The 95166-nt window shown below is 44.4% G+C and carries 81 protein-coding genes, 3 tRNA genes, 1 other RNA gene, 3 pseudogenes and 1 riboswitch; of the genes and pseudogenes, 53 read left to right on the top strand and 35 right to left on the bottom strand.

Features of this window, described 5'->3' with window-relative positions:
- Window positions 1-84 precede the first annotated feature (84 nt).
- The 3 genes from ABWP14_RS08810 to tsaE form a co-directional block, all read right to left on the bottom strand.
- Window positions 85-160: transfer RNA gene (locus ABWP14_RS08810), tRNA-Lys, on the bottom strand.
- A gap of 82 nt (window positions 161-242) precedes the next feature.
- Window positions 243-1574, bottom strand: a complete 1332-nt coding sequence (locus ABWP14_RS08805) for an N-acetylmuramoyl-L-alanine amidase (RefSeq protein ID WP_353202593.1) — start codon at window positions 1572-1574, stop codon at window positions 243-245.
- Window positions 1575-2102: a tRNA (adenosine(37)-N6)-threonylcarbamoyltransferase complex ATPase subunit type 1 TsaE gene (tsaE, locus tag ABWP14_RS08800; protein WP_353202592.1), complete on the bottom strand. Its 528-nt coding sequence runs from the start codon at window positions 2100-2102 to the stop codon at window positions 1575-1577.
- A gap of 43 nt (window positions 2103-2145) precedes the next feature.
- On the opposite strand from tsaE, the gene queG reads away from it, so the two are divergent.
- The 3 genes from queG to ABWP14_RS08785 are packed head-to-tail and all read left to right on the top strand — an operon-like array spanning window position 2146 to window position 4408.
- On the top strand, window positions 2146-3246 hold the full coding sequence (queG, locus tag ABWP14_RS08795; RefSeq protein ID WP_353202591.1) for a tRNA epoxyqueuosine(34) reductase QueG: 1101 nt from the start codon (window positions 2146-2148) through the stop codon (window positions 3244-3246).
- A 35-nt stretch (window positions 3247-3281) separates the two neighbouring features.
- Window positions 3282-4067 carry an AzlC family ABC transporter permease gene (locus ABWP14_RS08790; RefSeq protein WP_353202590.1) on the top strand — a complete coding sequence of 262 codons (786 nt, stop codon included), beginning with the start codon at window positions 3282-3284 and terminating at the stop codon, window positions 4065-4067.
- Window positions 4064-4408: an AzlD domain-containing protein gene (locus tag ABWP14_RS08785; protein ID WP_353202589.1), complete on the top strand. Its 345-nt coding sequence runs from the start codon at window positions 4064-4066 to the stop codon at window positions 4406-4408. The genes ABWP14_RS08790 and ABWP14_RS08785 overlap by 4 nt, the downstream gene beginning before the upstream one ends.
- On the opposite strand, the gene ABWP14_RS08780 is transcribed toward ABWP14_RS08785, so the two are convergent.
- The gene (locus ABWP14_RS08780; RefSeq protein ID WP_353202588.1) at window positions 4405-7482 is read right to left on the bottom strand and encodes an FAD-binding and (Fe-S)-binding domain-containing protein; all 3078 of its coding nucleotides are present in this window, start codon (window positions 7480-7482) and stop codon (window positions 4405-4407) included. The genes ABWP14_RS08785 and ABWP14_RS08780 overlap by 4 nt on opposite strands.
- Window positions 7479-8165, bottom strand: a complete 687-nt coding sequence (locus tag ABWP14_RS08775; protein WP_353202587.1) for a GntR family transcriptional regulator — start codon at window positions 8163-8165, stop codon at window positions 7479-7481. The genes ABWP14_RS08780 and ABWP14_RS08775 overlap by 4 nt, the downstream gene beginning before the upstream one ends.
- 177 nt (window positions 8166-8342) lie before the next feature.
- Here ABWP14_RS08775 and ABWP14_RS08770 point away from each other — a divergent pair, with 177 nt between their 5' ends.
- The 3 genes from ABWP14_RS08770 (at window position 8343) to ABWP14_RS08760 (ending at window position 11489) form a co-directional block, all read left to right on the top strand.
- A complete protein-coding gene (locus ABWP14_RS08770) occupies window positions 8343-9527 on the top strand; it encodes a pyridoxal-phosphate-dependent aminotransferase family protein (RefSeq protein WP_353202586.1) in 1185 nt (394 codons plus the stop codon).
- Window positions 9528-9617: 90 nt separating this feature from the next.
- A complete protein-coding gene (locus ABWP14_RS08765; protein ID WP_353202585.1) occupies window positions 9618-10025 on the top strand; it encodes a GlcG/HbpS family heme-binding protein in 408 nt (135 codons plus the stop codon).
- A gap of 6 nt (window positions 10026-10031) precedes the next feature.
- A complete protein-coding gene (locus ABWP14_RS08760; protein WP_353202584.1) occupies window positions 10032-11489 on the top strand; it encodes a DEAD/DEAH box helicase in 1458 nt (485 codons plus the stop codon).
- A 29-nt stretch (window positions 11490-11518) separates the two neighbouring features.
- On the opposite strand, the gene gluQRS is transcribed toward ABWP14_RS08760, so the two are convergent.
- On the bottom strand, window positions 11519-12304 hold the full coding sequence (gluQRS, locus tag ABWP14_RS08755) for a tRNA glutamyl-Q(34) synthetase GluQRS (protein WP_353202599.1): 786 nt from the start codon (window positions 12302-12304) through the stop codon (window positions 11519-11521).
- A gap of 167 nt (window positions 12305-12471) precedes the next feature.
- Here gluQRS and dnaE point away from each other — a divergent pair, with 167 nt between their 5' ends.
- The gene (gene dnaE / locus ABWP14_RS08750; RefSeq protein WP_353202583.1) at window positions 12472-16089 is read left to right on the top strand and encodes a DNA polymerase III subunit alpha; all 3618 of its coding nucleotides are present in this window, start codon (window positions 12472-12474) and stop codon (window positions 16087-16089) included.
- A gap of 10 nt (window positions 16090-16099) precedes the next feature.
- Here the strand turns inward: dnaE and ABWP14_RS08745 are convergent, their stop codons facing one another.
- Genes ABWP14_RS08745 through ABWP14_RS08735 form a run of 3 tightly spaced genes read right to left on the bottom strand, consistent with a single transcriptional unit; the run spans window position 16100 to window position 18781 of the window.
- Window positions 16100-17233: a glycosyltransferase family 9 protein gene (locus tag ABWP14_RS08745; protein ID WP_353202582.1), complete on the bottom strand. Its 1134-nt coding sequence runs from the start codon at window positions 17231-17233 to the stop codon at window positions 16100-16102.
- 10 nt (window positions 17234-17243) lie between these two features.
- The gene (locus tag ABWP14_RS08740; RefSeq protein ID WP_353202581.1) at window positions 17244-18023 is read right to left on the bottom strand and encodes a glycosyltransferase family 2 protein; all 780 of its coding nucleotides are present in this window, start codon (window positions 18021-18023) and stop codon (window positions 17244-17246) included.
- Window positions 18020-18781, bottom strand: a complete 762-nt coding sequence (locus tag ABWP14_RS08735; RefSeq protein ID WP_353202580.1) for a glycosyltransferase family 2 protein — start codon at window positions 18779-18781, stop codon at window positions 18020-18022. The genes ABWP14_RS08740 and ABWP14_RS08735 overlap by 4 nt, the downstream gene beginning before the upstream one ends.
- A 10-nt stretch (window positions 18782-18791) precedes the next feature.
- On the opposite strand from ABWP14_RS08735, the gene msbA reads away from it, so the two are divergent.
- Window positions 18792-20555: a lipid A export permease/ATP-binding protein MsbA gene (gene msbA / locus ABWP14_RS08730; protein ID WP_353202579.1), complete on the top strand. Its 1764-nt coding sequence runs from the start codon at window positions 18792-18794 to the stop codon at window positions 20553-20555.
- On the opposite strand, the gene rng is transcribed toward msbA, so the two are convergent.
- From rng to ABWP14_RS08690, 8 genes and pseudogenes are all read right to left on the bottom strand, one after another.
- On the bottom strand, window positions 20552-22015 hold the full coding sequence (gene rng, locus ABWP14_RS08725; RefSeq protein WP_353202578.1) for a ribonuclease G: 1464 nt from the start codon (window positions 22013-22015) through the stop codon (window positions 20552-20554). The genes msbA and rng overlap by 4 nt on opposite strands.
- Window positions 22012-22638, bottom strand: a complete 627-nt coding sequence (locus tag ABWP14_RS08720) for a Maf family protein (protein ID WP_353202577.1) — start codon at window positions 22636-22638, stop codon at window positions 22012-22014. The genes rng and ABWP14_RS08720 overlap by 4 nt, the downstream gene beginning before the upstream one ends.
- The gene (gene rlmH, locus ABWP14_RS08715; protein WP_353202576.1) at window positions 22631-23074 is read right to left on the bottom strand and encodes a 23S rRNA (pseudouridine(1915)-N(3))-methyltransferase RlmH; all 444 of its coding nucleotides are present in this window, start codon (window positions 23072-23074) and stop codon (window positions 22631-22633) included. Before rlmH ends, ABWP14_RS08720 begins: the two co-directional genes overlap by 8 nt.
- 33 nt (window positions 23075-23107) lie before the next feature.
- Window positions 23108-23494 (bottom strand): annotated as a pseudogene (gene rsfS / locus ABWP14_RS08710) (ribosome silencing factor); the annotation flags it as partial.
- 45 nt (window positions 23495-23539) lie between these two features.
- Window positions 23540-24229: a nicotinate-nucleotide adenylyltransferase gene (locus ABWP14_RS08705; protein WP_353202575.1), complete on the bottom strand. Its 690-nt coding sequence runs from the start codon at window positions 24227-24229 to the stop codon at window positions 23540-23542.
- Entirely contained in the window at window positions 24226-25137 is a 912-nt protein-coding gene (gene hemF / locus ABWP14_RS08700; protein ID WP_502930166.1) for an oxygen-dependent coproporphyrinogen oxidase, read from the bottom strand. The genes ABWP14_RS08705 and hemF overlap by 4 nt, the downstream gene beginning before the upstream one ends.
- Window positions 25138-25188: 51 nt before the next feature.
- Window positions 25189-26466, bottom strand: coding sequence for a phosphoribosylamine--glycine ligase (gene purD, locus ABWP14_RS08695; RefSeq protein ID WP_353202574.1), 1278 nt, complete (start codon window positions 26464-26466; stop codon window positions 25189-25191).
- Window positions 26467-26487: 21 nt separating this feature from the next.
- Complete coding sequence (locus tag ABWP14_RS08690; RefSeq protein WP_353202573.1) at window positions 26488-27207, bottom strand: YebC/PmpR family DNA-binding transcriptional regulator; 720 nt, start codon at window positions 27205-27207, stop codon at window positions 26488-26490.
- Between the two features lie 151 nt (window positions 27208-27358).
- Here ABWP14_RS08690 and ABWP14_RS08685 point away from each other — a divergent pair.
- Window positions 27359-27443 (top strand) — tRNA-Leu (locus tag ABWP14_RS08685).
- Between the two features lie 28 nt (window positions 27444-27471).
- On the opposite strand, the gene ABWP14_RS08680 is transcribed toward ABWP14_RS08685, so the two are convergent.
- The 3 genes from ABWP14_RS08680 to lptF all read right to left on the bottom strand — a co-directional run bounded on the left by ABWP14_RS08680 (window position 27472) and on the right by lptF (window position 30754).
- Window positions 27472-28413, bottom strand: a complete 942-nt coding sequence (locus ABWP14_RS08680; RefSeq protein WP_353202572.1) for a CysB family HTH-type transcriptional regulator — start codon at window positions 28411-28413, stop codon at window positions 27472-27474.
- 62 nt (window positions 28414-28475) lie between these two features.
- Complete coding sequence (gene lptG, locus ABWP14_RS08675; RefSeq protein WP_353202571.1) at window positions 28476-29630, bottom strand: LPS export ABC transporter permease LptG; 1155 nt, start codon at window positions 29628-29630, stop codon at window positions 28476-28478.
- Between the two features lie 8 nt (window positions 29631-29638).
- Entirely contained in the window at window positions 29639-30754 is a 1116-nt protein-coding gene (lptF, locus tag ABWP14_RS08670; RefSeq protein WP_353202570.1) for an LPS export ABC transporter permease LptF, read from the bottom strand.
- Between the two features lie 154 nt (window positions 30755-30908).
- On the opposite strand from lptF, the gene ABWP14_RS08665 reads away from it, so the two are divergent.
- The 6 genes from ABWP14_RS08665 to ABWP14_RS08640 all read left to right on the top strand — a co-directional run bounded on the left by ABWP14_RS08665 (window position 30909) and on the right by ABWP14_RS08640 (window position 38014).
- Window positions 30909-32513: a leucyl aminopeptidase gene (locus tag ABWP14_RS08665; RefSeq protein ID WP_502930165.1), complete on the top strand. Its 1605-nt coding sequence runs from the start codon at window positions 30909-30911 to the stop codon at window positions 32511-32513.
- A 30-nt stretch (window positions 32514-32543) separates the two neighbouring features.
- Entirely contained in the window at window positions 32544-33011 is a 468-nt protein-coding gene (locus ABWP14_RS08660) for a DNA polymerase III subunit chi (protein ID WP_353202568.1), read from the top strand.
- Window positions 33011-33814 (top strand): prolipoprotein diacylglyceryl transferase, encoded by an 804-nt coding sequence (gene lgt / locus ABWP14_RS08655; RefSeq protein WP_353202567.1) that lies wholly within the window; start codon window positions 33011-33013, stop codon window positions 33812-33814. The genes ABWP14_RS08660 and lgt overlap by 1 nt, the downstream gene beginning before the upstream one ends.
- Window positions 33815-34044: 230 nt before the next feature.
- Complete coding sequence (locus ABWP14_RS08650; RefSeq protein WP_353202566.1) at window positions 34045-35349, top strand: malonyl-CoA decarboxylase domain-containing protein; 1305 nt, start codon at window positions 34045-34047, stop codon at window positions 35347-35349.
- A 127-nt stretch (window positions 35350-35476) separates the two neighbouring features.
- Window positions 35477-36460 (top strand): Bug family tripartite tricarboxylate transporter substrate binding protein, encoded by a 984-nt coding sequence (locus tag ABWP14_RS08645; RefSeq protein WP_353202565.1) that lies wholly within the window; start codon window positions 35477-35479, stop codon window positions 36458-36460.
- Window positions 36461-36490: 30 nt separating this feature from the next.
- Window positions 36491-38014, top strand: a complete 1524-nt coding sequence (locus ABWP14_RS08640; RefSeq protein WP_353202564.1) for a malonate--CoA ligase — start codon at window positions 36491-36493, stop codon at window positions 38012-38014.
- A gap of 6 nt (window positions 38015-38020) precedes the next feature.
- Here the strand turns inward: ABWP14_RS08640 and ABWP14_RS08635 are convergent, their stop codons facing one another.
- The 4 genes and pseudogenes from ABWP14_RS08635 to ABWP14_RS08620 all read right to left on the bottom strand — a co-directional run bounded on the left by ABWP14_RS08635 (window position 38021) and on the right by ABWP14_RS08620 (window position 39641).
- The gene (locus ABWP14_RS08635) at window positions 38021-38839 is read right to left on the bottom strand and encodes a sulfite exporter TauE/SafE family protein (RefSeq protein WP_353202563.1); all 819 of its coding nucleotides are present in this window, start codon (window positions 38837-38839) and stop codon (window positions 38021-38023) included.
- Window positions 38840-39058, bottom strand: a non-coding RNA gene (ssrS, locus tag ABWP14_RS08630) — 6S RNA.
- A 99-nt stretch (window positions 39059-39157) separates the two neighbouring features.
- Window positions 39158-39379 (bottom strand): annotated as a pseudogene (locus tag ABWP14_RS08625) (cell division protein ZapA); the annotation flags it as partial.
- The gene (locus ABWP14_RS08620) at window positions 39354-39641 is read right to left on the bottom strand and encodes a hypothetical protein (RefSeq protein ID WP_353202562.1); all 288 of its coding nucleotides are present in this window, start codon (window positions 39639-39641) and stop codon (window positions 39354-39356) included. The pseudogene ABWP14_RS08625 and the gene ABWP14_RS08620, both read right to left, overlap by 26 nt.
- Window positions 39642-39750: 109 nt before the next feature.
- Between ABWP14_RS08620 and ABWP14_RS08615 the strand changes: the two genes are divergently transcribed.
- The 20 genes from ABWP14_RS08615 (at window position 39751) to ABWP14_RS08520 (ending at window position 60140) form a co-directional block, all read left to right on the top strand.
- Window positions 39751-40011: a CDGSH iron-sulfur domain-containing protein gene (locus tag ABWP14_RS08615; RefSeq protein ID WP_353202561.1), complete on the top strand. Its 261-nt coding sequence runs from the start codon at window positions 39751-39753 to the stop codon at window positions 40009-40011.
- 28 nt (window positions 40012-40039) lie between these two features.
- Window positions 40040-40255: riboswitch (cobalamin riboswitch) on the top strand.
- A 137-nt stretch (window positions 40256-40392) separates the two neighbouring features.
- The gene (locus ABWP14_RS08610) at window positions 40393-42300 is read left to right on the top strand and encodes a TonB-dependent receptor domain-containing protein (protein ID WP_353202560.1); all 1908 of its coding nucleotides are present in this window, start codon (window positions 40393-40395) and stop codon (window positions 42298-42300) included.
- 6 nt (window positions 42301-42306) lie between these two features.
- A complete protein-coding gene (locus tag ABWP14_RS08605; RefSeq protein WP_353202559.1) occupies window positions 42307-43638 on the top strand; it encodes a cobyrinic acid a,c-diamide synthase CobB in 1332 nt (443 codons plus the stop codon).
- Window positions 43635-44213 (top strand): bifunctional adenosylcobinamide kinase/adenosylcobinamide-phosphate guanylyltransferase, encoded by a 579-nt coding sequence (gene cobU / locus ABWP14_RS08600; protein WP_353202558.1) that lies wholly within the window; start codon window positions 43635-43637, stop codon window positions 44211-44213. The genes ABWP14_RS08605 and cobU overlap by 4 nt, the downstream gene beginning before the upstream one ends.
- Window positions 44213-45100 carry an ABC transporter substrate-binding protein gene (locus ABWP14_RS08595; protein ID WP_353202557.1) on the top strand — a complete coding sequence of 296 codons (888 nt, stop codon included), beginning with the start codon at window positions 44213-44215 and terminating at the stop codon, window positions 45098-45100. The genes cobU and ABWP14_RS08595 overlap by 1 nt, the downstream gene beginning before the upstream one ends.
- Window positions 45097-46116, top strand: coding sequence for a FecCD family ABC transporter permease (locus ABWP14_RS08590; protein WP_353202556.1), 1020 nt, complete (start codon window positions 45097-45099; stop codon window positions 46114-46116). The genes ABWP14_RS08595 and ABWP14_RS08590 overlap by 4 nt, the downstream gene beginning before the upstream one ends.
- Window positions 46113-46892 carry an ABC transporter ATP-binding protein gene (locus tag ABWP14_RS08585; protein ID WP_353202555.1) on the top strand — a complete coding sequence of 260 codons (780 nt, stop codon included), beginning with the start codon at window positions 46113-46115 and terminating at the stop codon, window positions 46890-46892. Before ABWP14_RS08590 ends, ABWP14_RS08585 begins: the two co-directional genes overlap by 4 nt.
- Window positions 46893-46925: 33 nt before the next feature.
- Window positions 46926-47495 (top strand): cob(I)yrinic acid a,c-diamide adenosyltransferase, encoded by a 570-nt coding sequence (gene cobO, locus ABWP14_RS08580; protein ID WP_353202554.1) that lies wholly within the window; start codon window positions 46926-46928, stop codon window positions 47493-47495.
- 32 nt (window positions 47496-47527) lie between these two features.
- Window positions 47528-48487 (top strand): adenosylcobinamide-phosphate synthase CbiB, encoded by a 960-nt coding sequence (gene cbiB, locus ABWP14_RS08575; protein WP_353202553.1) that lies wholly within the window; start codon window positions 47528-47530, stop codon window positions 48485-48487.
- Window positions 48480-49517 (top strand): aminotransferase class I/II-fold pyridoxal phosphate-dependent enzyme, encoded by a 1038-nt coding sequence (locus tag ABWP14_RS08570; protein WP_353202552.1) that lies wholly within the window; start codon window positions 48480-48482, stop codon window positions 49515-49517. The genes cbiB and ABWP14_RS08570 overlap by 8 nt, the downstream gene beginning before the upstream one ends.
- Window positions 49514-50974, top strand: a complete 1461-nt coding sequence (locus ABWP14_RS08565; protein ID WP_353202551.1) for a cobyric acid synthase — start codon at window positions 49514-49516, stop codon at window positions 50972-50974. The genes ABWP14_RS08570 and ABWP14_RS08565 overlap by 4 nt, the downstream gene beginning before the upstream one ends.
- 6 nt (window positions 50975-50980) lie before the next feature.
- A complete protein-coding gene (gene cobT / locus ABWP14_RS08560) occupies window positions 50981-52018 on the top strand; it encodes a nicotinate-nucleotide--dimethylbenzimidazole phosphoribosyltransferase (RefSeq protein ID WP_353202550.1) in 1038 nt (345 codons plus the stop codon).
- Window positions 52015-52827, top strand: a complete 813-nt coding sequence (cobS, locus tag ABWP14_RS08555; protein WP_353202549.1) for an adenosylcobinamide-GDP ribazoletransferase — start codon at window positions 52015-52017, stop codon at window positions 52825-52827. The genes cobT and cobS overlap by 4 nt, the downstream gene beginning before the upstream one ends.
- Window positions 52824-53390 (top strand): histidine phosphatase family protein, encoded by a 567-nt coding sequence (locus ABWP14_RS08550; protein ID WP_353202548.1) that lies wholly within the window; start codon window positions 52824-52826, stop codon window positions 53388-53390. Before cobS ends, ABWP14_RS08550 begins: the two co-directional genes overlap by 4 nt.
- A gap of 95 nt (window positions 53391-53485) precedes the next feature.
- Window positions 53486-54103, top strand: a complete 618-nt coding sequence (locus tag ABWP14_RS08545; protein ID WP_353202547.1) for a Crp/Fnr family transcriptional regulator — start codon at window positions 53486-53488, stop codon at window positions 54101-54103.
- Window positions 54104-54305: 202 nt separating this feature from the next.
- Complete coding sequence (gene oxc, locus ABWP14_RS08540) at window positions 54306-56015, top strand: oxalyl-CoA decarboxylase (protein WP_353202546.1); 1710 nt, start codon at window positions 54306-54308, stop codon at window positions 56013-56015.
- Window positions 56016-56057: 42 nt separating this feature from the next.
- Window positions 56058-57308, top strand: a complete 1251-nt coding sequence (frc, locus tag ABWP14_RS08535; protein WP_353202545.1) for a formyl-CoA transferase — start codon at window positions 56058-56060, stop codon at window positions 57306-57308.
- 95 nt (window positions 57309-57403) lie between these two features.
- Entirely contained in the window at window positions 57404-57847 is a 444-nt protein-coding gene (locus ABWP14_RS08530; RefSeq protein ID WP_353202544.1) for a PAS domain-containing protein, read from the top strand.
- A gap of 111 nt (window positions 57848-57958) precedes the next feature.
- On the top strand, window positions 57959-59206 hold the full coding sequence (gene frc / locus ABWP14_RS08525; RefSeq protein WP_353202543.1) for a formyl-CoA transferase: 1248 nt from the start codon (window positions 57959-57961) through the stop codon (window positions 59204-59206).
- Window position 59207: 1 nt separating this feature from the next.
- Window positions 59208-60140, top strand: coding sequence for a methionyl-tRNA formyltransferase (locus ABWP14_RS08520; protein ID WP_353202542.1), 933 nt, complete (start codon window positions 59208-59210; stop codon window positions 60138-60140).
- Between the two features lie 7 nt (window positions 60141-60147).
- Here ABWP14_RS08520 and panC read toward each other — a convergent pair whose 3' ends face one another.
- The 4 genes and pseudogenes from panC to metG all read right to left on the bottom strand — a co-directional run.
- Window positions 60148-60999, bottom strand: coding sequence for a pantoate--beta-alanine ligase (panC, locus tag ABWP14_RS08515; RefSeq protein ID WP_353202541.1), 852 nt, complete (start codon window positions 60997-60999; stop codon window positions 60148-60150).
- A complete protein-coding gene (locus ABWP14_RS08510) occupies window positions 60996-61859 on the bottom strand; it encodes a segregation and condensation protein A (protein ID WP_353202540.1) in 864 nt (287 codons plus the stop codon). Before ABWP14_RS08510 ends, panC begins: the two co-directional genes overlap by 4 nt.
- Window positions 61852-62040: a DUF3460 family protein gene (locus tag ABWP14_RS08505; RefSeq protein ID WP_353202539.1), complete on the bottom strand. Its 189-nt coding sequence runs from the start codon at window positions 62038-62040 to the stop codon at window positions 61852-61854. The genes ABWP14_RS08510 and ABWP14_RS08505 overlap by 8 nt, the downstream gene beginning before the upstream one ends.
- Window positions 62041-62151: 111 nt before the next feature.
- Window positions 62152-63816: pseudogene (metG, locus tag ABWP14_RS08500) on the bottom strand (methionine--tRNA ligase); the annotation flags it as partial.
- 165 nt (window positions 63817-63981) lie between these two features.
- On the opposite strand from metG, the gene ABWP14_RS08495 reads away from it, so the two are divergent.
- The 3 genes from ABWP14_RS08495 to ABWP14_RS08485 all read left to right on the top strand — a co-directional run bounded on the left by ABWP14_RS08495 (window position 63982) and on the right by ABWP14_RS08485 (window position 67836).
- Complete coding sequence (locus tag ABWP14_RS08495; protein ID WP_353202538.1) at window positions 63982-64821, top strand: formate dehydrogenase accessory sulfurtransferase FdhD; 840 nt, start codon at window positions 63982-63984, stop codon at window positions 64819-64821.
- 63 nt (window positions 64822-64884) lie between these two features.
- Complete coding sequence (gene dcd, locus ABWP14_RS08490) at window positions 64885-65451, top strand: dCTP deaminase (protein WP_353202537.1); 567 nt, start codon at window positions 64885-64887, stop codon at window positions 65449-65451.
- A 117-nt stretch (window positions 65452-65568) separates the two neighbouring features.
- Window positions 65569-67836, top strand: coding sequence for an Orn/Lys/Arg family decarboxylase (locus ABWP14_RS08485; protein WP_353202536.1), 2268 nt, complete (start codon window positions 65569-65571; stop codon window positions 67834-67836).
- Window positions 67837-67918: 82 nt separating this feature from the next.
- Here the strand turns inward: ABWP14_RS08485 and argH are convergent, their stop codons facing one another.
- Entirely contained in the window at window positions 67919-69337 is a 1419-nt protein-coding gene (argH, locus tag ABWP14_RS08480; RefSeq protein ID WP_353202535.1) for an argininosuccinate lyase, read from the bottom strand.
- A gap of 43 nt (window positions 69338-69380) precedes the next feature.
- On the opposite strand from argH, the gene hemC reads away from it, so the two are divergent.
- Both hemC and ABWP14_RS08470 read left to right on the top strand, forming a co-directional pair.
- On the top strand, window positions 69381-70349 hold the full coding sequence (hemC, locus tag ABWP14_RS08475) for a hydroxymethylbilane synthase (RefSeq protein ID WP_353202534.1): 969 nt from the start codon (window positions 69381-69383) through the stop codon (window positions 70347-70349).
- Between the two features lie 16 nt (window positions 70350-70365).
- The gene (locus tag ABWP14_RS08470) at window positions 70366-71190 is read left to right on the top strand and encodes a uroporphyrinogen-III synthase (protein ID WP_353202533.1); all 825 of its coding nucleotides are present in this window, start codon (window positions 70366-70368) and stop codon (window positions 71188-71190) included.
- On the opposite strand, the gene ABWP14_RS08465 is transcribed toward ABWP14_RS08470, so the two are convergent.
- From ABWP14_RS08465 to ABWP14_RS08455, 3 genes are all read right to left on the bottom strand, one after another.
- The gene (locus ABWP14_RS08465) at window positions 71187-71759 is read right to left on the bottom strand and encodes a chorismate--pyruvate lyase family protein (RefSeq protein WP_353202532.1); all 573 of its coding nucleotides are present in this window, start codon (window positions 71757-71759) and stop codon (window positions 71187-71189) included. The two genes, ABWP14_RS08470 and ABWP14_RS08465, sit on opposite strands and share 4 nt — an antisense overlap.
- A 2-nt stretch (window positions 71760-71761) precedes the next feature.
- The gene (locus tag ABWP14_RS08460; protein WP_353202531.1) at window positions 71762-73297 is read right to left on the bottom strand and encodes a DEAD/DEAH box helicase; all 1536 of its coding nucleotides are present in this window, start codon (window positions 73295-73297) and stop codon (window positions 71762-71764) included.
- A gap of 243 nt (window positions 73298-73540) precedes the next feature.
- Window positions 73541-74938, bottom strand: coding sequence for a coniferyl aldehyde dehydrogenase (locus ABWP14_RS08455; protein ID WP_353202530.1), 1398 nt, complete (start codon window positions 74936-74938; stop codon window positions 73541-73543).
- A 50-nt stretch (window positions 74939-74988) separates the two neighbouring features.
- Here ABWP14_RS08455 and msrA point away from each other — a divergent pair, with 50 nt between their 5' ends.
- Window positions 74989-75561, top strand: coding sequence for a peptide-methionine (S)-S-oxide reductase MsrA (gene msrA, locus ABWP14_RS08450; RefSeq protein WP_353202529.1), 573 nt, complete (start codon window positions 74989-74991; stop codon window positions 75559-75561).
- On the opposite strand, the gene pdxH is transcribed toward msrA, so the two are convergent.
- A complete protein-coding gene (gene pdxH, locus ABWP14_RS08445) occupies window positions 75558-76193 on the bottom strand; it encodes a pyridoxamine 5'-phosphate oxidase (protein WP_353202528.1) in 636 nt (211 codons plus the stop codon). The genes msrA and pdxH overlap by 4 nt on opposite strands.
- 22 nt (window positions 76194-76215) lie before the next feature.
- Between pdxH and ABWP14_RS08440 the strand changes: the two genes are divergently transcribed.
- The 6 genes from ABWP14_RS08440 (at window position 76216) to ABWP14_RS08415 (ending at window position 84109) form a co-directional block, all read left to right on the top strand.
- Window positions 76216-76968, top strand: coding sequence for a tRNA threonylcarbamoyladenosine dehydratase (locus tag ABWP14_RS08440; RefSeq protein WP_353202527.1), 753 nt, complete (start codon window positions 76216-76218; stop codon window positions 76966-76968).
- A 223-nt stretch (window positions 76969-77191) separates the two neighbouring features.
- Window positions 77192-78574, top strand: a complete 1383-nt coding sequence (locus ABWP14_RS08435; protein WP_502930164.1) for an amino acid permease — start codon at window positions 77192-77194, stop codon at window positions 78572-78574.
- A gap of 12 nt (window positions 78575-78586) precedes the next feature.
- Entirely contained in the window at window positions 78587-79705 is a 1119-nt protein-coding gene (gene ald, locus ABWP14_RS08430; protein ID WP_353202526.1) for an alanine dehydrogenase, read from the top strand.
- A gap of 112 nt (window positions 79706-79817) precedes the next feature.
- On the top strand, window positions 79818-80393 hold the full coding sequence (locus ABWP14_RS08425) for a TMEM165/GDT1 family protein (RefSeq protein WP_353202596.1): 576 nt from the start codon (window positions 79818-79820) through the stop codon (window positions 80391-80393).
- Window positions 80394-80433: 40 nt separating this feature from the next.
- Window positions 80434-83043: an aminopeptidase N gene (gene pepN / locus ABWP14_RS08420; protein ID WP_353202525.1), complete on the top strand. Its 2610-nt coding sequence runs from the start codon at window positions 80434-80436 to the stop codon at window positions 83041-83043.
- Between the two features lie 67 nt (window positions 83044-83110).
- Complete coding sequence (locus ABWP14_RS08415) at window positions 83111-84109, top strand: class 1 fructose-bisphosphatase (RefSeq protein ID WP_502930163.1); 999 nt, start codon at window positions 83111-83113, stop codon at window positions 84107-84109.
- A 29-nt stretch (window positions 84110-84138) separates the two neighbouring features.
- Here the strand turns inward: ABWP14_RS08415 and cphA are convergent, their stop codons facing one another.
- Both cphA and ABWP14_RS08405 read right to left on the bottom strand, forming a co-directional pair.
- The gene (cphA, locus tag ABWP14_RS08410; protein WP_353202524.1) at window positions 84139-86709 is read right to left on the bottom strand and encodes a cyanophycin synthetase; all 2571 of its coding nucleotides are present in this window, start codon (window positions 86707-86709) and stop codon (window positions 84139-84141) included.
- Window positions 86710-88902, bottom strand: coding sequence for a cyanophycin synthetase (locus tag ABWP14_RS08405; protein WP_353202523.1), 2193 nt, complete (start codon window positions 88900-88902; stop codon window positions 86710-86712).
- A gap of 201 nt (window positions 88903-89103) precedes the next feature.
- Here ABWP14_RS08405 and ABWP14_RS08400 point away from each other — a divergent pair, with 201 nt between their 5' ends.
- The 6 genes from ABWP14_RS08400 to ABWP14_RS08375 form a co-directional block, all read left to right on the top strand.
- Complete coding sequence (locus ABWP14_RS08400) at window positions 89104-91437, top strand: cyanophycin metabolism-associated ABC transporter (protein ID WP_502930162.1); 2334 nt, start codon at window positions 89104-89106, stop codon at window positions 91435-91437.
- A 2-nt stretch (window positions 91438-91439) separates the two neighbouring features.
- Window positions 91440-91901: a cyanophycin metabolism-associated DUF1854 family protein gene (locus tag ABWP14_RS08395; protein WP_353202522.1), complete on the top strand. Its 462-nt coding sequence runs from the start codon at window positions 91440-91442 to the stop codon at window positions 91899-91901.
- A 14-nt stretch (window positions 91902-91915) separates the two neighbouring features.
- Window positions 91916-91991 (top strand) — tRNA-Thr (locus ABWP14_RS08390).
- A 313-nt stretch (window positions 91992-92304) separates the two neighbouring features.
- A complete protein-coding gene (locus ABWP14_RS08385; RefSeq protein WP_353202521.1) occupies window positions 92305-93303 on the top strand; it encodes a Bug family tripartite tricarboxylate transporter substrate binding protein in 999 nt (332 codons plus the stop codon).
- A gap of 87 nt (window positions 93304-93390) precedes the next feature.
- Window positions 93391-93918 (top strand): tripartite tricarboxylate transporter TctB family protein, encoded by a 528-nt coding sequence (locus ABWP14_RS08380; protein ID WP_353202520.1) that lies wholly within the window; start codon window positions 93391-93393, stop codon window positions 93916-93918.
- Between the two features lie 40 nt (window positions 93919-93958).
- On the top strand, window positions 93959-95166 hold a 1208-nt coding region (locus ABWP14_RS08375), incomplete at its 3' end, for a tripartite tricarboxylate transporter permease (RefSeq protein ID WP_353202519.1).

The raw sequence follows: 95166 nt of genomic DNA, 5'->3' as shown, positions 1-95166 counted from the left end.
GTATTGGGGATGTGAAAGTAAAGGTGTAAACCATGTGGTCGGTACCGGACGTAAAGCATGTGTCCGGTACGGCCCCTTTATTTTTGGTGGGTCGGGCGAGATTCGAACTCGCGACCAACGGATTAAAAGTCCGCTGCTCTACCGACTGAGCTACCGACCCAAAAGGAAATTATAGCAAGAAGTTTGAGTGCGTTCCGTGGGTCTTGGAGCTCTACCCCACAAGCCCTATAGATATAAGTTCGTTATGAATTGCTTCTTCTAGCAACTGGTGGATTTTTGGAAAAATACTCCTTAATTCCCTTCAAAATCGCCTCTGCAATCCGATCTTGATAGCTTTCATCATTTAATCTTGCTTCTTCTTGGGGATTGCTGATAAACGCAGTTTCAACAAGGATGGAAGGTATATCAGGAGCCTTTAAAACAGCAAAACTGGCTTGTTCTACTTTTGCTTTATGCAGAGGGGCAAAGCCACCAATTTGCTTCAGAATAGAATTTCCCACCTGCAATGAATCCTTGATTTGCGCAGTGGTCGACATATCTAGCAATAAGTTTGCAACTTGCTGATCTTTGGTCTTGATATTGATGCCGCCGATCAGATCGGATGCATTTTCTTTATTTGCCATCCAACGTGCCATAGAGCTACTCGCACCGAGTTGCGATAGTGCAAATACTGATGCTCCTTTTGCATTAGGCTGAATAAAAGCATCTGCATGGATCGACACAAATAAATCTGCTTCAACCCGCCTAGCTTTTTGAACGCGGACATTGAGCGGTACAAAGTAATCACCATCACGTGTTAAGAATGGACGCATATACGCCTCACCCTCAATCTTGTCACGCAGTCGCTTGGCAATCGAGAGCACTACATTCTTTTCTTTAGAGCCCATTGAGCCAATAGCTCCCGGATCTTCGCCACCATGTCCTGGATCAATTGCAATCGTAATGAGGCGTTTATATTTTGCTGGAGCGGGGATATCTTTTGTTTCTGGTATGGCTTGGGCCACTGGCGCCTTTGGAATATCCTTCTTGGCTGCAAACTGTGCAATCAGATCGACCTCTTCATTTGATTTTGCTAAAGCAGATTCTTTGCGTGCGCTACTTTTAACCAATTCCATTAAGGGATCTGGTGGAGTGGTGGGGTACAAATCAAACACCATGCGGTAGTTGTATTCAGCAACAGGGTCTAAAGTAAAGAGTTGCGGTTTAATAGGTTCTTTTAAATCAAAGACCAGGCGCACAATTCCTGCTTGAAATTGACCCACCCGAATCTGAGAAACATAAGGATCGTTTGGCTTTACCTTAGCAACTAAATCTTTTAGAGTGGGATTGAGCTCTAAGCCTTGCACATCAACTACTAAACGATCAGGATTGGTCAGAATCTGATGAGTAATAGGCAGAGCTTTATCAGACTCTAAAGTGATACGGGTGTAATCTTCGGATGGCCAAACACGTACTCCCAAAATCTTAGCACCCCAAGCGATTTCAATCTCACCTAAGAGTAAAACAAATCCTAAAAACTTCGCTGAAGTCTGAAGATGCTTTCTTTTCGAGAGATTGATTTTTGGACGACGCATTTATGGTGTTGTATAGCCAGACATTGTTTTTAAAACGCTTATACCAAGAGCAGTTTTTGCTGCCATCAGAATTTGGCGCTCATTCTCTTCTATGCCGGCGTTCAGATAGATCGCAATATCAAACAAGGGTAGAGTGCCCCCTGCTTTTTCTGGCCACTCAATTAAGCAAAATCCAGGTACATCAAAATACTCACCAAATCCTGCTTCTTGCCACTCCAAGGGATCTTTCATGCGATAAAGATCAAAGTGATGCGCAATAAATGAGTATTTTTCTATATTCAGTGAGTAGGGTTCGCAAAGCGTGTAGGTCGGACTCTTCACCTTGCCCTCATGCCCCATGCCTTGAATCAAGTATCTGGCAAAAGTAGTCTTGCCTGCGCCCAGGTCACCCTCGAGGGCAATATTGAGGTGCGCGCTTGGATTTTGAGTGAGGAACCGGCTTACGCTGGCAGCACAATCCTTTGCAAGGGCGGCAGTATCCGCTTCTTGCCTACAATGTTGTTCAATAGATGCCTGTGTTTTACCCATTACGCTAGTTTATTCAATTATTGAGCTACATTCTGTATTGATCATGACTTTAAATGCTTCCACTACTTCCTCAGAAGAGTCCAATTTGCGAAATTGGCTTGGGGAAGAGGCTGCAAAATTGGGTTTTGATCAATTACGAATTACCGATACTGACTTGGGTTCAGCAAATGAGCGCCTGCAACAGTGGCTAGCAGAAGGGCGCCATGGGTCAATGGAATATATGGAGCGGCATGCCGAGCTTCGTTCAGATCCTCAGTTATTGGTGCCTGGTACCGTCAGGGTTATTTGCGTATCGATGAGTTACTTGCTTCAAGAGGGTGACTTTGATCAAGAGTGGCAGCGCTTAAATGAGCCGACTCAAGCTGTAGTTTCTTTATATGCTCGTGGGCGCGACTATCACAAAGTATTACGTCAGCGTTTACAGGAATTTGCTAAAACTATAGAGACAAAAATTGGTAAATTTGGTTACCGCGTCTTTACAGATTCAGCACCACTAATGGAAGTGGAGTTAGCACGCAAGGCTGGTCTAGGATGGCGTGGTAAACATACGCTCTTATTAAATCGCCAATATGGCTCGATGTTTTTCTTGGGCGAGATCTTGGTCGATATGCCATTGCCTCTAGATGAAGAGCAAGAAGAGCGTTGCGGAACTTGTCAGGCCTGTATAGAGGTATGCCCTACCCAGGCCATCACAGCCCCCTATCAATTAGATGCGCGTCGTTGCATTTCGTATTTGACGATTGAAAATCCTGGAGAAATTCCCATAGAGTTTAGGCGAGCAATGGGTAATCGAATTTACGGTTGTGATGATTGCCAATTAATTTGCCCATGGAATAAGTTTGCTAAGCGTACCCAGCTATCAGATTTTGCAGAACGTCATGGTCTGGGTCATGCTAGTCTGTTGCAATTATGGACCTGGACAAAAGCAGAGTTTGATCAGCGTCACGAGGGAAGTGCGATTCGCCGAATTGGCTACGTACGTTGGCGCCGTAACTTAGCCGTTGCGATGGGTAATGCGCTGGTTAGCCCTGATCTTGATGACTCTGAAAAAGAACTACTTCGTAAAGCATTACATGATGCTTTGTCTGGGGCTGAGCCGTTGGTGGCTGAACATATTCAATGGGCGCTATCAGACTCAGTCTAATCAGCAGACTTTTCATCCAGCTTTACAATGAGCCCATGTCATCTGCTAAGCAACCTCATATCGACCCTAAAGAAATCAATTTAGAAGGATCGACAGTCGATCGTTTCAAAAGCCGTAGCGATGCCTTTTGGTCTGGCATGCGCGATGCCGCAGGTGCTCCAGCGATGGTGCTGTTTGCAGGTATGGTGGGTTTTGGGGCAATGGGCCGCACCAATGGTGTAGATGGGTGGTTTACGGTCCTCAGTAGCTTTTTGATGTTTGCTTTGCCTGGGCAGGTGGTATTAATGGAGATGGTCATTACAGGTTCATCAGTCATTGCCATTGCATTAGCAGTCACATTGACATCCACTCGCTTTGTCACCATGACAGTGACACTCTTTCCGCAGTTACACGAAAAAGATCGTAACCGCCATCTTTATGCCACGGTTCATTTGCTGGCCATGACAGCATGGGCTGTTTCTATGAAAGAATTTTCTTCCATAGAAGTAAAGCATCGTTTAAGTTACTTTGTGGGTCTTGGCTTATTGTGTTGGTTGATCTCAGTGCCTGGAACTATCTTAGGCTATATTTTGGCGGGTTTTGTGCCAGCGGCCGTAACACTAGGTCTGGTTTTTATTAATCCTTTATTTTTCTTATTGACCTTTACTGAAGTAAAGCCCTGGATTAATCGCATCGCTATTTGTTTGGGATGCCTCTTAGGCCCTTTCTTCACCATGTTAGATCGAGACTCTAGTTTATTGACTACTGGAGTAATAGCTGGTGTGATCGCTTATTTCATTGACCGTAAATGGATTCGCAAGAAAGCGGGGATTATCGGATGATAAATGCATCTCTTGAGGGGTGGGGATTATGGTTGGCACTTGCAGGTGCCTGTCTAGGTACTTATGTCTGTCGTGCGATGGGGGTCATGCTCTCAGATCGCATTAATCAAGACAGTGAAATCTTTCGTTTGCTGTCAGCCATCACATACGCCATGGTTGCAACACTGACAGTTCGTTTGATTTTGTTTCCTGTGGGCCTGATGGCAACAGTTCCTGCCTGGATGCGGATTCTGATTTGTGTGCTCAGTATTGGGGTAATGGTTTCTAAACCCTCAAAACGTTTAGTGCCAGCCTTATTGACGGGTACCTTACTCATGGTTGGTTACGGCATCATTCGCTAAAGATGAGCCGCCAATATTCTGGCGATATGTACCGCTTCTCTTTGTGTTCCATCCGTAATTTGATGGCGACAACTAGTGCCATCAGCAACAACCCAACTATCGGGCGATTTGCGTATAGCAGGCAACAAGCTAGCTTCTGCCATTTGTTTTGATACTTCAATATGCTCGACTTCATAGCCAAAGCTGCCTGCCATGCCGCAGCATGATGACTCAATCAGCTTGGGGTCAGCATTAGGGATTAGTTTGAGTAATTCCATGGCTGGTGTGACAGCAGCAAATGCTTTTTGGTGACAATGTCCATGAAATAACACGGGTTTGCTTGCTGCTTTGAGAGCAAGCTTAAGCTTTCCAGCTTTCACTTCTTTTGCCAAGAACTCTTCTAAGAGTTGAGCTTGTTGGCTCACAGCGATTGCGCCCTCACCAAACCCCATGACCAGCGCTTCATCTTTGAGTGTAAAGAGGCATGAGGGTTCTAAACCAATGATGGGGATATTTTTATGTGCATAGGGCGCGAGATGACCGACTAATTCACCAAGGGTTTCTTTAGCTTTATCTACCATACCAGCTGCCAAATAAGTTCTGCCGCAACAAAATTCTTTTGAGCAAATATTATTGGCTGGTTTTTGATTGACGCTTTTATTCTTTTGAGGAATATGAACTCGATACCCAGCAGCTTTCAAGACTTGCAATGCCGCTGTAAGATTTTCATTTTCAAAGTAGGCGTTAAACGTATCTGCAATCAGGACGACACCTTTATCTGATCCGCTACTCAGTTGCTCGGGAGTAAATTGATAAGATGTAATAGTCTTTGAGTCATTCCAAAAAGTATTCCCTTTCCAAATGGGTAAACTTCTTTGCGCAGAGATGCCCATTAGCCACTCTTGTACCTTGGCAATCGGTTTGATGTGGTTACGCAGATTCAGTATTGCTGGTAGAAAGGGAATGCTGCTAATTAGAGGAGCATATTTTGGAAGATAGGCTACCGCTAAATCTCTGAATGAGTGCCCCGTTCGTTTTTTATATGCAGATAAAAATTCAATCTTCATCTTGGCCATATCAACGCCAGTAGGGCATTCACGACGACAGGCTTTACAGCTAACACACAGATCCATCACCTCTTTAATAGCATCACTCGCTAGGGGTGATATACCATCTTGAATCTCCAGTTGATTAGAGAGTGCCAAACGTAAAGTATTAGCTCTTCCGCGGGTCAAATGTTTTTCATCTCTTGTGACGCGATAGCTTGGGCACATCACTTCAGCATCGAATTTACGACAGTGACCATTGTTGTTGCACATTTCTACTGCTTTGGCTAAACCCATTGAAGGATCGCCACCAGTTCCAGGCGCAGTCGTTTCTTCAGTGATGGGATTATTCTGCACATTCCAGGCCGACCAATCTAATGCAGGCTGGAGCGGAATCACTTTATAGCTTGGTGGAAATCTAAAGTGGCTAATGTCATCCATCTTGGGTGGATTGATAATCTTACCGGGATTCAATAATCCGTTTGGATCAAAGGTGTGTTTGATTTGCGCAAGGGCTTCAGTAATTTTGGGGCCAAATTGCCAGGAGATCCATTCACCACGGCATAGTCCATCGCCATGTTCGCCACTATAGGCACCCTTATATTTGCGAACTAATTCTGAGGCTTCCTCTGCAACCGCGCGCATCTTTTGAGCACCATCTCTACGCATATCCAAAATAGGACGGACATGCAATGTACCTACTGATGCGTGTGCATACCAAGTACCACGTGACCCATGTTTAGAAAAAACTTCTGTCAGGGCTTGGGTGTAATCAGCCAAACTTTCTAGAGGGACGGCGCAGTCTTCAATAAAACTGATTGGCTTGCCATCACCTTTCAGGCTCATCATGATGTTCAGTCCTGCTTTGCGTACTTCCCATAAATTCTTTTGCAGACTGGCCTCTGCCATTGAAACAACCTTACCTGGCAAACCTAAATCTCCCATAAGCTCTTCAAGTACTTTGAGCTTTTCTAATAGAGCTGCTTGAGTTTCACCAGAAAACTCCACCAATAGAATGGCTTCAGGAGTTTGTTCGCTGGGATCAATTAAGGCAGTTTCAATCGTCTTCTTAAAGCTAGGATTGCTACGAGCTAAATCAATCATGGTGCGATCAACCAACTCCACTGCAGTAGGGCCGAGTTTGACAATGTGCTGCGCACTATCCATTGCCTTATAAAAGCTGGCAAAGTTTATGACACCTAATACCTTATGCCCGGCGAGAGGGGATAGTTTGAGTTTGAGTGATTTAAAATAGGCTAACGTACCTTCACTACCAACTAAGAGGTGCGATAGATTGACGCTGCCGTCTTGGGTATAAGGTAATTCGCTTTGAGGATGAAAGATATCCAGGTTATACCCAGCTACACGTCTGAGAACTTTCGGAAAACGAGCTTCGATTTCAGGTTGAAGATGATTGGCTAGGTTTTTTACAAAATCACCTAATTGTTTAGCAACACCAGAGCTATTGGCATAGTTAGCAAATTGTCCAATTTGCCCATTGGCGAGCCAGGCATCAATTCCTAAAACGTTATGTACCATGTTGCCGTAAGCAATAGAGCGACTGCCGCAAGAATTATTACCAGCCATTCCACCAATCGTAGCTTGCCCTCCAGTAGAGACATCTACTGGAAACCAAATACCATGTTGCTTCAGTTGGGCATTTAAATGATCCAGCACCATGCCAGGCTCTACTTCAATATAGCTTTGATCAAGATTGAGATCTAGAACATTTCTAAAGTACTTACTATTATCAATAACCAGCGCAGTTCCAGTGGTTTGGCCACATTGGCTAGTGCCACCACCTCTGGGCAGGACTGGAACCTGAAGGTCGGCTGCAATCTGAATCGCAATCGCAATATCTTGCGCTGTCTTAGGGACTAACACAGCAACGGGCATTGCTTGATAAATAGAGGCATCGGTTGCATAGCGGCCACGACTCGCAATATCGGTCATCACTTCGCCAGAGGTTTCCTGACGAAGGCTCTTTCCTAATAGAGCTTGATCAACCATGAGCTCTTTGAATGCATTGATTTCTATAGGCTTATTCATACTTGACTAACCTGTATACCTGATTCAGATTTTAGTAGATGAACAACGACATCTCGCTTGTTGGCGACATGAGTAATCATGACTTTGCGCACCCGAGCACTATCACGCGCCTTCAATGCATCGAGCATCTCTTGATGTTCTTCAACCGCTTTTTCCCATTTCATGCCATCTCGATTGGAGCGAAAGCGCAAGGCTTCAATGCGGGAGTTCACTTGAGAGAAGAGTGTTGCTAATACAGGGTTATTCGCTGCTTGATTAATCAGGCGATGTATTCGTAGGTTTAATTTGAAATAGCTAGACAAATCACGTCTCGCATAAGAAGCCATCATTTCATATTGAAGGGCCTCTAATTCTGAGAGGGTGCTTTCACTAATATTTTTAGCAGCCAACTCACCAGAGTAGCCCTCTAATTCTGCAATCACATCAAAGGTATGAATCACATCTTCAATGCTTAGTTGTACGGCAATCGCACCACGATTAGCGATTAATTCGACTAAGCCATCTGCGGCAAGCCGGCGAATAGCCTCCCGAATAGGGGTGCGTGACACATTCAAACTCTCTGCAAGTTCCCGCTCATTGAGTTTGCTGCCAGGGGCAATCTTTCCTTCAACTAATAATGACTTTAGGGTTTGAAAGGTTGCTTCATGCAAATTTTGAGAGCTAGGTTGTTCTATCGCTGCCATTGCTTATGCCTTAATTTGTATACAAAATAATAATAATCCAAGGTAAATGATAAATAAACCCTTATTTTGGCTTTTTTTTGATGTTCAGATTATATATTTTGCATACAAAATAGAAAAATAGGAAAATTTCCCGTACACTATTGCCACTATTAACCCAAAAACCCAGTGAGACAAAGCATGCTGAAACTCGACAACCATCCTTCTGGACGCCACTTTTTACATATTCCTGGTCCTAGTCCAGTGCCATCCCGTGTTCTGCGTTCTATTAGCTATCAAACTATTGATCATCGTGGACCTGAGTTTGGTCAGTTCGGTCTAAAAGTTTTAGAGGGTATTCAGAAAATCTTCAAAACCAAGCAGCCCGTCATGATTTATTCCGCATCCGGAACTGGTGCATGGGAAGCTGCGTTAGTGAATGTTTTGAATCCTAATGACAAAGTACTGTTTTATGAGACTGGACAGTTTGCTAACTTATGGCATGCACTCGCTAAACGACTTGGCATAGATGTTGAGGTGATTGGTAAAGTGGGTCACGATACATGGCGTTGGGGTGTTGATGCTTCTGTAATTGAAGAGCGTTTGCGCAAAGATACGCAACACGAGATCAAAGCGGTATGTGTTGTGCATAACGAAACATCTACCGGCATGACTTCAAATATCTTGGCTGTTCGCAAAGCAATCGATGCAGCAAAACATCCCGCCTTACTACTCGTTGATAGCGTCTCTGGCATAGGTTCTGCGGACTTTGAACATGATGCTTGGGGTGCTGATGTCACGATTAGTGGCTCACAAAAAGGCTTGATGTTGCCACCAGGCATTGGATTTAATGCTCTATCACCCAAGGCAATTGAAGTCAGTAAACATAACAAGATTCCGAAGTCTTATTGGGCTTGGGATGAGATTTTGGAGATGAACAAAACAGGTTATTGGCCAACAACTCCAAGTACTAATCTGATGTATGGCTTACATGAATCCATGGATATGATGATGAATGAGGGCCTGAATAATATTTTTGCCCGCCATCAACGTTTGGCACAAGCATGCCGTCATGCGGTAGCAGCTTGGGGTCTAGAAAATCAGTGTCAAGATCCTAATGCATATTCTCCAGTACTTACTGGTGTTGTTGTGCCCGATGGTATGGATGCTGATAAATTGCGTAAACATGCCTTAGAGAAATTTAATCTCTCATTAGGCACTGGCCTTGGCAAGCTCAAAGGAAAAATGTTCCGCATTGGACATTTGGGCGACTGTAATGAGCTTAGCTTGATGGCTGCCCTAAGTGGGGTAGAGATGAGTTTGGGATCTATGGGCTATAAACCCAAGGAAAGTGGCGTTGTAGCTGCCCAGGAGTTCTTAAAGTAAGTACTAGCAAGGCTCGCACCCCTATACCCCTTATAATTCATGCACTTATATTGCAATCATTGAACCGCATTCGAGATAGAAAGATTAAACATGTTAGCTAATAAACATTATTTAACACAAGCGGCTGTCCAAAAGATTTTGGAGGCCGCAGATCAATATGCTGCCAAACATAAATTGGCAGTCACGATTGCTGTTTGTGATGAAGGCGGTCATATGTTAGGTTTAATTCGTCGTGATGGTTGCGCACCCTTGTCTGCTTATATTGCTCAAGAAAAAGCGCGCACTGCTGCGATGGGTAAACGCGAAACTCTTGTTTATGAAGAAATTATTAACAACGGTCGCCATGCATTTTTATCTGCCCCGCACGTCTCAGGCATGCTAGAGGGCGGCGTCAATATCGAGGTAGATGGTCATACCATCGGCGCAGTCGGCGTTTCCGGCGTTAAATCGGCTGAGGATGCTGCTACTGCTAAGGCCGGCATCGCTGCCATTCTGTAAGTTACCTTGATAAATACTGATTCTGAAATAACTTCTTCTACAGGGCTTGGTGAAGTCACCACCCCTAGCGACATTCCTGCGGCAACGATCACTTTTGCTGACTTTGGTTTAGATCCACTGATTCAAAAAGCGGTCTCTGAACAGGGATACACTATTCCGACACCGATTCAAGCGCAATCTATTCCACACGTATTAGCGGGTAGTGACCTAATGGGTGCAGCCCAAACTGGCACAGGTAAAACTGCCGCTTTTGTATTGCCTATTATTCAAAAGATTTTGCGTCACGCTAGTAATAGCGCTTCTCCTGCGCGTCATCCAATTCGTGCCTTGGTCTTAACGCCTACCAGAGAGTTGGCAGTCCAAGTGGCTGAGAATGCTGCTAGCTACTCTAAACATACAGATCTGCGGACTGCTGTTGTTTATGGCGGCGTTGATATGAAGGAGCAGGTTGCTTTGCTGCGGAATGGCGTCGAGATTTTGATCGCTACGCCTGGTCGCTTGTTAGACCATATTGGTTCTAAGGTGGCAAACCTATCTCAAGTGGAGTTGTTGGTGCTTGATGAAGCTGATCGTATGTTGGATATGGGCTTCTTGCCAGATCTTCAATGTATTATTAATTTAATTCCGGTGCAAAGACAAACACTTTTGTTTTCTGCAACCTTTTCTCAAGAGATTAAAAAGCTAGCCCAAAGCTATTTGCGTACTCCAGTAACAGTGGAAGTCGCGCGACAAAATGCGGCGGCTGACACCGTAAAACAAGTAGTGCATATGGTGTCATCTAGCGATAAACAAAGTGCCATTGTCAAAGTACTAGAGTCCCGCTCTCGCCAAGGCTTATCTCGCCAATGCATCATCTTTACCAATAGCCGCTTAGGCTGTGCTAGGTTAGCGCGTGCCTTAGAGCGCGATGGAATTAAGGCAGGCGCAATTCATGGGGATAAGAGTCAGGGTGAACGTACCCTTACTCTGGATGCCTTTAAGTCAGGCGTTATTGAAGTATTAGTAGCAACCGATGTAGCGGCACGTGGTTTAGATATCCCCGATATGCCTTGTGTCATTAATCATGAATTACCTTATAGCGCAGAAGACTTTATTCACCGCATTGGTAGAACAGGGCGTGCGGGTAGTACAGGCGATGCGATTGCTTTAGTCGATGCTAGTGAAAAGCGTCTTTTAGACGATATTGAAAGATTGATGAAACGCAAGTTAGAAATCAAGCCTTTACCAGAGGGTGTACCCTCAAATAGGTCTGCATCAAGCAGGGCAAGCAGCTCTTCTTCTAGCAGCACATCGTCAAATAGTGCAGTACCAGCAAAAATGTCAGACCCATTTTTCTACAAACCGTATGAACCCTCTGCTGCACCACAATCAGCAGAAGGTGCCAAGCCAGAACAGAAAAAAGTGGGTATCGTGCCTGCTAAGCCTACCGTTGGTGCCTTACTTGGTGGCTTTAAGAAAAAATAAATGAGGTGTTGAAAAAGTATGGAAAGTCCTTAAGCTTTCCATGCATGAGTAGCCGCTAGCAGCCACTCGGCAATCGTGATGTTTTCACCATCTGGCAATTGCCCTAACCCTAAATGTTTTGCTGCTTTACGCAATTCGGCAAGTGCTGCTTTCGCATTTTGCGTCTGAATGGGTGTGGCTAAAGTTTGTTTACTCAGTTTTTCACCATGCTCCTCGAGTACTAAAGGTAGATGCAAATACTGGGGAGTGGGCAATCCCAAAACATATTGCAAATAGATTTGTCTTCCAGTATTACTTAGTAAGTCTTCGCCTCGCACAATATGGGTAATACTTTGTTGCGCATCATCAACTACCACAGCCAGTTGATAGGTAAATAAACCATCATTACGACGAATCACAAAATCTCCTACTTGAGTATTGAGCTGCTGACTTTGTTTTCCTAAGGCCTCATCTACGAATGTCATGTTGCAGTCAGGTGGGAGAGCAAGTCTCCAAGTAAGCTTGGTATTTTTGAGATCTTCTGCGGAATATGTGATGAATTGTTCTGGCCGACAGCTTGCTGGATAAACCATTTCTTGATTACGCGGTGTTTGTATTCCCATTTGGCTTAGGGTGCTTGCAATGGTTTGTCTTGAGCAAGTGCAGGGGTACATCAATTGGATTGAATTGAGCTTTTCGAAGGCTTTTTGATAACCAGCTTGACGTTCTGATTGCCAGGTGACTTCCTCGTCCCAGGATAGGCCACAAGCCAAGAGCTGAGCTTGTATTTGCTGGTCAGCCCCTGTGACGCAGCGGGGAGTATCTAGATCTTCGATTCTGAGTAGCCATTGACCGCCATTTTTTTGGGCATCTAGCCAACTACCAAGGGCTGCACCAGCGATCCTGTATGGAGTGGACCGGTCGGCGAGGGGGCAAATCGCCCGCGGTAGCCTACTGGTTGGGGAGGAGGGTTTTTGATCTTAGACACAGCTAAAATCATCTCATGGCTTTACCCCGTTTTGTTCATCTTCGCCTTCATTCCGAGTTTTCAATTACGGATGGGGTCGTTCGCATAGATGATGCAGTAGCTGCCGCCGCTAAAGACGAAATGGGCGCGCTAGCCCTGACTGATTTAAGTAATTTATTTGGCTTGGTACGTTTTTATACTGCCGCCCGCTCTGGTGGTGTGAAACCCATTGCCGGCGCAGATGTTTGGATTAGTAATCCTCTGGAGCCAGATCAACCCCATCGTTTATTACTGTTAGTACAAAACCATTCTGGCTACTTAAACCTCTGTCAGTTGCTTAGTAGAGCGTCTTTAGATAACCAAACTCGAGGCCGAGCTGAAGTAGATATGACTTGGTTTAGTGAGCCTGCGGCCAAGGAAGAGGATAGGGCAGCCAAGCGTACTTTATCGTTTGGATTAATTGCATTATCTGGTGGTCGAGGTGGAGAAGTGGGTACAGCATTATTGGCTGGTCAAGCTGAACAGGCTAAGCAAGCTGCGCTGCGTCTAAATACACTCTTTCCCAAATCTTTTTACCTTGAAGTGCAGCGTGGCGGTCATCCTCAGGATGAAAAGCAAGTCCAACTAGCTTGTCATTTAGCTAGCGAGCTAGATCTACCAGTCCTTGCTACGCACCCAGTTCAGTTCATGAAAAAGACGGATTTTACGGCCCATGAGGCACGCGTATGCATTGCTGAAGGTGAGTTATTGGGTAACCCACGTCGCCAAAAGAAATTTAATGAAGAGCAATATTTCCTCACTCAAGCAGAGATGGAAAAACGGTTTGCAGATATACCTGTTGCCCTAGCCAACTCGGTCGAGATAGCAAAACGTTGTAATTTATCTTTAGTTCTCGGTCAGCCGCGCTTGCCTGATTTTCCGACACCGCAAGGTGTGACTTTGGATGAATATTTATTAGCGCAATCAGAGGTTGGTTTGAAACGCCATATGGAGCGTAATTTTCCTGATCCAGAGAAGCGCGCCAATGAGCAAAAACGCTATCACGATCGTCTCGTGTTTGAGGTAAAGACGATTGCTCAGATGGGTTTTCCTGGTTACTTCCTGATCGTGGCAGATTTTATTAACTGGGCTAAAAATAATGGTGTACCAGTTGGCCCGGGAAGAGGATCAGGTGCTGGATCTTTAGTGGCTTATTCATTGGGCATTACCGATCTGGATCCTTTGCGATACAACTTACTGTTTGAGCGCTTCTTAAATCCTGAGCGGGTATCGATGCCCGACTTTGATATCGATTTTTGTCAACATGGGCGTGATCGCGTCATTCAATACGTTAAAGATAAATACGGTAAAGATGCAGTTAGCCAAATTGCTACCTTTGGAACAATGGCAGCTAGAGCAGCCATTCGGGACGTTGGGCGTGTACTAGAGCAGGGTTATAACTTTGTCGATGGAATTGCCAAGCTTGTGCCCAATAAGCCAGGTCAATATATGACGATTGATATGGCGAAGAAGGAAGAAAAGCAGTTAGCCGAACGTGAGAAGAATGAAGATGAGGTGCGTCAACTTCTTTCTTTAGCTGAACAGCTAGAGGGGATGACGCGTAACGTGGGTATGCATGCTGGTGGCGTATTGATTGCCCCAGGTCGCCTCACTGATTTTTGCCCTCTATATACACAAGAAACTAAAGATCAGGACAGTAGCTCTGTCATTAGTCAGTTTGATAAAGACGATGTTGAAGCGATTGGCCTGGTGAAGTTTGACTTTTTAGGCCTCACAACACTCACGATCTTGGCTGCTGCAGAGCGAAGCATCAAGGCTTTGCATACTGATCGTCAAGATTGGAGTATGAGTGAAATCCTGCTTGATGATGAAAAGGCATTTGAACTTCTAAAGAAAGCAAATACCGTTGCAGTATTTCAGCTTGAAAGTCGTGGGATGCAAAGCATGCTGCGTGAGGCTAAGCCTGACCGATTCGAAGACATTATTGCTCTAGTCGCTTTGTACCGTCCTGGCCCAATGGATCTAATACCCGATTTTATTGAGCGTAAGCATGGGCGTCAAAAAGTAGAGTACCCAGACCCGCGTATCGAGTCCGTTTTACGTGAAACCTACGGCATCATGGTGTATCAAGAACAGGTAATGCAGATGGCGCAGATGATCGGCGGCTACTCATTAGGTGGTGCTGATATGTTGCGCCGTGCAATGGGCAAGAAAAAGCCAGAAGAAATGGCTCAGCATCGCAAGATCTTTAGTGATGGCGCCAAAGCAGGCGGTATTAGTGAAGCCAAAGCCAATGAGATTTATGACTTGATGGAGCGCTTTGCGGGTTATGGATTTAATAAATCTCACGCTGCTGCTTATGCGCTTTTAGCCTATCAGACTGCTTGGCTAAAAGCGTATCACCCAGCTGAATTTATGGCAGCCAACTTATCGCTTGCCATGGATGACACCGATAAAGTGAAGATTCTGTATGACGATTGCTTAGCAAATCAGATTCGAGTTTTCTCACCGGATATTAATACAGGCGTTTATGAGTTCACTCCTTTACGCGCTCCAGATGCGGCACCAGATTCACCAATAAGCCATATTCGTTATGGTCTTGGTGCAGTGCGTGGTACCGGTGAGGCAGCGATTGAAGCGATTGTCAAAGCCCGTGAGAAGGACGGTCCTTTCAAAGACTTGTTTGATTTCTGTGCAAGAGTTGATCGTCGACAAGTGAACCGTAGGGCGATTGAAGCATTGATGCGGGCTGGCGCATTCGATAGTCTGTATCGAGATAGTCTGGTTGCTGGCGGCAACTTATACGATATTCGTTCCACATTATTATCTTCTCTTGCTAGAGCAATTGAAGCTGCAGAGCAAGCAGAGGCCTCAATTCATCAAGTGAGTTTATTTGATGTGGTTGGTGAAGAAAATCGGCACCTCCCAGAATTAGTTCGTGAGCCCATCTGGTCTGAAAAAAAACGTCTTCAAGAAGAAAAGACTGCACTTGGGCTTTGCTTAACAGGACATATGTTTGATGCCTATCGAGAAGAGACATCACACTTTATTCGCCAATCTTTAGCAAAGATCAGCGAAGGTAAAGACCAATTAGTTGCTGGCATTATCACTTCTGCCCGAATGTTGACAGGCCAGCGTGGCCGCATGATGATTGCTACGATTGACGATGGTACTGCAGCCTTGGAGGTGACCCTCTATAGCGAAGTATATGAACCGAATCGTTCTTGGTTAAAAGAGGATGAGCTATTGGTCGCAAAAGTGAATGTCACGCCAGACAAATTTTCAGGTGGCATGCGCATTGTTTCTGAGGCAGTGATGGATATTACGGGAGCACGGATGCGGTTTGCACGTAATGTGCATGTCTTTATTGATACAGCCATCGATATAAAGATGTTGCGTTCTCAAATTAGTCCATATCTCATGTCAAATCGCGTACATGATCCCAAGTTTGGTTCTGTTAAATCCCCAGCTCTTGGTTCTAATGATGCAGTCAAGGGTTTGATGTTGACGGCTGCTGTCACCACTAGTGGGGGTGCATGCTTAATGCAGTTCCCGGAGGACTTACGGATCTATCCTGATGATGCCTGTCTGCATGGTTTGAGCCAGATTCTGGCCTCTAAGCAAAATAACCCTGTACAAGTTCAGTACCATTAATCTTTGGTATTTATTGGTTTAGGATTTGTTTAGCAGCAGTGATCACTTGACTAGGCTCAAGTAGATCTAAGCACTCACTATGACTATCAGCACGATCCTCACAGCCTGCTTTACGACACGGAACACACTCGCCTGGACCTTGCAGGATAGTGACATTTTCGATAGTTTGAGTTCGGGCGCGTAATTGATAGGGTTGATCGCCAACAAAGCCATTTGGCCAGGGGCCAAAATTTGTTGGTGGAGTTGCTCCAAATAATGCAATCGTCGGGGTATTGCAAGCTGCGGCTAAGTGAGTGATAGAGGTATCAACACCAATATATAAAGCTGCACCACGCAGTAAAGTACCTGCCTGTGGAATAGAGAGCTTCCCAGCAGTATCAATGACTTGCTTACGAGTGGCCTCGTCTAGTAAAGACAGAATATCGTGATTGAGTTGTAAGTCTTGTTTTGCAGAGGAGGAACTCAAGACTACTTGTAAACCTTGTTGAGTCAACCAGGTAATGAGTTGCTGCCAGTATGCAAGTGGCCAGCGTTTATAAGCAGTTAAAGGCCCTGGATGAAGTACTACATAAGCTTGGTTTAACTGGCCTGCAATGACGGGTGTTAACACTTCGTCTTCAGGGGGTGTTACTGAAATCGGCTCTTTAAATATATCATTCGGATTTCTGAAGAACACTTCCAATAGCCGTAGTTTTTCCGCAATTACATGCTGTGCAAAATAATCTACCGTGACGTTATGCATGGAAACAAATTTCTTCCAAGCATTTTGCTTGCCACCACCACCCTTACCTTGTGGATGACCGCCTAAGATACCCACTCGTCTGAATGCTGAGACTAAGCCATATAAGTAGGCACGATCACTAGGTTGGGTAACGATGGCTAAGTCATAGCGCTGAAACAAGCGATTAAAAAGAGTGAGATATTCCGCGAAGCCAGGTCGATCAGAGGTTTCAATGTACTCGCTAATGTCAGGGTTGCCTTTGAGCATATCCAACTTACCTCGATAACCTAGAAAATGAAATTCGGCCTCAGGCCAAAGTTCACGAGCCTTGCTAATGAGTGGGGTTGTTACTAGTACGTCCCCAATTTGCCGAGTAGCAATAAACAATACTTTTTTGGGTTGAATGGAGGAAAAATTCGACATAGCTAATAATTTACATTGCCTTAGCTTGAATCGTGGCGTGCACTTTTCGGGCATTTTCTGCAGCATGACTTTGATCATGAATTTTATGAAACAGATGTAAGACTTCGGTAGACCATGAGCCTGATTTACGCTTTATATGATGACGCTGTAGACGAAAGACAAAGTCAGCATCCTCATGACCCCAACCAGTCATGCCTTCATCAAAGCCATTAATAGCTTCTGCATCCTCTTTCCAGCAGGCCATATTGCAGCCCTTAATGCGACGCCATACAAATTTTCGATAATCGCGCCAGGATCCATTTCCAAGCTTGATTTGTAAGGGCCAATATTTATTAATGCAGCCGCTGAGTCTATAACTTAGCAACTTACTAGCAAACCGTTTGTAATCCCAATTTGGCCAGTTGAGTAATCGCTTCGTGAGACTCTGATCTAAGAGTACGCGACTACCCGTAACGAGGTAGCCCTTTTGAGCTAAGGCACGATGGCGTGCTACATAGTCTGGTTGAACAATGCAGTCGCTATCTAAGAAAATTAAATAGTTTCCATGCGCAACTGCAATAGCTTGGTTCAGGATTTTTGTTTTCCGAAAACCTTGGTCTTCTTGCCAGAGATGGGTCATAGGAATGGGATGGTTAAGCTTGATCTTCTCAATCAGTTGTTTAGTCTCGTCGCTAGAACCATCATCTGCAATGATGATTTCAAAATCCTGATCGGTTTGAGTGGCAAGTGATTCTAGGCAGAGCTTGAGTGCTTGTGGCCAATTGTAGGTAGCCAGTAGAATCGAAATCATTTACCAGCATCCTGATTTAGTTGCCATAACTTCATATAGCGATAGTAGGTACCATGAGCATTAGAAATTGCCAAGGCAAAACCTTGAGGACCATCTAAAAAACCGGCTCGTAGGATATAGGTCCGGATAAAAGCCCACATACCGTGGAGCACTGCTTTGGCTGGGTTACTTTTTTTGCCTTGAGCAAAAGCTTGCTCTGCTGATGCAGTAGAGTAGCGATTAAGCTTGTCTAGTACTTGTGTGTAATTCATAAAGCTATAGTGCAACATAGGGTTCTCTAGCTTGGCTACAGTTCCATTTGGAATGAGGCGCTCATGAACTAGGTCATCCGAAAAGCGGGCAGTACCTCGTTTAAAAAGACGCTCTACATAATCGGGACTCCAGCCTGAATGTCGAATGAAGCGGCCACAGTACCAAGATAAGCGGGGAATGGCGAAGCAGTTCACATGGGCAGAATGGTTGATAGCCGTCAAAATTTCGGATTTGAGGGCTGGGGTGAGTCTTTCGTCCGCATCCAGTGAAAGGACCCAGTCCCCGGTTGCCAAATCCAAGGCGCGGTTCTTTTGGGGGCCAAAACCAGGCCAATCCTTGGGGTAAGCCATCAAGGCACCATAGTTATGGGCGATTTCCAGGGTCCGATCCGTGCTATTCGAATCGACCACTACGATTTGCTGGGCAATCCCCTCCAGGGAGGCCAGACAATCGTCCAAACTTGACTCTTCATTGCGAGTGATGAGTATGACTGATAAGGTGGGCATAATTCATTATATGAATGCTCAAGACCGGACTACCCTAAATCGCTTAATTCAGTATCTCAAACCCCATATTAAGCTCATTATTGGCTCTTTATTGGCTATGGTTGTTGTGGCAGCATCTGAAACATCCATCCCTGCCTTAATGAAGCCATTGCTCGATAGGGGCTTTACTGGCGAGCTGAATAACAAGCTGTGGCAGGTTCCCGTTTTCTTAGTGGGCTTGGCTGTTATCCGTAGTTTGGCGCAGTTTTTCTCGAATTATTTGCTCACCCGGGTCATTAACTCAGTACTCCTTAAATTGCGCGAGCGAATGTTTCATACTCTATTGCGCGCTCGCACTGTTTTCTTTCAACAGAACTCTGCTTCACATTTAATTAATGCTGTCGTATTTGAGGTGAATAATATTCTCACCATTATGGGTGGAATGTTAATTAGTCTGGTGCGCGACTCTTTAACTGTGATTGGTTTGATTGGTTACCTGATCTACTTGAACTGGCAGCTCACGCTCGTGGTGTTAGTGATTTTCCCAATCATTGCTTTCATCATGAGCAAAATTAATCGCCGCTTACGGTCCCTGAATCGCGAACAACAAACACTGACAAGTGAATTAGCCTATATCGTTGAAGAATCTGTTGCAGGGCATAAGATAGTTAAAGTACATGGTGCTGAGTCTTATGAGATGCAGCGCTTTATGGAAAAGGCCCAACGTCTACGCCAATTTGCACTAAAGTCAGCAGTTGTCGGCGGTCTTAATCAGCCTATTACCCAACTCATTGCCTCGATGGCTTTATCAGTTGTTTTGGTGATTGCTTTGATGCAATCAGTCACCCAAGGAACAACGGTTGGAGGTTTTGCTGCCTTTGTTACAGCCATGATGTTAGTGATTTCACCTCTAAAACATTTAGCGGATATTAACCAGCCCTTGCAGCGTGGTCTCACTGCTGCAGAGATGATTTTTGCGTTAATGGACCAACCTTTCGAAGAAGAAGAAGATCGCAAGCTGAATATGAAGCCCCTCAATAAGACTGAGGGCGGTATTCGTTTTGAAGATGTTGGATTTTCCTATCAGCAAGAAGAGGGGCGTCAAGATGCTCTGCGTGGCATTAACCTCAATATTGCGCCAGGAGAGGTGGTTGCATTTGTAGGACCTTCAGGTGGAGGAAAGTCTACTTTAGTCAATTTATTGCCACGCTTCTTTAAACCCACTACAGGACATATCTACTTGGATGACATTCCTCTAGAAGATATTATCTTGGCAGATGTGCGCAAGCAAATCGCCTTTGTTAGTCAAGACGTTGTTTTATTTAATGACACGATAGCTGCTAACGTAGCCTACGGTGCATTTGATGAAAAAGGTATTGATCGTGCGCGAGTTACACAGGCTTTAGGAGCTGCAAATCTGACGGCTCTTATCCAGGAGTTACCGGAAGGAATTGATTCTTTAGTCGGCGATAATGGCAATCGTTTATCAGGCGGTCAGCGTCAGCGTTTGGCGATTGCTAGAGCGATTTATAAGAATGCCCCGATTTTGATCTTAGATGAGGCTACTTCAGCACTCGATTCTGAGTCCGAACGTCAGGTCCAGGATGCTTTAGAGCGTTTGATGGCTGGTAGAACTACCTTAGTCATCGCGCATCGTTTATCAACGATTGAGCATGCTAGTCGGATTGTGGTCTTGGAGCACGGTCAAATTATTGAAAATGGCTCTCATGAAGATTTGATTCAACGCAACGGCCTCTATGCCAGTTTGCACCGTATCCAATTTTCAAATAGTTAACTGAGTACGATATCGTATTGCTCTTGGCGGAAGCTACCTTCTGCCTGAAGTGTTATCGGCTTGCCAATAAAATCACCTAATTGGGCTAAGAATTGATTTTCCTCTTCTAAAAAGAGGTCAATCACATCTGGAGCTGCAACAATCCTAAATTCTCGCGGATTAAATTGGCGATGTTCACGAACAATTTCACGCAAAATTTCATAGCAGATGGTTTGAGGCGTCTTCACCTCTCCCTTACCCATGCAAGTAGCGCAGGGCTCGCAGGTAATATGAGCCAAGGATTCACGGGTACGTTTACGAGTCATCTCCACCAAGCCTAATGCGGAAAAATCACTGATTGATGTCCGTGAATGATCGCGCTCTAGGTTGCGCTTGAGTTCATGCAATACAGATTCTTGGTGATCCTTGCTCACCATATCAATAAAGTCGATGATGATAATGCCACCCAGATTACGTAATCGTAATTGACGAGCAATTGCTTGGGCTGCCTCAAGATTGGTTTTAAAGACAGTGTCGTCTAAATTTCGCGCACCTACATAGCTTCCGGTATTGACATCAATGGTCGTCATTGATTCAGTTTGGTCAATCATGAGATAGCCACCAGACTTGAGATCTACCCTTCGACCCAAGGCTTTATTAATTTCAGAATCAACGTCGAATAAATCAAAAAGGGCGCGTTCGCCTCGGTGCAGCGTCAACTTCCCTAATAAATTAGGCATATATAAACTAGCAAAACCCTTCAGTTTCTCAAAGTTCTCCGCTGAATCAACTCGAATTTGTGTAGTTTCATCGCCAGCAACATCGCGTAGCACTCGTTCTGCCAAACTCAGATCTTGATAGAGTAGGCTTGGTGCAGCATGGTGATTCATCGATTCACGAATGTTTTCCCAGGTAGTGCGTAAGTAAAGCATGTCATGTTGTAACTCGGTATCAGTCGCATCTTGAGCACTCGTGCGCACGATAATGCCGCCCTTTTCATCAGCAGACATCAAGCCAGCTAGACGGACTTTGATTGCCTCACGTTCTTCGGGTTGATCGATCCGCTGTGATACGCCAATATATTTCTCCGTGGCGGTATCACTACCAGATGGTGGTAGATACACCAAATTGCGACCAGCAATACTGAGCTGTGTTGTTAAACGAGCGCCTTTGGTGCCCAAAGGATCTTTTAAAACTTGCACTAGAACTGTTTGCCCTCCAAATAAGAGCTTTTCGATTTGAGCCGTCGGATTGTTTTGAGTAATGTCAGCGACGTGCATAAAGGCTGTACGCTCAAGACCAACTTCAATAAAGGCTGATTGCATTCCTGGTAAGACACGTACTACTTTTGCTAAATAGATATTGCCAACAATGCCACGTTGACGAGTACGTTCAATTTGAAGCTCTTGGACGGCACCTTGCTGAATGAGGGCAACGCGTGTCTCTTGCGGCGTGATATTGATGAGGATTTCTTCATTCATATGCGGGTAACTTGAGCGCGGTCGAGTAGTTGGGTAGTTTCAAATAAAGGTAATCCCATGATACCGCTATAACTCCCTTGAATTGAAGGGATCAATATTGCGCCTAAACCTTGAATGCCGTAAGCGCCTGCTTTACCAAAGGTCTCCCCACTAGCAATGTAGGTATTGATTTGATCGGTACTTAAATTGGAAAATTGGACTTTTGAGACTTGTACTAGAGATATAGGTTGATCGCTCGGGTTCATTGTAAGAGCTACCGCAGTTAATACTTCATGAGTCTTACCGCTGAGCATTGTCAAAATACGGGCAGCATCCGCAGCATCCGTTGGCTTACCCAAAATTTCTCCAGCAGCGCTATTGGGAAGACTGACAGTGGTATCGGCACACAGGATCGGAGCCCATGGTAATTGTTGTTTTTTCCAACGCGCCAGAGCAGCAACACTTTTGGCAATAGTGACACGCTCTACATAGGCCCTTGCTTTTTCATCGGGCAGAGGGATCTCAATGCTCTCGCTATCTTCGCTAGGATCTGGAGCTAGCATTTCAAAGCGCACACCAATCTGTTTTAACAATTCCTGTCGACGGGGGCTCTGGGAGGCTAAATAGATAAATGAATTACTCACGGTGGTAAGGGTGACCTTGCAAAATAGTCCAAGCACGATACAGTTGCTCCACAAGTAAGACTCTGGCCATGGCATGGGGCAGTGTTAGGCTAGAGAGTCGCCATATAGCTTGCGCACCATCTTTCAAGCTAGAATCCAATCCATCAGCACCCCCAATTAAAAAGGTGATATCGAAACCTTCTTGACGCCAGCTGGCTAGTTGAGTCGCTAGATTTTGGGTAGTCTGATCTTTGCCGCGTTCATCTAAGGCAATCACTCTCGAGCCTTTTGGAATGGCAGCGGTAATTTTGAGAGCCTCTTTGGCTGGTGTGAGATCAGGTTTGATCTCTTTGATATCAATACTGCAATCTGCAGGCAAACGCTTGATGTAATCTTGGGTTGCAGTAGTCACCCAGTCTGGCATCTTGTGACCAACCGAAACAATGGTTAAGCGCATAGATCCATCTTGCAATAGAGAGAGGACGGCTTATTCGTCGTCGTCAGATTCACTAGCTTTGACTAGACCTTTTGCACCGGCCAACTTGACGCGTACAGGTTTAGCTCCCCACATGCCTTCAAGCTGATAGTAGGAGCGGAGCATCGGTTGCAAAATGTGGACAACGATGTCGCCGCAATCTACTAATACCCACTCTCCGGTTTCTAAACCCTCAATCGATATCACTTCGCCACCTTTGGCATTGACATCTTCCTTGACTGACATTGCTAATGAGCGAGTTTGACGATTACTAGAGCCAGTTGCAATAATCACGCGATCAAATAATTCGCTTAATTTGGTAGTGTCGTAAACGCGAATATCTTGCGCCTTCACATCTTCTAGTGCATCAATAATGACACGTTGCAGTTTTCGTAAGTCCATAGTTTCTGAGTAATTTATTTTGTATTTAGGATGATCTTAGCCTGATTATTGGTACAGGCCTAGATTTGTAATGATTTGTAGGGTGTGTGATGGAATTTGATCTGCTTCAATCAAATTCCGGTCAGATGTTTTTAGCCGATTTCTAAGGTCCGTTGAGGAAAGGTCAACAGATAAGCTCTCATCAATATAGATGAGGCCATAAGTTGTGGTTTCAAGGGCAATGAGATCTTGGGTTTGATATTCTTGTAAAGCCTGCCTGATTTCAGGGCTCATCTCAGCTGCAAGGTCATAATTTGGTCTACTAGCTACCGCAAAGTTCATGTATTTGAATAAATCTTGCCAAGAATTCCATGTGGGTAGATTAATTAGGGAATCAACCCCAGTTAACCAAATTAAATTGGCTTCAGACCCATAGCATTCTCGTAGGGATTTAGCTGTATTGATGCTGTAACTAGGTCCGGTACGTTCAATCTCGAGACGATCAATACTGATCTTCGTTGAAATCTTGAGTTGTAAGAGCGCTCTTGCTAAATCGATACCAGCTGCTTCAGTTAATTGGAATCGAATTTCTGCAGAGGTGATATCAGAACCTTTTTGCCATGGCTCACCGCTGGGAATCAGTAGAAGTTCATCTAAATGTAATATTGTTGCAAAATGAATCGCTAGCTTGAGATGGCCAATATGCGGCGGATCAAAAGTTCCCCCTAGGATGCCGATTTTCTTCAGAGTGCTCAAGCTAACCAATCTCGTGGCTTGAGGTAATAATCATAGAGCTTGGCCTCAGGCGTTCCAGGTTCAGGCACATAGTTGTACCACCATTGCACCACTGGAGGCATCGACATCAAAATGGACTCTGTACGACCACCAGAGTGCAGGCCAAAGATAGTTCCTCTATCGAAGATGAGGTTGTATTCCACATATCGACCACGACGATATTCTTGGAAAGATTTTTCTGCAGGGGTAAAGGAATCTTGATAGCGGCGCTGCACAATGGGTAAATAGGCATTGATAAACGAGTCCCCAAGCGCGCGTGTCATCGCAAAACTTTTTTCAAAGCCAAGTTCGTTAAAGTCATCAAAGAAAACCCCGCCAATGCCCCGCGGCTCATCACGATGTTTTAAGTAAAAATATTCATCACACCATTTTTTAAAACGCGGGTACAACTCCTTTCCAAAGGGATCGAGCGCATCCTTAGCAGTTTGATGAAAGTGCTTACAGTCTTCATCTACGCCATAGTAGGGGGTAAGATCAAAGCCACCCCCAAACCACCAAATTGGCTCTTTATCTTTTACTTGCGCAATGAAGCAGCGCACATTCATATGGGTAGTGGGTACTTTAGGGTTGTGTGGATGAAAGACTAGTGATACTCCTAGGGCCTCAAAGCTGCGACCAGCCAGTTCTGGTCGGTGGTGAGAAGCAGAAGGCGGCATTTGATCGCCGCGTACATGGGAGAAGCCCACCCCGCCTTTTTCTAAAATATTGCCAGCAGTCAATATGCACGTGCGACCATATCCTTTGAGTTTGCTGTCCTCGGGTTTATGCCATTCATCAGGGATAAAGGCGGCACCATCAAGCCCACTCATGTCATTAGTGATGCGATCTTGTAACCCTAAAAAATAGTCCTTCAGGGTTGTGATATCAATTTGAGTCTGTTGATCTGTCAAGTTCATTTAACCTTTGAGTGAGAGCTTTGATTATTTAATCGCGCGATAGCCAATATCTTTACGATATTGCATGCCGTCAAACTTTATTTGCTCGATAGCTTCATAAGCCTTTTGCTGTGCACCCCTGACTGTATCGGCAAGACCAACCACACACATCACACGACCGCCAGAAGTCACTAATTTTCCATCTAGTAATTTAGTACCCGCATGAAAGGTGATCTGATCTTCAGTGTCTATCGGAACCCCACTAATGACATCACCATTGTGTGGCGTATCTGGATAGTGATGTGCTGCGAGTACAACGCCTAAGGCAGTACGACGATCCCATTCCAAATCTATCTCATTGAGCTTACCATCTACTGCATGATCTAAAGCACTGACCAAGTCACTACGTAGACGTGCCATGATGGGTTGAGTTTCTGGATCACCCATCCTGCAGTTAAATTCGAGGGTCTTAATTTTGCCATCAGGGCCAATCATGAGGCCTGCGTATAAAAATCCAGTGTAGGGAATGCCATCAGACTCCATGCCCTTAACAGTAGGCATGATCACTTCACGTAAAGCACGCGCATGAATTTCTGGAGTGACGACAGGGGCGGGGGAGTAGGCACCCATACCACCTGTATTCGGTCCTTGATCGGCATCTAATAAACGTTTGTGATCTTGACTGGTAGCTAAAGCAAGAACATTTTTACCATCGACAAGCACGATAAAGCTAGCTTCTTCACCGGTTAAGAATTCTTCGATGACGACTCGCGCACCAGCATTACCCAATTTATTATCGGCCAGCATCATATCAACAGCGGCATGAGCTTCTTCTAGACTCATCGCCACTACAACACCTTTGCCAGCAGCTAAGCCATCTGCCTTAACCACAATGGGTGCACCATGAGTCTCAATATAGGTATGTGCCTCAAGTGCACTAGAAAAGGTTTGATAGTTGGCAGTTGGAATGCCATGACGTTTCATAAAGGCTTTAGAAAAATCTTTGGAGGATTCTAGCTGTGCCGCCAATTGTGTTGGCCCAAAGATGCGCAGGCCATTATTTCGAAAGATATCCACGATGCCTGCAGCTAATGGGGCTTCAGGCCCTACAACAGTCAAGTGAATTTTTTCACGTTTAGCAAAATCAACTAGCTCTTGTAAGTCGGTGATAGGAAGGTTTTCAATGCCCGCTGTAGATTGTTTAGCTGTAGCAGTGCCACCATTGCCTGGGGCCACAAATACAGTTTGTACTTGGGGAGATTGGGCAAGCTTCCAAGCAAGAGCGTGTTCTCGTCCGCCAGATCCAATTAGTAGAATTTTCATAATAGAGAGGTTGATGGAGGATTAAAGGGTGGCATTCGTAAAGACTTCTTGAACGTCATCTAAGTTTTCTAGGGCGTCTAATAATTTTTGCATACTCTCTGCTTGATCGCCTTCTAGAGTAATCTCAGTTTCAGGACGCATCGCTACTGTAGCAAGTTCAGCCTTCAACCCGGATTGAGCAATCGCATCTTGTACTTTACTGAAATCAGGAACGGGGGTTAATACTTCTAATGAGCCGTCATCATGGGTAATCACATCATCAGCGCCCGCATTCAAAGCGACTTCCATTAGTTGGTTTTCATTTGCACCGGGAGCAAATAGCATTTGCCCGCAGTGCTTGAATAAGAAAGCAACTGAACCCTCAGTACCCATGTTGCCACCATTTTTATTAAAAGCATGGCGCACTTCAGCGACAGTACGAGTTCGGTTATCAGTTAAACAATCCACAATGACTGCTGCACCATTAATACCATAACCCTCGTAACGAATTTCTTCGTAGTTAACACCTTCAAGTGATCCTGTGCCACGCTGAATTGCTCTTTGTATATTATCGTTAGGCATGTTGGAATCTTTGGCTTTATCAACCGCTAAACGTAAATGTGGGTTGGTAGCGAGATCACCACCACCCAATTTGGCAGCAACAGTAATTTCTTTAATGAGTTTGGTCCAAATCTTGCCGCGTTTTTCGTCTTGACGACCTTTGCGGTGCTGAATATTGGCCCATTTTGAGTGGCCGGCCATGCGGGTAAGTCCTTTTAATAATTTGGCTAGAAGACCTCATTTTAAGGGGTTCTAGGGCAAAGGTAGCAGATTACTACCCAATTTTTGTTACACTCTCATGTCTTAGCAGTACAAAGTAAGAAAGTTAGCAGAATTTCCACTGCAAACACCTGCCTCGGTGATGGAATTGGTAGACGTGCCGGACTCAAAATCCGGTGCCGCAAGGCGTGGCGGTTCGAGTCCGCCCCGAGGCACCACTTAAAATAGCTGAACTGCTCTTGAGTCCTAAATTTCATAGGTCTCTGATTCATTATTCATCGCCTGCTCAACAATTTTCTTGGTGAGCGTTGGGGAGAATAGCTCAATGAAGGTGTAAACAAAGGAGCGAAGATAAGCGCCTTGCTTTACTCCAAGATGGGTAACGTTATTGCCAAATAAGTGTCCGACAGGAATTACCTTAAGATTACGATCTTTATCAGCGTCGTATGCAAGTCCAGCAACAATGCCTACACCAATGCCGACTTCTACATAGGTTTTAATAACATCGGCATCGATCGCTTCAAGAATAATGTCTGGACTTAAACTGCGTTGCGCAAAGGCTGCATCAATTTTACTTCGACCAGCAAATGCTTTGTCGTATGTGATGATTGGATACTTAGCAATCTCTTCTAAGTTGATAGTGGCTTGATTGAGTAGGGGGTGACTTAAGGGCACCATTAGGACGTGCTGCCATTGATATCCTGGCAAAGCGAGTACACCCGGAGTATTAGCAATACCTTCAGTGGCAATCGCAATGTCAGCGTGATCATGCATGAGAAGCTCAGCAATTTGGCCTGGGCTACCTTGCTGAATACTCACACGTACTTTTGGAAAGCGCTTGGTAAATTCTGTGAGGACTTTAGGCAGCGCGTAGCGCGCCTGGGTATGAGTTGTTGCGATGACAAAATTGCCTTGATCTTGACTAGCAAAGTCTTTACCTACTCGCTTGAGAGTTTCTACTTCATCCAGAATTCGTTCAATTGAAATTAAAATACGTTTACCTGGTTCTGTGAGGGAGCGAATGCGCTTACCGTGACGACGGAATATTTCAACGCCTAACTCGTCCTCTAGTTCAATAATGGCTTTAGAGACTCCTGGTTGGGACGTAAAAAGTGCTTTTGCAGCCGAGGTGAGGTTGAAGTTTTGTCGAACCGCTTCTCTCACAAAGCGGAATTGGTGGAGATTCATCTTGATTCCTGTCTATATATCTACAAAGATATAGGAATTAAATTCTAAATGAATTTTAGGTATTAAGCCTTGGAAACCCTTCGAAGTCCTACCAGGGCCAAGAATAAAAACAATAATGGCGGCATCAGGGCTGTAATGAGTGCGGGCCATGAACCTAAGAGTCCAACATTGGAGAAGAGTGAGTTGAAGAGTTGAAAACCCATCCCGAGCATGATGCCGCCAAACACTTTAATACCAATACTGCCAGCACGCACCTTAAGATAAGCAAACGGCAATGCCAAAGCGAGCATCACATAAATAATGAACGGGTAAATCACTTTTTTCCAAAAAGCGATCGAGTGACGTTGAATATCTTGTTTATTGTCTTGTAAGTGGGTAATGAAGCGACCTAAACTGAGAATCGACATTTTTTCTGGGGTGACAAGTAACACATTGAGAATCTGAGGGGTTATATCAGATTCCAAGGTGACTTTAGTGTGCTTTTGCGTTTGAGCTGTGAAAGCAGGATCTAATGGATCAGAGTACTTAGTTTCTTTAAAGTGAGTCTCAGTAACGTCGTTCAGAACCCAAGTGCCTGATTCATCAAAGTGCCCCGAAGCGGCGTTCCTAATGGAGAGTAGATGAAAGACATCATCAAACTCATACATTCGGATATTACGAATTTCATTATCTTTATCAATTTTCCCAACGTTCACATAACGCACACCAGGTCGAATAGGGCCATTGCCATTTTGATCACGCAGTCGATCTTTTACCCAGACACCAGTTTTAAATTGTGATGAGAAAGAAGAGCCTAAAGCCTTCATGCGAATTTGATCAGATTTTGCTTCAGAGTAAGGGCCTACATATTCGCTCATGACCAAAGTAAGCAAAATGAGTGGTACAGATATTTTCGCAAGGGTGATCAATCCCCGTTTCACATCTAATCCGGCGATCCTTAAAATCGTAAATTCGGATTGACTTGCTAGCATTGAAAATACATAAATACTGCCGATTAAGGTAGCAATGGGAATAATTTCTGAGATGCGACTGGGTGCCTTCAGAAGGACATGAAGTAACACTAAAGGAAGGGTATATTGCCCCTGGACTGAGCCAAGCTCACTTAAGATGTCAAAGAATAAAAATAATGCTACTAAAGCAAACAAAATAAAGCCAAAAGTTGCGTAAATTTGCTTGGCTAAATACCGTTCGAAGATATAAGGAAAAAAAAGTTTCATGTTGAGGCTTAATTTTTCCCAAGCGCAGCAGGTAACTGTCGACGCCACCATTTAATAGAGGGATTGATACGATTACGAATCAATATAGTTGCAATAATGAGCGCTAGTAAGTGGATTGGCCAAATACCCACGAATACATTCACCTTACCTTGTGCAACAAAGTTCTGAGTTAAGTTCAGCAGGTTGCTATAGATCAGGTAAACCAATACCGCATAGAACATGGCTGTATAGCTACCTAATCTTGGGTTGACATAGGCTAGTGGAATAGCAATTAAAACTAAACCTAAAGCCATCAAAGGTAGGCCAATACGCCACAAAAGCTCCGCACGATTTGGGTTTTCAGCTTTGGGGTTTGGGTCATTCAATAGCTCGGTGATCGTCTTTTCTCGATCTCGCGGTGCAGGCGCCAGAGCATTCTTACTACGGATTTTGGTAGTGTATTCGTTAAATTCTAGAATCCTAAAGTTAGGCTCGCTAGGATTGCCTTCATAGCGGCGACCATCATTTAGAACGATTGATTTCTCACCATCTTCACCATTTTGAATATAGCCTGAAGAAGCTACAGCAATGCTCAGACGCCCATTTTTGGTATCTGCCACAAATATATTTTTTACTGCACTTTTATCGATATCCAGCTCTTCAATAAAAAAGACCCGTTCAGCTTTAGCCGATTCTTTAAATTGACCGGCAGTTACCATGGAGATATCGTCACGCTGCTGAAAGCGCTGACTAATGAGCGTAGATTCTCGATTAGCCCAAGGCCAAACAAAGAGCGCCAATAAAGCAATGATGATGATGATGGGAATAGCAAACTGTAGAATCGGACGCATTAGGTTGGTGACACTCAGACCGCTGGCAAACCATACAATCATTTCTGAATCTTTGTACCACCGCACCAAAACAATTAAAGTGGCTACAAATAGTGAGACGGTTAATATGACGGCCAAATACCCTAAAGTCGCAAGGGCGATTAAAACCAGCGCATCTTCTGGGTTGACTGCGCCATTGGCCGCATAACCCAAGATACGAATCACTAGGGAGGTAATCATGATTGTGACCAGCACCAAGAAGACTCCACCAGTGGTGAAGCTGAGTTCGCGGCGAAGGGCTTTTTTAAAAATCATGAGGTGCGATGAGCTTGGTCTTTAGTAGGTTTCGGTGCTGGTAAATGGCTTATATTAGTGCTGATACGGAGGTTCCCCTCATGTCGGAGGATAATGGATAAACATCTCTTTATCCCCTTGAATTTACTTATAAATAACGCAATAAATTATGACCATTCAATTTAGTACCAAGATTTTCCCTCAAGCTGACCTGGGGAGCCAAAAATCTCTTAAATCTAGCCTGAAAAGCCTATTGGCTCAAAGCACCGATTGTCTGATCTTAGCTTATTCAAAGGTAGATCTAGATAGTTTTGGGGGAAGTAAGGCCGCCAAAACCAAGTCTGGTTTTTTGGCAGAGCTTGATCAATTATTAGGTGGTTCAGTGAACCATGCCAATGTGGTGGGCGATCTAGATTCCAAGCAAGCCTCTATATGTGTTTTCAGGTCTGAAAAAAGATGGGTTACGAATGAGGTTAAAGCGAAACGCGTTTTGTTAGTGGGTTTAGGAGATTTACAGCTTACTAGCGAGCGTACCTTGATCTCATATTCCAAGATTGCCCGTGCCGCATTAAAGGTGCTTAGTGGCAATGCTATTAAGGATGCTATTTGGTTTGTCCCTAGCTTTTCACTAACGCATCAGGGCAGTTTCATTACTGATGAAGTGCGTTTGACGATTCAGTATGCGGGTGATCAAGCCTATCGATTTGGTGTTCGTCAGCCCGCTATGAAATTTAAAGCGAAAGATCACCCAGACACATTTAAGCATTTAGTGTTTGCTGGTAACGATGCTTGTAGTAAAGAATTAAAAGAAGCTGTTGCTCAAGGTGTTGCCATGGTTGAAGGTATGAATTTGGCAAAAGACTTAGGAAATCTGCCGCCCAATATTTGTACGCCAAGCTATTTAGGAAAGGCTGCGCAAGGACTCACCAAGAAGGTGGGCCTTAAGGTTGAGGTATTAGGTCTTAAGCAAATTGAAGCATTGGGTATGGGTTCTTTTTTATCTGTTGCTAAAGGCTCTGATACTCCGCCGCAATTTATTGTGATGCGCCATCAAGGCGGTAAAGCTGGTGAAGCCCCAATCGTATTGGTTGGTAAAGGCATCACATTTGATACCGGTGGAATTTCTCTCAAGCCTGGTGAGGCTATGGATGAGATGAAATACGACATGTGTGGCGCCGCTTCAGTCATTGGCACGATGTATGCCGCCGCCCTAATGAAGTTAAAGAAGAATGTGATTGGCGTGGTCCCAACTTGCGAGAACATGCCTTCAGGTAGCGCAACCCGCCCTGGCGATATTGTGAAAAGCATGTCTGGTCAGACCATAGAGATTCTTAATACTGATGCTGAAGGTCGCTTGATTTTGTGTGATGCCTTAACTTATGTGGAGCGCTTTAAACCAAAGGTAGTGATTGATGTTGCTACCTTGACTGGCGCTTGCATTATTGCTTTAGGTCATGTACACAGCGGATTATTTTCTGACGATGAGGCTCTTGTAAATGCTTTAACCAAAGCAGGTAAAGCGTCTTTAGATACCGTATGGCGTTTACCTTTAGATGCTGCTTACCACGAGCAACTCAAGTCTAATTTTGCGGATGTCGCTAACATTGGTGGACGTCCTGCTGGAAGTGTGACTGCTGCTTGTTTTTTATCTCGCTTTACAGAGAAATATCATTGGGCACATTTGGATATTGCCGGCACAGCTTGGAAAAGTGGCGCAGCAAAAGGATCTACTGGGCGTCCAGTTCCCTTACTCCTCAATTACCTGATTGAACAAAGCTAAGTCTGGGATAAGGTGCTTAGTTAAATCATCATGGCGCGTATCGATTTTCACAGCAACGTTGCTGACAAACTCCAATATGCATGTCGTCTTACTCGGCGTATTTGGAGTGATACGCCCAGCGGTCAGCCAGTTCGGCAAATTGTGATGGTGGGAGAAAAGGCAGATCTTAAAAAATTGGATGAGTTGCTGTGGACCTTTAGTACTACAGATTTTTTACCCCATTGCTTTATTGATGATGAAGCCGCTACTGAAACGCCTATTGTGCTGACTGATGATTTTGCTTCTCCAGCCTTAAATCACATTTCGCATGCAGACATCATGATTCATTTAGGTATGCGAATGCCCCAAGATGTACCTACCTTAGTGGCGCGTTTTCCTAGAATTATTGAACTTGTTACAGTCAATGAAGCAGAGCGACTGGCTGGGCGCGAGCGTTATAAAGCATATCGAGAATTAGGACACGAATTACATAACTTTGATCAATCTAAGAGCGCTTAATGTTGATTCATCCTGAGATTGATCCAGCAGCAATCCGAATCGGATCTTTTGCCATTCATTGGTATGGGGTGATGTATCTCTTAGCCTTTGCACAATTTTTATTGTTAGGCAGATTGCGCATTCGGGCGCCGCGCTATCAAGCATTAGCTTGGACTTATAAAGATCTAGAAGATCTTCTATTTGCTGGAGTATTGGGGGTAGTCTTAGGTGGCCGAATCGGCTATAGCCTCTTTTATATGCCAGGGTATTATCTGGCGCATCCTTTAGATATTCTCAAAATTTGGGAAGGTGGCATGTCTTTCCATGGCGGACTATTAGGCGTGCTACTAGCGTTGTATTGGTTTGCACGTAAACGTAAAACTTCTTTCTTTGTGGTGAGTGATTTAGTAGCCCCTTTAGTGCCATTTGGTTTGGCTTTCGGGCGTCTTGGAAACTTCATTAATGGCGAGCTTTGGGGTAGACCAACAGATCTGCCCTGGGCAATGGTGTTCCCTATGGTTGATTCCATACCAAGGCACCCTTCGCAGGTTTACCAGTTCTTCGGTGAAGGTGTTCTGCTAGGCATCGCATTGTGGATCTATTCTGGCAAACCTCGCCGTGTTGGACAAGTTTCTGGTTTCTTCTTGCTAGGCTATGGAATTTTTCGCTTTATGGCTGAATATGCCCGCGAGCCTGATACTTTTCTGGGGCTCCTGGGACTTGGGCTCTCAATGGGTCAATGGCTGTGTATTCCCATGATTATTTTTGGCATTTATCTTCTGACTATTTTTAAATCTAAGACAGCATCAGTATTTAGGGGATAAAGCTTCCTTTCTATGTTGAATGAAGAAGTCACACTCCGTAAACTAGAAATACTCTGCTCATTTGTAAAGACTGGAAGTCTTTCAAAAGCTGCAGATGAAGCCCACATGTTGCATCGCAATAATCAATGAACTATCCTCTTTTTGTAGTCTAATGATTAGCATAAAGTTGATAGATATACATTCGTTTTGCTAAGCGATTAATCGCTAACCCCTTTCTTTGAAAGAGTTTCATGCTTGAAAAGCTTGCAAAAGCCCGCTATTTTTCACGCCTCACTGGGGCTGTAAATCGTCTCACATCTGAGCGAGGAGAATCAAATGCTGTCAGCATGGCAAATGAGGTGATTCATAACTATCGTAAGCTATCTAAAGATCAGCATGTCAAATTTTTTACGTTCTTATTTGAAAAGCTCAACCCTGATCCAACAGCAGTGATGACTGCCGCACAACATTTTGCAGTAGAAGCAAATGCACGAAATTACATTAACTTACAGCGCGTTGCTGAACCCCCAAGACAGGAATTATTTCGTCGTCTGAATCGTGCAAGTGATGGCACAGGAGCTTTAGTAGAAATGCGCCGAGACTTATTGCAATTATTAGATAAGCAGCCTGAGTTAACTGCGGTTGATTTTGATTTACGCCACTTACTATCTTCTTGGTTTAATCCCGGCTTTCTAAAAATGCACCGGGTGGATTGGAAGTCACCAGCAGAGGTCTTGGAAAAGCTAATTCAACATGAGGCGGTGCATGCTATTGATGGTTGGGATGACTTGCGCAGGAGGCTGCAGCCGGATCGCAGATGTTTCGCATTTTTTCATCCGCAATTGCCCCATGAACCCCTGATATTCGTTGAGGTTGCGCTGTTACCTGAAATTCCAGCGATCGTCATGCCTTTGGTTGATAAAAAGGCAGAGACCATGCATCAAGCATCTCAATATAAAGTTGCAGCTTTTTACTCGATTAGTAACTGCGAGCCTGGTTTACGTGGTGTATCGATGGGCAATTTTTTAATCAAGCGGGTTGCAGAGCAATTGCATGCGGAGTTCCCCAGTTTAAAAACCTTTGTCACACTTTCTCCTATTCCTGGATTCATAGATTGGATCGCTGCTGGCGCTGATATTAGCGATCAAAAATCAGGTACACAACTTAAGCCTGCGATTCGAACTGCGCGAGATCAGGCATTAGAAGCGATGGGCCTGAACCATCACTCTTGGCCTGAGCGTTTAAATGCTGGTTGGCATCCTGATAATGCAACTCAAAAAGAAAAATCAGCCTTGTTATGCTTAGCCAGTCTTTATTTGGGCCTGGGTTCAGCCGGAAGAAATGGTAACCCTGTGGCTAAGTTTCACTTGAGTAACGGCGCCAGATTACATCAAATCAATTGGGCTGGCGACCTATCCCGTAAGGGTTTGCGCCAATCTGCTTCGCTAATGGTGAATTATTTATATGATCTTTCTTCAGTGGAGGAGAACCATGAGCGTTTTACCCAGGGAGAAATTGATTATTCTCGCGCAGTAGGGCGTTTAATGACGCCATAAATGCTGTGCGGATAAGTTTGGATGATGAGGTGCCGTTAAGACGTAAAATGAACGAAATCTGAATTAGCTTTATAAAACCCGCAGTAAATAAACAAGCCAATAAAAATGGCAAACGAAGGAGACAGATATGACTAAGCAAGTAAATCTAAATGGATTGCTCAAGAAAGTACTGGTAATACTATGCGCAAGCCCATTGATTGCACTGGCCCAAGAGTGGCCCAACAAACCAATCACCTTTATAAATCCGTTTCCGGCTGGTGGTGGAACAGATGCCTTTGCAAGACCTTTAGCGGCTCAATTGACAGAGCAACTCGGAAAGCAGATTCTCATCGATAACCGAGGTGGTGCTGGCGGTACAGTAGGTGCATCTGTTGCCGCAAAAGCTGCCCCTGATGGCTATACCTGGTTTGTTGGGGCGTCACATCACACGATTGCGCCATCCATGTATAAAAATTTGGACTACGATATAGAGAAGAATTTCATCCCAGTTGCGATGATAGCGAACGTGCCGCAAGTATTGGTAGTGAATCCTAGCCGTGTCAGTGCTCGTAATGCAAAAGAATTCGAGCAATTAATGAAAAAAAATCCAGGCAAATATAATTATGCAAGCGCTGGTAGTGGTACTGTGCATCACCTTGCTGGCGAGTTATATAAAATTCAGACAGGCACCTTTATTACTCATATTCCATATCGGGGTGCTGGCCCAGCAATGAATGATTTACTGGCAGGGCAAATTGATCTTGAATTTGATGGTCTAGCAACTTCTGCTCCTCAAATTAATGCGGGTAAATTGGTGGCAATCGCTGTAGCCTCAAACAAACGTAGTTCTGCTATCCCAAATGTCCCGACATTCCAAGAGGCTGGATTACCTGACTATCTCGTTTCAACTTGGTACTCTCTTTTTGCGCCTGCTGGCACTCCAAAACCGATCGTCGATAAGATGATTGTAGAAGTCCAAAAGGCACTAAATACTCCAAAAATGAAATCAATTTGGGAAAAGAACGGTTCAGATACACCTAACTTGACCGGTGATGCTTTTGGTAAGCTAGTGAGTGCAGATATTGCTCGCTGGAGCGCTGTGGTGAAAAAGTCGGGCGCAACGCTTGACTAATCAATAGTATTTTTTGATTTTGAGGCTCTAATGAATTTGTATTCGCTATTGGAAAAAGGTTTTCCAAGAGATAAGAAAGCATGTGCTCTAGAAACACACGATGGTTTGTACTACTCATGGAGTGATCTAGAGCGGGCCACTGCAAAGATGGCTAACCTGCTGAAGAGCCTTAAACTTCCTGCTGGTTCAAGGATTGCGGTTCAGGTGGAAAAATCACCTGAAGCGCTTTTCTTGTATCTGGCAACCATTCGCGCAGGATATGTTTATCTCCCCTTAAATACCGCTTATCAAGCAGCTGAGATCCAATACTTTATTGAGAATGCAGAACCCGCAGTGCTTGTTTGCAGTAGTAAGCATTTTTCATGGGTCTCAAAAGTCGCGTTTAAAGCAGGCACTAAACATGTGTTTACCTTAGATGAGGATCGCAAAGGTACCCTACTAGACCGTGCTGCACATCTGAGCGATCAATTTAAAACAGTTCCCGCAAAAGATGATGACCTAGCTGCAATTTTGTATACGTCTGGCACAACAGGGCGCAGCAAGGGTGCCATGCTGACTCATCAAAATCTGGGAAGCAATGCTCAGGTATTGCAAAAGTTTTGGGCTTGGAAAAAAGGGGATGTACTCCTGCATGCTCTTCCTATCTTTCATGTCCATGGTTTATTTGTCGCAGCCCATGGTGCATTGATTAATGGCAGCAAAATGATTTGGTTACCACGCCTAGATACTGCTCAGCTGATTAAACATATGCCAGCCTCAACGGTGATGATGGGCGTGCCCACTTTCTATGTACGCCTGTTGGCTGATAAAGGCTTTAATAAGCAGGTAGCACGCAATATGCGTTTATTTATTTCTGGTTCTGCGCCACTGTTAACTGAAACATTTAATACGTTTAAGCAAGTGATTGGCGAGCCGATTCTAGAGCGTTATGGCATGAGTGAAACCGTCATGTTGGTCTCTAATCCCTACAAAGGTAATCGAATAGGTGGCTCAGTTGGCTTGCCGCTACCTGGTGTTAAGGTGCGCGTTGTCAATGACAATATCAAACCCTGTGGCGTTGATGAAATCGGCAATATTGAAGTCAAGGGTCCGAACGTCTTTAAGGGTTACTGGCGGATGCCGGAGAAAACTGCAGAAGAATTTACTAAAGATGGTTGGTTCAAAACTGGTGACGTTGGTCGCTGGGGTGGCGATGCAAATGGTGGTAAAGCACCAAAAGATTATCTTTGTATTGTGGGGCGCAGTAAGGACCTGATTATTTCTGGTGGATATAACGTGTATCCAAAAGAAATCGAAAGTTTCATCGATGATATGGATGGCGTTGATGAGAGTGCGGTAATTGGTATTCCACATCCGGACTTTGGTGAAGCGGTGATGGCGGTAGTTGTACCAAAAGCAGGTGCAAAGCTCAATGCTGAGGTGATGATTGCGACCTTGAAATCTCAGATCGCCAACTTCAAGATCCCGAAGCGTTTAGAAATCGTTGCAGACTTACCTCGAAATGCGATGGGAAAAGTACAAAAGAATATCCTGCGTCAGCAATATACGACGTAATCGTATTTAGAAACCAAATGCCTTGCGGCTCTCATTAAACATGAAGACTGCAAGGAAAATGAGCATAACACCAAAGATGCGCTTTAACTGAGCAACATTCAGTTTGCGTGCCATCTTGGCGCCTAAGGGAGCCGTAAAGATGCTGACGGCGACAATGCAAGCTACTGCAGGCAGGTAAATGAATCCTAAGGAACCGGGTGGCAGATTGGGATTACCCCAGCTGCCATACATATAACCAATCGTGGCCGCTACTGCAATTGGAAAACCAAGCCCAGATGAGCTGGCCATGGCGATATGGGGTTTGACATTGCACCAGAGCATGAAGGGTACTGTAATGAATGCGCCACCTGCTCCAACTAGGCTTGATAAAGTGCCTGCAAATGCACCAAAGGAAACTAAACCCAATGAACCCGGCAATTCTCTTCCAGGCTTAGGTTTTTTATTGATAATCATTTGAGCTGATGAATAGACGAGAAATGTTGCAAAAAAGAGCGAGAGCCATGAGGTATTCAGAGCTTCAAAGATTTCACTACCGCCAACTAGGCCGCCAATTACCAAGCCTGGACTAAATGATTTCACTAAAGACCAGTCGATCGAGCCATGCTTGTGATGTGCCGAAATGGCAGAGGTAGTTGTAAAAAGAATGGTAGCCATGCCTGAAGCAATAGCCATATGAACAATGATGCTTTGATCAAAGTGCAGGTGGTTGAAAACCAAAATCATGAAGGGCACCAAAATCATGCCACCACCAATACCGAGTAGGCCGGCTAAAAATCCGGTGATGCCGCCGCACAATAGCAGCATCGCAATATCACTTAGTAACATGAATTCCCCGCCTTAGCCGCTAGGCCGTCATCCTGAACCCTAAGGTTCATGGTGGAACGGCTACTCTGCTTTGGGTGCATTAAGAGACTCAGGGAGTGACCAGCTCGAGGCTGACACTGTGAATCTTCGAAACGCTCACGCCCGCAAGGTAAAGATCGTTCCGGATGCTTGCGCATCGGTTCAAGGAACTATTGGCCTTGGCGAACCAGGCAGGGAAAGGGATTGCATCAAGCCATCTACTTGATCTTCTAATGCATGAATTTCTGCTTGAAGGCGAGCAACTTCGTTGCTATTAGCGTTAGAGGACGCACTGGATGGCGATGGTGTGCTTTGGAGTTTAATCAGATCCCCTGCAATTTTTAGTGCTGCCATCATACTGGCGCGCTCTATACTCCGATTGCCACCATTAATCGCCAATTTAATTTGTTCATCAACTAAAACGCAAGCTGCACGCAATAGTGGCTCATGTTCTGTACTAGTAGACAGGGTAATCTTTTGGCCGGCGAGAGTTACTTCAATGCGTTGTTGGCTCACTATCATCCTCTGGCGTATTAGGTGGAGTTACTTCATTCAGTAAATTCAGCTGGCGTCCATCACCCTGATCGGGCAGACGACTCAAAATATGTTGAATGCGTTTTTGCGCATCTTCAATTTTACCTTGCAGTTGGGTGCGGTTTTGATGAAGTTCCTTAACTGCTTCAGTAATGAGCTGAACTTTTTCGGATAAGCGTTTGACAGATGCATTGACTGCATCTAGGTCAGCTCTGTTATCACCTAGGGAAAATTGGTTTTGCTCGCTCATCTTGGTATTGTAGCCCTGTAAAACATAGGAGTGGAACCCCGCGCTTGAGTTATACAGTTCATTAAAATAGCTGGATAATGTGCCAGTCAAATAGAATACAAGGGGCATAGTGAAGGCAAAAATTGCTCAATTGGGCCCATTTCTGACTGAAATTGATGCTCATAATGTTTACAAATGGTGCGCTTGCGGTAATAGTCAGACTCAACCATTTTGCGATAACTCCCATATTGATATGGGCTTCCAGCCAGTCAAATTCTCTGCTTTAGAGAGCAAAAAGGTATATTTTTGCGGCTGTAAACAAACGTCTAAGCAGCCATTTTGCGATGCCACGTGTGTGCGTCTGCAAAAGAGTCTAGAGGCTCCCGCATAATTTTAAGGCGCATTTATTAGCGTTTAAGTTACACTAACAGAGTTGATAGTGCTCATCTTTCCATTTTTGAAAGATAGTTAAACGGGAAATTGGAGCTCCAAAAAGTAGTCACCATGCTGTCCCCGCAACGGTAAGTGAGTGCACTTTTAGTGCAGGAATTTCAGTACCACTGAACAGTCATGTTTGGGAAGGTTAAATTCTGATACTCATTAGCCCGGATACCGGCTTCAACAGGTTGGAAATACGAACGAGGATTTTCGTGTGCCAGTGAGATGCCTGAGGCTGTATTGCAGGCACGAATTGACACATCTAGGCTCAATTCTGTTTTCTTTTAAGCGATCCAACGGGGAGAGTTGGGTGGCGGCCTTACCTGGATTTATCATGAAAACTTACATAAGAGTACTTGCCCTTTTATCCTGCCTTGGGCTAACCATTTCTGAGGTAGTAATTGCACAATCAGTGTCAGTTGATAATATTGCTGATGCTGTTAAGCCAATTATCGTGACTGCTACACGGTATGGGGTATCTTCAAATGATGTACTTGCTGACTATGGCTATATAGGTCCTGAGGAGATAGCACGTGCTGTGCAATCAAGCTTGCCAGAGTTACTTCAGCAACAAAGAGGTGTACAAATTCAAACCTATGGAGGAAGCGGTGGATTGGCTAGCGTCTACTTAAGAGGCTCAGCCAATAACCAGGCGCTTGTGCTGATTGACGGAGTGCGCACTGAATCCTCAACTTTGGGTGGTGCAGTTTGGAGCACTATCCCAGTAGCGCTCATTGATCATATTGAAATCATTTTTGGCCCACAAAGCACTTTCTATGGTGCCGATGCACTGGGTGGCGTTATCCAAATTTTTACTAAAAAAGGTGAGGGCCCAACCCAATTCTCAGCATCATCAGGATACGGTAGTTATGGAACCACCATTAACAATGCGAGTATTTCAGGCTCGACTGATGATGCCAACAAAATAAGATATTCATTAGGAGTGAGCCAGGAGAATTCAGCTGGATTTAATACTGTTGCAAGTAATAATCCATCATATAAGCGTTATCCTAATAGCTCATCTGCTTATACGCGTGAAGGATTTATGAGTCAGCTCTCTCAGGATTGGGGAGTTGGTCAGGAGTTCGGGCTCAAAGTTTTAGCAACACGTGATTCCTATCAATACCCAGGTTACAGCGGAGTTTATAGAGTTCCCGAAATGAATCAGCAAGTAGGAAACTTGTTTGTTGGATCTATTTACTCCAAAAATCAGATTACGAAAAATTGGCAAAGTCTGTTGCAGATTTCAAACTCAACAAATAATGCACAAAGCATTACAAGCGCTGCCAATGACCCAATTAATACCCCGCAAAATGACTTTTTATGGCAAAACGATATTCGATTAGGGGATGACATTCTTCAAGTCTTGGGAGAGCGTCGAATACAGTATGTCAACGCAAATTACTCAAAGAGCGTAACTGGTTTATCAAATAACACGAGCTTATATACTAGTAGAACCACTGATTCCGTGGCGGCCTCATATCAGCTCAAACGCGGCGTTAATTTACTGACAGCTGCACTAAGAAACGATGTTATTTCAAATTATGGTTCACAAACTACTGGTAGTGTTGCTTATGGTTATTTTTTCACTAAGGAACTAAGAGCAAATATCAATTACGGGACGGGATTCCGCGCCCCAACTTTTAATGATTTGTACTACCCTGGATATGGAAATCCAAACGTTCAGCCTGAAACCAATAAAAACGTTGAGGGAGGGCTTCATTACGAAGGAAAGATCTACGATCTTCATGCAGTTGTTTATCAAAATCAAATACAAAATTTAATTATTGCATTGCCATGTAATTATCAATCAAGCGGATATTGCCCAACTAATTTTGCAAAAACTCGTATTACTGGCGGTTCTTTTGGCGCAAATGCCCGCCTTGAGGCGCTTACTCTCCGAACCTCCTATGATTTAATGAACGCAATTAATGCGGGGACAGGGTTACAGTTGCCATATAGGGCAAAAAATACTGCAAATATCGGAGCAGACTATCGTTTTGTTAAATCTGATTTAGGTGTAAATCTAACGCTTGCAGGAGTCCGTTATGCAAATGCATCTAATACTCAGGCAATGGGCGGATATGCGTTGATGAACTTATATGCCAGTCATGAGCTCACGCCTGAATGGTCGGTATTTGCAAAATGGAACAATGTATTTAATGCCCAATATCAATTGTCTTATGGATACTTAACTCCGGGCTCAAATGTATTTGTTGGGCTAAGATACTCAGGAAAATAAATTCATATGTCCGCTACTCAGGCATGTCCAGCAATTTTTATTTCTGCACCTGCTTCTGGTCAGGGGAAAACGACTATTACTTGTGGAATTGCGCGGATGCTTGCGCGTAAGGGGATGAAAATTCGGGTCTTTAAATATGGGCCTGATTTCATTGATCCTTATTGGCTGCAGATGGCTAGTAACCATCCAGTCTATCAGTTAGATATGTGGATGACAGGATCTGAATATTGCAAAAGTCGACTATATAAAGCGGCTCAAGATGCTGATCTAATTTTGATTGAAGGTGCAATGGGTTTGTATGATGGTGAACCAAGTGCTGCAGAACTTGCCCTTCATTTTAAAATCTCTATTCTTGCAGTAATCGATGCAAGCTCTATGGCAGGCACATTTGGTGCCCTAGCTCACGGTCTTAAGACTTATGTTGAAGGATTACCTTGGGCGGGGGTATTAGCAAATCGTGTTGCGACTGAGGGTCACGCCCTAATGCTAAGGTCTGCAATTCGTGATGAAGACGATTGGAATGGCGCCGTGTTTCGTAATGCTGATCTAGAAATGCCTGAGCGGCACCTTGGTTTAGTTATAGCCGATGAGTTGGAGGATGGTTTGCAGAGGATTGAAGCTTTTGCTGATGCGCTAGAAAACACTGAGCTAGCAAAAATGAATATCTCTGCATTTAGTAAGTGGAATGTAGAATTTGAACTACCAAATGAACTTATTTCTATTAAGCCGCTGTTGCTAGGAAAAACAATTGCTATTGCAAGAGATAAAGCATTTTGCTTTATTTATGAGGCCAATTTAGAGGCTTTGAGATTATTAGGTGCTGAGATCGTATTTTTTTCTCCTATGGAAGATGCCCAAGTCCCTAAGTGCGATGCTTTATGGCTTCCCGGAGGATATCCAGAGCTTTACACGGATGCTCTTTATGGCAATGTTGCCATGCGAAAAAGCATTGAAAATCTACTCAATCAAGATATTCCAATATGGGCCGAATGTGGAGGAATGATGTGTTTATTTCAGGAGATTGTTTCGGCTGACGGCATTAGTCATCCCATGTGGGGATTTTTGGGTGGGTCGGTTTTAATGCAACAAAAATTAGGTGGTTTAGGGGCTCAATTTTTTGAGTTCGATGAAGGGATATTGCGTGGCCATACTTTTCATTACTCTATATGTAAAACAGACTTGCCCGTCAAAATCTGTGCCTCTAAAAAAATAAGTAGCGCTTCGTCAGGGGAGGCTTTGTATCAGCTCGGCCCGATTAAGGCGAGCTATTTCCATGCCTGGTTTTCATCAAATTATGAAGCTACAGCATCTCTTTTTCTTGCGAAGAATAGTCTATGAGTTCCAGCGAAATAAGCAGAGCCCATCTTATTCTGGGTGGTCAGAAAAGTGGAAAGTCAGCACACGCTGAATTACTAACGAAAGAATGGCTGTCGCAATCAAATAAAAGGACTGCTGTTCTTGTTGCTACTGCCCAAGCACTAGATGAAGAAATGCATTTAAAAATTAAAAGACATCAAAATGATCGCGCTCAAAAAATTCCGACTATGCTATTGATAGAGGAGCCGACTGATCTAGGTAGAGTTATTAGGGAACAATCATCAGTTAATCATTTGATTGTGATTGACTGCTTAACTATATGGCTGACAAATTTGCTGATGCCACATTCAGAATTAGTTGCTGCAGAGTTTGAGAGTACTTCAGCAGCAATTGATGATCTCCTTAGCGCAGTAAAAAGCGCTCGAGGTCCTATCATATTCGTTAGCAATGAGATTGGTATGGGGGTCATCCCAATGGGTCGTGAAATTCGACAATTTGTAGATGAGCTCGGGATATTGAATCAAAAAATTGCTCGTATTTGTGATGAAGTTACTCTCATGATTGCGGGAGTGCCTTTAGTGATTAAGGGCGTATGATGAAATTTATCTACTTCTGCCTCGCACTGCTTTTTACTAACCCATCTTTTGCGTATGAGGTGGTTGATGATCATGGCATTGTGGTGCAATTTAAAGAGCCACCAAAAAGAATTGTGAGTATGCTTCCATCAATTACAGAGACAGTGTGTATCTTAGGGAAGTGTTCTCAGTTGATTGGGGTGGATCGCTATTCTAATTGGCCTAAAAGTATTTTAAGTCTGCCAAAATTAGGTGGTGGTTTGGATCCAAATGTTGAGGCAATTATTTCCCTCAATCCAGACTTGGTTTTAGTAGGATCGTCTCCTAGGGCAAGTGAGCGACTTAAAAGCCTGGGTGTCCCAGTTTTCTCTATAGATTCAAAAAGCTATTCAGATGTAAAAAGAACAATTGAAAAGTTAGCTCTTATTTTAGGAGTTCCGAAAAGAGAGGCACAAAAAATTTGGGATGATATTGATTTTGGCCTTGAGAAAGCGGCTAAATTATTACCGCCTGACGCTGTGAAAGCAAAGGTTTACTTCGAAGTAAATAGTGCACCTTATGCAGCAGGGCCTACTTCATTTATTGGCGAGACTTTGGGGCGTTTAGGGTTGTCGAATGTTATTCCAGCCTCCTTAGGGCCATTCCCAAAAATTAGCCCTGAATTTGTAGTGAGTTTAAATCCCGATGTGATTATGGTGGGCGATCGAAACTATATAGGTATGAATGATCGCCCTGGATGGTCTCAACTGGATGCACTAAAGAAAGGGAATACTTGCATTTTTAAGGAGAGTGATGCAGACGTCATCATTCGTCCTGGCCCAAGAATGGCTGAAGGTGCAATGGTAATAGTGGATTGCTTGTCCAGTAAAAAAATTTCTACGAAAAATTCTCTTAAATTCATACGATGATTAGTGATGGAAAGTCAGCCTCCAGAGCATTTTTTCTTTGTTTATTACTATTATTTAGTCTAGGCTTAGTGTTGATTCTGTGTGGTATTGCAGTAGGAAGCACGGGGCTGAAAACAGTATTTAACTCACTTTCTGATCCAGTAGCGGCCAAAATAATTTGGCAAATTCGGCTACCGAGGTCCATAGGCGCTTTTTTAGCAGGCGCACTACTTGGCTTGACAGGCGCGATAGCGCAGGGATTGTTTAGAAATCCTTTAGCTGATCCTTATTTGTTGGGTAGCGCTTCTGGAGCTTCTTTTGCAGTTGCTATCAGTCTGATGCTTTTTGGCGGCAGTCCTTTTGCTACTTATTGGTTGGTGCGTCTTGGTTTAACAGGTGCCGCCTTTATTGGCGCTGTACTTGCTGTACTTTTAACTTTAATACTAGCAAGAGGCGCACAAAATTCCTTGCGCTTACTCCTATCAGGAGTCATTGTAGGTGTCATATTTGGTGCAATGAGTTCAATTGTGACGTTGATGTCGCCGGAAATTTTGCAGGCAATGCAGGCGTTTCTTTTGGGCTCTACAGGATTTGTGGGCTGGAATGCTTGTATTGTGATGTTTGGTGCTCTGCTTATATCCTTGATTACCGGAATTCTGTTGAGTAGAGTGTTGGACGGCCTTATTTTAGGAGAAATCACGGCAGTCAGTTTGGGATTGAAATTAGACCTTACTCGAATCGCATTAATTGGAGTAATTTCTTTAGCTACGGGAGCTGCAGTTGCGCAGGTTGGCCTAGTAGCATTTGTGGGATTGGTTTCACCTCATCTCGTACGTTCTCTGATTCGTGTTAATCATTCAAGATTACTATTGCTTTCTGCGATGATGGGTGGTTTAGTGCTGCTTGCAGCAGATGTATTGTCCCGATATCTGATTGCCCCTCAAGAATTACCTGTGGGCGTTTTGACTGCCTTATTGGGCGGAGGATATTTGCTCTGGTTAATGTATGGTGCAAAGGGTAGAAGGGGATTTCAATGAGTCTTGCGTCAAATCAAAGTACCGCTATTCAAGTCTCAGAAGTCTCTGTACTTTTAGGCGCAATTACTGCAGTCGATCAAGTGAGCTTAAAGATCTCTAGTGGCAAGTGGACATCGATTATTGGGCCTAATGGCGCAGGCAAATCAACTTTATTGCGTGTCTTTGCAGGCCTCATTCAGGGATCCTTTCAGACAAGCATATTTGAACAGGACATGCGTCAGTTATCAGCAAAATCGAGGGCAAAACTGATCTCATGGTTAGGTCAGAGTGAAGCCATCAATGGAGATATGTCTGTATATGATTTAGTGATGCTTGGTAGGCTTCCTCATCAGTCATGGATCGGCAGCCCCTCTCAACAGGATCATTTAGCTGTATTGGATGCCCTAAGGCAGGTACAAGCAGATGGTTGGATTAATAGATCGGTAGATGAGCTCTCCGGGGGAGAGCGTCAGAGAGTTTTGATAGCACGGGCCTTGGCTGTTGATGCCCAGATTTTAATGATGGATGAGCCCTTGAATAATCTTGATCCACCTCATCAAGCAGATTGTCTTAATTTAATCAAAGGACTAGTAAATAGCAATAAAACAATAATTACTGTCCTGCATGAAATTTCTTTTGCACTTCATTCAGATGAGATTGTCATTATGGATCAAGGGAGGGTAATTAATCAGAATTCAAGTCAAGATTTGGGCTTGCATCGCGATATTGAAAAGGTATTCGATCAAAGGATAAAGATTTATCCACTCATGGATGATTTCGTCGTTTTATTTAATTAATGCTAGCTACATAGCCAAGGAAAAGAGCAATCTATGGAAATTGAAATTCCACCTACTGAGAAGCCATATGACAAGGCTGAGGGAGAGCGACGGGGGCTAATCATTGTTAATACTGGTGATGGAAAAGGTAAAAGTACTGCAGCTTTAGGTTTGTCTATTCGTGCTCATGGCCGTGGGAAGAAAGTAAAGGTTTATCAGTTTATGAAAGTTCCTACTGCAAGATTTGGGGAGCATCGAGCCTTCGAGGCTATTGGGATTCCCATCGAAGGACTAGGAGATGGTTTTAGTTGGAAGAGTAAGGACCTAGATAATTCAGGCCAATTAGCCAGGGATGGGTGGGAGAAGGCCAAACTAGCGATCCTTTCAGGGGATTATTTTTTGGTTGTGCTCGATGAGATTACCTACCCACTCATTTATGGGTGGCTAGACTTGAATGAGGTGTTAAAAACTTTAAAAGATCGCCCAAAAGAGGTTCATGTCTGCCTTACTGGAAGAAGGTGCCCTCAAGAAATTATTGATATCGCAGATACGGTGACTGAAATGGCAAAAATTAAGCATGCATTTAATGCAGGTATACCCGCACAACGAGGAATCGAAGATTAAGAATAATAAAAAATTATTTGTTGATTAATCATATGGATCAATCTTTCATCCAATTTATTGCACTATCAATGTTGATTGCATTGGCAGTAGATTGGTTTTTCGGCGAGCCTCCAAATTATCTTCATCCAGTAATTGGCATGGGAATTTTTTTAAATTGGGCCGCATCACATTACGCACCTATTTATGCTGAAAAATTTGCCAGAGGATCATATTGGCAGTTACTTAAGGGCACATTACTATGGATACTAGGCGTAACAATTACCATCTCTATTGCAGTCTTCTTTGAATCGATATTCGAGTCTTTTAATCTCTATCTACATAGCTTTTTAACGGGCGTCCTTTTGAGTACTCTGCTTTCCTGGCGCATGTTAAGGAATGAAGTGTTAGCTGTTTCTTTTGCCTTGGATCAATCCTTGGATCAAGGTAGGGAGCGGATTAGTCGGTTGGTGAGTCGTAATGTTAAATCCTTAACGGATACTCAGGTTCGAGAGAGTGCCATTGAAACTCTTTCCGAGAACTTAAATGACTCTGTTATTGCGCCATTATTTTGGTTTGCTATTGGCGGCTTGCCAGCAGCCGCGCTCTATCGCTTCGCAAATACTGCTGATGCTATGTGGGGATACAGAACATCAAAAAACGGTTTTTATTGGGAGTGGTTTGGAAAATTTGCTGCAAAAGTCGATGATATTTTGTCGTGGATTCCTGCAATTTTGACGGCCTTATTGATTTTTTTAATCGGCAGAGTATCTTTTTTTCGGGCATTGCTGTCTGAATCAAGAAAGACTCCATCACCAAATGGTGGATGGCCTATGGGCGCTATGGCATTGGTTTTAGGTCTCAAGTTAAGTAAGCCTGGGATTTATGAATTAAATCCTCAAGGTAGGGTGCCCAATGCTGATGATATTCAAGGGGCCTGTCGCATTGGTGACAAAATTATCATATTTCTTTCTTTACTTTGCGGCCTATTATTAATTGGGATTCTTTTTGAATAATCTTGATCACATGGTGCCCTCTAAGCGCATTCACGGAGGGCCCGATCGTGCAGGGGTACCCGCCCATGATTTTTCTAGTAATGCAAATATTGTGGGTGCCCCGCATTTCGTATTGAACGCAATCCAGCAAACAAGCTTTCGATATTATCCTGATCCTGAATACGTCAAACTACGACAATGTTTAGCAACTAAGCACCAAGTTGATTCAGAGCGAATATTGATTGCGGGAAGTGCAAGTGAGTTCATTTATCGAGTGACTGCTTATGTTGCAAGAAAATCTTTACAGGATGAATCGAATTTGCCCCCAATAGTTTGGTTTCCAGAATATTGCTATGGGGATTACCAGAATGCAGCAGACACATGGCAGTTTGTCAGTACCAAAAATATTATGGAAGCAGATTTAGTTTGGCTTTGTGATCCATCAAGTCCACTTGGGCGATCCATAGAGGGAATTAACAATCTTGTCGCCTCCTTGAGGTCCGAGCAAATTGCAGTTTTAGATCTTGCGTATGAGCCATTGAGACTGGAGGGGCATTTAGCTTTAAATCAGTCCGAATTAGATTTGGTATGGCAGATGTGGTCACCTAATAAGGCGCTAGGTATAACGGGAATTAGGGGTGCATATATTATCGGCCCCACTAATTCACAGAAATTAATTCAAGAGCTAAATTCTATGGCTAGCTCATGGGTCTTAGGTGCTCATGGAGTTGGAATGTTATCTATATGGGCGGATAGTCGATCTCAAGACTGGCTAAATCAATCTCTGGATATTTTGCGTGACTGGAAGGTCAGGCAGATTGAGGTATGCAAGCAGATTGGCTGGTTACCATTGCATAGTGTTAGCAATTTCTTTTGCGTCAATCCACAGAGGACAAATTTATTTGAATTTCAGTCGCACTTAAGACGTCACGCTATTAAGTTACGAGATACTAGCTCTTTTGGCTTGGCTGATCATTTCCGCATGGCTGTTATGTCACCTGCAACGCAGTCAAAATTTTTAGATGCAGTCATATCGATTGGAAAAGAATGACAGCCAAGTGCATTATGGTCTTAGGCACCTCAAGCGGAGCTGGAAAAAGCTGGATTGCCACAGCATTGTGTCGGATATATGTGCAGCTTGGGTATAAAGTTGCGCCTTTTAAAGCGCAGAATATGAGTAACAATGCTCGTGTAGTTGGCATCGGAATTCATCAGGGAGAGATTGGATCTGCTCAATATTTCCAGGCATTGGCTGCAAATGTAGAGCCCATTGTGCAAATGAATCCTGTTCTTCTTAAGCCTGAGGCTGACAATAAAAGTCAGGTCATTTTATTAGGTAAGGTAAACCAAGAACTCTCAAAAGTTCCATGGCGGGAGAGATCAGAAAAAGTCTGGCCTGAGATTCAGGCCTCATTAGACTGGTTAGTTGAAAGAAACGATATTGTCGTTATTGAGGGAGCCGGATCACCCGCTGAAATTAATTTGATGTCTAGCGATATTGTGAATATGAGAGTTGCGCGCCATGTAGGTGCACGCTGCTTGATAGTCACAGATATAGATCGCGGCGGAGCATTTGCCCATCTTTATGGAACCTGGATGTTACTTGGAGAAGAGAATCAATCCCTTATTTCAGGTTTTCTGTTAAATAAATTTAGGGGTGACGCTAAGTTACTATCGCCAGGACCTGAGAAATTAAGCGAATTATGTGGGGTTCCGGTTATAGCGGTTGTACCTATGTTGCCTGATCACGGATTACCTGAGGAGGATGGTGTGTTCGATGCAAATTTAATTGCTAGGAACAACGCAACCTTTAGTATTGCTATTGTTGTTTATCCCCATATAAGTAATCTAGATGAATTTCAGGCATTGAAAAATATGTCAAATATAAATTTATCTTGGGTCAAGAGTCCATCCGATATACAGGATGTTGATTTGATTATCCTGCCAGGCTCAAAGCATACGAGCTCAGATTTAAGTTGGTTAAAAAATCAACAGATTGATAAGCGTATTCTTGCTCATGCTAGTGCAGGAAAATCTATTTTAGGAATCTGCGGCGGCCTACAGATGTTGGGCTACTTATTGGAGGATCCCTACTGTATAGATGGCACGGGGGAGGGAGTTCAATTACTCCCAATAAAAACTCGCTTCGAACAGGATAAGCTCGTAAAAAAATCTGAAATAAGGTTTGGTTCTGTACCTGGACTTTGGATGGCCTTATCTTTTCTTGATATTTCTGGCTATGAAATTCATCATGGCAAAACGGAAATAATAGAGATTAATGGCGTGTCCAATACTGCAATTGAGTTATTACCTGATTGTGCTTGGATCAACTCTCAGGGAAATATTTTAGGGATTTATTTACATGGCTTATTTGAAAATGAAAATGTCATTCAAGCTTTATTTAGTAGTGAATCCACCCCCTTAGAAGCAGTCTTTAATAACCTGGCATTGCATCTGCAGCAAAGTATTACGGTTGACCCCGGTTATTTCCAAACCCTTGTCCAGTAGGATCTGATGAACATTACATTACCAAAAATTACACCTTGTAAAGATGCTGAATTATTAATTACACTGCAGGCAAAGATAGACAATAAAACGAAGCCTGTTGGATCTTTAGGGCGTCTTGAGGAATTAGCTATTAGGATTGGGCAAATTCAACATACATTAGAGCCAAAATTAATTGACCCTCAGCTGGTTGTCTATGCGGGTGATCATGGAATTGTTGCTCGTGGAGTATCTGCATTTCCAAGTGATGTGACATGGCAGATGGTTGAGAATTTTTTGGCTGATGGAGCGGCTGTAAGTGTTTTGGCACGTCAGCATCAAATTCATATGACAGTGGTTGATTGCGGGGTGAATCACGACTTTGAGCCTAGAGAGAAACTTTTGATTCGAAAAGTGGGCAAAGGCACCGCAGATTCATCTAAGCATTCTGCGATGTCATATGTTCAGGCAATTCAATGTATTGAAAGTGGTATGCAAGTAGTTGCGGAGTTACCTGGTAATGTGCTGATACTTGGAGAAATGGGGATTGGCAATACCTCCGCGGCTTCCCTGCTATTTTCAAAACTTGAAAATATAGATGTTGCTTTGTGTACTGGTGCTGGGACAGGGTTGAATGCGGAGGCTATAAAGCGAAAAACGCAGGTACTCTGTGAAGCTCTTGAACATCATTGTCAGTTAAAAGATCCAATTGAGGTCTTGGCGGCATTAGGTGGTTTTGAGATAGCTACTATGGTCGGCTCAATTCTCAAAGCAGCTGCTGAGAAAAGGGTAGTACTAGTGGATGGATTTATCGTAAGCTCTGCCGTGTTGGTGGCCTCTAAGATTGACCATGCTGTATTGGACTATTGCATTTTTACCCATCAATCAGGTGAGAAGGGTCATGCCTTGATGCTTGACATTCTGAAAGCTAAGCCGTTAATTGATTTAGAGCTTAGGCTGGGAGAGGGGTCTGGCGCAATGATTGCTTGGCCGCTGATCCAGTCTGCTAGTTTAATCCTTAATGAGATGGCTAGTTTTGAGTCCGCCGGTGTTTCTCGCGAATCATGAACCCACTTCGTCACTTTTTATTAGCCATACAGTTCTTTACTCGAATTCCGGTTACCGGGACATTGGCTCTTTGGGCAGGATTTAGTGAGGAGCGTTTGGCTCGATCTTCTGCTTACTTACCCTTAATCGGATCTCTGGTAGGTTTATTGACAGCAATAGTATTCATCACTTTCATGATACTTTTACCAAATCAAGTTGCTAATTATTGGGTTTCTGTCTTCATGGCAATTGTTGCTTCAATATTAATTACCGGGGCTTTGCACGAGGATGGGCTAGCAGATTTAGTTGATGGACTGGGCGGCGCTACAACACGAGAAAAAGCGCTTGAGATTATGAAGGACTCTAGGGTTGGCACCTATGGAGCGGTTGCGCTGATTTGCACTATTTTGGGCAAAATTATCTTCTTGTCAGCCCTTGCACAGATCAGCTTATCACTGACATTTGTTGCTATTGTTGCAGCAAGTATCTTCTCCAGATTTTTAGTATTAGTTGCCATGACATATCTTCCTTACTCTGGGGATATATCTTCTTCTAAATCAAAAGCAATGTTTGCCGGTCCGCGTCTCACTATTTTTACAGTTGGTGCTCTATGGACCGCGACTTTATTTTTAATTATTTATCTTTGTTACCCTAGCTGGGTGTGGGCAGGTGGTATTTTTGCAAGCATAGTTGTTTTATTGTTGTTACTTAGAATTTTTTATAGCAGGCTTGGTGGGATCAATGGAGATGCTTTAGGTGCTATTCAACAAATTACAGAAGTCGGTTTTTATTTGGGTCTACTTCTTATAGCCTCATTCATTGCCTTATGAAGATTTGGGTAGTCCGTCATCCAAAACCTTTAGTGGCTAGTGGTGTCTGCTATGGGCAACTTGATCTAGAGATCGACAGATCTCAATTGGATTCCTTGGCTCAATCTCTATCGGGTCAGTTGCCTGAGAATTTGCCAATTTATTCTTCAGGCCTGATTCGATCTCTATCCCTAGCGAAGGCGATTCAGATACTCAGACCTAACGCAATTGTTCAAAGTGACTGCAGATTAAACGAGTTTAATTTCGGCGTTTGGGAAGGGGTACTTTGGAGCGATATTCCAAAGGCTGAAATTGATGCATGGGTTCAATCGTTCCCGAGCCATTTTTTTGGTGGCGAGGAGTGTGTTCAGGGGTTTATTCATAGAATTAAATCAATGCTGTTAGAGCTTGAGGGTATTGATGAGATTATTTTGATTACTCATGCAGGAGTCATACGAGCACTTCATTTTTTAATGAAAAGTGGTCAGAAGGTCTTAAAAGATGCAAATGACTGGCCTGAGTACGTTATTGGCTTTGGCGAGTTTGAGCTCATTAACTGCCCCAACATGAATCGCAATATTTGAGAATCTAAGGAGAATTAGGTATCTTTTGTTGCGATGCAATATTTTAATTAGGATTCTTAAAAAGACTACAATGCTGGGTCTAGGATTAAGGATTCATGACCGCATTAGATAGGCACCCAGAAAAAAACCTGATTCGCTTGCAGTTGAGCCAAAATTCGGTGCTTAAAAGCTTGGATCAGGCTGTTATGGCTGATTTAGAGCGCCTTTTAGAGATATCAGATCTCAAAAAATCCGAAATATTGCTCCATCAAGGGGATCATCAGATGGAGCAATACTTTGTTCTAGACGGTATTCTCAAGCGCATTGTCTCTAGTCCTGACGCTAAAGAGATGATCTTGCGTTTTGCTATCGAAAAAGATATCGAAACTAGCTATGCTGCTTGGCGCCTTAAAACGGCTGCCCCCTACAGTATTGCATGCGTTAACAAAACCCGTGTGGCTCGCATGCCTATGAAAAAATGGGCTGAATTTCTGGAAGAGCATAAGCTTCTGAAGGAGACTTTTGAGCTTGAGGTAATGCGCCTGATGAGTGAAATTATGGCTCACACCATTACCTTGCATATGCTAGATGCTCCAGGTCGGGTAGAGCGTTTCTTACGAAAATATGAGAACTTGTTTGAGCTCCTCCCTAAAAAGGAGCTGGCAGCCTACCTCAACCTCTCACCAGAGACTTTGAGCCGCCTTAAAACGAAGCATAAAGAGCTTTTTATCTAAACAATTTCCCTTTGGGGCGCTGGATTTGGGGGAAATTGACCGAAGTCAATGATCATCCTCTTCCTCAAGCCTAATATTCATCTCTGCCTAAGCTGGGTTGAACTCAGCATGCAATAAATAACTTAATGGAAGACCAATAGCGAAAGCGACACTACAGGGATTTAGTCCCTGCATAAGCCTTTGTAATGTATAAAAAATTTCTATGACAACAGATACTCAAAACACACAATTAACTGATGGCTTTCATCTGGTCATCGATGCTTTGAAAGCGAATGATCTCAACACTATTTTTGGTCTGGTTGGCATTCCAATAACTGACTTGTGTCGTTTGGCTCAAGCTGAAGGAATACGCTTTATTGGTTTCCGTCATGAGCAACACGCAGGTAATGCCGCAGCAATTGCAGGCTTCATGACTCAAAAGCCTGGTATTTGTATGACGGTTTCTGCACCAGGATTCTTAAATGGTTTAACAGCACTTGCCAATGCAACTGTGAATTGTTTCCCGATGATTTTGATTAGTGGCTCAAGTGAGCGTGAAATTGTTGACTTACAACAGGGCGACTATGAAGAGATGGATCAGCTCAATGCTGCTAAGCCATATTGTAAAGCAGCTTATCGTATTAATCACATTGAAGATATCGGTATTGGTTTTGCACGTGCCATTCGCGCTGCGGTTTCAGGTCGTCCAGGCGGAGTGTATTTAGACCTGCCTGCACAGTTATTAGCCCAAACTATGCCAGCCGAAGAGGCAAAGAAGTCTATTTTCAAAGTAATCGATCCCGTGCCGCGCCAGATTCCAGCAGCTGATGCTGTAGCGCGTGCATTAGATGTACTCAAAGGCGCTAAACGTCCATTGATTCTCTTGGGCAAAGGCGCCGCTTATGCGCAGGCTGATAAAGAGATCCGTGACTTGATCGAGAAGTCTGGTATTCCTTACTTGCCAATGTCGATGGCAAAAGGTTTATTGCCAGATGATCATCCTCAAACTGCATCCCCAGCCCGCTCGTTTGTTTTAGCAGAGGCTGACACAGTCTTATTAATTGGTGCGCGCTTGAACTGGTTATTGGCTCATGGAAAGGGCAAGACCTGGGGCAAGGAGCCTAAGAAATTTATTCAGATCGATATTCAGGCCAATGAAGTTGATAGCAACGTACAAATTTCCGCACCATTGATTGGTGACATTGGTTCATGCGTTGGTGAATTGTTAAAAGGCATTGCTTCTGTTCCCAAGCCAAGCGTTGAATGGATTTCAGCAATCAATGAGAAAAAAGACAAGAACATGGCGAAGATGGCAGAGACACTTGCCAAAGACGTAAGTCCAATGAACTTCCATGGGGCATTACGTGCGATTCGTGATGTGATTAAGAAGAACCCTGATGTGAACTTAGTAAACGAGGGCGCAAACACGCTGGACTTCTGCCGTGCGATTGTGAATATGTATAAGCCGCGTAAGCGTTTTGACTCCGGTACCTGGGGCATTATGGGTATTGGTATGGGCTATGCGATTGGCGCTTCAGTGATCAGTAACTTGCCAACCGTTGCAGTCGAGGGCGATAGCGCATTTGGCTTTAGCGGCATGGAATTAGAAACTATTTGCCGTTACAACTTGCCAATCACTACAGTTGTTTTCAATAATAACGGCGTATACCGTGGCACCGACGTGAACCCAACCGGCGGCGCTGATGTTGCTCCGACCGTATTCGTAAAAAATGCTCGTTACGACAAGATGATCGAAGCATTTGGTGGAGTGGGTTACTACGTAACTACTCCAGCAGAATTAGAAGTAGCGTTAACAGAAGCAATCGCTGCTGGTAAACCTGCCCTCATCAATGCTGTTATTGATGAAACTGCGGGTACTGAAAGTGGGCGTTTAACAAACTTAAACCCATCTTCTGCAGCTGCTAAGAAATAATTTTACTAAAGCTAAATACGTAATACTTAAGGAGAAATAAACATGACTAAACCATTAGACGGTATTCGCATCATTGACTTCACCCACGTTCAAGCGGGTCCTGCATGCACTCAATTATTGGGCTTTTATGGGGCTGACGTGATTAAGGTTGAGCGTCCAGGTTCTGGCGACGTTACTCGTAGTCAATTACGTGACATCCCAGGCGTAGATGCTTTGTACTTCACTATGCTAAACGGTAATAAGCGTTCTTTGACTTTGGATACCAAAACTCCAGAGGGTAAGGAAGTATTAGAAAAGATGATCAAAGTTTCTGATGTCATGGTTGAGAACTTTGGTCCTGGCGCTTTAGATCGTATGGGTTTCTCTTGGAAGCGTATTCAAGAACTCAATCCAAAAATGATTTTGGCATCAGTAAAAGGTTTTAGCGATGGCCACTCATATGAAGACTTAAAAGTGTATGAGAACGTTGCTCAGTGTGCCGGTGGTGCTGCTTCAACAACCGGTTTCTGGGATGGTCCTCCGACTGTTTCTGCTGCAGCTTTGGGCGATTCTAATACTGGTATGCATTTAGCAATCGGTATTTTGACTGCGTTGATGCAACGTCAAAAAACAGGCAAAGGTCAAAAGGTTTCTTGCTCAATGCAAGATGCAGTATTGAACTTATGCCGCGTGAAATTGCGTGATCAGCAGCGTTTAGATAAGATTGGCTATTTAGAAGAGTATCCACAGTACCCGCATGGCACATTCTCTGATGTAGTACCACGCGGTGGTAATGCTGGTGGCGGCGGTCAGCCAGGTTGGGTATTGAAGTGTAAGGGATGGGAAACTGATCCAAACGCATATATCTATTTCACCATTCAAGGCCATGCTTGGGAGCCAATTACTACAGCTTTAGGTAAGCCAGAATGGGCAACTGATCCTGCGTACATGACTGCTGAAGCTCGACAAGATAAAATTTTTGATATCTTCGCAACGATTGAAGATTGGCTTAAAGACAAGACTAAGTATGAGGCTGTAGATATCCTGCGTAAGTTTGATATCCCATGCGCTCCAGTGTTATCTATGAAGGAATTAGCTGCATCTCCAGACTTGCGTAAGAGCGGTTCAATTGTTGAAGTTGACCACAAAGTGCGTGGTAAGTATTTAACTATTGGTAGCCCAATCAAGTTCTCTGATTTAGAGGTTGAGGTGAAGCCTTCACCAGTGTTGGGTGAGCACACTGATGAAGTGTTGACTGATCTTGGTTATGGCAAAGATGAAATTGCTAAGCTGCATGAAGCTAAAGCAGTTTAGTAATAATAGGCATTCATTTCAAGGCGCTCCTAGTGGGCGCCTTTTTTCTCACCTCAAAATACTAGATGCAATCTAAATATTGATAGACTGGCTATATGAATACGAATATCGATTTGAGTCACCTAGCTCAATCTATAGGAGACGCCATTATTGTTTCCGATGCTAATGAAAAGATTGTGCTGTGGAATGCTGCGGCTACCCGCATTTTTGGATATTCCGAAGCAGAGGCCCTTGGTAATACCGTCGATTTAATCGTGCCAGAGCGTCAGCGTCACAGACATAATGAGGGCTACAGTAAATCGATGTTGACTGGAACCACGCGCTATGGAGCTTCTGTATTGAAAGTTCCGGCCAGGCACAAGGATGGCAGTACTCTATCCATTGCATTTACGGTCGGCATGCTATTCGATGAAAACCATCATGCCAATGGAGTGGTGGCAGTCATTCGCGATGAAACTGAGCGTTTTGCCGAGGAACGGACCTTGAAAAAGCGCCTTGCTGATCTTGAAAATCCTCAGTCCAGCAAAATAGAGCCCTAAATAGGTTTTACATCGGTCTTTGCCCAAAATTTTGGCATGCTCTCACTGGCCTGATTCCTCGCTGGTAAAATTGTCACAATTCAAAATTTTATTCTTATTAGGACGCAAATCATGGCAAAAGCCCTAGAAGGGGTCAAAATCCTCGACTTTACTCATGTTCAGTCAGGACCAACTTGTACGCAGCTACTAGCTTGGTTCGGAGCTGACGTCATTAAAGTAGAAAAATCAGGCGAAGGAGATGCAACCCGCGGCCAATTGCGTGACATCCCTGATGCAGATAGTTTGTATTTCACGATGCTCAATCACAACAAGCGTTCGATTACTGTAAATACCAAAACTCAAAAAGGTAAAGAAATTCTTGAGCGCTTAATTAAAGAGTGTGATGTGCTGGTTGAGAATTTTGCACCGGGTGCTTTAGATCGTATGGGATTTTCTTGGGAACGGATTCAAGAGCTCAACCCTATGATGATTATGGCTTCTGTAAAAGGTTTTGGTCCTGGCCCATACGAAGATTGCAAGGTGTACGAGAACGTAGCGCAATGCGCGGGCGGCTCTGCTTCGACAACCGGGTTTGATGATGGCCCTCCGATGGTCACTGGTGCGCAAATTGGCGATAGTGGTACTGGCTTGCATTTAGCTTTAGGGATTGTGACTGCCTTATATCAGCGTACCCATTCTGGTCGTGGTCAAAAAGTATTAGCAGCAATGCAAGATGCTGTATTGAACTTATGCCGCGTCAAATTGCGTGATCAACAGCGTTTAGAGCGTGTTGGTGTGATGCAAGAGTACCCACAGTATCCAAATGGTGAGTTTGGTGATGCGGTACCCCGTGCTGGTAATGCCTCTAGCGGCGGTCAGCCTGGTTGGATTGTGAAATGTAAGGGATGGGAAACTGATCCAAATGCCTATATGTATGTGATTATTCAAGCGCCAGTATGGGAAGCTGTTTGTAAGGTAATCGGTCGGGAAGATTGGATTGCTGATTTGCGTTTTGCCTCACCCATGGCACGCTTACCCCACTTGATGGAAATCTTTGGCGAGATTGAAAAATGGACCATGACAAAAAATAAATTCGAAGTCATGGATATCTTGAATCAATACGACATACCTTGTGGCCCTATTTTGTCGATGAAAGAAATTGCTGAAGAGCCAGCGCTGCGTGCTACTGGCACAGTGGTAGAAGTGGACCACCCAATTCGTGGCAAGTATCTCACCGTAGGTAATCCTATCAAGATGTCTGATAGTCCAACCGAGGTTACTCGTTCGCCCTTACTAGGTGAGCATACCGATGAAATTCTCAGTGAATTAGGTTATTCCACTGATGAGTTGATTTCACTACGTCATGATAAGGTGATCTAACATGCGGGTTGCATTGATAGGGAGTGCAGATTTTGGTAAGGCAGCATTAGAGGCCTTTTTGGATCGTGGGAATGAGCTCGTTGCTGTTTTTTGTCCGCCTGATAATCCTAATTCCACTAAGCCCGAAGTCCTCAAAGAGGCAGCACTAGCAAAGGGCTTAACCCCTTTGCAGTTTTCCTCTCTCAAAGGTCCTGATGCTGCTCAGGCCATGATAGATAGCAATGCCGATATCTGCGTGATGGCTTATGTCTTGCAATTTGTGCCTCAAGAACTCGTCAAGATTCCTAAACACGGCACGATTCAATATCACCCATCTTTATTGCCAAAATATCGCGGTCCGAGCGCGATTAACTGGGCAATTGCTTTAGGTGAAGAAAAAACAGGTTTAACTATTTTCCGACCTTCTGACGGCCTGGATGAAGGTCCAGTGATTTTGCAAAAAGAAGTGGCTATTGGGCCTGATGACACTCTAGGCAAAATTTACTTTGATCATCTTTTCCCTGTTGGTGTGAAAGCGCTACTAGAAGCAGCCGATCTAGTGGTAGCAGGCAAGCATCAAGAGATCACTCAAGATGAATCACAAGCCAATTACGAAGGTTGGTTTGATGTCAATGCTGCACAGATTCATTGGGCAATACATATTAGCCAAATCTATAACCTGATACGCGCTTGTAATCCTGCGCCTGGTGCATGGACTACGCTGGGTGAGCAAAAAGTGCAAATCTATGATTGCCACAAGCATGTGGTCGCAACGTTTGGGGCGGTCAAAGGAAAGCCTGGAGAGATAACTGCCATTACCCTAGATTCTTTCTTTGTTGCCTGTCATGGAGGTCAAATTGAAGTCCTCAAAGCAAAAGGGGCCTCAGGTAAAGTCAGTGGCGCTGAATTAGCCAAAGAACTCAATTTACAAGTTGGGCAATTCTTTGTCTTGTAATCTTAGATTAAACCTCTAAGTTATCAATTAAACGTGTTTTACCTAACTTAGCTGCTGTCAGAATGACTAGCGGCTCACCAGCCTGTAGGCTTTCATTAGAGGGTGGCGCTAAATCACTTTGCTGACGAATTGCGATGTAGTCAGGCTGCCATCCACGCCCAGTTAATTGAGCGACAGCTATTTTTTCAATCTCCGACAGAGTATTCGTACTGCATACATTCAGTTGGAGAATTTTCTCGCGAACTTCTTTGAGTGCTTTTTGTAGTTCTGGCGCTTCATTACGCTCCTGAACAGATAGGAAACTATTACGAGAAGAGAGTGCTAAGCCATCTTCTGCACGAATAGTCTCTCCAGGAATAATATCAACCGGTAATGCAAATTGCTTGGCCATTTGACGAATAATCATCAGTTGTTGGTAATCTTTTTTTCCAAAAATAGCGACCTTAGGCTGCACACAAGAAAAGAGCTTTAGAACAACTGTGCATACCCCTTTAAAAAATCCAGGACGAAACTCACCTTCTAGGATGTCGCCTAATTGATGTGGTGGATCAACCCGATACTCCTGTGGCTGAGGGTAGAGTTCGCGCTCAGTAGGGGCAAACAAAATATAGACGCCCTCTCTCTCGAGCTTTTCAATGTCATCCTGCATGGTACGTGGATAGCTTTCAAAATCCTCGTTAGGTCCAAATTGGAGTCGATTGACAAAGATACTAGCAACTACTGGGTCACCATGCTGTCTTGCGAGCCGCATAAGAGAAAGATGACCTTCATGCAAATTACCCATAGTTGGTACAAACGAGGCACGGTTTTGGCCACGTAAATGATCGCGTAATTCTTGTATATTGCTAATGATTTTCATGCAACTGGCGTATATGCAAGCCGAACATAGATGGGGGCATATGGCTCAGCCTGAGTAATCTCAACTAAGGCTTCACGCGAAAGCTCTAGCACCGCAATGAAGTTGACGATCACCACAGAGATGCCTTTACCAGATTTGATAGCGTCCTCAAACAATTCACCGAACTCAATGAATCGTGTGTTTTGTAAACGACGCAAAATGCGTGTCATAAAATCGCGCACAGACAATTCTTCACGAGTGATAGTATGGTGTTCACTTAGTTTAGCGCGATGTAATACATCTCGCCAAGCCATTTGTAAGTCATCTAAATTTACTTCTGGCCAAGTAATGGCAACAGTTGTATCAATATGACCATGGGCTATCTGAAAATCGCGACCATGCTGGGGAATTTGATCTAACTCTTGCGCCGCCAGTTTCATGCGTTCGTATTCAAGCAAACGACGAACCAACTCTGCACGAGGATCTTCAACCTCTTCTTCGCTGTCAGCCTTCTTCATTGGAAGCAGCATGCGAGATTTGATTTCAATCAACATCGCTGCCATTAAAAGATATTCAGCCGCAAGCTCTAAATTATGATGGCGGATTTGGTCGATATAGCTCAGGTACTGTAGGGTTACCTGCGCCATAGGAATATCCAGCACATTGAAATTTTGCTTCCGAATCAGATATAGCAAAAGATCGAGCGGCCCCTCAAATGCCTCTAGAAAGACCTCTAGCGCATCAGGTGGAATATACAGATCAGTGGGCAGCTTAAAAAGTGGCTCGCCATACAGCTTGGCAAATGCCAATGACATCCCATCAGTAACTTCTGGGGTGCTTTTCAGTAAATCAGGTAAGGGCTGAGGATTAGGGTCAGTCATTCGAATAGACGTAAGCGCGTTGTTTTAATTTAGCGGCTTTTGCACGACGCTGATCTTCAATGCTTAATGGATCTTGATCCCATAACAGAGCACGACCAGCTTGCTGGTCTGCTTCGAGCTGAGGTTTCTCAGTTTTCAGTTCATTTAAGAACTGGGTGAATTCAGATTGATATCTTGCCATGGCATTTCCTAAAATACTCAATAAATTCAATGGCTTATGATATAAATACCAAAAGCCATTTAGGGACTACAGGCACCATTATATAGGTGGTTTTTCAGGGACTTTTTATAAGTTTGCAGCCAGCAAAGCCTCAATTTGTGGGGCTTCTACTCGCGTCATGAGATGCTGATAGGCCTTAATAGGGTTCTTGCTAGACAGTGGTTGATCAATATCAGACCAGCTTAAGGGGGGTATAGATAAAAATGCCTCTACACCCGCAGCGACTTGAGGGATCACCGGCTTGAGATACAGGCTGAGCATACGAAAGGCTTCCAAAGTCACACTACAGACTCGTTGAAGGTCGATATCGCGTGTTGGATCTTTGGCAATTTCCCAAGGCTTATTTTCATCGACAAAACTATTTACCTTATCCGCCAAATCCATGATGGTACGTAACGCTTTCGCGTATTCACGACCTTCATAGAGCGCTGCAATTTTTTCGCTTGCAGCAGTAATTTCTTGTAGTAGCGGATTGCTCATCGCTTCATCTGAGATAACGCCATCAAAGCGCTTGACCAAGAAGCCTGCGCTGCGACTGGCAATGTTAATGTATTTACCTAATAGATCGCTATTGACTCTGGCAACAAAATCTTGCAGATTAAGATCTAAGTCTTCCATGCTGTCATTGAGCTTGGTAGCGAAGTAATAACGGAACCACTCGGGATTAAAGCCGCACTCAATCACGCTCTTGGCAGAGATGAGGGTTCCGCGTGATTTGCTCATCTTTTCACCATCGACAGTTAAGAAGCCATGTGCAAAAACATTAGTCGGAGTCCTGTAGCCCGCGAATTGCAAGGTAGCAGGCCAAAAGAGAGTGTGGAAATATAAAATATCTTTACCGATGAAATGGTACTGCTCAGTAGTGGTATCGGGCTTAACCCACTCATCAAAATCGAGACCCTGTTTTTGGCAGTAGTTCAGGAAGCTAGCGTAGTAACCAATCGGAGCATCAAGCCAGACATAGAAATATTTGCCTGGTGCATCAGGAATTTCAAAGCCAAAGTAGGGCGCATCTCGAGAGATATCCCAATCACCAAGCTTGCTTTCGCCAGGTTCCCCAACCCATTCCTTCATCTTATTTCGGGCTTCAGGCTGCAATGGCGTTTTCACTTGAGTCCAGTCACGCAAGAAAGTTTCGCAACGGGGATCAGATAATTTAAAGAAATAATGGTCAGAAACTTTTTTAATCGGTGTGGCACCACTCACAACTGAGAAGGGGTTTTTTAGATCGGTAGGTGAGTACGTAGCTCCGCACTTTTCGCAGGAATCACCGTATTGATCTTTTGCGCCACATTTCGGGCATTCACCTTTGATAAAGCGATCAGGTAGAAACATTTCTTTAACGGGATCATAAGCTTGTTCAATTGCCCGTTTTTCAATGAAGCCAGCATCACGTAATTTCAGATAAATACTTTGCGCAAGTTTTTTATTCTCAGGACTATCAGTTGTGTAGTAGTTGTCAAATGAAATCAAGAAGTTATCAAAGTCGCGCTTATGTTCTTTCCAAACATTAGCGATCAGTTCCTTAGGAGTGATACCTTCTTTTTCTGCCCGCAACATGATGGGGGTGCCGTGGGTATCGTCAGCGCCGACATAGTGAACCTCATGGCCGCGCATGCGCTGAAATCGTACCCAAATATCGGTTTGCACATACTCCACTAAATGGCCGATATGAATCTGACCATTGGCATATGGCAAAGCGGAGGTAACAAGGAGGCGACGCGCTGAGCTACTCATGTGAAGCGGACTTTAATAAGAGAGTTAAATAGGGTTAATCTAGGATTATGCTGGGTCTAATGCATTGATTGAGCACTAATTTTAGTCTGCAGTTAAAGTAATACCCCATTGGTGATCAATAATGAGCAATCAACTTCGGTTTACACCTCCATAGGAAAGCGTTTTATGGCAGTAAAGCCCAATATTCAGATGTCAAATGCCTCCGTGCCCTTGGTGCATGAGGTTGAAATATTGGATGAAATGGGGCGTCTTAAGCTCACCCATATACCCGGAGAGCGCCCCCTGACGATCTATTTGGATAAGCGTGAAATCGTGACTTTGATGACTTTGGGAAGTGCCCCAGAGGCCTTAGTTCTCGGATACCTGCGTAATCAGCGGATGGTTGAGTCCCCAGGTGATATTGAAAGCATCCAGGTGGATTGGGATACAGATTCAGCGGCAGTGAAAACAAGACGCAGTACAGTCGATATTGATGCTCTCACTAGTAAGAGGGTCGTCACTACTGGTTGTGGGCAAGGCACAATGTTTGGTGGTCTCATGGAGGAGATGTCACAGACTCGGCTACCAGAGGGTCCAACATTATCTCAAGAGGCAATTGTTGGCCTAATTGAATCGATCCGTTCTCATGACACGATTTATAAAAAGTCTGGCTCTGTCCATGCTTGCGCGGTTTTTGAAAGGCAAGGCGACGCAGAGGTAAGGCTTTTATATTTTATTGAGGATGTCGGTCGCCACAATGCGGTAGATTCCATTTCTGGTTTGATGTGGCTAGTGAATAAGCCTGGGAAGGATTTGATTTTCTTTACCACTGGGCGCTTGACTTCCGAGATGGTCATCAAGGGAGCTCAAATGGGGATCCCCTTTCTTCTGACACGCTCCGGCGTGACCTTGATGGGTCTTGAACTAGCCCGTAAAACCAATCTCACCATCATGTCCCGCTGCTCAGGCAAACACTTCGAGATCTACAACGCCCCTGAGCGAGTCCTTTTTAGTCAAATTAGCTGATTTTTACTTGCCCACCCACCATAAAAAGTGGGAAGTTCCCTACGAAGGTTTTACAATTCCGCCATGACTATTAAATCAGACCACTGGATCCGCCGTATGGGCGAGCAAGGCATGATCAGCCCATTTGAGCCTGGGCAAATTCGCCAAGACGCTGCTGGTAACAAAATCGTGAGTTATGGCACATCAAGTTATGGCTATGACATTCGTTGTGCAGACGAATTCAAGATTTTTACTAATATCAATAGCACTATCGTCGATCCAAAAAATTTCGATGAACAATCCTTTGTTGATTTCAGGGGCGATGTTTGTATTATCCCCCCAAACTCATTTGCCTTAGCGAGAACGGTGGAGTACTTCAAGATTCCACGCAGTGTATTGACGATCTGCGTTGGCAAAAGTACTTATGCTCGTTGCGGAATTATTGTGAACGTCACTCCATTCGAACCTGAATGGGAGGGTTACGTCACCTTAGAATTTTCGAACACTACACCATTGCCTGCAAAGATTTATGCAGGTGAGGGATGCGCCCAAGTACTTTTCTTTGAGAGCGATGAAGTATGTGGTACATCGTACAAAGATCGTGGTGGCAAGTATCAAGGTCAGCAGGGCGTAACCCTGCCTAAGACCTGAGCCATTTGCGGCAGTGTGTACATATCCTTTCAGCCATCATTTTGGTCGGTTAATGATGCTTTCCAATTTTAAGAAATCGGCTCCAAATCCATTGGGCCATACAGCAGGGGAGTATTTATGAAATTTCGTTTCCCAATCATCATTATTGATGAGGACTTTCGTTCGGAAAATATTTCGGGCTCTGGTATTCGCGATTTAGCAGAGGCTATTGAAACCGAAGGAATGGAAGTTATTGGTTTGACCAGTTACGGCGACCTTACTTCATTTGCTCAGCAAGCATCTCGTGCCTCTAGCTTTATCGTATCGATTGATGATGAAGAATTTGATTCTGATTCGGAAGACCACGATCTCCCAGCTTTAAATAACCTGCGTGCTTTCATTACCGAAGTTCGTAAGCGCAATGAAGATATTCCAATCTTCCTATATGGTGAGACTCGCACATCGCGCCATATGCCAAACGATATTTTGCGTGAGCTGCATGGCTTTATTCATATGAATGAAGACACCCCAGAATTTGTAGCGCGTCACATCATTCGTGAGGCTAAGGTTTATTTAGATTCATTAGCTCCGCCATTCTTCCGCGCCTTAACAAATTACGCTTCAGAGGGTTCGTATTCATGGCATTGTCCTGGACACTCAGGCGGTGTAGCTTTCCTAAAAAGCCCAGTAGGCCGAATGTTTCATCAGTTCTTTGGTGAAAATATGTTGCGTGCAGACGTGTGTAATGCGGTCGAGGAATTAGGGCAGCTTTTAGATCACACGGGACCAGTGTTGCAAAGCGAACGTAATGCCGCCCGCATCTTTAGTGCCGACCATTTATTCTTTGTAACAAATGGAACTTCAACTTCCAACAAAATAGTTTGGCACTCTACGGTAGCGCCAGGCGATGTCGTAATAGTAGATCGAAACTGTCATAAGTCAGTTATTCATTCGATCACCATGATGGGGGCCATTCCGATTTTCTTAATGCCTACGCGTAATCACTTGGGCATTATTGGGCCAATTCCTAAAGAAGAGTTTGAGTGGGCCAATATCAAAAAGAAAATTGATGCTAATCCATTTATTAAGAATAAAAACGTTGTTCCGCGAGTGATGACACTCACGCAAAGCACTTATGATGGCATTATTTACAACGTCGAGATGATTAAAGAGATGCTCGACGGTAAAGTGGATTCTTTGCATTTTGATGAAGCTTGGTTGCCCCATGCTACCTTCCATCCTTTTTACAAAGATATGCACGCCATTGGTGCTGATCGCAAGCGCACTAAAAAGAGTCTGACGTTTGCTACTCAGTCTACTCATAAATTACTGGCTGGCTTATCCCAGGCATCGCAAGTATTAGTTCAGGATGCTGATGAGCACAAGCTTGATCGTGATTGCTTTAATGAGGCCTACTTGATGCATACCTCGACTAGTCCGCAGTACGCCATTATTGCTTCTTGCGATGTCTCTGCGGCCATGATGGAGGCCCCCGGTGGCACTACGCTTGTAGAAGAGTCTATCGCTGAAGCAATGGATTTCCGGCGTGCCATGCGTGAAGTAGATGAAAAGTTTGGTGCAGACTGGTGGTTTAAGGTTTGGGGTCCAGATCATTTAACTGAAGAAGGTATTGGCGAGCGTTCAGATTGGATCTTGGAACCCTCCGCCGCTTGGCATGACTTCGGTAAGTTGGCCAAAGATTTCAACATGCTTGATCCTATTAAAGCCACAGTGGTTACTCCAGGCCTAGATATTGAAGGTAACTTTGGTTCAATGGGTATACCGGCGAGCATTGTTACCAAGTACTTGGCTGAACATGGTGTGATTGTTGAGAAGTGCGGCTTGTATTCTTTCTTCATCATGTTCACGATTGGTATTACCAAAGGCCGCTGGAATACTCTTGTTACTGAATTGCAGCAATTTAAGGACCACTTTGATAAAAATGCACCTTTGTGGAAAGTATTGCCAGAGTTTGTGGCGAAGCATCCACGCTACGAGCGCGTTGGTCTGAAGGATATTTGCCAACAGATTCATGAGTTCTATAAGGGTCGTAATGTTGCTCGCATGACAACAGAAATGTATACCTCTGATATGGTGCCTGCAATGATGCCTTCCGAAGCTTGGGCCAAGATGGCACATAAAGAGGTCGATCGCGTGCCATTAGATCAGTTAGAGGGTCGCGTAACCGCAATGTTAGTTACTCCGTACCCCCCAGGCATTCCATTGCTGATTCCAGGGGAGCGCTTTAATAAGCGGATTGTGGATTATCTATATTTTGCTCGAGACTTTAATGAGAAGTTTCCTGGCTTTGAAACCGATATTCACGGTCTTGTTAAAGCGGGGATTGATGGACGTAGTGAGTATTACGTTGACTGTGTCAGGCAGGAGCCAGACATAACGCTATAGCTGGGCAGTCCGACGCTAAATCCTTCTTAATGGCGATGGGTTTGAATCTAATTAACCGGCTTAGACCAGAACCCCTTGCCCTTTACAGACCTGCACGGCCTCTTTTGATGGCTGCCAGTACTTGTGCTGGTGCAGTACCACCAGCGTGTTGGCGAGATTGCACTGACCCATCTACCGTCAGCAGGGAGAAGACATCATCACTCATGAGTTCAGGGCGGTTATCTAATCCACAGGCAAAACGCAATTCAGAAAGACTCAGATCGGTGAGCATGCAATTTCTACCTACACAGGCTTTGACAGCATGGGCTACAGCTTCATGAGCATCACGAAATGCCAGACCTTTTTTCACTAAATAGTCAGCTAAGTCTGTAGCTGTCGCAAAACCCTCTTGTGCAGCAGCTTTCATCACATCGACCTTAACTTCAATGTGAGGAACCATATCAGCAAAGATTCGTAAGGTATCTTGTACGGTATCCACTGCATCAAATAAAGGCTCTTTATCTTCTTGGTTATCTTTGTTGTACGCGAGGGGTTGCCCCTTCATGAGCGTCAATAAAGCAATCAAGTCGCCATACACACGCCCAGTCTTGCCTCTTGCCAACTCAGGAACATCTGGGTTTTTCTTTTGCGGCATGATGGAGCTGCCAGTGCAAAAGCGATCAGGTAAATCAATAAAGCCAAAGCGTGGACTGAGCCAAAGAATCAGTTCTTCAGATAAGCGAGATACATGCATCATCAGGATAGATGCAAAAGCGCAGAACTCAATTGCAAAGTCGCGATCCGATACTGCATCTAGGGAGTTATTGCAGATACCATCAAAGCCTAAGGTGCGCGCAACCTGTTCACGATCAATTGGGTAAGAAGTACCTGCCAATGCTGCAGCACCTAAAGGTAAGCGATTAAAGCGAGCCCGTAAGTCGACTAAACGGCTGGAATCACGACTAAACATTTCGTAATAAGCCATCAGGTGGTGACCAAACGTAATGGGTTGTGCCACCTGTAAATGAGTGTGGCCGGGCATGATAGTAGCGGCATGCTTTTCTGCTAAATCCAAAAGAGCAGTGCGTAATAATTTAAGAGTAATAGCAATATCATCAACACTGCCGCGCATCCATAGACGCAAATCCGTTGCTACTTGATCATTACGTGAACGACCGGTATGTAGCCGTTTACCAGCATCGCCCACTAATTCGGTGAGGCGAGCTTCAATATTAAGGTGAACATCTTCCAGCGCCAATTGCCAATTAAATTGACCAGACTCAATTTCACTCTTAATTTGAGCCATACCCTTCTGGATATCAGCCAAATCTTGAGCGCTGATGATTTTTTGCTTGGCCAGCATTTCTGCATGAGCTAGAGATCCGGCAATATCAACCATCGCAAAGCGTTGATCAAAGCCAATAGAGGCGGTATAGCGCTGAACAAGTTCGTCTACGGGTTCGTCAAAACGGGCTGACCATGCTTGGGCTTTGTTGGCTAAGGAATTTTTGGATGAGCTCATAAACACAGTATATTGGTGGAGGTCTTTTATTATTTTAAATGTCATGTCCCAAACCCTAAATTCTCCTTGCTTATCCTCCCCTGCACGCCTAGTCATTGCCTCCCGTGAAAGCCGTTTGGCCATGTGGCAGGCTCAATTTGTCCGCGATTGCCTTAAAAAGCTCTATCCCCAGTGTGATGTCCAGATTTTGGGCATGACTACTCGCGGGGACCAGATCTTGGATAAAGCCCTCTCTAAAGTGGGGGGCAAAGGCCTTTTCGTCAAAGAGCTCGAAACCGCACTAGAGGATGGTTGTGCCGATTTAGCGGTTCATTCCTTAAAAGATGTGCCGATGGTGATGCCTGATGGGTTTGATCTATCGTGTGTCATGGCTCGGGAAGATGCCCGTGACGCCTTTGTTTCTAATGACTACGCTAGCCTAGCAGACCTTCCCCAGGGGGCCATTGTCGGTACTTCGAGCTTGCGTCGTGAGTCAGTCATCCGCGCCAAGTTCCCTCATCTTGTGATTGAACCCTTGAGGGGTAATTTAGATACCCGCATGGGTAAGCTTGATCGTGGCGAGTATCAAGCCATTATTTTGGCTGCAGCAGGTTTAAAGCGCTTAGGACTAGAAAGTCGTATTCGAGCCTTTTTACCTTATGACCCTTACACTCCAGCGGCCGGCCAAGGAGCGCTTGGCATTGAGACCCTAAGTGCACATCCTAATATCAAACAATGGCTAGCGCCCTTAAATGACCTACCCACCTTATATGCCGTTAGTGCCGAGCGGATGGTCTCTCGCCAGTTAGGTGGTTCCTGTGAAGTGCCCTTGGCAGCGCATGCCGTCTGGGATAAAGACCACATGCACATCCGATCCTTTGTGGCTAGTATCGATGGCAAAGCGATTTGCCAAGCCAGTGGTAGTGCCCCAGTGCAGTCAATCGCACAAGCTGAAGCTTTAGGATTATTAGTTGCTCAAGATTTACTTGATCAAGGTGCGGCAGAGTTGATACCAAAGATTACAAAACAATAACTCATCAGGCAACAGCATGAGTGCTAAAACTATCGTTGTCACTAGACCTAGTGGGCAAGCTCGTCAACTGATTGAAGTACTCATGCAGGCGATTGAGAAAAGTGGCGTTGCGAAGCGCGGTCTTCCAGAAATCATTTCTTTACCTTTGTTGACCATAGTGCCTAAGACGGACGCTGCTTTGGCTGATCACATTTCATCTGCTTTACATGACACTGATCTCGCGATCTTTGTTAGCCCCAATGCAATTGAGAGTGTGATGCGCTTATTGGAGCGAGATTGGCAAGACTTTTCAAAAAAGATTATTCCTATTGGGGTAATGGGCGGCAGCAGTAAGCATGCCTTACAAAATCATGGTGTTGGTACAGAAATCAAACCAACACCCATCATCATTCCAGAAAATAATGCGCAGTCGGATTCAGAAGGTTTATGGCTAGAATTGCAAAAGCTCGGATGGGATTGGCAAGGTAAGAAGGTCCTTATTTTTAAGGGTGAGGGCGGGCGTGATTGGCTTGCCAATACCCTGAAAAAGGCAGGCGCTACAGTTGAAGGGATTTCAACCTATACCCGCATTCCTTTGGATATTGATAATCCTGTATGGCAAGCGATTCACGATATGGATTTTTCTAAATCCCTGTGGCTTCTGACTTCCTCTGAAGCGGTCCGCTACTTAGGTAAGGTGATTGAAGATCAATTCACTTATGGTTTGAGCAGTGCAAGCGCCATTTGTCCGCATCACAATATCGCAGATGCTGCAGAGCTGATTGGCTTTGGTGAGGTGTTTACTACAGACTCTGGTGATGAAGCTTTAATCAAAACTACTTTGGCTTGGTTATCGCTCTAAGTCATTGAATACTGAAGTAACTCAGGCAGGAAAATTTCATTAACGAGGATGGGATGACCCTTCAGTCGATAGAGTGTGCGTCGCGCCCATAAGGGTGAACTCAGCCCAGGTAGATATTGGGAGCATTTTTTCCATAAGGCACTACTCTTATCTAAGCGTGCAATATCACGTGGACACTTTGGCTTTGAATGCTGACGGCTTTTAGCAAAGAGTACGGCGCCTAGGGGCTTTTTACCTAATCGCAAAATGGCATGATTGCTACCACTCGAGCTAAAGGTAGGTATAACGCTATGCGCAATGACTAAGGGAACATTGTTTACACACAGCAAGACCTCCCGTACACGACAACGTCTAATGCGGAAATGAAAATAACGACTTTCGTCCTTATTTAAGGATTGAGGATAATCGCGCAAAACTTGTACTTCGAGTTTTTGACCAATTGCCTTCTCAATTTTTTGAGTGAGTGATCCAGTATCACTAAGCCAACGCTGCCACTTGCGTGGCGCCCGATGAATCTTCCCGGAACCGACTCGATTCCATGAAGAACGGAGGCGATTGCGGGGATTCATATTTAGCTACCGCTAAAGTTTCTGCGTTGACCGCCAGATTTTGGCTTAGCGAAACGTGGTCCTGCTGGACGCGCGTCGGCAGAGCGGGCAGGACGGGAGTCAGCAGAACGCGCTGGACGTGAGTCAGGAGAGCGTGCTGGACGTGAATCATCTGAGCGTGCAGGACGTGAATCAGATGAACGGCCACTACTGCTACCGCCACCACCACCAAAGCGTGACTCAGAACGAGCGCCAGAACCATAACGACCGCCACCACCGCCGGAGCGATTACCACCGCCACTACCGCCAGAGCGACCACCAGGACGACCGCCACCACCACCAAAGCTCGGTTTAGCTTGTGGCTCAAGACCAGCAATCACTGATGCAACGATATCTTGCTGCGTAAAGCGCTCGATATTGCGGATCTTGGCGCGGTCACGATGTTCAACCAAAGTGATAGCAACACCATTGCGACCAGCACGACCGGTACGTCCGATGCGATGGGTATAGTCTTCGGGTTTCATTGGTAGGCCAAAGTTAATCACATGACTAATCCGTGGTACATCGATGCCACGAGCTGCTACATCAGTCGCCACCAAAATCTTGGTGTGACCTTTACGCAAGGATTCAAGGCGACGCATACGGACAGCTTGAGGCATAGCACCATGAAGGGCAGTTGCTTCGTAGCCATTCGCGCGCAAGGTGTCAGCAATCTTTTCGCTTTCAACTTGGGTGCTCGCAAACACTACTGCTTGATCCAAAGTGGCGTCTGCCAAGATGTGCTCAAGCAACTTATGTTTGTGTGACATGCTATCTGCCCAATGTAACTTCTGTTCGATGTTAGCGTGTTTTTCACCTGCGTGAGCAAGTTCAATACGCTTGGCATCTGTAGTTAAGGCATTGGCCAAAGACATAATCTTTGGTGCAAAAGTTGCAGAGAACATTAAAGTTTGCTTACGTCCTGCACAGCGTTTGTCAATAGCCTCGAGATCATCCGCAAATCCCATGTCGAGCATGCGATCGGCTTCGTCAATAACGAGTTGTTTGACATCATCTAGACGAATTGCTTTGCTGTCACACAGATCGAGTAAACGACCTGGAGTGGCAACAACTAACAAAGCACCTTTCAGAGCCTGGATTTGCTTGCCATAAGGCATGCCACCTATGACAGTTGCAATGCGGATACCTTTCATGCCACGAACTAAGTTCACTGCATCAGCGGTAACCTGTTGAGCCAATTCACGAGTAGGGCAGAGCACTAACACTTTAGGTTGTGCGCGACCTGGTACAGGTGAGTTGTTTGGGTTGTCTTCAATGAGTTGATTAATTAAAGGTAATAAAAAGGCTGCGGTTTTACCGCTACCGGTTTGGCTGCTGACCAATAAGTCACCACCCGCTAAAGCAGCAGGAATAACCTGTGATTGAACAGGTGTGGCTTGGGTAAAACCCAGTTCAGCAACGTTTTTAAGAAGTGGCGCCGCTAGGGCGAAAGACTGGAAGGTACTTCCAGCGTGCTTTGAGTCTTGTGACTCGTTTTTAGTTTCTTTAGAAAAAGTCATGCTATTAAACATCCCCTTAAAGGGATGTCTCCGTATGTTGCACCCATGGTTTTTAAAGGGTGCGATGGTCAAAGGCATCGACCATCAGACAGGCGGCAGCGCGTTTTTTTAATTCTGTGTTTATGACTTCTAAACGTTACGCTGAAATATAGCTGGGGGGCGATGAAACAAATTGCTTAAAAAAGCCTCCTATTATGACAGTTTGGGGATGTGATTACAAGGGTTTTCCCCAGTTAATTGCAATTACTTCAGAAAGCGCAATAAACGTTCAACTGTTTTTCCATATGGTGGACGAGCTAGCTTGCTACCTTTCCATAGGTTTAAACCTAAAAAGCCTCTTACTTGCAAAACCGATTTGCGATGACTAAAGAGATCAAATCCTACTTTGCCATGATAAGCACCCATGCCACTTGCACCAGTGCCGCCAAAAGGTAATGACTCTACTGTGATGTGTAATAAAGTTTCATTAATCGTGACTCCGCCGGATCTTGTTTCGCTTAAGACCTTTTGCATATTCTTTTGGTCTTTACCAAACCAATAGAGCGCTAAAGGATGAGGTTTCTTGTTGATCAAGTCAATTGCAGCTTGAGTGTTAGCGATCGTCACAATCGGCAAAATAGGCCCAAAAATTTCTTCATGCAGGACGCGGGCCTCTGCTGGGATGTCAATCAGTGCTACTGGCTCAAACTTTCTGGCGCCAGTAGCAGGAGTCCTCAGTAAAGAAATTGCTTTTGCACCGCGATCGAGGGCATCAGCTACCAAGTGCTGCCAATGTTGTAGTTGTACGTCATCAATCGGTCCTGTCAATTCATCAGGGTTGGAAAATTGCTCTTGTGCTGCAGCTTTCAGTTCTTGGATAAACACATCTTGCTTGGATGGTTCAATGAGAAGGTAATCTGGGGCTATGCAGGTTTGTCCGCTATTAAGTAATTTGCCATAAACGATGCTTGCAGCTGCATCCTTAAGATTGGCTGTGGAGTCTATTATTGCAGGGGATTTGCCTCCAAGCTCAAGTGTGATGGGCGTAAGATGTTCAGCGGCTGATCGCATCACCTTTTTACCAATACTTTCATTGCCAGTAAAAAAGAGGTGATCAAAAGGCAGCGCTGCAAATTGTTCTGCTACTTCTGCGCCCCCAGTGGTAACGCAAAATTCTGTTGGGTGAAAATATTCCTGAATCAGATTGGACAAAAATCCCGAAGTGCGTAAACAACGTTCTGAGGGTTTAAGCCAGACGCGATTGCCGGCAGCAAAGGCGGCAATCGCTGGAACGAGTGCTAACTGCACTGGATAATTCCAAGGACTCATTATTCCGACTACGCCAAGTGCTTGGTTTTGAATCCATGCTTCTGAGGATCCAAGAGTGATAGGCGTATCCACTTGCTCGGGGCGCATCCATTCTTTAAGATGCTGACGAGTAAATTGACAGGCTTGGTAAATCATCTGAAATTCAGCTAGGCGGGTTTCAATCGGATGACGCACGCCAAAATCAGCAGAAACTGCCCTACAAATTTTATCTTCATTGGCCTGAATCATTTTTTCAATTCGGGCAATCCGTTCAAGCCGAATATCTAGAGATGGATTAGGTTCTGCGGCGAAGGCAGCTTTGATTTCGTCTAGTTGGAGAGAGAAGCGATTCATAAGGGGATTAAGAGTTGGCAGAATTTGGAATAAGGCATTAGGATAAAGCCATGAATGAAAACTTAAATAAAACCCCAGAGAATTTAGAGCGTGCCACCCTGGGTGGCGGGTGCTTTTGGTGTCTTGAAGCTGTTTACCAGCAAATTCAGGGTGTTCACTCAGTTGTCTCTGGCTATGCCGGGGGCGCTCGTCCTAACCCTAGTTATGAAGAGATTTGTACTGGAGCAACTGGCCATGCTGAAAGTGTGGATATCTTATTTGATCCCAAGATCGTTTCTTTTCGGGATTTGCTAGAGATTTTCTTTGTGATTCATGATCCTACGACCTTGAACTATCAGGGCAATGATCATGGCACTCAATATCGTTCGGTCATCTTTTCTCATAGTGATACGCAAATCCAGATAGCTCATGAGGTGGTAAAGGAACTTCAGGATTCAAAAATTTATTCTGCGCCAGTGGTAACGCAGATTGATGCGGCCCCTATTATTTATCCAGCAGAAGAGTATCACCAGAATTATTTCCAGCAGCATCCAAATCAAGGTTACTGCATGGCAGTCGTAGCACCTAAACTCGCAAAATTTAGAGCCAAATTTAAAGCGCTCATTGCTGCTCGTTATGCTTAGGGTGCTAAGCGCTCAATCTTCCAGTTTGCCCCATCAAGCTTGTAATGAATGCGGTCATGAAGTCTGGATGGTCGACCCTGCCAGAACTCAATTTCCGTAGGTTGCAGGCGATATCCACCCCAATATTCAGGGCGCGGTGGTGCGTCACCAAATTCTGCTTGGTAACGTTTTTCAGCCTGCTCTAAAAACTCGCGGCTAGGAATAGCAGAGCTTTGAGGGGAGGCCCAGGCACCTATTCTGGAGGCGGCTGGACGGGAATGAAAATATTCATCGCTTTCAGCCGCGCTAACCCGCTCCACGAGACCTTTAATGCGCACTTGACGCTCTAGCTCATGCCAATGAAATAGGAGGGCAGCTTGGGGGCGAATTGCTAAATCACGCCCTTTTTGACTCTCGTAATTGGTAAAGAAGGTAAAGCCGCTCTGATCAGCTCCTTTTAGTAAGACAATACGTGCTGATGGATTGCCTACTTGGTCCGCAGTAGCTAAGGTCATGGAGTTAGGTTCAGGACACTGTGCTTTCACAGCTTGGTCAAACCAAAGCTGAAAGAGCAGCAATGGATTGTGCGGAACCTCAGTTTCAGAAAGCTGACCAAAGGTATAGTTTTTGCGAAGTTGAGCAATGGAGTCCATTTGTTCAGTATAAAGAGAAGCTATGGCAGAAGACAAGGTTGAAGACAGTTTAGAAAGTCGGCGTTTTGGAGGGGTTTCCAGACTCTATGGTTCAGAGCTACGTGCGCGCTTTCAGCAAGCTACTGTAGTAGTTGCTGGCTTAGGTGGAGTTGGTTCCTGGGCAGCGGAAGCTTTAGCTCGGACAGGTATTGGGCATTTGGTTTTGGTTGATTTTGATCATATTGCTGAGAGCAATACCAATCGCCAATTGCATGCCTTAGAGGGTCAGTATGGCAAAGCCAAGGTTCAGGCTATGGGCGAACGCATGATGCAAATTAATCCAGAAATTCAATTAACGATCTGTGATGAATTTTTAGAGCCAGGTAAGCTTGATGCAGTAGTTCCTGAAAATGCATTGGTTTTAGACGCCACCGATTCAGTGCAGACAAAAATTGCATTAGTGATTTGGGCTACTCAACATAATCGTTCTTTAGTGATGTGCGGTGCCGCTGGGGGTAAGACTGATCCCACCTCAGTACGTTGCGATGATCTTTCGCGAACTGAGCAAGACGCTTTGTTGGCAAAAGTTCGCCAAGGTTTGAGACAAGATCATGGTTTCTCTAGAAATCTGAAAAAGAAGATAGGAGTGCGTGCGATTTACTCGCATGAACCAAGAGCTGGCGCTTCTAGCGGAGGATTGGCTTGTTCTGGCTATGGCTCTACTGTGATGGTTACTGCAGCGTGTGGCTTTGCAGCTGCGGCAGAGATTTTAAATCTGATCGCTATTCAGCCTTAAATCCTTAAGGGGAATCCCTGTAGGAAGTTACGTATTCTTTTGCAGTCTATTACAAAATATTTCACAACTGGGCCTTTGTGAATAAGGAAAATCCTTTTTTTAGTGTTTACTTTTATTTAATTAGTCACTTTAGTTATTTTTAAGCTCTAGTACTTACGCAAACTCCTCCCTAGACTTTGCTTCGTTGGTAAATCGCCAATGACAAATCGAAAGGAGGTCTCTTTTGCAGACTCAACATACCGGCTTAAAACGCCATCTGAAAGTAAGACACATTCGTTTGATGGCTTTAGGCTCAACGATTGGTGTCGGCTTGTTTTTAGGATCAGCAAGTGCGATCAAAATTGCAGGACCCTCGATTCTTTTGGGCTACTTATTAGCAGGAATGGTTGCCTTCATTGTGCTTCGCAGCTTAGGTGAAATGGCGGTGCATGAGCCTGTAGCCGGTTCATTTGCAGCGTATGCCAATAATTATGTAGGACCACTGGCTGGTTATATGGTCGGATGGGGTTATTGGACCTACTGGATTGTGGTGGGTATCGCAGAGGTGACTGCTGTGGGAATCTATATGGGCATTTGGTTCCCAGAAACTCCGCAATGGATTTGGGCACTCTCATCCATTGTTCTGATGGGCTTGATTAATCTCATAGCGGTCAAAGTTTTTGGCGAATTTGAGTTTTGGTTTGCCTTAATCAAGGTAGTGGCCATTGTTGCCATGATTGCTTTGGGCGGTTCTGTCATCCTCTTTGGCTTTACCAATGATTGGCAACCAATTGGTTTAAGTAATCTTTGGCAGCACGGAGGGTTTTTTCCAAATGGCATCAGTGGCATGTTGCTTTCATTACAAATGGTCTTATTTGCTTATGTTGGTATTGAGATGATTGGTTTGTCAGCTGGTGAAGCGGAAAACCCACGTAAAACTATTCCAATGGCTATCGATTCTTTGGCTTGGCGTATTTTGATTTTTTACATGGGCGCCATTCTAGTCATTCTTGCGATCTTTCCATGGAATGAAGTGGGACAGCAGGGCAGTCCTTTTGTAGTGATGTTTGAGCGCATTGGCTTGCGAGAAGCTGCAGGACTCATCAATTTTGTCGTCATTACAGCGGCACTTTCATCTTGTAATGCTGGAATCTTTAGTGGTGGTAGGTTGCTTTATGCACTTTCGGTCAATGGTTATGCCCCCGCACCCTTTGCAAAGCTATCCAAGTATGCTGTCCCCCACCGCGCGGTAATAGGGACAGTCGCAGTCTCTATGACCGGTGTTGTGCTTAATTACTTTGTGCCCGATAAAGCCTTTCAATACATCATGGCCGCGGTGACTTTTGTTGGATTGATGGTTTGGATCGCAATCCTATACACACAAATGAAATTTCGCTGCTCATTAACTAAGGCTCAAGTAGCAGAGCTCAGCTATCGGACGCCTTGGTGGCCCTATTCTTCGTGGTTTGCTCTGGCATTTATTGTTTTAGTAATCGTATTAATGGGCTTTCATGAGGATGCACGGATCGCTTTGGTATTAGGTCCGTGTTTATTGGGTATTTATCTAGCGATGTTTTACATCGTGGGACTACACCGGAAAACAAAAAACAACCATGAATTTAAATAATAGGAAATTAACATGATTATTGGCGTACCTCAAGAAGTAAAAAATAATGAGTTTCGAGTGGGCTTAACCCCAGGAAATGTCAGTGGGCTGTGTAAACAAGGACACTCTGTATTGCTACAGCGTGGTGCAGGTGAGCAAATTGGACTGAGCGATGAGTCTTATCGAATTGCCGGAGCCACCTTAGTCAATAGTGCTGCTGAGGTATTTCACAAAGCTGAAATGATTGTGAAAGTCAAAGAGCCTCAGTCGCAGGAATGCGCGATGCTTAGGGAGGACCAAATCCTATTTACTTACCTGCATTTGGCTCCAGATCCAAAGCAAACAAAAGCCTTACTAGATTCGGGGGCGACTTGTATTGCATATGAAACAGTCACCTCTATTCATGGTGCCTTACCTTTACTTGCTCCGATGAGCGAAGTTGCAGGACGCATGTCGATACAGGCAGCTGCCACTCATCTAGAAAAGACTAATGGTGGTCTTGGTGTACTTATGGCTGGTGTGCCAGGGGTATCAGCCGCGAAGATTGTGATTCTAGGTGGCGGTGTAGTAGGCCGAAATGCTTTACAAATGGCAGTGGGCATGGGGGCTGATGTATGTATCTTTGATCGAGATATTGAACGTCTGCGACAAATTGACTTGCTCTATGGAAATCGGGTACGAACTTTTTACTCCGATCATTTGTTAATTGAGCAAGAGGTATCTGAGGCAGATGTGGTGATTGGCGCAGTACTATTGCCCGGCGCTGCAGCCCCTCAATTAGTAAAGCGAGAAACAGTAAAGAAAATGAAAGCAGGCGCTGTTGTAGTCGATGTGGCAATCGATCAAGGTGGCTGCTTTGAAACCTCTAAGCCAACCACTCATGCTGATCCCACCTTTGTGTTAGATGGGGTAGTTCATTACTGTGTAGCAAATATGCCTGGTGCTGTAGCAAGGACTTCTACATTTGCCTTAACGAATGCAACCTATCCATTTGTAGAGGCTTTGGCGAACCGAGGTGTCATGAAGGCCTTATCGATCGACCTGCATTTGCGCAACGGTCTTAATGTGCACAAAGGGTTTTTAACTTCTCAGCCAGTAGCACAGGCACAAAAATTAGACTTTGTGTTGGCTGAGGAGTTTTTTGCCGCTTAGAGAGCGATTTGCTGTAATAGTAAAAAAGGCGGACTTTTTAGGAGATCCGCCTTTTTATTTTGGCGGGGGAAATTGTGGCCTAATAGATCCGATATATGAAGAAACTCAATTGATGGATTATTCGGCTTTATTTCTCTCTACTGGTGTGGTTGCTTTAGCTGAAATGGGGGATAAGACACAACTCTTATCCTTAATGTTGGCAGCACGATATCCCAAGCAGGCCTTGGCAATTATTGTCGGCATCTTTATTGCAACCCTTGCAAACCATGCTTGCGCTGCCTTACTGGGCCATTGGTTAACAACCATCTTATCTCCTGATGTCATGCGTTGGATATTAGGGCTGAGTTTCTTGGGAATTGGCTTGTGGCTATTAGTGCCTGATCATATCGACGATGCTGCTGGTACAAAGGTGGCTGATAGAGCCTTACAAGTTTTTCTTCTGACTACCGGACTATTTTTTTTGGCGGAGATGGGGGATAAGACCCAAATTGCAACGATTGCATTGGGCGCCCGTTATGCAGATGCTTTTTCTGTGACTTTAGGCACTACATTGGGGATGATGCTAGCCAATGCCCCAGCAGTCTGGATTGGTCAAAAATTCACTACACGTATGCCGATTAAATGGGTGCATGCGGTTGCAGCAGCCACCTTCATTGCTATTGGTATAGCCACTCTGGTTTGGTTTTAGGAAATCTACCAGATTTCAGGACAAGACTTAAAATGAATTCATGAAAACTGATTTAGCGCAGAGCTTTCAAAGACTCGAATATCATCCCCCCGTTTACACCTTTGATCGGGTAGAACTCGACATTGCCCTAGATCCTGCTCGTACGATTATAAAAAGTCGTATCGAGGTCTTGCCAGGAAAAAGCTTTAAGCCTGGAGCACCTTTGGTCTTGGTTGGCCATGAGCTTGAGTTCGTTAGTCTGCGAATTAATGGAGTACCGCACCGTCAATTTGAGCTAACACCAGAAACTCTTACCATTCAAGCCTTACCAAATGAAGGTAAAGAGAAATTCATAGTCGAAATTATCTGTGTGTGCGTTCCTGAGAAAAATACAAGCTTAATGGGCTTATATGTTTCAAATGGAAACTTTTTTACCCAATGCGAGGCAGAGGGATTTAGAAAAATTACTTATTTCTTAGATCGCCCCGATGTGATGGCGAAATATCATGTGACGTTACGCGCACGCGAAGCACAATATACAGTCTTGTTGTCGAATGGTAATTTATTAAAAACAGAAAAACTGCCTAATGGTTGGCACAGCGCAACTTGGGAAGATCCGTTTCCAAAGCCATCCTATTTATTTGCCCTAGTAGCAGGTAAATTGGAGTGTATTGAGGAAACAATCATTAGCAGTAGTGGGGCTAAAAAGCTTTTACAGATCTGGGTTGAGCCACACGATCTTCCAAAGACTCGACACGCAATGGATTCTTTAATTGCATCGATTCATTGGGATGAGAAACGCTTTGGCTTGGAATTAGATCTTGAGCGCTTCATGATTGTTGCCGTGAGTGATTTCAATATGGGAGCAATGGAGAATAAGGGTTTAAATATCTTTAATACTAAATTTATATTAGCCCAGCCTGAAACTGCGACCGACGCAGACTTCGCTAATATTGAGAGTGTTGTTGCTCATGAGTATTTCCATAACTGGACTGGTAATCGTGTCACTTGTCAGGATTGGTTTCAGCTATCCCTAAAAGAGGGCTTAACGGTTTTTCGAGATCAAGAATTTTCTGCTGATCAAATGGGTGGTGATTCTGGTAGAGCTGTTAAGCGTATCGAGGATGTGAGGTTATTGCGTCAATTACAATTTCCTGAAGATGCGGGCCCAATGGCCCATCCAATCCGGCCTAATGAATATCAAGAAATTAATAATTTCTATACTGTTACGGTCTACGAAAAGGGTTCGGAAGTAGTGCGGATGTATCAAACCCTGTTAGGTAGGGATGGTTTTCGTAAAGGGATGGATCTGTATTTCAAGCGCCACGATGGGCAGGCAGTCACCTGCGATGACTTCTTGGCTGCGATGACTGATGCAAATGGAAAAGATCTCAGTCAGTTCCAAAATTGGTATAGCCAAGCAGGAACCCCTCGTGTCAAAGTTGAAGAGCGATATGACGCCGATAAAAAACAATTTCATCTGACCTTGACGCAAAGTTGCGCACCGAGTCCTGGCCAGCCAGATAAACAAGCTTTTCATATTCCCTTGAAAATGCGCTTACTCACAGCTGCTAATGATCAAGCAGAAATATTGCTGGAATTAACCCAAAGAACACAGTCTTGGACGTTTGACGGAATTTCATCACGCCCTGTGTTATCAATCAATCGAGATTTTTCTGCCCCAATACAGCTTGATTTTGAACAAAGCGAAGCCGACTTGTTAGCTTTATTCTCGGGCGATGATGATCCTTTTAATCGCTGGGAGGCTGGTCAAAAATTAGCCATGCAAATGATTTTGAATCGTCGTTTGCCAGATGAAAAGTTAATCGAGGCCTATCGCAATCTCTTACTTGATCCTCATTTAGATCCTGCATTTAAAGAACTGGCCTTAACACACCCTGCAGAAACCTATCTTTATGAGCAGTGTAGTAGCGTAGACCCTCAGCAGATTTTCGCTGCGCGCCGTGCTTTCCGCAGAGAAATTGCTAAGCAATTACAGCTTGAGTGGGCTGCCTTGTATCAACAAATGCAGACTCCTGGACCATTTAAGCCTGATGCAGTGAGTGCTGGTAAGAGAGCGCTTAAAAACTTAGCCTTGAATATGTTGCTTGAGGCGGATGGTGCTATATGGACGCCAATGGCGGTTAATCAATATCGCGTTGCTGACAATATGACAGATCGCTATGCAGCTTTGGCTGCAATGGTAATTCATGGTTCTAAAGCGGCCGATGAATGTTTAACTGACTTCTATGGCCGCTTCGTGAATGATGCATTAGTGATCGATAAATGGTTTGCTTTACAGTCAGCGCGACCACCAGTAGATGGGCTAGAGACTACTTTGAGTGATGTGAAGCGTTTACGCGAGCATCCCGCATTTAAGCTCAATAATCCAAATCGAGTACGCAGTGTGATTCATGCATTTTGCTCAAATAACCCGGCCAGTTTTCACCAGGCAGATGGTAGTGGCTACGAATTTTGGGCTGACAGCATTTTGGCTTTGGACCCAATGAATCCTCAGATTGCAGCCCGTCTGGCCAGAGCGCTAGACCGTTGGCGTTTATTTGCCCAGCCCTATCAAAATCAGATGAAAGCGGCTTTGGAGAGGGTTTCAGTATCCGAGACCCTGTCGCCAGATCTACGTGAAGTAGTGGGTAAAGCACTGCGAAACTAGAGACTCTTCAGAACAAGGCAAAATAGAGCCTAAAGATTATTTTGGTATCCCAAACGGAGAGTTAGCCTTGACCTCAAGAAATAGTATCCATTTCAAGCAATATTTAGAAACTGCTAAACCTAAAGGTGCCAGTGTCCCCGCAGATCTTCAAGATCTTTTAATTGCGGTAGTGAATACCTGCTCAAGCTTAAGTCATGAGGTTGCACAAGGAGCATTAATTGGTTTACTGGGATCTGCAGGTACTGATAATGTTCAGGGTGAAGTTCAGCAAAAGCTCGATATCATCGCCAATGATCTATTAATTGATGGAGTGCAGACCTGTAAATCACTTGCAGGTCTAGCATCTGAAGAAATGGAATTACCGCTATCCGTTCAAGGTACTGGCGATTACTTACTTTTATTTGATCCGCTCGATGGTTCATCCAATATCGATGTCAATGTATCAATTGGTACGATTTTTTCTGTGCTGCAAAAGCAGGATCCAACAGCGCCACTACAAACAAGTGATTTCTTATTATCAGGACGTCATCAGGTTTCTGCAGGCTATGTGGTCTATGGCCCCCAAACAACTATGGCCTTAACTTTAGGTGATGGTGTGGTGATGTTTACTTTAAATAAAGTGACAGGCGAGTTTTTGCTGATTAAGGATGCCGTTACCATTGCGCACTCCACTAAAGAATTTTCAATCAATATGTCTAATATGCGTCATTGGGCAGATCCAGTTCGTCGTTATGTAGACGAATGTTTAGCTGGTACCAGTGGCGTGCGCGGTAAGGATTTCAATATGCGCTGGATTGCTTCGATGGTGGCAGATGTTCATCGTGTGCTCTCTCGAGGCGGTGTCTTTATGTATCCTTGGGATCAGCGCGAACCTCATAAACCTGGCAAGCTGCGCTTAATGTACGAAGCTAATCCCATGAGTTTCTTAGTTGAACAGGCGGGTGGTGCATCAACCAACGGTACTGAATTAATTATGGATATTCAACCAACTGATTTGCATGAGCGAGTATCAGTGATGTTGGGTTCTAAAGAGGAAATTGACCGGCTCCAGCATTACCATTCTTAGTCGGAGCTTTTAATCCAACCTAATCACTATTAGGGTCTGACTTGATTCTTAAGATAGGCAAGTGATTCTTCTACTTGATCAATTAAAATGAGACATATATCTCCTGCCGAGAGATCATTTAATGCAGTATCTATGGCAACAAATTCACCATGAATTTCTTTGATGTTTTTTGCTTTGCGTGCTCCTACAAGACCTTCTTGTAGGAGTTTCAAAACTTCACCATCTTCTCGACCCCGTTGGCAAGCATCTTGATACAGAATGACATTGTCAAATGAGTTACCCAATATGCGTGTCAGGTCGCGAATATCCTCATCACGACGATCGCCTGCGCCGCTAATGACGACATGGCTTGTGTTAGGTTTCATCGCTTCAATTGCACTTGCTAAAGCGCGCATCGCATCAGGATTGTGTCCGTAATCTGCAATCACGGTAGCGCCCTTGTGCTGGAATTGATTAAAGCGTCCCGGTACGGAATTAGCTGTGCTTTCAAAGCTATGAAGACCGCAGGCTATCTTTTCAGCCTCTAAGCCCATAGCCCAAGCTGCTCCGATGGCAGCCATTGCATTTTCTATCTGGAAGCCTAAGACACCATTTTGAGTTAACGGAATTTCGCTTACTGGGAAGCGATACATCACACGCGAGCCCTTCGACGCAATAATATAAGTGCCATCAAAGTAAATTACTTTTTTCTTCTTAGCACGATGCGCGGCAATAACGGGGTGATGCTGATTTTGCGCAAAGAAAATAACACGACCAGAACATTGATCTCCCATTTTGACCACAATCGGATCAGCAGCATTTAAAACAGCGGCTCCTGTAGGAGATACATTTTGAACAATGACACGTTTGAGAATAGCTAAATCTTCAACACTAGCAATGTAGTTTAGGCCCAAGTGATCACCTTCACCAATATTGGTGACAACAGCCACTTCACAGCGATCAAAACCAAGACCCTCACGTAACATGCCGCCACGGGCAGTTTCTAATACAGCAGCATCTACGTCTGGATGCATCAAAACATTGCGAGCACTTTTGGGGCCACTACAATCACCAGTATCAATCAGGCGATGATTGATATAAACGCCATCAGTAGTAGTCATACCAACACGCAGGCCGGTTTCATTGAGTAAGTGTGCAATGAGGCGAACGGTAGTCGTTTTACCGTTAGTGCCAGTAATCGCCACAACAGGAATGCGCCCATCTTCGCCTAGCGGGAACATCATATTGATGATGTCTTCACCAACGGGACGACTCTTACCATATGAAGGTTTTAAATGCATGCGCAGACCAGGTGCAGCATTGATTTCCACAATGCCACCACCTTGCTGCTCAAGTGGTTTGTAAATCGCTTCACACAAGATATCAACACCCGCAACATCTAAACCAATCATCTGAGCAGCGGCAATTGCGCTTGCTGCAACATCAGGATGGACATCATCGGTGACATCAGTTGCTGTTCCACCAGTACTGAGATTGGCGTTATTGCGCAGTAGTACGCGCTCACCAGTTTTAGGAACATATTGAGGAGTGAATCCTGAGTTAGCAAGGTGGGCTAGAGCAATGTCATCAAATTGAATTTTGGTGAGTGCTGTAGCGTGACCATCACCACGTAATGGATTTTTATTCTCTATTTCAACAAGCTGTGCAATGGTATGAGTTCCATCTCCAACAACTTGTGCCGGCTCACGTCGAGCTGCAGCAGAAAGACGATTGCCTACTACCAATAAACGGTAGTCAGCACCCTGAAGATAGCGTTCTACGATCGTTTCACGGCCAAAGGCTTGGGTTACTAAAAACCCTGCGCGAACTTTCTCTTCAGTGTGAATGTTAGCGACAACACCTTTCCCCTGATTACCATCTTTTGGTTTAAGCACAATCGGACCGCCAATTTTTTGTGCAGCACGCCAGGCATCATCTGCATTGGTCACCACCTCACCAATAGGAACAGATACTCCAACTGCAGCCAGTAAATTCTTAGTGAGATCTTTATCTTGAGCAATGGCTTCGGCAATCGCGCTGGTATCGCTAGTCTCTGCTGCTTGAATGCGCTTTTGTTTGCTACCCCAGCCAAATTGCACCATGCTGCCTTCAGTCATGCGGCGATAGGGAATATTGCGTTGTACTGCTGCGTCCACAATCGATCCTGTACTAGGACCAAGTCGGACGTCTTCATATAAGGCCTCTAATTCAGAAAGGGCAGCAGCTAAGTCAAACGGAGCATCGTTCAGTGTCGCTTGAATCAGTGCAAAACTAAAGTCAAAGGCCATACGACCAACCACTTCTTCAATATATTCCACCACGACTTGATAAACACCAACATCAACAGTTTGTACAGTACGACTAAAGGTCACTGGACATCCAGCTTGTGCTTGCAACCCAAGGGCTGCATGTTCTAGAGCATGTGCCAGTGATAGCACTTCGTTATGGCCACCACGACGCATGCTGCCAAGCTGTGGGAAGCGTTCTCGTATTTTGTTTTCAAACTGAGGAATAGAGTCAATCGAGCGTTCAGCATCCTCGCAAGAGACGATTGCCTCTAAGGTAGTATGGCGACTCCATAGATTCGGGCCGCGCAACATACGGATACGGGTGATTTCCAATTAAGCCCCTGTTGCAGTGTGTGTGTCAGTGACGAATGTTTCGACACCTGCTTCAATAACATTGAATGGTATATCAAGCGCCCAAGCAGCGGCAATCGAGGCACCCAAATTCATGGCTTTCCAAGGAGAGGCTGCATCAGGCTCAGAGTAGGGGGGTACAGGAATACTCTTTTGATCAAGTTTTCCTGAGCGCAGGGTAATTTGTTGCTTACCAACCAATACTGCACGCCCACCTTTTTGCAGATGAGTATTGACTGCCTCAGACTGAGGATTTTCAGTGAAGAAGATAATCTCACCATCACACAGCTCTGCCATTGGAACTACCATCGGATCATCAGCATTTAACACGCCAACACCAGTGGGCAATACGACATCAATTTGTGTTCTGACAATGCTATAAATCTGGTCCTCATCGTAAATAGCATATTGCGGAAAGTTGGCTTTAGGGTCTATGTTGAGAACAACACCCACTTGGCAACGATCATAAGCTAGACCCTCAATTAACATGGACAGGTGGTTATTCTCAATCACTACTGCCTCAACTGCACGATTGAGTAATGTCCGACGAGCATTTTCCCAATTCGATGTATTGGTATTGGGAACAGCGCGGGAGCCAAAATACAAACCTTTGCTGCAAGAAAGGCCAACATAAAGATTGCTTAGGCGCAAAAAATGCGCAATCATTTCAGCAACTGGCGTTTTACCTTTCTCGCCACAAATGCCCACCACAGGAACGCGATAGTCCACGCCGGGCGGGAAGAGGTGATTTGCAATCTCTTGACCAACGGGCTGAGCTTTGCCACTGGCTGGTTTTAAATGGAATATTAAACTCGGCCCCGCGTTGACTTCAACAATCGCTGCATTTTGTTCTGCGAGTGGTTTACTAATGTCTTGCGCAACCAGATCGATACCAGCAATTTCTAAACCTACTACACGTGCAGCAAGTACAACTTGACTAGTAACATCTGGGTGCACTAAGTCGGTGACATCAAAGGCTACATTTCCATTGCTTTGGATGAGCGCCTTCTGATCTACAGGAGGAATACTCTCGCCAGTCAGTTTTTGTCGTGCAAGTTCAAGCTCAACTGCCGAATCTATGCGTACAGGATTTAAAGGGTGCTCTTCAGATGTTCCGCGACGTGGATCCGAATTAATTTGAATTTTGATTAATTCCAAAATAGTATGTTTGCCATCGCCAGTAATCCAAACAGTTTCACCTTTAGCTGCTGCAACCAATTTATTACCAACGACTAATAAACGATGTTCGTCGCCAACAATATGGCGCTCTACCAGAACTTCACTACCCTCATCAATTGCAACCGCATAGGCTGATTCAATTTCTTTTTGGGTGTAAAGATTAATGAATACACCACGTCCATGATTGCCATCGATTGGTTTGACTACCACCGGAAGCCCAATTTCCTGTGCGGCTTCCCAAGCGTCTTCTGGACTGGTAACCATTCTTCCTTCAGGGGTTGGAACACCAGCGCTAGCTAGTAGGCTCTTAGTGAGATCTTTGTCTCTAGAGATAGTTTCAGCGATTGCGCTGGTTTGATCGGTTTCAGCAGTCCAAATACGGCGCTGTTTTGCACCGTAACCTAACTGGACTAAATTGCCCGCTGAAAGACGAATAGAAGGAATACCGCGTTCTTCAGCCGCATTGACAATGCAAGCAGTGCTCGGTCCTAGTAATAAATCATCACTAAGATCACGCAAATTTTCAACAATCTCTTTTACTTCGCTAACAGGATCTTTAGTATCTTGAGCTAATACAAGATAGAGGTCGCGAGCATATTTGAGGGCAGTTAGAGTGACTTCCTCATTATTAGCGCTGACCATCACTTTGTAGACGCCACGACGGTCTCCATCACGTGCTTTACCAAAGCCCCCCGGGATGCCAGCTAGATTTTGCAGTTCCAAGGTTAGATGTTCGAGTATGTGTCCTGGCCATGTGCCTTCTTCAACACGCTTCAGAAAGCCACCGGCTTCACCATAGCTGCAGCGATGTTCTTGCAGACTTGGAAGTGCATTAACCAAGCGATCATAGAAGCCGGGAATGAGGTTGGATGGGTAATCTTCTAGATCACCGATATCGATCCAAACCTCGATGACTGGATAGTAGGTCCACATATTGGGACCCCTCAAATGCTTAACGCTCAGAATCTCTATCGATTTGTCTAGTAATTGGGGCATGTAAGGTATTGCGAGGGTCAGCGCCTTAGTTGGCGGGGACGCATCAGACAGTCTCTCAGTTTCTAGTTGTTATTGAAAATCCACAAAAGCAGCAAAAATACATAAATAAGACATCTTTCATAATTTAACGGCTTTCACGCCTCTAAAGTTGACAGAAGGAATAAATCTAAAAAACCCAGCTCCACTATACTTTTAGAGTCAATGAAGCCAGAAATCTTACCTTTTGCTCCTATATTGCCTAATTACTGGCAAATAGCATTGGGAGCAATGGAGGCCCCAGTTCCTGACCTTGAAGCAGCGCTCGCCTGGGTCGAGCTGGATTTGGATGCAGAACTCCGTTTTGAAAAAAGCTTACTCCTATTGACTGAGAAGGCCTTAGTCTGGACTGATGGAGTCCAGCTAGAGAATTGGCCTTTAAGCCAAGGCGAGCGCCTCGTTCACGGCGATCATGCTGGTGTGGGGCAATTAAAGTTTGAGTTAGCTGAGCGTTTGCTGAGAGTCTGGCATTTCACCTTAGCAGTGAACCCACAAGTTTTGCGGCTTCAGTCCAACTTTAGGCAATTGACTCGATTTCATCAGGAAGATCAACAGGAACTTAGCCAATACGATAAGCAAGTTTGTCCAGTTTGTTTAAGTCCAAAACCTGCTAACTCAGATGCGTGTCCAACATGTGATCCTGAGGTTGATGTTCCTGCTTCTACTTGGACCTTATTTAAGTTATGGCGTTTTGCGCGTCCGTATAAAAAACAACTACTGCTTGGCCTTGTCTTGACGTTTTTATCAACTGGCGCCACGCTCATACCCCCTTATCTCACCATGCCGTTAATGGATCACGTACTAATTCCTTATGAGCGCGGTAATCCGATTGATTTTCATTTAGCGAGCTTGTATCTCTTTGCCTTATTTGGCGCGGCGATCGTTGCATGGGGTTTGGGTTGGTGGAAAACCTATTTGTTGGCATTGGTTAGTGAGCGCATTGGTGCAGACCTTCGCAATACGACTTTTGAGCATTTACTTAAGCTTTCATTAGAGTACTTCGGTGGCAAGCGAACTGGTGATTTGATTGCACGAATTGGTGCTGAGACTGATCGTATCTGCATCTTCCTTTCGCTCTATGCATTAGATTTTGTGACAGATGTATTAATGATTACGATGACAGCCGCAATTTTGTTTTCAATTGATCCGCTCTTAGCTTTGGTCACCTTAGCGCCTTTGCCGTTTATTATTTGGATGATTCATGTGGTGCGTGATAAATTGCGTTATGGCTTTGAAAAAATCGATCGCATTTGGTCTGAGGTAACGAATATCTTGGCTGATACGATTCCAGGCATTCGAGTAGTGAAGGCATTCGCACAGGAAGATCGCGAACTAAAACGTTTTGTTGATTCTAATCAACACAATCTTCAAATTAATGATCGGGTGAATCGTGTCTGGGGTTTGTTCTCTCCTACAGTGACGCTCTTGACAGAGACTGGTTTATTGGTTGTTTGGGGATTCGGTATATGGCAAGTAGCTCATCAAAAAGTAACTGTTGGTGTCTTGATTGCCTTCCTTGCTTATATTGGCCGTTTTTATGTGCGCTTAGATTCCATGAGTCGAATTGTTTCGCATACTCAAAAAGCTGCAGCAGGGGCCAAACGTATTTTTGACATCTTGGACCACGTCTCTAGTGTTCCCGAGCCAATTAATCCTGCTCCTCTAGGGGAAGTAAAAGGGCGTATCTCAATGCGCAGCGTAGGATTTCGTTATGGCAACCGGGCCGTTACCAAAGGTATTGATCTCAATATCGCTCCGGGTGAGATGATTGGCTTAGTCGGCCATAGCGGATCAGGCAAGAGTACTGTGGTGAACTTAATTTGTCGTTTTTACGATGTAAGCTCTGGATCGATATCGCTAGATGGGCGTGACATTCGCAGTATCGGTATTGCCGATTACCGCAAATGCATTGGTTTGGTATTACAAGAGCCATTTTTATTCTTTGGCACAATTGCCGAAAATATTGCCTATGGCAAATCTGATGCAAGCCGTGAGGAAATTATTGAAGCAGCGCGTGCTGCTCATGCGCATGAATTTATTCTGAGGCTTCCCTTAGGTTATGACTCTTTGGTAGGTGAGCGTGGTCAATCTCTATCGGGTGGCGAGCGTCAGCGGATCTCCATTGCACGCGCGCTGTTGATTAATCCAAGTATTTTGATTCTGGATGAGGCAACTTCATCGGTTGACACTACGACCGAGAAAGAAATTCAACGAGCACTAGATAATCTGGTGAAAGGTCGAACTACGATTGCGATTGCTCATCGGCTTTCTACTTTAAGAAAAGCAGATCGCTTGGTCGTTTTAGATAAAGGCGAGATTGTCGAGATTGGTTCACATGAACAACTGATGGACGCTCAGGGCGCTTACTACACGCTGTATCAAGCCCAATTGCGTCATGCTGCAGAGTTAGTGGAGGGCGGAGCTATTGGTGAAAGTCTTGAAGAGCGTAGAGAAGAAAGATTGGAAGTGCTTGCTAAAAATATTGGAGGAGGCGTATGAACATGCCTCATCAACTTGAGCAGGATTCATTAGGTAGGTTGGTGTTTGTGGACAGTAATGGCTCTCGCCATATTGGAGTTCATCCAGTAAGAGCTTTTCCAATTACCGCGCCAGGCGTTGGGATCGGAATAATGGATCAGTCTGGTAAAGAGCTTTTTTGGTATCCAAATGTAAAGCACATCACAGAGGCTGAGCTAGGATTAATTGAAGAAGAGCTTGCAGCACGCGAATTTATGCCAGTGATTATAAAGATTACGCAGGTATCTACTTTTGCAACACCCAGTATTTGGGATATTGAAACTGATCGTGGACCCACACGCATTCGCCTCAAAGGTGAGGAGGATATTCGGAGAATTGCAGGTAATACATTACTCATTGCGGATTCCAATGGGATGCAGTTCTTGATCAAAGATGCCACTCAGTTGGATAAAGTGAGTAAAAAACTGTTAGACCGTTTCCGCTAGAATTCATTTAAGTCGCCGCTTTAGCTCAGTTGGTAGAGCAGTTCATTCGTAATGAAAAGGTCGCCAGTTCGATTCCGGCAAGCGGCACCACTGTTATCTAGGGTAAACCCTCAACATTGTTTACGATCATTAATGGCGCTCTCTTCATAAACCCATTTATTTGAATATGATCATTTTCTTTGCATGAAATACTCTCCCCAGCCAAAGATGTAAGTACACTATCAATTACCTTTGGCTTGATTTATGGGGGTTTGTACTAAATTGTACGAACCCATGAGAAGTGATTTTGAAATTATTGATGTCAGTCAAGTGCTACTTGTGCATCTTGTTTAAAAATCATCTTCACATTAGATAAGCCAAATTTAAATTGGTAAACCATTTTTGGAGGCACATGTTTATGAAGATGAAGTTAAAAGGAGCATTGTTATCTACCGCCTTAGCTCTCGGCGTAACTGGAGTGTCCCCTGCATTTGCAGCTTGGGAGCCCACTAAACCAGTTGAGTTCATTATTCCTGCCGGTCCCGGAGGCGGTGCTGATCAAATGGCACGCATGATTCAGGGAATCGTCACTAAAAATAATCTGATGAAGCAATCCATCATCCCTGTCAATAAGGGTGCTGGCGCGGGTGCAGAAGGCTTCTTAGCAATTAAAGAAGCCAAGGGAGATCCTAATAAGATCATCATCACTTTGTCTAACTTGTTCACTACTCCGCTGGCCACTGGTGTTCCATTTAACTGGAAAGACATTACTCCAGTAGCCATGTTGGCTTTGGATCAGTTCGTGTTGTGGACTAATGCTGACAAGCCGTACAAGAATGCTAAAGAATATATCGATGCCGCTAAAGCAGCCGGTCCAGGTAAATTCAAAATGGCTGGTACTGGTTCTAAGCAGGAAGACCAAATCATTACTGTTGCCCTTGAAAAAGCAACGGGCGCTAAATTCACATACATTCCTTTTAAAGGGGGTGGCGATGTTGCTGTTCAGCTCGTAGGTAATCACGTTGATTCTACTGTTAATAACCCAATTGAAGCGGTTGCTCAATGGCGTGCTGGTAAGTTGCGTGCCCAGTGTGTATTTGACGACGAACGCATGCCTTACAAAGAGAAGATCACTCCTACTCAGTCTTGGAACGATGTTCCAACCTGTAAAGAAGTGGGCGTCCCAACTGACTATGTGATGTTGCGCGGTATTTTCATGGCCCCTGGCGTGACTCAAGAGCAGGTCGATTTTTACATTGACTTGTTCAAAAAGGTGCGTGCTACACCTGAATGGAAGAAGTTCATGGCTGACGGTGCATTCAACCAATCATTCATGACTGGTAAAGAGTATCTGAATTGGTTAACTTTAAATGAAGTACTGCATAAACAACTGATGGCAGAGGCTGGATTCTTAGCCAAGTAAACAGTAGGCGATTAAATAGGGCCTCCAAATGGAGGTCCTATTTTTTAAGTAAGTGTATTAATTAACTTCTATAAATAAATAAAGCAAATGTCTGAACATTCAAACAATTCAAACCAAGATTCTGTCATCAGCGTGAGAGCGATGGATATTATTACCTCCATTCTGTTTCTGGTATTTAGTTTAGTGGTGATGATTGGTAGCGTAAAGCTAGGTGCTAGCTGGGGAAGTGATGGTCCTGAAGCTGGTTACTTCCCTTTCTATATTAGTTTGATCATCCTGCTCTCTAGTACGGTGACTTTATATCAAGCTGCAATCGTGAATAAGAAAAAGAAAACAGAATCGTTTGTTGATAAAGAGCCCTTTAAGCAGGTGATGGCAGTATTGTTCCCAGCCATCGTATTTGTTCTGGGTGTGCAATTGATTGGTATTTATGTTTCTTCAGCCCTCTACATTGCAATCTTTATGGTGTGGTTAGGAAAGTACTCAATTTGGAAGGCGGTTGCCGTATCTATTGGCGTGAGTGCAGCCCTTTACCTGATGTTCGAGTTCTGGTTCCAAGTTCCATTGCCACATGGCTCATGGATTAATCCACTCGAGTTTATCGGTGTGAACTAAAAAATAAAATTAAAAAAGATTAGAAAAGAAGGAGTCCAAGTTGGAAGAAATTAATGCCCTATTCGGTGGCTTTGCCGTTGCGATGACACCCTTTAATTTATTGTTGATGATTGTTGGTGTAACACTAGGTATCATCATCGGCGTTCTCCCAGGTCTTGGTGGTGCAAATGGTATTGCGATTCTGTTGCCATTAACTTTCACAATGCCACCGACTTCGGCCATCATCATGCTCTCTTGTATCTACTGGGGCGCTTTATTTGGCGGTGCGATTACATCGATTCTCTTTAATATCCCAGGTGAACCCTGGTCAGTTGCGACCACCTTTGACGGCTATCCAATGGCGCGTAATGGTAAAGCAGGTGAAGCATTAACTGCCGCATTCACCTCATCTTTCGTTGGTGCTTTCTTCGCGATTGTGATGATTACCTTCTTGGCCCCTCTAGTGGCTAAGTTTGCACTACAGTTTGGGCCCCCGGAATTTTTCTCAGTCTATCTACTGACCTTCTGTAGTTTTGTGGGTATGAATAAAGGATCGCCATTTAAGACGATCTCTGCCATGATGCTCGGTTTTGCCTTGGCAACCGTTGGAATGGATACGGTTACTGGTCAATTACGTTTAACTTTTGGTAATCCAGAGTTAATGCGTGGTTTTGATTTCTTGATCGCAGTGATCGGTTTGTTTGGTATTGGTGAGATTCTTCTTTCAATGGAAGAGGGCTTAGCATTCAAAGGGGCTGCAGCGAAGATTCGCGCTAAGGTAGTTTGGGAAACTTGGAAGCTGTTGCCAAAATACTGGGCTACTTCATTACGTAGCTGCTTGATTGGTTGCTGGATGGGTATTACTCCAGGGGGCGCTACTCCAGCTTCATTTATGGCGTACGGCGTAGCAAAGCGTGTATCCAAAGACGGTGATAATTTTGGCACCGGTAAAATGGAAGGTATTGTTGCTCCAGAAACCGCAGCGCATGCCGCAGGTACAGCTGCATTGTTGCCGATGCTATCTTTAGGTATCCCAGGTTCACCAACCGCTGCGGTTTTGCTTGGTGGTTTGTTGATCTGGGGCTTGCAACCAGGACCACTTCTCTTCGTTGAGAAGCCTGACTTTGTTTGGGGCTTGATCGCTAGTATGTATCTCGGTAACTTGGCTGGCTTATTCGTAGTGTTAACTTGCGTGCCGCTCTTCGCTTCGATCTTGAGAATTCCGTTCTCCATCATTGCGCCAGTCATCATCGTGATTTGTGCGGTAGG

It is taken from the genome of Polynucleobacter sp., assembly GCF_040400325.1.
Classification (GTDB): Bacteria; Pseudomonadota; Gammaproteobacteria; order Burkholderiales; family Burkholderiaceae; genus Polynucleobacter.
The sequence above is the reverse complement of the archived record's forward strand: the minus strand, read 5'-3'. Positions and strand labels throughout refer to the sequence as shown.

What these genes read in the sequence shown, in the direction of transcription:
- ABWP14_RS08740 (WP_353202581.1), bottom strand. Translation starts at nt 18,023, where the DNA reads ATGATTTCGATTCTACTGGCTACCTACAATTGGCCACAAGCACTCAAG.
- purD (WP_353202574.1), bottom strand. Translation starts at nt 26,466, where the DNA reads ATGAAAATTCTACTAATTGGATCTGGCGGACGAGAACACGCTCTTGCT.
- panC (WP_353202541.1), bottom strand. Translation starts at nt 60,999, where the DNA reads ATGAAAATCATTAGCAATATACAAGAATTACGCGATCATTTACGTGGC.
- lptG (WP_353202571.1), bottom strand. Translation starts at nt 29,630, where the DNA reads ATGAAACTTTTTTTTCCTTATATCTTCGAACGGTATTTAGCCAAGCAA.
- ABWP14_RS08485 (WP_353202536.1), top strand. Translation starts at nt 65,569, where the DNA reads ATGAAATTTCGTTTCCCAATCATCATTATTGATGAGGACTTTCGTTCG.
- dnaE (WP_353202583.1), top strand. Translation starts at nt 12,472, where the DNA reads ATGGCTTTACCCCGTTTTGTTCATCTTCGCCTTCATTCCGAGTTTTCA.
- ABWP14_RS08425 (WP_353202596.1), top strand. Translation starts at nt 79,818, where the DNA reads ATGGATTATTCGGCTTTATTTCTCTCTACTGGTGTGGTTGCTTTAGCT.
- ABWP14_RS08605 (WP_353202559.1), top strand. Translation starts at nt 42,307, where the DNA reads ATGTCCGCTACTCAGGCATGTCCAGCAATTTTTATTTCTGCACCTGCT.
- ABWP14_RS08495 (WP_353202538.1), top strand. Translation starts at nt 63,982, where the DNA reads ATGGCAGTAAAGCCCAATATTCAGATGTCAAATGCCTCCGTGCCCTTG.
- ABWP14_RS08530 (WP_353202544.1), top strand. Translation starts at nt 57,404, where the DNA reads ATGAATACGAATATCGATTTGAGTCACCTAGCTCAATCTATAGGAGAC.
- ABWP14_RS08550 (WP_353202548.1), top strand. Translation starts at nt 52,824, where the DNA reads ATGAAGATTTGGGTAGTCCGTCATCCAAAACCTTTAGTGGCTAGTGGT.
- ABWP14_RS08770 (WP_353202586.1), top strand. Translation starts at nt 8,343, where the DNA reads ATGCTGAAACTCGACAACCATCCTTCTGGACGCCACTTTTTACATATT.
- ABWP14_RS08765 (WP_353202585.1), top strand. Translation starts at nt 9,618, where the DNA reads ATGTTAGCTAATAAACATTATTTAACACAAGCGGCTGTCCAAAAGATT.
- cbiB (WP_353202553.1), top strand. Translation starts at nt 47,528, where the DNA reads ATGGATCAATCTTTCATCCAATTTATTGCACTATCAATGTTGATTGCA.
- ABWP14_RS08510 (WP_353202540.1), bottom strand. Translation starts at nt 61,859, where the DNA reads ATGACTGACCCTAATCCTCAGCCCTTACCTGATTTACTGAAAAGCACC.
- ald (WP_353202526.1), top strand. Translation starts at nt 78,587, where the DNA reads ATGATTATTGGCGTACCTCAAGAAGTAAAAAATAATGAGTTTCGAGTG.
- ABWP14_RS08455 (WP_353202530.1), bottom strand. Translation starts at nt 74,938, where the DNA reads ATGAATCGCTTCTCTCTCCAACTAGACGAAATCAAAGCTGCCTTCGCC.
- pdxH (WP_353202528.1), bottom strand. Translation starts at nt 76,193, where the DNA reads ATGGACTCCATTGCTCAACTTCGCAAAAACTATACCTTTGGTCAGCTT.
- hemC (WP_353202534.1), top strand. Translation starts at nt 69,381, where the DNA reads ATGTCCCAAACCCTAAATTCTCCTTGCTTATCCTCCCCTGCACGCCTA.
- pepN (WP_353202525.1), top strand. Translation starts at nt 80,434, where the DNA reads ATGAAAACTGATTTAGCGCAGAGCTTTCAAAGACTCGAATATCATCCC.
- ABWP14_RS08645 (WP_353202565.1), top strand. Translation starts at nt 35,477, where the DNA reads ATGACTAAGCAAGTAAATCTAAATGGATTGCTCAAGAAAGTACTGGTA.
- cobS (WP_353202549.1), top strand. Translation starts at nt 52,015, where the DNA reads ATGAACCCACTTCGTCACTTTTTATTAGCCATACAGTTCTTTACTCGA.
- ABWP14_RS08585 (WP_353202555.1), top strand. Translation starts at nt 46,113, where the DNA reads ATGAGTCTTGCGTCAAATCAAAGTACCGCTATTCAAGTCTCAGAAGTC.
- ABWP14_RS08775 (WP_353202587.1), bottom strand. Translation starts at nt 8,165, where the DNA reads ATGGCAGCGATAGAACAACCTAGCTCTCAAAATTTGCATGAAGCAACC.
- ABWP14_RS08505 (WP_353202539.1), bottom strand. Translation starts at nt 62,040, where the DNA reads ATGGCAAGATATCAATCTGAATTCACCCAGTTCTTAAATGAACTGAAA.
- ABWP14_RS08565 (WP_353202551.1), top strand. Translation starts at nt 49,514, where the DNA reads ATGACAGCCAAGTGCATTATGGTCTTAGGCACCTCAAGCGGAGCTGGA.
- ABWP14_RS08405 (WP_353202523.1), bottom strand. Translation starts at nt 88,902, where the DNA reads ATGCCCCAATTACTAGACAAATCGATAGAGATTCTGAGCGTTAAGCAT.
- ABWP14_RS08680 (WP_353202572.1), bottom strand. Translation starts at nt 28,413, where the DNA reads ATGAATCTCCACCAATTCCGCTTTGTGAGAGAAGCGGTTCGACAAAAC.
- ABWP14_RS08805 (WP_353202593.1), bottom strand. Translation starts at nt 1,574, where the DNA reads ATGCGTCGTCCAAAAATCAATCTCTCGAAAAGAAAGCATCTTCAGACT.
- ABWP14_RS08440 (WP_353202527.1), top strand. Translation starts at nt 76,216, where the DNA reads ATGGCAGAAGACAAGGTTGAAGACAGTTTAGAAAGTCGGCGTTTTGGA.
- ABWP14_RS08395 (WP_353202522.1), top strand. Translation starts at nt 91,440, where the DNA reads ATGCCTCATCAACTTGAGCAGGATTCATTAGGTAGGTTGGTGTTTGTG.
- tsaE (WP_353202592.1), bottom strand. Translation starts at nt 2,102, where the DNA reads ATGGGTAAAACACAGGCATCTATTGAACAACATTGTAGGCAAGAAGCG.
- lgt (WP_353202567.1), top strand. Translation starts at nt 33,011, where the DNA reads ATGTTGATTCATCCTGAGATTGATCCAGCAGCAATCCGAATCGGATCT.
- cobT (WP_353202550.1), top strand. Translation starts at nt 50,981, where the DNA reads ATGAACATTACATTACCAAAAATTACACCTTGTAAAGATGCTGAATTA.
- ABWP14_RS08400 (WP_502930162.1), top strand. Translation starts at nt 89,104, where the DNA reads ATGAAGCCAGAAATCTTACCTTTTGCTCCTATATTGCCTAATTACTGG.
- rng (WP_353202578.1), bottom strand. Translation starts at nt 22,015, where the DNA reads ATGAATGAAGAAATCCTCATCAATATCACGCCGCAAGAGACACGCGTT.
- ABWP14_RS08470 (WP_353202533.1), top strand. Translation starts at nt 70,366, where the DNA reads ATGAGTGCTAAAACTATCGTTGTCACTAGACCTAGTGGGCAAGCTCGT.
- ABWP14_RS08745 (WP_353202582.1), bottom strand. Translation starts at nt 17,233, where the DNA reads ATGTCGAATTTTTCCTCCATTCAACCCAAAAAAGTATTGTTTATTGCT.
- ABWP14_RS08595 (WP_353202557.1), top strand. Translation starts at nt 44,213, where the DNA reads ATGAAATTTATCTACTTCTGCCTCGCACTGCTTTTTACTAACCCATCT.
- ABWP14_RS08785 (WP_353202589.1), top strand. Translation starts at nt 4,064, where the DNA reads ATGATAAATGCATCTCTTGAGGGGTGGGGATTATGGTTGGCACTTGCA.
- lptF (WP_353202570.1), bottom strand. Translation starts at nt 30,754, where the DNA reads ATGATTTTTAAAAAAGCCCTTCGCCGCGAACTCAGCTTCACCACTGGT.
- dcd (WP_353202537.1), top strand. Translation starts at nt 64,885, where the DNA reads ATGACTATTAAATCAGACCACTGGATCCGCCGTATGGGCGAGCAAGGC.
- queG (WP_353202591.1), top strand. Translation starts at nt 2,146, where the DNA reads ATGACTTTAAATGCTTCCACTACTTCCTCAGAAGAGTCCAATTTGCGA.
- msbA (WP_353202579.1), top strand. Translation starts at nt 18,792, where the DNA reads ATGAATGCTCAAGACCGGACTACCCTAAATCGCTTAATTCAGTATCTC.
- ABWP14_RS08735 (WP_353202580.1), bottom strand. Translation starts at nt 18,781, where the DNA reads ATGCCCACCTTATCAGTCATACTCATCACTCGCAATGAAGAGTCAAGT.
- cobU (WP_353202558.1), top strand. Translation starts at nt 43,635, where the DNA reads ATGAGTTCCAGCGAAATAAGCAGAGCCCATCTTATTCTGGGTGGTCAG.
- ABWP14_RS08610 (WP_353202560.1), top strand. Translation starts at nt 40,393, where the DNA reads ATGAAAACTTACATAAGAGTACTTGCCCTTTTATCCTGCCTTGGGCTA.
- oxc (WP_353202546.1), top strand. Translation starts at nt 54,306, where the DNA reads ATGACAACAGATACTCAAAACACACAATTAACTGATGGCTTTCATCTG.
- ABWP14_RS08650 (WP_353202566.1), top strand. Translation starts at nt 34,045, where the DNA reads ATGCTTGAAAAGCTTGCAAAAGCCCGCTATTTTTCACGCCTCACTGGG.
- ABWP14_RS08620 (WP_353202562.1), bottom strand. Translation starts at nt 39,641, where the DNA reads ATGAGCGAGCAAAACCAATTTTCCCTAGGTGATAACAGAGCTGACCTA.
- ABWP14_RS08545 (WP_353202547.1), top strand. Translation starts at nt 53,486, where the DNA reads ATGACCGCATTAGATAGGCACCCAGAAAAAAACCTGATTCGCTTGCAG.
- ABWP14_RS08690 (WP_353202573.1), bottom strand. Translation starts at nt 27,207, where the DNA reads ATGGCCGGCCACTCAAAATGGGCCAATATTCAGCACCGCAAAGGTCGT.
- frc (WP_353202543.1), top strand. Translation starts at nt 57,959, where the DNA reads ATGGCAAAAGCCCTAGAAGGGGTCAAAATCCTCGACTTTACTCATGTT.
- ABWP14_RS08780 (WP_353202588.1), bottom strand. Translation starts at nt 7,482, where the DNA reads ATGAATAAGCCTATAGAAATCAATGCATTCAAAGAGCTCATGGTTGAT.
- ABWP14_RS08640 (WP_353202564.1), top strand. Translation starts at nt 36,491, where the DNA reads ATGAATTTGTATTCGCTATTGGAAAAAGGTTTTCCAAGAGATAAGAAA.
- ABWP14_RS08385 (WP_353202521.1), top strand. Translation starts at nt 92,305, where the DNA reads ATGAAGTTAAAAGGAGCATTGTTATCTACCGCCTTAGCTCTCGGCGTA.
- frc (WP_353202545.1), top strand. Translation starts at nt 56,058, where the DNA reads ATGACTAAACCATTAGACGGTATTCGCATCATTGACTTCACCCACGTT.
- ABWP14_RS08520 (WP_353202542.1), top strand. Translation starts at nt 59,208, where the DNA reads ATGCGGGTTGCATTGATAGGGAGTGCAGATTTTGGTAAGGCAGCATTA.
- cobO (WP_353202554.1), top strand. Translation starts at nt 46,926, where the DNA reads ATGGAAATTGAAATTCCACCTACTGAGAAGCCATATGACAAGGCTGAG.
- argH (WP_353202535.1), bottom strand. Translation starts at nt 69,337, where the DNA reads ATGAGCTCATCCAAAAATTCCTTAGCCAACAAAGCCCAAGCATGGTCA.
- ABWP14_RS08590 (WP_353202556.1), top strand. Translation starts at nt 45,097, where the DNA reads ATGATTAGTGATGGAAAGTCAGCCTCCAGAGCATTTTTTCTTTGTTTA.
- msrA (WP_353202529.1), top strand. Translation starts at nt 74,989, where the DNA reads ATGAATGAAAACTTAAATAAAACCCCAGAGAATTTAGAGCGTGCCACC.
- ABWP14_RS08460 (WP_353202531.1), bottom strand. Translation starts at nt 73,297, where the DNA reads ATGACTTTTTCTAAAGAAACTAAAAACGAGTCACAAGACTCAAAGCAC.
- ABWP14_RS08660 (WP_353202568.1), top strand. Translation starts at nt 32,544, where the DNA reads ATGGCGCGTATCGATTTTCACAGCAACGTTGCTGACAAACTCCAATAT.
- ABWP14_RS08465 (WP_353202532.1), bottom strand. Translation starts at nt 71,759, where the DNA reads ATGAATCCCCGCAATCGCCTCCGTTCTTCATGGAATCGAGTCGGTTCC.
- ABWP14_RS08635 (WP_353202563.1), bottom strand. Translation starts at nt 38,839, where the DNA reads ATGTTACTAAGTGATATTGCGATGCTGCTATTGTGCGGCGGCATCACC.
- ABWP14_RS08380 (WP_353202520.1), top strand. Translation starts at nt 93,391, where the DNA reads ATGTCTGAACATTCAAACAATTCAAACCAAGATTCTGTCATCAGCGTG.
- ABWP14_RS08790 (WP_353202590.1), top strand. Translation starts at nt 3,282, where the DNA reads ATGTCATCTGCTAAGCAACCTCATATCGACCCTAAAGAAATCAATTTA.
- rlmH (WP_353202576.1), bottom strand. Translation starts at nt 23,074, where the DNA reads ATGCGCTTAACCATTGTTTCGGTTGGTCACAAGATGCCAGACTGGGTG.